This is a genomic window from Caulobacter sp. UNC358MFTsu5.1 (assembly GCF_000712075.1).
GTDB lineage: Bacteria > Pseudomonadota > Alphaproteobacteria > Caulobacterales > Caulobacteraceae > Caulobacter.
The window spans coordinates 905,982-1,014,604 of the sequence record NZ_JONW01000005.1; the positions used below are offsets into that span (position 1 = coordinate 905,982).

General features: G+C 69.9%; 112 protein-coding genes and 1 other RNA gene (2 of these 113 cut by a window edge). 48 read left to right on the top strand and 65 right to left on the bottom strand.

Annotated elements, in window-relative coordinates:
• From BR39_RS0106125 to cysS, 7 genes are all read right to left on the bottom strand, one after another.
• On the bottom strand, positions 1–148 hold the 5' portion of the coding sequence (locus BR39_RS0106125) for a glycosyltransferase family 2 protein (protein ID WP_029908766.1). Its footprint begins 779 nt before the window's first position; the window shows 148 of its 927 coding nt (coding positions 1–148); the start codon lies at positions 146–148; its stop codon lies beyond the left edge, outside the window.
• Positions 148–2,124: a threonine--tRNA ligase gene (thrS, locus tag BR39_RS0106130; RefSeq protein ID WP_029908768.1), complete on the bottom strand. Its 1,977-nt coding sequence runs from the start codon at positions 2,122–2,124 to the stop codon at positions 148–150. Before thrS ends, BR39_RS0106125 begins: the two co-directional genes overlap by 1 nt.
• Positions 2,121–2,375, bottom strand: coding sequence for a membrane protein insertion efficiency factor YidD (gene yidD / locus BR39_RS26080; RefSeq protein WP_081916561.1), 255 nt, complete (start codon positions 2,373–2,375; stop codon positions 2,121–2,123). Before yidD ends, thrS begins: the two co-directional genes overlap by 4 nt.
• 54 nt (positions 2,376–2,429) lie before the next feature.
• Entirely contained in the window at positions 2,430–2,891 is a 462-nt protein-coding gene (locus tag BR39_RS0106135; RefSeq protein WP_029908770.1) for an iron-sulfur cluster assembly scaffold protein, read from the bottom strand.
• A gap of 5 nt (positions 2,892–2,896) precedes the next feature.
• The gene (locus BR39_RS0106140; protein WP_029908771.1) at positions 2,897–3,361 is read right to left on the bottom strand and encodes an SRPBCC domain-containing protein; all 465 of its coding nucleotides are present in this window, start codon (positions 3,359–3,361) and stop codon (positions 2,897–2,899) included.
• A 19-nt stretch (positions 3,362–3,380) separates the two neighbouring features.
• Positions 3,381–3,893 carry a DinB family protein gene (locus BR39_RS0106145; RefSeq protein ID WP_029908773.1) on the bottom strand — a complete coding sequence of 171 codons (513 nt, stop codon included), beginning with the start codon at positions 3,891–3,893 and terminating at the stop codon, positions 3,381–3,383.
• A gap of 241 nt (positions 3,894–4,134) precedes the next feature.
• Complete coding sequence (gene cysS, locus BR39_RS0106150) at positions 4,135–5,523, bottom strand: cysteine--tRNA ligase (protein WP_029908775.1); 1,389 nt, start codon at positions 5,521–5,523, stop codon at positions 4,135–4,137.
• 181 nt (positions 5,524–5,704) lie between these two features.
• On the opposite strand from cysS, the gene folE reads away from it, so the two are divergent.
• The 8 genes from folE to BR39_RS0106190 all read left to right on the top strand — a co-directional run bounded on the left by folE (position 5,705) and on the right by BR39_RS0106190 (position 12,516).
• Positions 5,705–6,346 (top strand): GTP cyclohydrolase I FolE, encoded by a 642-nt coding sequence (gene folE / locus BR39_RS0106155; RefSeq protein ID WP_029908777.1) that lies wholly within the window; start codon positions 5,705–5,707, stop codon positions 6,344–6,346.
• Positions 6,347–6,459: 113 nt separating this feature from the next.
• Positions 6,460–8,292, top strand: coding sequence for a M14 family metallopeptidase (locus tag BR39_RS0106160; protein ID WP_029908779.1), 1,833 nt, complete (start codon positions 6,460–6,462; stop codon positions 8,290–8,292).
• Positions 8,293–8,294: 2 nt separating this feature from the next.
• Positions 8,295–8,891, top strand: a complete 597-nt coding sequence (locus BR39_RS0106165) for a hypothetical protein (RefSeq protein ID WP_029908781.1) — start codon at positions 8,295–8,297, stop codon at positions 8,889–8,891.
• A 102-nt stretch (positions 8,892–8,993) separates the two neighbouring features.
• Entirely contained in the window at positions 8,994–9,395 is a 402-nt protein-coding gene (locus BR39_RS0106170; RefSeq protein WP_029908783.1) for an MAPEG family protein, read from the top strand.
• Between the two features lie 89 nt (positions 9,396–9,484).
• Positions 9,485–10,081, top strand: coding sequence for a hypothetical protein (locus tag BR39_RS0106175; protein WP_029908785.1), 597 nt, complete (start codon positions 9,485–9,487; stop codon positions 10,079–10,081).
• A gap of 69 nt (positions 10,082–10,150) precedes the next feature.
• Entirely contained in the window at positions 10,151–11,482 is a 1,332-nt protein-coding gene (locus BR39_RS0106180) for a TldD/PmbA family protein (protein ID WP_029908786.1), read from the top strand.
• On the top strand, positions 11,479–12,267 hold the full coding sequence (locus BR39_RS0106185; protein ID WP_029908788.1) for a 3'(2'),5'-bisphosphate nucleotidase CysQ: 789 nt from the start codon (positions 11,479–11,481) through the stop codon (positions 12,265–12,267). Before BR39_RS0106180 ends, BR39_RS0106185 begins: the two co-directional genes overlap by 4 nt.
• Positions 12,268–12,291: 24 nt before the next feature.
• Positions 12,292–12,516: a DUF4170 domain-containing protein gene (locus tag BR39_RS0106190; RefSeq protein ID WP_029908790.1), complete on the top strand. Its 225-nt coding sequence runs from the start codon at positions 12,292–12,294 to the stop codon at positions 12,514–12,516.
• A gap of 153 nt (positions 12,517–12,669) precedes the next feature.
• On the opposite strand, the gene BR39_RS0106195 is transcribed toward BR39_RS0106190, so the two are convergent.
• Complete coding sequence (locus BR39_RS0106195; RefSeq protein WP_029908792.1) at positions 12,670–13,335, bottom strand: tyrosine-protein phosphatase; 666 nt, start codon at positions 13,333–13,335, stop codon at positions 12,670–12,672.
• A 136-nt stretch (positions 13,336–13,471) separates the two neighbouring features.
• On the opposite strand from BR39_RS0106195, the gene BR39_RS0106200 reads away from it, so the two are divergent.
• The 5 genes from BR39_RS0106200 to lpxK all read left to right on the top strand — a co-directional run bounded on the left by BR39_RS0106200 (position 13,472) and on the right by lpxK (position 19,551).
• Positions 13,472–15,289, top strand: a complete 1,818-nt coding sequence (locus tag BR39_RS0106200; protein WP_029908794.1) for an ABC transporter ATP-binding protein — start codon at positions 13,472–13,474, stop codon at positions 15,287–15,289.
• Positions 15,286–15,999 carry a lysophospholipid acyltransferase family protein gene (locus tag BR39_RS0106205; protein ID WP_029908796.1) on the top strand — a complete coding sequence of 238 codons (714 nt, stop codon included), beginning with the start codon at positions 15,286–15,288 and terminating at the stop codon, positions 15,997–15,999. Before BR39_RS0106200 ends, BR39_RS0106205 begins: the two co-directional genes overlap by 4 nt.
• 266 nt (positions 16,000–16,265) lie before the next feature.
• A complete protein-coding gene (locus BR39_RS0106210) occupies positions 16,266–17,270 on the top strand; it encodes a cation diffusion facilitator family transporter (protein ID WP_029908798.1) in 1,005 nt (334 codons plus the stop codon).
• The gene (locus tag BR39_RS0106215; RefSeq protein ID WP_035018170.1) at positions 17,267–18,547 is read left to right on the top strand and encodes a 3-deoxy-D-manno-octulosonic acid transferase; all 1,281 of its coding nucleotides are present in this window, start codon (positions 17,267–17,269) and stop codon (positions 18,545–18,547) included. The genes BR39_RS0106210 and BR39_RS0106215 overlap by 4 nt, the downstream gene beginning before the upstream one ends.
• Positions 18,544–19,551 carry a tetraacyldisaccharide 4'-kinase gene (lpxK, locus tag BR39_RS0106220; RefSeq protein WP_029908800.1) on the top strand — a complete coding sequence of 336 codons (1,008 nt, stop codon included), beginning with the start codon at positions 18,544–18,546 and terminating at the stop codon, positions 19,549–19,551. The genes BR39_RS0106215 and lpxK overlap by 4 nt, the downstream gene beginning before the upstream one ends.
• A 123-nt stretch (positions 19,552–19,674) precedes the next feature.
• On the opposite strand, the gene BR39_RS0106225 is transcribed toward lpxK, so the two are convergent.
• Positions 19,675–20,754, bottom strand: coding sequence for a phosphotransferase family protein (locus BR39_RS0106225; RefSeq protein WP_029908802.1), 1,080 nt, complete (start codon positions 20,752–20,754; stop codon positions 19,675–19,677).
• A 291-nt stretch (positions 20,755–21,045) separates the two neighbouring features.
• Here BR39_RS0106225 and BR39_RS26400 point away from each other — a divergent pair, with 291 nt between their 5' ends.
• Positions 21,046–21,405, top strand: coding sequence for a VOC family protein (locus BR39_RS26400; RefSeq protein WP_029908804.1), 360 nt, complete (start codon positions 21,046–21,048; stop codon positions 21,403–21,405).
• Between the two features lie 141 nt (positions 21,406–21,546).
• Here BR39_RS26400 and purD read toward each other — a convergent pair whose 3' ends face one another.
• Positions 21,547–22,833, bottom strand: coding sequence for a phosphoribosylamine--glycine ligase (purD, locus tag BR39_RS0106235; protein WP_029908806.1), 1,287 nt, complete (start codon positions 22,831–22,833; stop codon positions 21,547–21,549).
• 164 nt (positions 22,834–22,997) lie between these two features.
• Here purD and BR39_RS0106240 point away from each other — a divergent pair, with 164 nt between their 5' ends.
• Positions 22,998–25,073, top strand: a complete 2,076-nt coding sequence (locus BR39_RS0106240; protein ID WP_029908808.1) for an alkaline phosphatase family protein — start codon at positions 22,998–23,000, stop codon at positions 25,071–25,073.
• Positions 25,074–25,088: 15 nt separating this feature from the next.
• On the opposite strand, the gene BR39_RS27245 is transcribed toward BR39_RS0106240, so the two are convergent.
• The 9 genes from BR39_RS27245 to BR39_RS0106280 all read right to left on the bottom strand — a co-directional run bounded on the left by BR39_RS27245 (position 25,089) and on the right by BR39_RS0106280 (position 33,797).
• Positions 25,089–25,889 carry a cytosine permease gene (locus BR39_RS27245; RefSeq protein ID WP_255347288.1) on the bottom strand — a complete coding sequence of 267 codons (801 nt, stop codon included), beginning with the start codon at positions 25,887–25,889 and terminating at the stop codon, positions 25,089–25,091.
• Positions 25,786–26,421, bottom strand: coding sequence for a cytosine permease (locus tag BR39_RS27250; protein ID WP_255347289.1), 636 nt, complete (start codon positions 26,419–26,421; stop codon positions 25,786–25,788). The genes BR39_RS27245 and BR39_RS27250 overlap by 104 nt, the downstream gene beginning before the upstream one ends.
• A gap of 145 nt (positions 26,422–26,566) precedes the next feature.
• Positions 26,567–27,094 (bottom strand): tetratricopeptide repeat protein, encoded by a 528-nt coding sequence (locus BR39_RS0106250; protein WP_081916563.1) that lies wholly within the window; start codon positions 27,092–27,094, stop codon positions 26,567–26,569.
• A 59-nt stretch (positions 27,095–27,153) separates the two neighbouring features.
• Positions 27,154–27,846 carry a phosphate regulon transcriptional regulator PhoB gene (phoB, locus tag BR39_RS0106255; protein ID WP_012288542.1) on the bottom strand — a complete coding sequence of 231 codons (693 nt, stop codon included), beginning with the start codon at positions 27,844–27,846 and terminating at the stop codon, positions 27,154–27,156.
• 18 nt (positions 27,847–27,864) lie between these two features.
• Entirely contained in the window at positions 27,865–28,554 is a 690-nt protein-coding gene (gene phoU, locus BR39_RS0106260) for a phosphate signaling complex protein PhoU (protein ID WP_029908814.1), read from the bottom strand.
• Positions 28,555–28,576: 22 nt separating this feature from the next.
• Entirely contained in the window at positions 28,577–29,437 is an 861-nt protein-coding gene (pstB, locus tag BR39_RS0106265) for a phosphate ABC transporter ATP-binding protein PstB (protein ID WP_369795620.1), read from the bottom strand.
• A gap of 52 nt (positions 29,438–29,489) precedes the next feature.
• Positions 29,490–30,806, bottom strand: a complete 1,317-nt coding sequence (gene pstA / locus BR39_RS0106270) for a phosphate ABC transporter permease PstA (RefSeq protein WP_029908817.1) — start codon at positions 30,804–30,806, stop codon at positions 29,490–29,492.
• Positions 30,799–32,241 carry a phosphate ABC transporter permease subunit PstC gene (gene pstC, locus BR39_RS0106275; protein ID WP_029908819.1) on the bottom strand — a complete coding sequence of 481 codons (1,443 nt, stop codon included), beginning with the start codon at positions 32,239–32,241 and terminating at the stop codon, positions 30,799–30,801. Before pstC ends, pstA begins: the two co-directional genes overlap by 8 nt.
• A 101-nt stretch (positions 32,242–32,342) precedes the next feature.
• The gene (locus tag BR39_RS0106280) at positions 32,343–33,797 is read right to left on the bottom strand and encodes a cell wall metabolism sensor histidine kinase WalK (protein WP_029908821.1); all 1,455 of its coding nucleotides are present in this window, start codon (positions 33,795–33,797) and stop codon (positions 32,343–32,345) included.
• A 175-nt stretch (positions 33,798–33,972) separates the two neighbouring features.
• Between BR39_RS0106280 and BR39_RS0106285 the strand changes: the two genes are divergently transcribed.
• From BR39_RS0106285 to BR39_RS0106335, 11 genes are all read left to right on the top strand, one after another.
• Positions 33,973–37,254: an autotransporter domain-containing protein gene (locus tag BR39_RS0106285; protein ID WP_029908823.1), complete on the top strand. Its 3,282-nt coding sequence runs from the start codon at positions 33,973–33,975 to the stop codon at positions 37,252–37,254.
• Between the two features lie 247 nt (positions 37,255–37,501).
• Complete coding sequence (locus BR39_RS0106290) at positions 37,502–38,944, top strand: porin (RefSeq protein ID WP_029908825.1); 1,443 nt, start codon at positions 37,502–37,504, stop codon at positions 38,942–38,944.
• A 127-nt stretch (positions 38,945–39,071) separates the two neighbouring features.
• The gene (locus BR39_RS0106295; RefSeq protein ID WP_029908827.1) at positions 39,072–40,124 is read left to right on the top strand and encodes a sulfate ABC transporter substrate-binding protein; all 1,053 of its coding nucleotides are present in this window, start codon (positions 39,072–39,074) and stop codon (positions 40,122–40,124) included.
• 159 nt (positions 40,125–40,283) lie between these two features.
• Entirely contained in the window at positions 40,284–41,417 is a 1,134-nt protein-coding gene (locus BR39_RS0106300; protein ID WP_029908829.1) for a histidine kinase dimerization/phosphoacceptor domain -containing protein, read from the top strand.
• 20 nt (positions 41,418–41,437) lie between these two features.
• Entirely contained in the window at positions 41,438–41,905 is a 468-nt protein-coding gene (locus BR39_RS0106305; RefSeq protein ID WP_029908831.1) for a response regulator, read from the top strand.
• Positions 41,906–41,908: 3 nt separating this feature from the next.
• A complete protein-coding gene (locus BR39_RS0106310) occupies positions 41,909–42,190 on the top strand; it encodes a SemiSWEET family sugar transporter (protein ID WP_029908833.1) in 282 nt (93 codons plus the stop codon).
• A gap of 93 nt (positions 42,191–42,283) precedes the next feature.
• Complete coding sequence (locus BR39_RS0106315) at positions 42,284–42,562, top strand: hypothetical protein (RefSeq protein WP_029908835.1); 279 nt, start codon at positions 42,284–42,286, stop codon at positions 42,560–42,562.
• Between the two features lie 73 nt (positions 42,563–42,635).
• Complete coding sequence (gene argB / locus BR39_RS0106320; protein ID WP_029908837.1) at positions 42,636–43,550, top strand: acetylglutamate kinase; 915 nt, start codon at positions 42,636–42,638, stop codon at positions 43,548–43,550.
• Entirely contained in the window at positions 43,547–44,206 is a 660-nt protein-coding gene (locus tag BR39_RS0106325) for a pyrimidine 5'-nucleotidase (protein WP_029908839.1), read from the top strand. The genes argB and BR39_RS0106325 overlap by 4 nt, the downstream gene beginning before the upstream one ends.
• Before the next feature lies 1 nt (position 44,207).
• Complete coding sequence (dapD, locus tag BR39_RS0106330; protein WP_029908841.1) at positions 44,208–45,053, top strand: 2,3,4,5-tetrahydropyridine-2,6-dicarboxylate N-succinyltransferase; 846 nt, start codon at positions 44,208–44,210, stop codon at positions 45,051–45,053.
• Positions 45,054–45,074: 21 nt separating this feature from the next.
• A complete protein-coding gene (locus BR39_RS0106335; protein WP_029908843.1) occupies positions 45,075–46,355 on the top strand; it encodes a leucine-rich repeat-containing protein kinase family protein in 1,281 nt (426 codons plus the stop codon).
• Between the two features lie 105 nt (positions 46,356–46,460).
• Here the strand turns inward: BR39_RS0106335 and BR39_RS0106340 are convergent, their stop codons facing one another.
• On the bottom strand, positions 46,461–46,916 hold the full coding sequence (locus BR39_RS0106340; protein ID WP_029908845.1) for a cupin domain-containing protein: 456 nt from the start codon (positions 46,914–46,916) through the stop codon (positions 46,461–46,463).
• Positions 46,917–46,980: 64 nt separating this feature from the next.
• Between BR39_RS0106340 and dapE the strand changes: the two genes are divergently transcribed.
• From dapE to BR39_RS0106355, 3 genes are read left to right on the top strand one after another with little or no spacing between them, the layout of a single operon-like run.
• The gene (gene dapE / locus BR39_RS0106345) at positions 46,981–48,141 is read left to right on the top strand and encodes a succinyl-diaminopimelate desuccinylase (protein ID WP_029908847.1); all 1,161 of its coding nucleotides are present in this window, start codon (positions 46,981–46,983) and stop codon (positions 48,139–48,141) included.
• Entirely contained in the window at positions 48,141–48,581 is a 441-nt protein-coding gene (locus BR39_RS0106350; RefSeq protein WP_029908849.1) for an EamA family transporter, read from the top strand. Before dapE ends, BR39_RS0106350 begins: the two co-directional genes overlap by 1 nt.
• Before the next feature lie 8 nt (positions 48,582–48,589).
• Positions 48,590–49,510: a glutaminase gene (locus tag BR39_RS0106355; protein ID WP_029908851.1), complete on the top strand. Its 921-nt coding sequence runs from the start codon at positions 48,590–48,592 to the stop codon at positions 49,508–49,510.
• Positions 49,511–49,880: 370 nt separating this feature from the next.
• Here the strand turns inward: BR39_RS0106355 and truA are convergent, their stop codons facing one another.
• Together truA and fmt are read right to left on the bottom strand one after the other, a co-directional pair.
• Positions 49,881–50,627, bottom strand: coding sequence for a tRNA pseudouridine(38-40) synthase TruA (gene truA, locus BR39_RS0106365; protein ID WP_029908853.1), 747 nt, complete (start codon positions 50,625–50,627; stop codon positions 49,881–49,883).
• Complete coding sequence (gene fmt, locus BR39_RS0106370) at positions 50,627–51,553, bottom strand: methionyl-tRNA formyltransferase (protein ID WP_029908855.1); 927 nt, start codon at positions 51,551–51,553, stop codon at positions 50,627–50,629. The genes truA and fmt overlap by 1 nt, the downstream gene beginning before the upstream one ends.
• Before the next feature lie 113 nt (positions 51,554–51,666).
• On the opposite strand from fmt, the gene BR39_RS0106375 reads away from it, so the two are divergent.
• Entirely contained in the window at positions 51,667–52,026 is a 360-nt protein-coding gene (locus BR39_RS0106375) for a hypothetical protein (protein WP_029908857.1), read from the top strand.
• A gap of 100 nt (positions 52,027–52,126) precedes the next feature.
• Here the strand turns inward: BR39_RS0106375 and def are convergent, their stop codons facing one another.
• Positions 52,127–52,648, bottom strand: coding sequence for a peptide deformylase (gene def, locus BR39_RS0106380; RefSeq protein WP_029908859.1), 522 nt, complete (start codon positions 52,646–52,648; stop codon positions 52,127–52,129).
• Between the two features lie 220 nt (positions 52,649–52,868).
• Positions 52,869–54,155 (bottom strand): DNA recombination protein RmuC, encoded by a 1,287-nt coding sequence (locus BR39_RS0106385; protein ID WP_029908860.1) that lies wholly within the window; start codon positions 54,153–54,155, stop codon positions 52,869–52,871.
• A 79-nt stretch (positions 54,156–54,234) separates the two neighbouring features.
• Between BR39_RS0106385 and BR39_RS0106390 the strand changes: the two genes are divergently transcribed.
• Positions 54,235–55,098 (top strand): Rossmann-like and DUF2520 domain-containing protein, encoded by an 864-nt coding sequence (locus BR39_RS0106390; RefSeq protein WP_051695228.1) that lies wholly within the window; start codon positions 54,235–54,237, stop codon positions 55,096–55,098.
• A gap of 184 nt (positions 55,099–55,282) precedes the next feature.
• Here the strand turns inward: BR39_RS0106390 and recR are convergent, their stop codons facing one another.
• The 5 genes from recR to ffs all read right to left on the bottom strand — a co-directional run bounded on the left by recR (position 55,283) and on the right by ffs (position 58,903).
• Complete coding sequence (recR, locus tag BR39_RS0106395) at positions 55,283–55,885, bottom strand: recombination mediator RecR (RefSeq protein ID WP_029908863.1); 603 nt, start codon at positions 55,883–55,885, stop codon at positions 55,283–55,285.
• Complete coding sequence (locus BR39_RS0106400; RefSeq protein WP_029908865.1) at positions 55,885–56,334, bottom strand: nuclear transport factor 2 family protein; 450 nt, start codon at positions 56,332–56,334, stop codon at positions 55,885–55,887. Before BR39_RS0106400 ends, recR begins: the two co-directional genes overlap by 1 nt.
• A 162-nt stretch (positions 56,335–56,496) precedes the next feature.
• Positions 56,497–56,826, bottom strand: a complete 330-nt coding sequence (locus BR39_RS0106405) for a YbaB/EbfC family nucleoid-associated protein (protein ID WP_029908867.1) — start codon at positions 56,824–56,826, stop codon at positions 56,497–56,499.
• Positions 56,827–56,860: 34 nt separating this feature from the next.
• On the bottom strand, positions 56,861–58,726 hold the full coding sequence (locus BR39_RS0106410; protein ID WP_029908870.1) for a DNA polymerase III subunit gamma/tau: 1,866 nt from the start codon (positions 58,724–58,726) through the stop codon (positions 56,861–56,863).
• 84 nt (positions 58,727–58,810) lie between these two features.
• Positions 58,811–58,903: signal recognition particle sRNA small type (gene ffs / locus BR39_RS26085), an RNA gene on the bottom strand.
• Positions 58,904–58,994: 91 nt separating this feature from the next.
• On the opposite strand from ffs, the gene nudC reads away from it, so the two are divergent.
• Positions 58,995–59,939 carry an NAD(+) diphosphatase gene (gene nudC / locus BR39_RS0106415; protein WP_029908872.1) on the top strand — a complete coding sequence of 315 codons (945 nt, stop codon included), beginning with the start codon at positions 58,995–58,997 and terminating at the stop codon, positions 59,937–59,939.
• A 111-nt stretch (positions 59,940–60,050) separates the two neighbouring features.
• On the opposite strand, the gene BR39_RS0106420 is transcribed toward nudC, so the two are convergent.
• The 4 genes from BR39_RS0106420 to BR39_RS0106435 all read right to left on the bottom strand — a co-directional run bounded on the left by BR39_RS0106420 (position 60,051) and on the right by BR39_RS0106435 (position 62,693).
• Complete coding sequence (locus BR39_RS0106420; RefSeq protein ID WP_029908874.1) at positions 60,051–60,467, bottom strand: MAPEG family protein; 417 nt, start codon at positions 60,465–60,467, stop codon at positions 60,051–60,053.
• A gap of 110 nt (positions 60,468–60,577) precedes the next feature.
• A complete protein-coding gene (locus BR39_RS0106425) occupies positions 60,578–61,027 on the bottom strand; it encodes a hypothetical protein (protein WP_156035598.1) in 450 nt (149 codons plus the stop codon).
• 80 nt (positions 61,028–61,107) lie between these two features.
• The gene (locus BR39_RS0106430) at positions 61,108–61,956 is read right to left on the bottom strand and encodes a prephenate dehydratase (protein WP_029908878.1); all 849 of its coding nucleotides are present in this window, start codon (positions 61,954–61,956) and stop codon (positions 61,108–61,110) included.
• Positions 61,953–62,693 carry a 3-deoxy-manno-octulosonate cytidylyltransferase gene (locus tag BR39_RS0106435; protein WP_029908881.1) on the bottom strand — a complete coding sequence of 247 codons (741 nt, stop codon included), beginning with the start codon at positions 62,691–62,693 and terminating at the stop codon, positions 61,953–61,955. The genes BR39_RS0106430 and BR39_RS0106435 overlap by 4 nt, the downstream gene beginning before the upstream one ends.
• A gap of 159 nt (positions 62,694–62,852) precedes the next feature.
• Between BR39_RS0106435 and BR39_RS0106440 the strand changes: the two genes are divergently transcribed.
• A complete protein-coding gene (locus BR39_RS0106440) occupies positions 62,853–63,524 on the top strand; it encodes a cytochrome c family protein (protein WP_029908883.1) in 672 nt (223 codons plus the stop codon).
• A 200-nt stretch (positions 63,525–63,724) separates the two neighbouring features.
• On the top strand, positions 63,725–64,240 hold the full coding sequence (locus BR39_RS0106445; RefSeq protein WP_029908885.1) for a co-chaperone YbbN: 516 nt from the start codon (positions 63,725–63,727) through the stop codon (positions 64,238–64,240).
• A 35-nt stretch (positions 64,241–64,275) separates the two neighbouring features.
• Here BR39_RS0106445 and BR39_RS0106450 read toward each other — a convergent pair whose 3' ends face one another.
• Positions 64,276–65,112, bottom strand: a complete 837-nt coding sequence (locus BR39_RS0106450) for a C40 family peptidase (RefSeq protein ID WP_029908887.1) — start codon at positions 65,110–65,112, stop codon at positions 64,276–64,278.
• Positions 65,109–66,530, bottom strand: a complete 1,422-nt coding sequence (locus tag BR39_RS0106455) for a M17 family metallopeptidase (RefSeq protein WP_029908895.1) — start codon at positions 66,528–66,530, stop codon at positions 65,109–65,111. The genes BR39_RS0106450 and BR39_RS0106455 overlap by 4 nt, the downstream gene beginning before the upstream one ends.
• Positions 66,531–66,616: 86 nt before the next feature.
• Here BR39_RS0106455 and BR39_RS0106460 point away from each other — a divergent pair, with 86 nt between their 5' ends.
• A complete protein-coding gene (locus BR39_RS0106460; RefSeq protein ID WP_029908898.1) occupies positions 66,617–67,459 on the top strand; it encodes a pilus assembly protein TadD in 843 nt (280 codons plus the stop codon).
• Positions 67,460–67,612: 153 nt separating this feature from the next.
• Here BR39_RS0106460 and BR39_RS0106465 read toward each other — a convergent pair whose 3' ends face one another.
• The 10 genes from BR39_RS0106465 to BR39_RS0106510 all read right to left on the bottom strand — a co-directional run bounded on the left by BR39_RS0106465 (position 67,613) and on the right by BR39_RS0106510 (position 77,175).
• Complete coding sequence (locus tag BR39_RS0106465; protein WP_029908900.1) at positions 67,613–68,587, bottom strand: type II secretion system F family protein; 975 nt, start codon at positions 68,585–68,587, stop codon at positions 67,613–67,615.
• A 12-nt stretch (positions 68,588–68,599) separates the two neighbouring features.
• Positions 68,600–69,577: a type II secretion system F family protein gene (locus tag BR39_RS0106470; RefSeq protein ID WP_029908902.1), complete on the bottom strand. Its 978-nt coding sequence runs from the start codon at positions 69,575–69,577 to the stop codon at positions 68,600–68,602.
• A gap of 4 nt (positions 69,578–69,581) precedes the next feature.
• Positions 69,582–71,102: a CpaF family protein gene (locus BR39_RS0106475; protein ID WP_029908904.1), complete on the bottom strand. Its 1,521-nt coding sequence runs from the start codon at positions 71,100–71,102 to the stop codon at positions 69,582–69,584.
• Positions 71,103–71,105: 3 nt separating this feature from the next.
• On the bottom strand, positions 71,106–72,680 hold the full coding sequence (locus BR39_RS0106480) for a CpaE family protein (RefSeq protein WP_029908906.1): 1,575 nt from the start codon (positions 72,678–72,680) through the stop codon (positions 71,106–71,108).
• Positions 72,680–73,375, bottom strand: a complete 696-nt coding sequence (locus tag BR39_RS0106485) for a CpaD family pilus assembly lipoprotein (protein ID WP_029908907.1) — start codon at positions 73,373–73,375, stop codon at positions 72,680–72,682. Before BR39_RS0106485 ends, BR39_RS0106480 begins: the two co-directional genes overlap by 1 nt.
• 10 nt (positions 73,376–73,385) lie before the next feature.
• Positions 73,386–75,047 (bottom strand): type II and III secretion system protein family protein, encoded by a 1,662-nt coding sequence (locus BR39_RS0106490; protein ID WP_029908909.1) that lies wholly within the window; start codon positions 75,045–75,047, stop codon positions 73,386–73,388.
• Positions 75,044–75,925 (bottom strand): Flp pilus assembly protein CpaB, encoded by an 882-nt coding sequence (gene cpaB / locus BR39_RS0106495; protein ID WP_029908911.1) that lies wholly within the window; start codon positions 75,923–75,925, stop codon positions 75,044–75,046. The genes BR39_RS0106490 and cpaB overlap by 4 nt, the downstream gene beginning before the upstream one ends.
• Positions 75,926–76,118: 193 nt before the next feature.
• A complete protein-coding gene (locus BR39_RS0106500; protein WP_029908912.1) occupies positions 76,119–76,631 on the bottom strand; it encodes a prepilin peptidase in 513 nt (170 codons plus the stop codon).
• Between the two features lie 113 nt (positions 76,632–76,744).
• Positions 76,745–76,915: a Flp family type IVb pilin gene (locus BR39_RS0106505; protein WP_029908914.1), complete on the bottom strand. Its 171-nt coding sequence runs from the start codon at positions 76,913–76,915 to the stop codon at positions 76,745–76,747.
• Between the two features lie 80 nt (positions 76,916–76,995).
• Positions 76,996–77,175 (bottom strand): Flp family type IVb pilin, encoded by a 180-nt coding sequence (locus BR39_RS0106510; RefSeq protein WP_029908916.1) that lies wholly within the window; start codon positions 77,173–77,175, stop codon positions 76,996–76,998.
• A gap of 312 nt (positions 77,176–77,487) precedes the next feature.
• Here BR39_RS0106510 and BR39_RS0106515 point away from each other — a divergent pair, with 312 nt between their 5' ends.
• The 3 genes from BR39_RS0106515 (at position 77,488) to BR39_RS0106525 (ending at position 79,099) form a co-directional block, all read left to right on the top strand.
• Positions 77,488–77,907, top strand: a complete 420-nt coding sequence (locus BR39_RS0106515) for a pilus assembly protein N-terminal domain-containing protein (RefSeq protein ID WP_035018255.1) — start codon at positions 77,488–77,490, stop codon at positions 77,905–77,907.
• 95 nt (positions 77,908–78,002) lie between these two features.
• On the top strand, positions 78,003–78,566 hold the full coding sequence (locus BR39_RS0106520) for a TadE/TadG family type IV pilus assembly protein (RefSeq protein WP_029908921.1): 564 nt from the start codon (positions 78,003–78,005) through the stop codon (positions 78,564–78,566).
• A complete protein-coding gene (locus tag BR39_RS0106525) occupies positions 78,563–79,099 on the top strand; it encodes a TadE/TadG family type IV pilus assembly protein (RefSeq protein ID WP_156035599.1) in 537 nt (178 codons plus the stop codon). Before BR39_RS0106520 ends, BR39_RS0106525 begins: the two co-directional genes overlap by 4 nt.
• Here the strand turns inward: BR39_RS0106525 and BR39_RS0106530 are convergent.
• The 4 genes from BR39_RS0106530 to BR39_RS0106545 all read right to left on the bottom strand — a co-directional run bounded on the left by BR39_RS0106530 (position 79,096) and on the right by BR39_RS0106545 (position 83,165).
• On the bottom strand, positions 79,096–79,899 hold the full coding sequence (locus tag BR39_RS0106530; RefSeq protein ID WP_035018173.1) for an aminotransferase class IV: 804 nt from the start codon (positions 79,897–79,899) through the stop codon (positions 79,096–79,098). The genes BR39_RS0106525 and BR39_RS0106530 overlap by 4 nt on opposite strands.
• The gene (gene pabB / locus BR39_RS0106535) at positions 79,896–81,236 is read right to left on the bottom strand and encodes an aminodeoxychorismate synthase, component I (protein WP_029908927.1); all 1,341 of its coding nucleotides are present in this window, start codon (positions 81,234–81,236) and stop codon (positions 79,896–79,898) included. Before pabB ends, BR39_RS0106530 begins: the two co-directional genes overlap by 4 nt.
• Positions 81,237–81,268: 32 nt before the next feature.
• Positions 81,269–82,708: an MFS transporter gene (locus BR39_RS0106540; RefSeq protein ID WP_029908929.1), complete on the bottom strand. Its 1,440-nt coding sequence runs from the start codon at positions 82,706–82,708 to the stop codon at positions 81,269–81,271.
• A 142-nt stretch (positions 82,709–82,850) separates the two neighbouring features.
• Positions 82,851–83,165 carry a hypothetical protein gene (locus tag BR39_RS0106545; protein ID WP_029908931.1) on the bottom strand — a complete coding sequence of 105 codons (315 nt, stop codon included), beginning with the start codon at positions 83,163–83,165 and terminating at the stop codon, positions 82,851–82,853.
• A gap of 88 nt (positions 83,166–83,253) precedes the next feature.
• Here BR39_RS0106545 and BR39_RS26695 point away from each other — a divergent pair, with 88 nt between their 5' ends.
• Positions 83,254–83,796 (top strand): DUF2283 domain-containing protein, encoded by a 543-nt coding sequence (locus tag BR39_RS26695; RefSeq protein ID WP_197026649.1) that lies wholly within the window; start codon positions 83,254–83,256, stop codon positions 83,794–83,796.
• A 407-nt stretch (positions 83,797–84,203) separates the two neighbouring features.
• Here BR39_RS26695 and BR39_RS0106550 read toward each other — a convergent pair whose 3' ends face one another.
• The gene (locus tag BR39_RS0106550) at positions 84,204–84,977 is read right to left on the bottom strand and encodes a tyrosine-protein phosphatase (protein ID WP_029908933.1); all 774 of its coding nucleotides are present in this window, start codon (positions 84,975–84,977) and stop codon (positions 84,204–84,206) included.
• Between the two features lie 57 nt (positions 84,978–85,034).
• Positions 85,035–85,598 (bottom strand): hypothetical protein, encoded by a 564-nt coding sequence (locus BR39_RS0106555; RefSeq protein WP_029908934.1) that lies wholly within the window; start codon positions 85,596–85,598, stop codon positions 85,035–85,037.
• A 77-nt stretch (positions 85,599–85,675) separates the two neighbouring features.
• On the opposite strand from BR39_RS0106555, the gene BR39_RS0106560 reads away from it, so the two are divergent.
• On the top strand, positions 85,676–86,452 hold the full coding sequence (locus BR39_RS0106560) for an alpha/beta fold hydrolase (RefSeq protein WP_029908936.1): 777 nt from the start codon (positions 85,676–85,678) through the stop codon (positions 86,450–86,452).
• A gap of 135 nt (positions 86,453–86,587) precedes the next feature.
• Here the strand turns inward: BR39_RS0106560 and BR39_RS0106565 are convergent, their stop codons facing one another.
• Positions 86,588–88,042, bottom strand: coding sequence for an AMP nucleosidase (locus BR39_RS0106565; RefSeq protein ID WP_029908937.1), 1,455 nt, complete (start codon positions 88,040–88,042; stop codon positions 86,588–86,590).
• Positions 88,043–88,239: 197 nt separating this feature from the next.
• Between BR39_RS0106565 and BR39_RS0106570 the strand changes: the two genes are divergently transcribed.
• Both BR39_RS0106570 and BR39_RS0106575 read left to right on the top strand, forming a co-directional pair.
• Positions 88,240–89,499: a dicarboxylate/amino acid:cation symporter gene (locus BR39_RS0106570; RefSeq protein ID WP_029908940.1), complete on the top strand. Its 1,260-nt coding sequence runs from the start codon at positions 88,240–88,242 to the stop codon at positions 89,497–89,499.
• Between the two features lie 80 nt (positions 89,500–89,579).
• On the top strand, positions 89,580–89,993 hold the full coding sequence (locus BR39_RS0106575; protein WP_029908942.1) for a DUF6491 family protein: 414 nt from the start codon (positions 89,580–89,582) through the stop codon (positions 89,991–89,993).
• A gap of 101 nt (positions 89,994–90,094) precedes the next feature.
• Here the strand turns inward: BR39_RS0106575 and BR39_RS0106580 are convergent, their stop codons facing one another.
• A complete protein-coding gene (locus BR39_RS0106580) occupies positions 90,095–90,964 on the bottom strand; it encodes a 2-dehydropantoate 2-reductase (RefSeq protein WP_029908944.1) in 870 nt (289 codons plus the stop codon).
• Positions 90,965–91,036: 72 nt separating this feature from the next.
• Positions 91,037–92,077 (bottom strand): ribonucleotide-diphosphate reductase subunit beta, encoded by a 1,041-nt coding sequence (locus tag BR39_RS0106585; RefSeq protein WP_029908947.1) that lies wholly within the window; start codon positions 92,075–92,077, stop codon positions 91,037–91,039.
• 135 nt (positions 92,078–92,212) lie between these two features.
• On the opposite strand from BR39_RS0106585, the gene BR39_RS0106590 reads away from it, so the two are divergent.
• Positions 92,213–92,884, top strand: a complete 672-nt coding sequence (locus BR39_RS0106590) for a glutathione S-transferase family protein (protein ID WP_029908948.1) — start codon at positions 92,213–92,215, stop codon at positions 92,882–92,884.
• Positions 92,885–93,054: 170 nt separating this feature from the next.
• Here the strand turns inward: BR39_RS0106590 and BR39_RS0106595 are convergent, their stop codons facing one another.
• Positions 93,055–94,062, bottom strand: coding sequence for a cupin-like domain-containing protein (locus tag BR39_RS0106595; RefSeq protein WP_029908950.1), 1,008 nt, complete (start codon positions 94,060–94,062; stop codon positions 93,055–93,057).
• 146 nt (positions 94,063–94,208) lie between these two features.
• On the opposite strand from BR39_RS0106595, the gene BR39_RS0106600 reads away from it, so the two are divergent.
• Entirely contained in the window at positions 94,209–94,979 is a 771-nt protein-coding gene (locus BR39_RS0106600; protein ID WP_029908952.1) for a sulfite exporter TauE/SafE family protein, read from the top strand.
• On the opposite strand, the gene BR39_RS0106605 is transcribed toward BR39_RS0106600, so the two are convergent.
• Positions 94,976–95,227 carry a hypothetical protein gene (locus tag BR39_RS0106605; protein ID WP_029908954.1) on the bottom strand — a complete coding sequence of 84 codons (252 nt, stop codon included), beginning with the start codon at positions 95,225–95,227 and terminating at the stop codon, positions 94,976–94,978. The two genes, BR39_RS0106600 and BR39_RS0106605, sit on opposite strands and share 4 nt — an antisense overlap.
• Positions 95,228–95,362: 135 nt before the next feature.
• On the opposite strand from BR39_RS0106605, the gene BR39_RS0106610 reads away from it, so the two are divergent.
• Positions 95,363–96,076: a hemolysin III family protein gene (locus tag BR39_RS0106610; protein ID WP_029908956.1), complete on the top strand. Its 714-nt coding sequence runs from the start codon at positions 95,363–95,365 to the stop codon at positions 96,074–96,076.
• A gap of 7 nt (positions 96,077–96,083) precedes the next feature.
• Positions 96,084–97,406 (top strand): patatin-like phospholipase family protein, encoded by a 1,323-nt coding sequence (locus BR39_RS0106615; protein WP_029908958.1) that lies wholly within the window; start codon positions 96,084–96,086, stop codon positions 97,404–97,406.
• Here the strand turns inward: BR39_RS0106615 and BR39_RS0106620 are convergent.
• From BR39_RS0106620 to BR39_RS0106630, 3 genes are all read right to left on the bottom strand, one after another.
• The gene (locus tag BR39_RS0106620) at positions 97,396–97,734 is read right to left on the bottom strand and encodes a zinc ribbon domain-containing protein (RefSeq protein WP_029908960.1); all 339 of its coding nucleotides are present in this window, start codon (positions 97,732–97,734) and stop codon (positions 97,396–97,398) included. The genes BR39_RS0106615 and BR39_RS0106620 overlap by 11 nt on opposite strands.
• A 106-nt stretch (positions 97,735–97,840) precedes the next feature.
• On the bottom strand, positions 97,841–98,806 hold the full coding sequence (locus tag BR39_RS0106625) for a lipid A-modifier LpxR family protein (RefSeq protein ID WP_029908963.1): 966 nt from the start codon (positions 98,804–98,806) through the stop codon (positions 97,841–97,843).
• A 181-nt stretch (positions 98,807–98,987) separates the two neighbouring features.
• Entirely contained in the window at positions 98,988–100,862 is a 1,875-nt protein-coding gene (locus tag BR39_RS0106630) for a ribonucleoside-diphosphate reductase subunit alpha (RefSeq protein ID WP_369795622.1), read from the bottom strand.
• A 405-nt stretch (positions 100,863–101,267) separates the two neighbouring features.
• On the opposite strand from BR39_RS0106630, the gene BR39_RS0106635 reads away from it, so the two are divergent.
• Positions 101,268–101,624, top strand: coding sequence for a hypothetical protein (locus BR39_RS0106635; protein ID WP_029908967.1), 357 nt, complete (start codon positions 101,268–101,270; stop codon positions 101,622–101,624).
• A gap of 150 nt (positions 101,625–101,774) precedes the next feature.
• Here BR39_RS0106635 and BR39_RS0106640 read toward each other — a convergent pair whose 3' ends face one another.
• From BR39_RS0106640 to BR39_RS0106665, 6 genes are all read right to left on the bottom strand, one after another.
• The gene (locus BR39_RS0106640) at positions 101,775–102,977 is read right to left on the bottom strand and encodes an OmpA family protein (protein WP_029908968.1); all 1,203 of its coding nucleotides are present in this window, start codon (positions 102,975–102,977) and stop codon (positions 101,775–101,777) included.
• A 327-nt stretch (positions 102,978–103,304) separates the two neighbouring features.
• Positions 103,305–104,465, bottom strand: a complete 1,161-nt coding sequence (locus BR39_RS0106645; protein WP_051695230.1) for an ABC transporter permease — start codon at positions 104,463–104,465, stop codon at positions 103,305–103,307.
• The gene (locus tag BR39_RS0106650; RefSeq protein ID WP_081916567.1) at positions 104,462–105,415 is read right to left on the bottom strand and encodes an ABC transporter ATP-binding protein; all 954 of its coding nucleotides are present in this window, start codon (positions 105,413–105,415) and stop codon (positions 104,462–104,464) included. Before BR39_RS0106650 ends, BR39_RS0106645 begins: the two co-directional genes overlap by 4 nt.
• Positions 105,412–106,398 (bottom strand): HlyD family secretion protein, encoded by a 987-nt coding sequence (locus BR39_RS0106655; RefSeq protein WP_029908973.1) that lies wholly within the window; start codon positions 106,396–106,398, stop codon positions 105,412–105,414. Before BR39_RS0106655 ends, BR39_RS0106650 begins: the two co-directional genes overlap by 4 nt.
• The gene (locus BR39_RS0106660) at positions 106,395–107,039 is read right to left on the bottom strand and encodes a TetR/AcrR family transcriptional regulator (RefSeq protein WP_029908975.1); all 645 of its coding nucleotides are present in this window, start codon (positions 107,037–107,039) and stop codon (positions 106,395–106,397) included. Before BR39_RS0106660 ends, BR39_RS0106655 begins: the two co-directional genes overlap by 4 nt.
• A gap of 53 nt (positions 107,040–107,092) precedes the next feature.
• Positions 107,093–107,767 carry a TetR/AcrR family transcriptional regulator gene (locus BR39_RS0106665; protein WP_051695231.1) on the bottom strand — a complete coding sequence of 225 codons (675 nt, stop codon included), beginning with the start codon at positions 107,765–107,767 and terminating at the stop codon, positions 107,093–107,095.
• A 95-nt stretch (positions 107,768–107,862) separates the two neighbouring features.
• Between BR39_RS0106665 and BR39_RS0106670 the strand changes: the two genes are divergently transcribed.
• Positions 107,863–108,623 carry the 5' portion of an aminotransferase class I/II-fold pyridoxal phosphate-dependent enzyme gene (locus tag BR39_RS0106670; RefSeq protein WP_029908979.1) on the top strand. The gene runs 466 nt beyond the window's last position, so the window shows 761 of its 1,227 coding nt (coding positions 1–761); it begins with the start codon at positions 107,863–107,865; its stop codon lies beyond the right edge, outside the window.

Genomic DNA, 108,623 nt, shown 5'->3' on the forward strand with positions numbered 1-108,623 from the left:
CGTCGACCTGGGGCTCGTCCAGGACGTGCCGGATGCTGTCGACCAGCGCTTCTCCCGTCTTGTAGACGACCATAACGACCGAGATGCGCGGCCGGATCGGCCGCGCACCCGTAACGAAGGTCGAAGGAGAGGGAAGAATGCTGTTCATCAGGCCTGCGCCAACTCCGCGGGCGCCGCCGCCGTGCGAGCCCGGGCGAGGTCGGGCGGCGTCGCTTCCTCGGTCAACGCGCGGACGGCGTCTTCCAGCGACAGCACCCTCTGCCCTTCGCCGCCGAGGCGACGCAGGGCGACTTCTCCGTTCTCGGCTTCCTTACGCCCGACCACTGCGATCACCGGTACTTTCGCGAGGCTGTGTTCGCGAATCTTGTAGTTGATCTTCTCGTTCCTGAGGTCGACCTCTGCGCGAATGCCGGCCGAAGTCAACCGATCGGCCACGCGCTGGGCGTAGTCGTCGGCGTCCGACGTGATCGTGGCCACCACGACCTGGGTCGGCGCCAGCCACAGCGGCAGGGCGCCGGCGTAGTTCTCCAGCAGGATGCCGATGAAGCGCTCGAACGATCCCAGGATCGCGCGGTGCAGCATCACGGGCCGATGCTTGGCGCCGTCCTCGCCGATGTACTCGGCGCCCAGCCGCTCGGGCAGGACGTAGTCCAGCTGCAGCGTGCCGCAGGTCCATTCCCGACCGATGGCGTCCTGGACGATGAAGTCCAGCTTCGGCGCGTAGAAGGCGCCGTCGCCCTCGGCGATCACCGGCTCGACGCCGGCCAGGCGGGCGGCCTCGGCCAGCATGCCCTCGGCCTTGTCCCAGAACTCGTCAGAACCGGCGCGCAGCTCCGGACGCGTGGCCAGGGCGATGTACTTGGTCGTCATGCCCAGGTCGCCGTGGATCATCCGCGTCAGGCGGATGAAGCGCTCGGTCTCCTCGACGATCTGGTCCTCGCGGCAGAAGATGTGGGCGTCGTCCTGGGTGAAGGCGCGCACCCGCATCAGGCCGTGCAGGGCGCCCGACGGCTCGTAGCGGTGGCAGGCGCCGAACTCGGCCATGCGCATCGGCAGCTCGCGGTACGACCGCTGGCCGACGTTCCAGATCTGCACGTGGCCCGGGCAGTTCATCGGCTTCAGCGACAGGACCTCGCCCTCGACCGTCTCGCAGACGAACATGTTGGCGCGGTACTTGTCCCAGTGGCCGGACTTCTCCCAGAAGTTCTTGTCCAGCACCTGGGGCGTCTTGACCTCGATATAGCCGGCGCGATCCAGCTGGCGGCGCATGTAGGCCTCCAGCGTCTGCCACAGCTTCCAGCCCTTGGGGTGCCAGAAGACCATGCCGCGGCCTTCTTCCTGCATGTGGAACAGGCCCAGCGACTTGCCCAGCTTGCGGTGGTCGCGCTTCTCGGCCTCCTCGATGCGCGTCAGATAGGCTTCCAGGTCGGCTTCGCTGGCCCAGCTGGTGCCGTAGATGCGCTGCAGCTGGGCGTTGTTCTGGTCGCCGCGCCAGTAGGCGCCGGCCAGCTTGGTCAGCTTGAAGGCCTTGCCCACGTGCTTGGTCGACGGCAGGTGGGGGCCGCGGCAGAGGTCCTTCCAGTTCCCCTGGCGATAGACCGTGATCGTGTCCGTGGCCGGCAGGTCGCGGATGATCTGGGCCTTGTAGGCCTCGCCGATGTCGTCGAAGTGCTTGATGGCCTCGTTGCGGTCCCAGACCTCGCGCGTGATCTTCTCGTCGCGGTCGACGATCTCCTTCATGCGCTTCTCGATCACGGCCAGGTCGTCCAGGCTGAACGGCTCGTCGCGGGCGAAGTCGTAGTAGAAGCCGTCCTCGACGTTGGGGCCGATGGTCACCTGGGTGCCGGGGAACAGCTCCTGCACGGCCTCGGCCAGCACGTGGGCCGTGTCGTGGCGGATCGTGTCGAGCGCCTCGGGGGCCTCGCGGGTGATGATCTCGAACTTCTTGTCGCCGGCCAGCAGGTCGGGCGTGATCGGGCGGTCCAGGTCCAGCAGCTGGCCGTCGATCTTGATCAGCAGGGCCTTCTTCTCGAGCGATTTCGAGATCGAGGCGGCCACGTCGCGGCCGGTCGAACCGTCAGCGTACTGGCGGGCCGAGCCGTCGGGGAAAATCAGGTCGATCATTCTTCACAGTTCCACTTGCGCGGCGCGCGGGGCGGGGGCGGAGGGTCGTACCCGTGTCCGCCTAACGGATTGCAGCGGCAAATCCGTCCCACCGCGAGCCAGGACCCCTTCAGGGGCCCATGATCCTTGAGCGCCTGGGCCGCGTATTCCGAGCAGGTCGGCAGATACCGGCATTGGCGCCCGATGAAGGGCGACAGCGTCGTCTTGTAGGCCTTCAGGCCCAGATCGACGGTGCGTTCGTAGAGTGTCATGCCGGCGCTTTCGCGGACGGAGTCGGGACCTTATCGACTAGCGAAAAGACCCGATCAAGCGGCGCCGACGCGGCTAGTTCGGGTTTGGGCCCCGCCTGTGGCCTCGCGGACAGCTTCGACCGCGGCCTCGAACGCCAAAAGCGTCGAGGCGTGACGGGCGGGATAGTCCTTGACCGGCTCCAGCACGGCGAGCTCCGAAAATCGACCCGTGGGAGCGGGACCGTTCGACTTGAGCATAGCGCGCAAGGCGTCGCGGGCCAACTCGATCTCGGAAAGATCGGCCCCGATCACCTGGGCGCCGAGGATCGCCGCCGAGGCCTGGCCCAGGGCGCAGGCCGTCACGTCCTGGGCGAAGTCGGCGACCTTGCCGTCCGCCACCGTCACGTCGACGACGATCCGGCTGCCGCACAGCTTGGCCGTCTTCTCGGCGCTGGCGTCCGGCGCGGCCAGGCGTCCGGCCCGGGGCATGTTGGCCACCAGCCCCAGGATGCGGGCCGAATAGAGGTCGTCGATCATGCCGCTTATGTGGGGCTGCTCTGGCGTTCCGACCAGAGGGCCTCGGCCCGCGCCTTGACCGCCTCGCCCATGCGGGTGAAGGCCGCCTTCAGGCGACGCCGCTCGTCGCGGGGGACGAAGCGGACCAGCGGGCCCATGAACAGCTCGCCGTTCGAGAAGGTCGAGCCGACGTCGCTCATCTTCTCGATCTCGAGATAGCGGATCGCCGTGACGAAGCCCTTCAGCCGCTTGGTGCGCCAATGCAGCTGCTCGTAGGGCACCCAGTCCTGGACCACCGCCTCGACCGCCACGGGCGCGCCGTTCTCGACGACGACCAGGTCGAACCGCAGGGGCGTGCCGATGCGCATCTCGCCCTCCATGCGCGGATGGACGGGGTTCCAGTCCTTCCACGAGGCGAAGTCGGAGACCACCTCCCAGACGATCTCGGCGGGGGCCTGCACCCCGGTTCGGAATTCTACGGCGCGTTGCATGGGTGTCCGTCTAGCACTGTCAATCGATGAAGCCCAAGCCGCTGGCCTTCTGGAAGACCGGCAGGTCGAGGGAGGGCGGGTCCTGTCCGGCCTGGCTGAGCAGGCCGTGGACCTGGCCGCGGTGGTGGGTCTGGTGGTTGAAGATGTGGGCCAGGGCGGCCCACAGCGGCTGGGTCACGGTCGCGCCGTCGGCCTTGCGGGTCCAGCGGAAGACGCCGGCCAGCGCCTCGTCGGTCAGGCCGGCGACGTGGTCCGACAGGGCCGCGTCCTCGTGGGTCCGCGCCGCGCGCAGGGCGGCCAGGTCGTGGAAGACCACCGCGTCCAGGGCGTCCGGCGGCAGGGGCTCGCCCCGCAGCCGCGCCAGCCACATGCGGTCGGTGACGATCAGGTGGTTCAGCGCGCCGTGGATCGAGCCGAAGAACGCCCCGCGATCGGCCAGGTAGTCGGCCTCGTCCAGCAGGGCGCAGGCCGCGTGGATGCGGTGGTTGGCCCAGGCGTTGTAGCCGGCGAACATCTGGAAGTAGGCGCGCATTCACAAACCCCGCTCATCCGGGCGAACAGATTATGCCTGTAATCTGATCGCGAACCAAGCCGCCATCGTTCAGGTCGTGGTCGAGGCGGCTGGAATTTCAGTTGTCATCCCGGAAGCCTCGCGGAGGCCGTCCGGGACCCAGGGGACTGGGCTCATGCGGTGCGGTTCACCTGGGTCCCGGACAAGCGCTGCGCGCTTTCCGGGATGACAACGGATGAGATGGGCCGCAACCGCGGAAAGCCTAGTCCTTCATGCGCCAGGTCGCCCCGGCCGGACCGTCCATGACCACCACGCCCAGGCCGTCCAGCTCGGCGCGGATGGCGTCGGCGGCGGGCCAGTCCTTGGCGGCGCGGGCCTCGAACCGGCGCTTGAGCAGGTCCTCGACCTTGGCCTTCAGGTCGTCGTCGGCGTCGCCCTCGAACCAGGCGTCCGGATCGGCCTGCAGGAAGCCCAGCAGGCCGGCGGTGGCCAGCAGCCGGCCCTTGTTGGCCGCGATCGCCGCCTCGTCGCCGGCCGTCACCGCGCGCTCGATGGCGCTGGACAGCTCGAAGAAGCCCGACACCGCCAGCGGGGTGTTCAGGTCGTCCGACAGGGCGGCCAGCACGTCGTCCGAGGGCTCGGACTCGCCGGCTTCGACCGTCTTGGCGCGGCGCAGAGCGCCGTACAGGCGGTCCAGCGCCTTCTTGCTCTGCTCGACCAGCTCCGGCGTCCAGTCCAGCGGCTGGCGGTAGTGGCCCGACAGCAGCGCCCAGCGGATCACCTCGCCCGGGGTGGTCTTCAGGAGCTCGTGCGGGATGATCACATTGCCCAGGCTCTTGGACATCTTCTCCCCGGACATATCCAGGAAGCCGTTGTGCAGCCAGTAGTTGGCCAGGACCGGCGCGCCGTGGGCGCAGCGGCTCTGGGCCAGCTCGTTCTCGTGGTGCGGGAAGGTCAGGTCGATGCCGCCGCCGTGGATGTCGATCGTCTGGCCCAGCTGCTTGTCGATCATGGCCGAGCACTCGATGTGCCAGCCCGGACGGCCCGCGCCCCAGGGGCTGTCCCACTCGGGCTCGTTCTCCTTGGACGGCTTCCACAGCACGAAGTCGGCGGGGTGGCGCTTGTAGGGCGCGACCTCGACGCGGGCGCCGGCGATCATGTCGTCCAGGTCGCGGCCCGACAGCGCGCCGTAGTCGGCGAACGACTGGGTGTCGAACAGCACGTGGCCCTCGGCGGCGTAGGCCTTGCCGTTATCGACCAGCCTGCCGATCATCTCGACGATCGGGCCCATGTGCTCGGTGGCCTTGGGCTCCAGGCTCGGGCGCAGGGCCAGCAGGGCGTCGGCGTCCTCGTGATAGGCGGCCAGGTAGCGGTCGGTGATGACCTTGATCGCCACGCCCTCGTCGAAGGCCTTCTTGTTGATCTTGTCGTCCACGTCCGTGACGTTGCGGGCATAGACCACCGCGTCGGCGCCGTAGACGTGGCGCAGCAGGCGGAACAGCACGTCGAACACCACCACCGGCCGGAAGTTGCCGATGTGGGCGTGGTTGTAGACCGTCGGCCCGCAGACATACATCGTCACCCGGCTGGGATCAGCGGGAACGAAGTCGCGCTTTTCGCGCGCCATGGTGTCGTGAAGCTTGATGGTCATGGGAAGGGAGCGGCCTGACGTCGCGGGAGTGTTGCGGGGATACGGATCGGCCCCATATAACGAGAGCACGCGCGCACGACCATTCTTAGTTGGTCCTAATGCGCGCGACGGGTGGCACGCGTAATTCCAGGACGAAAGGCGTCCTGGCGCAACTCAGCCCGTGGAAAGACCCTTCCCGCACATGGACGCACTGACCCGCGAGCGAACCCTGATCGGTCTCGATACTGACACCGGTCTTGATCTTGAACCCGCCCAGCGCCCCACCCGAGACGAGGCCATGGCCGCCGTCCGGACCCTGCTGGCCTGGGCCGGCGACAACCCCGACCGCGAAGGCCTGCTCGACACGCCCCAGCGCGTGGTCGACGCCTACGGCGAGTGGTTCGCCGGCTATCACGGCGATCCGGCCACGGAGCTGTCGCGCACCTTCGAGGACGTGCAGGGCTATGACGACATGGTCATGCTGCGCGGCATCGACGTGCAGAGCCACTGCGAGCACCACATGGCGCCGTTCCTGGGCAAGGCCTGGGTGGCCTACATGCCGACCGGCAAGGTCGTGGGCCTTTCGAAGCTGGCGCGCCTGGTCGAGATCTTCGCCAAGCGTCTCCAGACCCAGGAGACCATGACCATGCAGATCGCCGACGCCATCGAGGACCACCTCAGCGCCGCCGGCGTGGCCGTGCTGATCGACGCCGAGCACCAGTGCATGTCGACGCGCGGCGTGCACCACCACGACGTCTCGACGATCACCACCCAGTTCCGCGGCGCGTTCAAGACCGACAAGGTCCTGCAGCAGCGCTTCATGGACCTGGTGACGCGGAAATAGTACGCCGCTCCGGCCGGGGACATGCGCTCGCGCGTGTCCCCATCAAGCCCAGACCGCGTTTGGGGACACGCCGCAAGGGCATGTCCCCGGCTGGGAGCCGGAGAGCGCTTACGATGTTGAAGACAGGGCTGGCGGCTCTGGCCGTCGCGATGATGGCGGGCACGACCATGGCGGAAACCCCGAAGGCTCCCTGGGACTCGGATATCCTTCCCCCGACGCTCGCCTGGCATGGCGCCAGCGAGAAGCTGGTCGCCAAGCCCTCCGATCCCTGGATCACGCCGTCCGAGCTGACCGGCCTGACGGCTTCGCCCAACTATGAAGAGACCCGCGCCTGGCTCGAGAAGCTGGCCGCCGCCTCGCCCCTGATCCGCATGGAGGTCTTCGGCAAGTCGCCCGAGGGCCGCGACCTGCTGGTGCTGTACGTCTCCAAGGACGGCGACAAGTTCGATCCCAAGAAGCCCGTGCTGCTGGTCCAGGCCGGCATCCATCCGGGCGAGATCGACGGCAAGGACGCCGGCATGATGCTGCTGCGGGACATGGCGTTCCACGGCAAGGACGCGCTGCTGGACAAGGTGAACCTGGTCTTCGTGCCGATCTTCAGCGTCGACGGCCACGAGCGCGCCTCGCCCTACAGCCGCCCCAACCAGCGCGGCCCGGTGATCCAGGGCTGGCGGCACACGGCCCAGAACCTCAACCTGAACCGCGACTACGGCAAGCTGGACGCGCCGGAGATGCGGGCGATGATCGGCCTGATCAACAAGGTCCAGCCCGACCTCTACATGGACATCCACGTCACCGACGGCGAGGACTACCAGTACGACGTCACCTATGGCTGGGCCGGCTATCTGGGCGACTTCGCGCGCTCGAAGGCCACCAGCGCCTGGCTGGACAACACCTACCTGCCGGCCACTCAGGCCGGGCTGAAGGCGGCGGGGCACGTGCCCGGCCAGCTGGTCTTCGCCCTGGACGACCGCGACCCGAAGAAGGGCCTGGGCTCCTCGCCGGCCTCGCTGCGCTATTCCAACGGCTATGGCGACGCGGTGGGCATGGCCACGGTGCTGGTCGAGAACCACTCCCTCAAGCCCTATCGCCAGCGGGTGCTGGGCGCCTATGTACTGCTGGAAGAGAGCCTGAAGGTCCTGGCCAGGGACGGCGCGGCCCTGCGCGCCGCCGAGACGGCCGACCGCGCCCAGCGCCCGACCGTGGTCGAGGCCAATTTCGGGACCGGCTTCGGCAAGGGCGGCGGCGACAAGCCGCTGCGCACCGTGTCGTTCCTGGGCGTGCAGTACGAGACCTACGACTCCCCCGCCACGGGCGGCAAGGAGGTGCGCTGGCTGGGCAAGCCCGATCCCAAGCCCTGGTCCCTGCCGCTGTTCGCCGCCGAGCCGTCGCTTCAGCTGACCCCGCCCAAGGCCTATTGGATCTCCTCGGCCAAGCCCGACGTGATCGAGCGCCTGCGCGTCCACGGCGTCCAGATGGAGACCCTGGCGGCGCCGAAGACGGTGTCGGTCGACATGATCCGCTTCACGTCGCCCAAGATCGCCCCCCGCGCCAGCGAAGGCCATGTCGAGATCGACGCCGGCCCGGTCACCCACGAGACCCGCTCGGTCACCTGGCCCGCCGGCTCGGTCCGCGTCAGCACCGACCAGCCGCTGGGCGAACTGGTCACCCTGCTGCTGGAGCCGGAAAGCGACGAGAGCTTCTTCGCCTGGGGCATGTTCCCCGAGGTGCTGCAGCGGGTGGAATATATCGAGGGCTACGCCCTGGCCCCGCTGGCCGAGAAGATGCTGGCCGCCGATCCCAAGCTGAAGGCCGAGTTCGAGGCCAAGCTGGCCGCCGACCCCAAGTTCGCCGCCGATCCCGACGCGCGCCTGGGCTGGTTCTATGCGCGCACGCCCTATTACGACGACCACTACAAGCTCTACCCGATCGGGCGGGAGCTTTAGGCGTGGGTCGCCGGTTCACGCGCCTGGCCATCGTCGCGGCGGCCTTGGCGTCGATGGGCTGCAACTCCGCGCGCGCAGCCGGCCCGAAGGGCTTCCCTCTGGAGTATAGCGGCGAGACCCGGTTCTCCTGGCGCTATCCGAAAGCCGAGGGCGACGCCCTTACGGTGAACGAGGACGTTCGCCGGCGGGGCGGAGTCGACTGGGAACAGTTGTCGCTCGTCTGCCAGCCCGACGGCGCGCTGAGGGTCGAGGTGCGGCGCATGTTGCTGTCGTCGGACGTGCCGCTGATGATCGATGCGGCCGACTACACCCGATTGGCCGTGTCGTCGGGGACGTTCCGCCTCGAGACGACCCTGACGCCGCGCGGCAACGGTTTCGAACGCTGGTCGCATGGCGTCTTCCCGGGCGGAGCCCGGTCCGTGTCGCAGCTCCTGTCCGGACCGCCGCTGGTCTTCACCGGCGTGAACCGCAAGCCGCGCGCGGCGCGCACGGCGCGCGACGAGGATCTTGTCGAGACCTTCCCCGCCCCCAATTGGAACCGGACCGCGGCCTTCCGCGCGGGCTGCGCCAAGGTCTCCTCCGCCCGGGACGCCCGGTAGCGTCCCTTCAACCCAGTCGCCTCCCCGACGAGCCATCTTGCCAGCTTGGCCGAACGCTGAGCCTTATTCGGCGACATTCGATCCCGTTTCACGAGTACCCCGATGGACACCATCGCTTCCGGACACGCCGCCGCCCTCTGGGTGGGGCTGCACGTCCTGCTCCTGCTGACCCTGTCGCTGCTGGTCGTGCGCCTGCGGCAGAAGCACAAGGTCGCCCTGGGCGACGAGGGCATCCCCGAGCTGGCCCGCGCCATCCGCGCGTTCGGCAACGCCAGCGAATACATCCCCGTCGGCCTGGCCGCGATCATCGTCCTGGCCCTGGTCGGCGCCCCGCCGCTGGCGATCCACGTGGTCGGCCTGGTGCTGTTCGCCGGCCGCCTGATCCACGCCGTGGGCCTGTCCAACAGCGGCGGCGCCTCGATCCCGCGCGCCCTGGGCATGATCTGCACCTGGGTGGCCTACATCTTCGGCGCGGTGGCCCTGCTGTTCTACGCGATTGGCTAGGCGGTTTTCGCGCGAAGTGGACCTCTACCCGCGCTGAGAAAGCGCGCAGGGATGTCTCGAGCCCACACCCTGGACGTCGAGGATCCCAGATGCGCGCCTTCCGCCCCTTCCGCGCGAGCCCGTTGCTGCTGGGCCTGGCGCTTGTCCTGATCCCCGCCGCCGGGTTCGCCCAGATCGCGCCCCCCGCCGTGGCCGCGCCGGCGCCGCGCCCCGACGGCCAGCACGATTTCGACTTCGAGTTCGGCGACTGGACCACCCATATCCGGCGCCTGGAGCATCCCCTGACCGGTTCGACCAGTTGGGTCGAGTACGACGGCAGCTCGATCGTCCGGAAGGTCTGGGGCGGCCAGGCCAATCTCGGCGAGATCGACGTCAGCGGCCCGGCCGGCCGCATCCAGGGCCTGAGCCTGCGGCTCTACGATCCGGCGACCCGCCAGTGGTCCATCCGCTTCGCCAACGGCCGGGACGGCGACCTGGGCGCGCCGATGATCGGCGGCTTCCGGAACGGCCGCGGCGAGTTCTACGACCAGGAGACCCTGGGCGGCCGGTCGATCTTCGTCCGCTTCATCTTCTCCGGCGTGACCGACAGGACCTTCGCCCTGGAGCAGGCGTTCTCGGCCGACGGCGGCAAGACGTGGGAAGCGAACTGGATCGCGACGTTCGAAAGGGTCCGGTCGGCGGCCTGATCCTGGGTCGCGGGCGGCGTCGGTCAAACCCGCCTTGCCCCGGCCCTCCCCCCTCGTCCATAAGACCGCATGGACGAAAACCTGTTGCATGACGTGCTCGCCGCCGCGCGGACCGCCGGCGCCGACGCCGCCGAGGCCGTGTTCGCGCAGCGCCAATCCCTTTCCGTCAGCGTCCGCCTGGGCGAGCTGGAGGAGGTCGAGCGCGAGGAGTCCCGCGACATCGGCCTGCGCGTCTTCGTCGGCCGGCAGAGCGCGACGGTGTCGGGCTCGGACATCTCGGCCGAGGGCCGCGCCAAGCTGATCGACCGGGCCGTGGCCATGGCCCGCCTGGCGCCGGAAGACCCCTACGCCGCCCTGGCGCCCGCCGACCGCCTGGCCCGCGCGCCTTTCCGCGACCTGGACCTCTTCGACCCGACCGAGCCCTCGGCCGAGACCCTGGAGGCCCAGGCCCGCGAGGCCGAGGCCGCCGCCCGCGCCGTCGAAGGCGTGACCAATTCCGACGGCGGCTCGTCGTCGTGGAGCGCCTCGACCTGGCGGCTGGTCACCAGCGAGGGCTTCTCCGGCCCGCACCAGGCCAGCGGCTTCGGCGTCTCGGCCTCGGCCATCGCCGGCGAGGGCGCGGGCATGGAGCGCGGCGGCGAGGGCCGTTCCACCCGCCACGCCGCCGACCTGCCCAGCCCGACCAGCATCGGCGCCAAGGCCGGCGAGCTGGCGGTCGCCAAGCTGAACCCGCGCAAGCTGGACTCGACCACCGCCCCGGTGATCTTCGAGAACCGCCTGGCCATGTCGCTGCTCAGCCCGCTGATCGGCGCGATCTCGGGCCCGTCGATCGCCCGCGGCACGTCGTTCCTGAAGGACAAGCTGGGCCAGCAGATCTTCGCCAAGGGCGTGAACCTGCTGGACGACCCGTTCCGCCTGCGCGGCCTGGGCTCGGCCCCGTTCGACGACGAGGGCGTGGCCTGCGAGGCCCGCGCCCTGATCGACGACGGCGTGCTAACCACCTGGCTGCTGAACATCAGCTCGGCCAAGCAGCTGGGCCTGGAAAGCACCGGCCACGCCTCGCGCGGCCTGGCCGGCCCCTCGGGCGTCTCGACCCATAACCTGACGCTGCAGCCGGGCGACAAGGACCTGGCCGGGCTGATGGCCGACGCCGGGACCGGCCTGCTGGTGACCTCGATGTTCGGCCCCTCGCTGAACGGCAACACCGGCGACTGGTCGGTGGGCTGCTCGGGCTTCTGGTTCGAGAACGGCGTCTCGACCGGCCCCGTCACCGAGATCACCGTGGCCGGCAATCTGATCGACATCTACGCCCGCCTGGTCCCCGGCTCGGACCTGGAGCTCCGCGGGGCCAGCAACAGCCCGTCCCTGCTGGTGGACGCCCTGGCGATCGCCGGAAAATGACCACGGACCTGGACCTGATCCTCGCCGCCGCGCGCGACGCCGGAGCCCTGGCGCTCTCGGCCCGCGCGCAGGGCCTGAAGGTCTGGTCCAAGGACGGCGGCTCGCCGGTCACCGACGCCGACTTGGCGGTGGACGCCCTGCTGAAGAAGACCCTGGGCGAGGCCCGGCCCGACTACGGCTGGCTGTCGGAGGAGACGGTCGACGCTCCCGCTCGACTTGCGACGCCGCGCCAGTTCGTGGTCGACCCGATCGACGGCACCCAGGCCTTCATGAAGGACAAGCCCTGGTTCGCCGTGTCGATCGCCGTGGTCGAGGCCGGCCGCCCGGTCGCCGGCGTGGTCCACGCCCCGGCGCTGGACGAGACCTATGTCGCCACCCTGGGCGGCGGGGCCTTCCTGAACGGCGCGGCGATCAGCCCCAGCGACACCGACGACCTCGAGGACGCCGCCATGCTGGGCGACGCCAAGATGTTCGTGCATCCGGCCTGGCGCGAGCCGTGGCCGCCGATGCGGGTCGAAAGCCGCAACTCGATCGCCTATCGCCTGTGCCTGGTGGCCGCCGGAGCCTTCGACGCCGCCGTCGCCCTGTCGCCCAAGAACGAGTGGGACCTGGCCGCCGCCGACCTGATCTGCGCCGAGGCCGGCGCCCTGCTGACCGACCACAAGGGCCGCGCCTTCACCTACAATCGGGCAAATCCGCTGCTTCCGAGCGTCGTTTGCGCCAATCGCGCGCTTCACCCGTTGATCCTGTCGCGCGTCGGGCATATCGACCTGCCGCAACGATAACTTCCGCGCAGGAAATTCCACGCCATGAGCGACAAGCAGCTTCTTCACCTCGTGATCGGCGGTGAACTGAAGAACGTTTCCGATATCGAGTTCCGCGACCTGTCCCAGGTCGAGTTCGTCGGCGCCTACGCCAACTACGCCGACGCCCACGCCGCCTGGAAGGCCAAGGCCCAGGCCACGGTCGACAACGCCCACGCGCGGTACTTCATCATCCACGCCCACAAGCTGCTGGATCCGAGCCTGGATTGATCACGGATGTTGGGGGGCGAACACTTGCCCCCTACGGACCGCTTCGCGGTCGTCTTCCCCCGGAGGGGGAAGAGCCTCGCGCCTTAGGCTCCGCCCCCTACGGGGGCGGACAGGCGGCGAAGCCGCCAGGTGGGGGCAAGTGGGCGAGCCCCCCTACTCCCGCCGCAGAATCCCCTCCGTCACGATCCCGCCGATCATCCCGGCCCGGAAGTCGGCCTTGATCTTCACCGGGTCGTAGTCGGAGCTCTCCACCCACTGGGTGAAGGTCAGGCCCTTGGGGGCGGCGTCCTTCAGGTAGCGCTCGAAGGTGTAGTCCAGCACGCCGGTCTTGCCCTGCTTGATGTGCAGGTACTTGAACGACAGCTGCTCCATCGCCTCCTCGATCGGCAGGCCCAGGCGGTAGTGGCAGTAGAGCACGCTCATGATGCCCGCCCGGTCCGCGCCGGACTTGCAGTGCATCAGGGCCGGATATTCGATGCTCTCGAACAGGTCGCGCGCGCCCAGCACCCGCTCCTTGATCGGCACCTCGCGCGAGGTGATCACGAAGTCGACCATCTTCAGGCCGACCTTCTCGCAGGCGTACTTCTCCAGGGCGTAGAAGCTGCCGTCGAACCCGCCGCGCAGGTTGATGATCGTCTTGACGCCCTTCTTCTTCCACTCGGCCAGCTGGTGCGGCCACGGCTGGTTGGTGCGGACCAGCTCGGGGCTGATCCAGTGGTCGTTCTTGAAGCCCAGGCGCAGATAGGCGTGATCGTGCCAGAGGTACGAGAGGTAGGTCTTGAAACGTCCCCAGCGGGTGGTCGTGTCGTAGCCGGGCAAGACGGATATCCTTCGTGGAAAGCGCGCTAGATAGGCGCCACAGCCCTGTAATGCAAAAGCCACAGCGCCGCACCCCCGCCGCAATGACAAGCCACAGGGCGTTGACACCCAACGCGCGAAATCCGACCCCTGCCGCATGACCGACCCCGCCGCGCCTCCGCTCACCAACCGCGTCCTGGCCGCGCGGATCTGGCGCGACTACCTCAAGCCCCGCTGGAAGGGACTGACCGTCTCGATCGTCAGCGCCGCGATCATCGCGGCCCTGAGCGCGGCCCTGACCAAGATCATCCAGCCGGCCATCGACCAGCTGATCACCCATCCCCAGGCCGGGGCCCTGCTGCGCATCCCCCTGCTGATCGCCGCCCTGGCCGGGGCCCGCGCCCTGTTCCAGGTGGCTCAGGCCACCGCCATCAACCGGATCGGCAACGGCGTGGTCGGCGACGTGCAGGTGCGGCTGTTCGGCAAGCTGGTGCGCTCGGACCTGGCCCGCCTGCGCGGCGCCCACTCCGGCTCCTACGTCTCGTCGGTGCTCTATGACGCCACCCTGATCCGCGAGGCCGCGACCAGCGGCGTGGTCAACTACACCCGCGAGTTCCTGACGGTGATCGGCGCCCTGGTGGTGATGTTCCAGCTGGACCCGATCCTGGCGACCGGCGTGCTGGTCATCGCCCCGCTGTCCAGCCTGATCATCCGCCGGTTCTCGAAGAAGACCACCAAGGCCGCCAAGGGGGCCATGGGCGAGACCTCCAACCTGTCGACCGCGATCATGGAAAGCCTGGACGGCATCAAGATCGTCAAGATGGAGAACCGCGAGGCCTATGAGGAGGCCCGCGTCGCCACCGTGGTGGAGCGCCGCCAGCGCCACCTGATCAAGGGCAGCAACGCCAAGGCCATGGCCGCGCCCTCCACCGAGCTGTTCACCACCCTGATCATCGCCGCCGTCTTCGTCTACGCCGGCTGGCGGGCGACCAGCGGGGCCGGCGTGCTGGGCGGGACGCTGACGGCCGGCGCCTTCTTCGCCTTCCTCAGCGCCCTGATCATGGCCGCCCAGTCGCTGCGCCAGGTGGCCAACCTGCAGACGGTGTTCACCGAGGGCTTCACCGCCGCCCGCCGGCTGTTCGCGGCCCTGGACGTCGAGCCGACCATCACCGATCCCGCCGACGCCAAGGTCCTGCCCGCCGGCGACGCCGCCATCGCCCTGGACCATGTCGACTTCGCCTACGGCGCCGACGCCCCGGCCCTGTCGGACGTCAGCCTGACCGCCCACCGCGGCGAGACGGTCGCCCTGGTCGGCCCCTCGGGCGGCGGCAAGAGCTCGATCCTCAACCTGATCCCGCGTTTCTACGACGTGACCGGCGGGGCGGTGACCATCGACGGCCACGACGTGCGCTCGGTGACCCTGGCGTCCTTGCGCGACCGCATCGCCCTGGTCACCCAGGAGCCGTTCCTGTTCGACGACACCATCCGCGCCAACATCGCCTACGCCCGCCCCTCGGCGGCCGAGGACGAGATCGAGGCCGCGGCCCGCCAGGCGGCGGCGCACGAGTTCATCGGCGACCTGCCCCTGGGCTACGACACCATCGTCGGCGAGGCCGGGACGCGGCTGTCGGGCGGCCAGCGCCAGCGCATCGCCATCGCCCGCGCCTTCCTCAAGGACGCCCCGATCCTGCTGCTGGACGAGGCCACCAGCGCGCTGGACACCGAGAGCGAGGCCCAGGTCCAGGCGGCGCTGGAGCGGCTGATGGCCGGCCGCACCACCATCCTGATCGCCCACCGCCTGTCGACCGTGAAGGGCGCCGACCGCATCTACGTGATCGACCGGGGCCGGGTGGTCGAGACCGGGACCCACGGCTCGCTGGTGCGCCAGAAGGGCCTCTACGCCCGCCTGGCCAAGGCCCAGGACCTGGACCACGTCCCCGCCGCCCCTTCTGAAGATCGGGGAGCCGCCGAATGAGGCCCCTGCGTTGGCCGCTGGTGATCCAGGTCGTGTCGTCGATCTTCGCCGGCTATTCCAAGCTGGTGTTCCACACCCTGCGCATGACCCGCGAGGGCCAGGAGCACGCCGAGGCGGTGTGGGCCCAGGGCCGCGAGACCGGCTCCGGGGCGATCCTGTGCTTCTGGCACGCGCGCATCCCGATGTCGCCGCTGACCTGGCCGCAGAGCCCCGACCGCCAAGACATGCGGGCCCTGATCTCGCGCTCGGCCGACGGCGAGTTCATCGCCCAGACGGTCGAGAAGCTGGGCTTCCCCGCCATCCGCGGCTCGTCGACCAAGAAGTCCGACCCGGCCAAGAACAAGCACGGCGAGCAGGCCTTCCGCGACATGATCAAGTGGGTCAAGGACGGCGGCGGCATCGCCATCACCCCCGACGGCCCGCGCGGCCCGGCCGAGCGGATGGAGAAGGGCACCCCGTCCCTCGCCCGGGTGACCGGCGCTCCGGTGATCTTCGTCGGCCTGGCCGCCAAGCCCTGCATCCGCCTGGGCTCGTGGGACCGCACCGTGATCCCCCTGCCCTTCGCCAAGGCCGCCATGGTCTGGAGCGCGCCCACCGGCGCCGGGCGTGGGGACGATCCGGACGCCCTGGTCGAGGCCTGGGCGGCTCAGCTGTCGGCCGTGACGCGGCGGGCGGAGGCGTTGGTGGGGCTGGAGCCGGACGGTAGCTGACCGGGGACATGCCCTTGCGGCGTGTCCCCACGGCCTGACTCCGAGCCTGTTGTTGGGGACACGCCGCGAGGGCATGTCCCCGGCGACAGCACGGCGGCGAACACTTGCCCCCTACGGACCGCTTCGCGGTCGTCTTCCCCCACAGGGGGAAGAGGCTCCGCCCCCTACGGTGGCGGACAGACCGCGAAGCGGTCAGGTGGGGGCAAGTGGGTGCGCCTCGGGGCATGACGGTTGAAAGGCCCGCCCCTTGGTGGAATGTAGACCCCATGCCGAACGCTCACGATCACAAGCACGATCATCACGGTCATGATCACCACGATCACGCCCACGACCACCATGATCACGATCATGATCACGGCCATCACCACCACGGCCCCGGCGGTCACCACCACGCGCCCAAGGACTTCGGCAAGGCCTTCGCGATTGGGGCGGCGCTGAACATCGGTTTCGTGCTGGCCGAGACCGTCGCCGGCCTGATGACCCACTCGCTGGCCCTGCTGGCCGACGCCGGCCACAACCTGTCGGACGTGCTGGGCCTGTTCATGGCCTGGGGCGCGGTGATCCTGGCCAAGAAGGCGCCGGGCGGACGCCACACCTACGGCCTGCGCAAGGGCACGATCCTGGCCTCGCTGACCAACGCCGTCTTCCTGCTGGTGGCCGTCGGGGCCATCGCCTGGGAGGCCGCCCGCCGCTTCGCCCATCCCCAGCCCATCGAGGCCGGCCCGGTGATGATCGTCGCGGGCATCGGCATCGTCATCAACACCGCCACGGCCCTGATGTTCATGAAGGGCTCCGAGCACGACCTGAACATCCGCGGGGCCTTCCTGCACATGGCCGCCGACGCCGCGATCTCGGCCGGGGTCGTCGTGGCCGCCGCCGCCATGTGGGCCACCGGCTGGCTGTGGCTGGACCCGGTGGTCAGCCTGGGCATCGTGCTGGTCATCGTGCTGGGCACCTGGGGCCTGCTGCGCGACAGCCTGGACCTGGCCCTCGACGCCGCCCCGCGCGGCATCGACCCCAAGGCGGTCAAGGCCTGGCTGGCCGAGCGCCCCGGCGTGACCGAGGTCCACGATCTGCACATCTGGGCCATGAGCACCACCGAGACGGCCATGACCGCCCACCTGGTGCGCCCCGAGAACCCCGACAACGACCGGTTCCTGCACGACATCTGCGGCGAGATGTCCAAGCGGTTCAAGATCGGCCACGTCACCATCCAGGTCGAGTCGGGCGGCGTGGCCACCTGCCACCTGGCCGGCGCGGACGCGGTGTGAGCCTTCCCCTGTCCCTGGCGCTGTACCGCGCGGCGACGACCGCGCTGGAGCCGTTCGCGCCCCTGCTGCTGGACCGCCGCGCCAAGGCAGGCAAGGAGGACCGCGCGCGCCTGCACGAGCGCCTGGGCCGCCCCGTCGCCGCGCGTCCCGACGGGCGGCTGATCTGGCTGCACGGGGCCAGCGTCGGCGAGAGCCTGTCGATCCTGCCCCTGGTCGAGCGCCTGCGGACCGAGCGGCCGGACGTCGCCGTTCTGGTCACCTCGGGCACCGTCACCTCGGCGCAGCTCCTGGCCCGCCGGCTGCCGGAGGGCGCGGTCCACCAGTTCCTGCCGGTCGACACGCCCGGCGGCGCCCGGCGGTTCCTGGACCACTGGCGGCCGGACCTGGCGGTGTTCGTCGAGAGCGAGCTGTGGCCCAACCTGCTGCTGACCGCCAAGGCGCGTGGGGTCAAGCTGGCCCTGGTTTCGGCCAAGCTGTCGGACAAGAGCTACGCCGGCTGGCAGGCCCGGCCCTTCGCGGCCTGGGAGCTGTTCAGCGGCTTCGACCTGATCCTGGCTCAGGACGGCCGCGCCGTCGAGCGGCTGACCAACCTGGGCGGCACGGTGGCCGGCGAGGCCGACCTGAAGTTCGGCTCGGACGCGCTGCCGGTCGACGCGGCGGCCCTGGCCAGCCTGCGCGTGCGCCTGGGCGACCGGCCGCTGCTGCTGGCCGCCAGCACCCATCCGGGCGAGGACGAGATCGTGCTGGAGGCCTGGCGCGCCCTGCCGGACCGCCCCCGCCTGGTGATCGTCCCCCGCCATCCCGACCGCGGCCCCGTCGTCGCCGACCTGTCCCTGACGACCGGCGCCACGGTGGCCCTGCGCAGCCGCGAACCCGACGACAGCGCCGACGTCATCGTCGCCGACACCCTGGGGGAACTGGGCCTGTGGTACCGCCTGGCCGACCTGGCCCTGGTGGCCGGCAGCCTGGTGGCCGGGATCGGCGGCCACAACCCTCTGGAGCCGGCGCGGGTGGACTGCCCGATCGTCTCCGGTCCCCATGTCGAGAACTGGCTGACCGCCTATGCCGACCTGCGCGACGCCGACGGCGTGGCCTTCGCCGACGCCTCGGTGCTGGGCGCCCGCCTGGCCGACCTGCTGGCCGGGCCGGAAATCCTGAAGCTGCAGGCCGACCGCGCCCAGGCCTTCGTCGCCCGCCGCGACGCCGAGGCCCGGGCCGGCCTGGACCGGATCGTCGCCCTGCTGGACGCGGACTCCCCCTTGGAGACTGGGGCATGAAGCTGGCCACGCCCCGCTGGTGGTACCGCCGCGACGGCGCGCCCAGCCCCGTCACCCGCGCCCTGCTGACGCCGCTGTCGTGGATCTGGGCCGCCCAGACCGCCCGCCGCATCGCCCGCACCCAGCCGCGCGGCGCCGACTGCGCGGTGATCTGCGTGGGCAACTTCACGGTCGGCGGGGTGGGCAAGACGCCGATCGTCCGCGAGCTGCTGCTGACCCTGACCCAGCGCGGCCGCCGGGCCCACGGCCTGTCGCGCGGCTACGGCGGACGGCTGAAGGGGCCGGTGCGGGTCGATCCCGGCCGCCACGGCGCCAAGGACGTCGGCGACGAGCCGCTGATGCTGGCCCAGGACTTCCCGATGTGGGTGTCGCGCGACCGCGTGCTGGGCGCGCGCAAGGCCGCCGCCAACGGCGCCGAGGTGGTGGTCATGGACGACGGCCACCAGAACCCCGACCTGCGCAAGACCCTGTCCCTGGTGGTGGTCGACGGCGAGACCCGCGACGACGAATGGCCGTTCGGCGACGGCAAGGTGTTCCCGGCCGGGCCGATGCGCGAACCGCTGGCCGTCAGCCTGGCCCGCACCGACGCGGTGATCGTGCTGCTGCCCGACGACCTGCCGGAGGCCGATCCCCAGCTGCTGGCCCTGTTCGGCGACACCCCGGTGCTGATCGCCCGGCTGGAGCCCGCCGTCCCGCCGCCCAAGGGCCGCCAGGTCGGCTTCGCCGGCATCGGCAAGCCCTGGAAGGTCGAGCGCGCCCTCAAGGCCGCCGGCTGCCACCTGGTGGACTTCGCCCCCTATCCCGACCACGGCGACTATGATGAGGCGACGCTGCAGTTCCTGGCCGACCGCGCGGCGACCTACAGCGCCGGGCTGGTCACGACCGAAAAGGACTGGGTTCGGCTGCCGCAGGAATGGCGGGACAAGGTGACGCCTTGGCCGGTCCGGGCGCGGTTCGAGGACGAGGAGGCGTTGGCCAAATTGCTGGAGTCAGCGGGGCTTTAGTCACTTGCCCCCACCTGGCGGCTATGCCGCCTGTCCGCCCCCGCAGGGGGCGGAGCCTCGCGCTCTTCCCCCTCAGGGGGAAGACGACCGCGTAGCGGTCCGTAGGGGGCAAGTATTGGCCGCCTAGGCGCCAGCCTTTCTGGCGAACTCCCACGCGCCCCTGGCAAGAACGGGCACCCGGGCCTCCATGATCTCGGCATGCGCGCTGGCGGCGGTCCCGTCCCGCACCCGGCCCACGATGCCCTGGCAGATGCCCGCCAGGCGGAACAGGTTGTAGCTGAAGTACCAGTCCAGGTTCGGCAGGCCGTCGCGGCCGGTCAGCTTGCAGTACTGGGCCACGGCCTCGTCGATGGTGGGCACGCCGTAGGCCTTCAGGTCCTTGATCTCGGCCAGGCCGCCGCGCTGGTCGGACGGCATCACCCAGTTCATCAGGAAGTAGCTGAAGTCGGCCAGCGGGTTGCCCAGGGTCGACAGCTCCCAGTCCAGCACCGCCACCACCTTCGGCTCGGTGGCGTGCAGGATCATGTTGTCCAGCCGATAGTCGCCATGGACGATCGAGGTCATGTCGTCGGGCGGACAGCTCTTTGGCAGCCACTCCATCAGCCGGTCCATGTCCTCCAGCTGGCGGGTCTCGGACGCCTTGTACTGCTTGGTCCAGCGGTCGATCTGGCGGGCGAAGTAGTTGCCCGGCTTGCCGTAGTCGGCCAGGCCCACGGCGGCGTAGTCGACGTTGTGCAGGGCCGCCAGGGTGGCGATCTCGGCCTCGTAGATCGCCCGGCGCTCGGCCGGCTGGTAGTCGGGCAGGGTCCCGTCCCACAGGATCCGGCCTTCGACATTGTCCATCACGTAGAAGATCGTGCCGATCACGTCCTCGTCCAGGCACAGGGCGTAGGCCTTGGCGACGGGGAAGTTCACCTTGTTGAGGCTGGAGATCACCTTGAACTCGCGGTCCACCGCGTGGGCGCTGGGCAGCAGCTTGCCCGGCGGCTTGCGGCGCAGGACGTACTTCTTGGCCGGGGTGACCAGCTGGTAGGTCGGGTTCGACTGGCCGCCCTTGAACTGGCGCACCTCCAGCGGGCCGGCATAGCCCTCGACATGAGCCTCCAGCCAGGCCGCCAGCTTGACCTCGTCGATCGCGTGGCGCGGGTCGACGGGCTTGGTCCCGGAGTTCAGGTCCTGGGCGGACTGTTCGGCGGCGGCCATGCGCTTTCTCCCCAACGCTTGTTTGAAAGCGACATTAGAGCGTGCGGACGGCGACGCAACCCTCTCGGCGCCCCGCCCAAAGCCGAGTACAAGAGCCGGGTCGAAAAAGGGCCATGGACCGGAAGAGGTAAGCCCGGTCGCTCCGAACTTCGGGGAACCTGTACCCACGCCTCACGGCAGGGACCCACGGCGAGACGACGGCGCGATCACGCGCCGCCGGCTCGGCGTGCGTGGTCCTGGTCAATCCCGATCGAACCTCCGTGCGCCGCGCCTCAACCGAAGGAGAGCGCCATGCGCCTGAACCATATCGACCTGCCCGTGCCCGACGTCGCCGCGACGCAGGACTTCTTCGTCACCTGGCTGGGCTTCGTCCACGAGCGGACCCTGGGCCAGGACGGCCTGGCCATCCTGCGCGATCCCGCCGGCCTGGTGCTGGTGCTCAGCCGCCTGCGCCGCGACGGGGCCCAGACCTGGCCGATCCCGTTCCACATCGGCTTCCATCTGGACAGCCGGGCGGCGGTGTCGGACCTCCAGGCCCGCATGGCGGCCGGCGGCCTGGCCGTCGAACCGCCGGCGATGCAGCACGGGGCCTTCGCCTTCTACCTGACCGCGCCGGGCGACATCCTGGTGGAGGTGGCGCACCGGGGGTAAACCTCTCCCGTTGTCATCCCGGAAAGCGCGCAGCGCTTGTCCGGGACCCAGGTGAACCGCAAAGCCTTCGCCCAGTCCCCTGGGTCCCGGACAGCCCCTGCGGGGCTTCCGGGATGACAACGAGTTTTGCGTCCTCGCCCGTCAGCCGTGCTGGCTCAGCGCCCGCCAGCCGATGTCGTTGCGATAGAACCCGCCTTCCAGCGAGATCGTGCCCAGCGCCGCATAGGCCACGTCGCGGGCCTCGTGCAGGGTCGCGCCCAGGGCGCAGACGTTCAGCACCCGGCCGCCCGAAGCCACCAGACGGCCCTCGGCGTCGCGGGCCGTGCCGGCGTGGAAGATCTCGGCCTCGTGGCCGTAGTCGGACTCCGCGCCCTGGATGACGCCGCCGGTGACCGGCTTGTCGGGATAGCCCTGCGCCGCCAGCACCACGCAGATCGCCGCCTCGTCGCGCCAGACCGGGGCCGGAGCCGAGGCCAGGTCGCCCTTGGCCGCCGCCAGCAGGACCGGGACGATGTCGCTCTCCAGCCGCAGCATCAGGGTCTGGCATTCGGGGTCGCCGAAGCGGGCGTTGTACTCGACCAGCTTGGGCCCCTGCGGCGTCAGCATCAGACCGGCATAGAGCACGCCCACATAGGGCGAACCCTCGGCGGCCATGCCCTCGACGGTGGGGACGATCAGCTCGCGCCAGGCCTGGTCGACCAGGGCCTGGGTCAGGACGGGCGGCGGCGAATAGGTGCCCATGCCGCCGGTGTTGGGGCCCTCGTCGCCGTCATAGGCGCGCTTGTGGTCCTGGGCCGCGCCGAAGAACACCGCCGTCTTGCCGTCGCAGATCGCGAACAGCGAGGCCTCCTCGCCGTGCATGAACTCCTCGATCACCACCCGGGCGCCGGCCGAGCCGAAGCGGCCGCCCAGCATGTCCAGTACGGCGGCGTCGGCCTCGTCGCGCGTGGCGGCGATCACCACGCCCTTGCCCGCCGCCAGGCCGTCGGCCTTGATCACGAACGGGGCGGTCAGGGTGTCGAGGAAGGTCCCGGCCGAGGCGGCGTCGGTGAACACGCCGTAGGCCGCCGTCGGCAGGTCGTGGCGCTTGCAGAAATCCTTGGTGAAGGCCTTGGAGGTCTCCAACTGGGCGGCCTTCCGGCTGCCGCCGAAGCAGGGGATCCCGACCTTGGTCAGTTCGTCGGCCAGGCCGACCTCCAGCGCCGATTCCGGCCCCACCACCACCAGGTCGGCGGCGATCTCCCGCGCCAGGGCGACCAGGCCAGCCACGTCGGTGACCTTGACCGGCTTCAGCTCGGCGACCTGGGCGATGCCCGGATTGCCCGGCGCGGCGACGAGCCGCCCACAGAGCGGCGACTGGGCGATCTTCCAGGCCAGGGCGTGCTCGCGCCCGCCGGACCCGACGAGGAGGATGTTCAGCTTTTCCATGAGGCCGGGGTGTCGCGTGGCCGGGCCGCGCGGTCAAGACGAATGACGGTCGAACTCGACGCCGACGACCGAGGGCGACAAGGACGCTTATAAGTTGAAGGTTGACACAACTCTCTTATCGAGAGCAGCTTTCCGCCACAACCATAAGTCACGGGGGAAGCGCCATGTCGCTCGACAAGATCGAACACGTCGTCGTGCTGATGCTGGAGAACCGCACGTTCGACAGCCTGCTGGGCTGGACCTACGAGCGGGACGCGCCGGCCTTCATCCCGCCGGCCACCGCGCCCTATCGCGGGCTGCAGGGGGTCAATCTCGACAACTTCGTCAACACGGCGCTGAACGGCACGCTCTCCGCCAAGCCCACGCGTGGCGTGACCGGCTTCACGGTGCCCGACTTCGCGCCCGGCGAGTCGTTCCAGCAGGTCCTGACCCAGTTCTACAACACCCAGTCGCCGCCGCCGAACACGCTTCCCAGCATGAAGGGGGTGCTGGAGGACTTCGTCCAGGTGCTCAAGCACCGCAAGCTCAGCGACGCCGACATCCGCCGCCTGGGGCCGATGGTGATGCAGAGCTTCACCCAGGCCCAGGCGCCGGTCCTGAACCAGCTGGCCCGCCACTACGCCGTCAGCGACGCCTGGCACGCCTCGGTCCCGTCCCAGACCAATCCCAACCGCTCGTTCCTGATGTGCGGCACCTCGAACGGCATGATCAACAACGGCGACCTGGAGACCGATCCCCGCGCCAAGAAGATCCAGGAACTGGTCGGCATGGCGATCGGCGACGACCGGGTCAACGCGCCGACCATCTTCAACGCCCTGGCCACGGCCGGGGCCGACTGGGCCGTGTTCTACGAGACCAGCTACCTGCCGCAGAAGATCTCGACCCTGCTGAACGAGGTCACCACCATCGCCCGGTTCATCCCGGGCATCCGCCAGATCTTTGACGCCCTGTCGCCCTACACCGACTACCTGAAGAGCCTGACGTCCGGGAACCTGGACTCCTGCTACACGTGGCGGCTGTTCCCGCAGATCAAGGACAAGATCCCCGGCGCGGCCTCGCGCTTCCGCAAGACCAGCGACTTCCACTACCTGGCGCGCTCGGGACGGCTGCCGAAGTTCAGCTACATCGAGCCCTTCTGGTCGATCGCCCACAGCACCGTCGATAACAAGGGCTACGAGAACCTGTTCTCGGCCCTGGGCAACGACTACCACCCGCCCGGCAGCGTGCTGGCCGGCGAGCAGTTCGTGAAGGAGATCTATTCCAGCCTGATCGCCAACAAGGCGGCCTGGGAAAAGACCCTGCTGCTGATCACCTTCGACGAGTTCGTGGGCTCGTTCGACCACCAGACCGCCGACCTGAAGGCCGGCAAGGTCAAGCCGCCGTGGGGCTCGGGCAAGCCGCCCTACGAGAACAGCGCCAAGTTCAAGTTCGACCGCCTGGGCGCGCGGGTGCCGACCATCGTGGTCTCGCCCTATGTCCAGAAGGGCTCGGTGTTCCGGTCCAGGACCGAGACGCCGTTCGACCACGCCTCGGTGATCACCACCATGATGGAGAAGCTCAAGCGCCCGGACCTGGTGCCCCAGTTCGGCGAGCGGGCCAAGAACGCCCCCAGCTTCGCCCACGCGGTGACCCTGACCACGCCGCGCACCGACCCCATCCTGCCGTTCGTCGACGTCCAGCGCCGCGCCGGCGAGCCGGTGCTGTACGGCCAGACCTTCCACCTGAAGAACCAGAACGGGAAGTACCTGGCGCCCGCCTACTGCACCCTGAAGGTGGCCGGCGGCGGCTCGGTGCTGTCCCAGGCGATCCTCGACCTGCTGGTGGCCTACGACATCGCCGCCTATTTCCCGCGGCTGGACGACAAGAAGGCGCCGGTGTCGTTCGTCACCCAGGCCACCGATCCGCCGACCGAGATCCACAACGGCTCGAAGGTCCTGCTGGTGTCGCGCGAGCCCGGCCCCGGGGCCCGCAACATCCTGGGGGCGTGGGCCGACTCCCACGACTGCTACTACCACGACGAGTATCTGGAAGGCGTCAATCGCGACAAGCAGACCTGGGTGATCCGCAAGCTGGACAATCCGGGCGGGCCGCTGCGCTACGGCGAGCGGATCCATCTCGACAACGTGCACTTCCGCGACCAGCGGCTGACGCAGGACAGCCGGTGGTTCATGGGCGAATGGATCACCACCGAGAAGAACGGCAACTACTGGACCGTCGAGCCGGGCCCGGTGGCGGTCTGATCGCCGGCGCCCGCCCTAGGCGGGGCGGCGGGGCACGGCCCGCAGCGCCAGATAGACCCCCGCCGCCGTCGCGAACGACGGCAGGGTGGCGCCCAGGTCGGGCGCCTGCCGGGTCAGGACCTGGTAGGCGCCGACGCCGACCGCCCAAGCCAGGAGGCCGGCCAGGTTCAGCGCCCCGGCGGCCTCCGCCCGGCGGCGGCGGACGATGAAGTGGTCGGCCAGCAGCACGCCGAACAGCGGCGCGAACACCGATCCGATCAGCAGCAGGAAGGTCTCGTAGCGGGCCATCGGGGCCAGCAGGGCGATGGCCGTGCAGACCACGCCGAAGCCCACGGCCAGGCGGGCGGGCCCCACGCGCACCAGGGTGGCGGTCGAGACGGCGGCCGAGTGGATGTCGGCGAAGGTGTTGTCGGTCTCGTCGATGACGATCAGCAGCAGGGCGATCCCGCCGCCGCTGGCCGCCAGGGCCGACAGCAAGAGGCCCTCGCCGCCCCCGGCGACCAGGGCGTAGGCCGCGCCCAGGCCCATGAACCAGACATTGGCCAGCAGGTAGCCGACGAAGGCGCCCCGGAACATGCCGCGCGGCGAGCGGCCGAAGCGGGTGTAGTCGGCGATCAGCGGCAGCCACGACAGCGGCATGGCCACCACCAGGTCGACCCCGGCCCCGAAGCCCATCTCGCCCGTCCCGGCCCGGGCCATCAGGGCGCCCAGGTCATGCTCGGCCAGCAGCCGCCAGGACAGCCAGCCGGCGCCGGCCAGCAGCAGCCACAGGCCCCAGGCCCGGAGGAACCGCCGCACGAACGACACCGGCCCCATCACCGCCAGGCCGGTGGCCAGGGCGCCGAACGCCAGGGTCCACAGCAGGGGGGACGCCGAAGGTCTGCTTGACCAGGGCGTCGGCGGAGTCGCGCATGGCGATGATCTCGAACGCGCCCCAGCCGGTCAGCTGGACGGCGTTCAGCACGGCCGGGACCGCCGCCCCGCGCGCGCCCAGGGCCAGGCGCAGCGACCCCATGGCCGAAAGCCCGGTGTCGGCCCCCACCACCCCGGCGGCCGCCAGCAGCAGCGCCCCCAGCACCGACCCGACGACGATCGCCGCCAGGGCCGCGCCCAGGCTCAGCCCCGGGACCAGGAACGCGCCGGCCTGCAGGACCAGCAGGCCGATGCCCAGGCTGAACCACAGGGAGAACGCGTCGAGCCCGCCCAGCGCCCGGCGCTCGGCGGGGACGGGGGTCAGGGGGTCGTAGGCGTCGGGGGCGTCGGGGGCGGAGTCGAGCTGGGCCATGGGCCGGGTGTAGCAGGTGGGCGCATCGGCGCGAAAGCCGAGGCGGGCTACGAGCGGGGACATGCCCTTGGGCGTGTCCCCAAGTCCGGGCGCGGCGCTTGCCGATGGGGACACGCCCAAGGGCATGTCCCCGGCCCGCGCTCGCCCCATCGTCCGTCATCCTCGGACTTGTTCCGAGGACCCCGGCTTCAGCCGCGAAGGAGGGTGATCAGGGATTTGAGCAATGGGGCCAGGCGATGCGGGCTTCGGGATAGCCGCCCTGCACCGCTCGCCGATACCAGGACACGGCTTCCTCGCAGCTCTGTTTCACGCCGCGTCCTTCCTCGTACGCCCGGCCGACGTTGATGTAGGCCTCCAGCGCATGAGCGTCGGCCGCCTTGCGAAACCAAACCAGGGCTTGGGCATAGTCCTGCGGAACGCCGTCGCCGTGTTCGTACAGGGTCCCAAGATTGTTCTGCGCCGCGGTGTTCCCCTGCTCCGCCGCCTTGCGATACCAGGCGGCGGCCTTGGCATGGTCCTGCGGCACGCCCCAGCCCATCAGATAGAGGCGGGCCAGATAGGATTGCGCGGTGGGATCGCCTTGCTCGGCGGCGGGCGTCCAGAGCTTCAGCGCCGTCGCGTAGTCGTTCCGCTTGGCCGCCTCCAACCCGTCCTCGACGGGTCCGGCATAGGCCAGGCCATGGCAGGCGGCGGCCAGAGCCAGGCCGACCAAGGTTTTCAGGATCGTACGCGCCATCTGTTCCCCCAAAGCACTGGGCAAGGGACAACAGCTGACGCGTCGATGCAACCGGGAGCTTACGCCGCGTCGAGATCCAGCGAATATCCCGCCGAACGCACGGTCCGGATCGGATCCCCGTCCACGTCGCCGTTCAGCGCCTTGCGCAGACGCCCGATGTGCACGTCCACGGTCCGGGCCTCGACATAGACGTCCGAGCCCCAGACGGCGTCCAGCAGCTGTTCGCGGCTGAACACCCGGCCCGGGTGCTGCATCAGGTAGTCGAGCAGGCGGAACTCGGTCGGGCCCAGGTGGACCTCCTTGCCCTGGCGCTTCACGCGATGGGCGACGCGGTCGATGACGATGTCGCCGACCGTGATGCGGTCGTCGGCCAGGCCCGGGCGGATACGGCGCAGGACGGCGCGGACGCGGGCCGTCAGCTCGATCATCGAGAACGGCTTGACCACGTAGTCGTCGGCCCCGGTGTCCAGGCCCCGGATGCGGTCGCTCTCCTCGCCGCGCGCCGTCAGCATGATGATCGGCACGTTGCGGGTTTCCGAGCGGCCGCGCAGGCGGCGGCAGACCTCGATTCCCGAGACCTTGGGCAGCATCCAGTCCAGGATCACCAGGTCGGGCGCGCGCTCGGAGGCCATGGTCAGGGCTTCCTCGCCGTCGCCGGCCACGCCGACGACGTAGCCTTCCTTGTCGAGGTTGTAGTGCAGCAGGGTGGCCAGGGCGTCTTCGTCTTCGACCACCAGAACGTAAGGAGTCACTTCGGCCGGCCCTCTTCGTTACTTCGACAGCTCGAGCTTGGGACGCTGGGAGATGATCTCCTCGCCGGTCAGCTCGAAATGGATGATCTCGGCGATGTTGGTGGCGTGGTCGCCGATGCGCTCGAGGTTCTTGGCGACGAACAGCAGATGAGCGCACGGATTGATCGTCCGGGGGTCGCCCATCATGTAGGTCAGCAGTTCGCGGAAGATGGCGTTGTAGTGCTCGTCCACCTCCTCGTCGCGGCCCCACACGCCGATGGCGCGCTGCAGGTCCGAGGCGGTGTAGGCGTCCAGCACGTCCTTCAGGCGGCCCTGGACCAGGCGGCCCATGCGCTCGATCGAGCGGGTCAGGGCGCTCATCGGGTCGGCCTCGGTCAGGATCAGGGCGCGCTTGCCGATGTTCTTGGCCATGTCGCCGCAGCGTTCCAGGCTCATCGAGATCTTCAGGGCGGCCACGGCGTGGCGCAGGTCCACGGCCATCGGCTGGCGCAGGGCGATCAGCTTGAAGGCCTTGCGCTCGATCTCGGCCTGCAGGGTGTCCAGCCGCTCGTCGCGGGCCACCACCTGCTGGGCGAGGGGCGCATCGCGGCGGGCGATGCACTCGATGGCGTCGGCCACCTGGGCCTCGGCCAGGCCGCCCATGCGGGTGACCTCGGCCGTGAGGTGGTTCAGCTCTTCGCCGTAGGACTTGACGGTATGCTCGGTCATGTCTGGTCTCGATCCCTGCCGGTTAGCCGAAGCGGCCGGTGATGTAGTCTTGCGTGCGGGTGTCGCGAGGATTGGTGAACATCTCCTCGGTCGGGCCGCTCTCGACCAGCTTGCCCAGGTGGAAGAAGGCGGTCTTCTGCGACACGCGGGCGGCCTGGGCCATCGAGTGGGTGACGATGACGATGCAGAACTGGCTGCGCAGCTCGTCGATCAGCTCCTCGATCTTGGCGGTGGCGATCGGGTCGAGGGCCGAGCAGGGCTCGTCCATCAGGATCACTTCCGGGCTGACGGCGATGGCGCGGGCGATGACCAGGCGCTGCTGCTGGCCGCCGGACAGGCCGGTGCCGGGCTGGTGCAGGCGGTCGGAGACCTCGTTCCAGAGGCCGGCCTTCTTCAGGCTGCTCTCGACGATGGCTTCCAGCTCGTCCTTGCGCGAGGCCAGGCCGTGGATCTTGGGGCCGTAGGCGACGTTCTCGAAGATCGTCTTGGGGAACGGGTTCGGCTTCTGGAACACCATGCCCACGCGCGAGCGCAGCACCACCGGATCGACGCTCTTGGCGTTGACGTCGCTGCCGTCGATCTCGATCGAGCCCAGCACCTTGGCCGACGGGATGGTGTCGTTCATCCGGTTGATGCAGCGCAGGAAGGTCGACTTGCCGCAGCCCGACGGGCCGATGAAGGCGGTGACGGACTTGGCCGGCACGTCCAGGCTCACGTCGAACAGCGCCTGTTTCTCGCCGTAGAAGACGTTGACGTCGCGAGCGCGGATCTTGAACTCGCTGGTCGTGGCGTGGCCGTGGCCGGCGGGGATCGCCGAGGCCAGGGTCGGGGCCCCAGAGTGTTGGGCGGCGGCGAGGGTGTCGTCGCGGTTTTCGGTCGGCATGGCGTGTCCCAGCGAAAGGGGAGAAGCGAGGGGATTGAGGAAGGTCATCGGTCTACCACCGGCGTTCGAAGCGGCGACGCAGGATCACGGCGGTGGCGTTCATCAGGATCATGAACACCAGCAGCACGATGATGGCCGCGGCGGTGCGTTCGTGGAAGGCGCGTTCCGAGGCGTTCTCCCAGATGAAGACCTGGACCGGCAGGACGGTGGCCGAGCTGGCGAAGTTCTCGGGGGCGCCGGGCACGAAGGCGACCATGCCGATCATCAGCAGCGGGGCGGTCTCGCCCAGGGCGTGGGCCAGCGACAGGATGGCGCCGGTCATCACGCCGGGCATGGCCAGCGGCAGCACGTGGTGGAACACGGTCTGGGCCTTGGAGGCGCCGACGCCCAGGGCGGCTTCGCGGATCGAGGGCGGCACGGCCTTCAGCGAGCTGCGGGTGGCGATGATCACGGTCGGCAGGGCCATCAGGGCCAGCACCAGGCCGCCCACCAGCGGCGAACCGCGCGGCACGTGCAGCCAGTTGATGAACAGGGCCAGGCCCAGCAGGCCGTAGACGATCGACGGCACGGCGGCCAGGTTGTTGATGTTGACCTCGATGATGTCGGTCCAGCGGTTCTTGGGCGCGAACTCCTCCAGATAGACCGCGGCCAGCACGCCCACCGGGATGGCGATCATGGCGGTGATGAACAGCATCATGGCCGAGCCGATCACCGCGCCCCAGACGCCGGCCTGCTCGGGCTCGGTCGAATCGGAGTTGGTGAAGAACTTGGTGTTGAAGCCGGTCTGGACGGTGCCGTCCTTCTTCAGCCGGTCCAGCCAGTCCAGTTGCTGATTGTCGAGCTTGCGGTCTTCCTCGGCGGTCGAGCGCTTGATCTCGCCCTTGTAGTAGAGATCGGCGTCGGCCTTGACCGAACCGGTGACGTTGACCGTCTTGCCGATCAGCGAGCGGTCCTTCTTGACCATCTGGAGCAGCTGGTTGCCGAAGTCGCGCGAGGTCAGGTCCATGATCTTGCCCGACGTCGTGCCCAGGTCGTCGTCCTGGACGCCCAGCTTCTTCATCATCGCCTCGGCGACGATGTAGTCGTAGTTCACGCCCTCCAGGGCGTTCACGTCGATGCGCTCGGGGTTCAGGTAGACCGGCACCGTCAGGGTGTGGGTCTCGAAGGTCGAGTAGCCCTGGGCCACGATGCGGCCGACCAGCACGACCAGGAAGATCATGGCGACGACGATCGCCGCCATGCCCTGGGCGCGGAACAGCTTCTCGGAGCGGTGGCGCTTCTTGAGCAGCGCGTCGCGGGCCGACTCGGCCGGGCGAGCGGCGGGAGCGCCGGGGGAGATGCCCGATGGGGACAGGGAAGCGTCAGTCATATTGTTCCCGGTACTTCTGGACGATGCGCAGGGCGATGATGTTGAGGCCCAGGGTGACCACGAACAGGGTCAGGCCCAGGCCGAAGGCCGACAGCGTCTTGGGGCTGTCGAATTCCTGGTCCCCGGTCAGCAGGGTGACGATCTGGACGGTCACAGTGGTGACGGTGTCCAGCGGGTTGGCGGTCAGCTTGGCCTGCAGGCCGGCGGCCATGGTGACGATCATGGTCTCGCCCACGGCGCGGGACACGGCCAGCAGCATGGCGGCCATGATCCCCGGCAGGGCGGCGGGCAGGACCACCTTCTTGACGGTCTCGGACTTGGTCGCGCCCATGGCGTAGCTGCCGTCGCGGAGCGACTGGGGCACGGCGTTGATGATGTCGTCCGACAGCGAGGAGACGAAGGGGATCAGCATGATGCCCATCACCACCCCGGCCACCAGGGCCATCTGGTTCTGGACCTGCATCAGGTACTGGGCGATCCCGTCCAGCGGGCCGCCGGCCATCTGCTCGCCGATGCCGTTGAAGAAGGCGCGGAACAGCGGGCCCACGGTCAGGGCGGCGAAGAAGCCGTAGACCACGGTCGGCACGCCGGCCAGGATCTCCAGAAGCGGCTTGATGGTCGCCCGCATGCTCCGGCCGGCGTATTCCGACAGGTAGATGGCCGAGTAGAGGCCGATCGGCGCGGCCACCAGCATGGCGATCAGCATCACCAGGAAGGTGCCGGCGAACAGCGGCACGGCTCCGAAGGCGCCCGACGAGGCCACCTGATCGGCGCGCATGGCGATCTGCGGGGCCCATTCGGTGCCGAACAGGAAGCTGAGCGGCGAGACGCTCTCGAAGAAGCGCCAGCTCTCGTAGATCAGCGACATCACGATGCCGAGCGTGGTCAGGACGGCGGCGATCGAGCAGGCGATCAGCACGCCGGCGATCCAGCCCTCGACCCGGTTGCGGGCGCGGAACTCGGTGTTGATGCGCGGGGTGGCCAGCAGGAAGCCGGCCAGGGCCAGCAGGCCGGCCAGGCCCAGGACCGAATAGCTGACGATGCCGTCGATGCGCTTGGCCTCGACGACCTTGGCGTCGAAGGCGGCCCGCAGCGGACCGTCATAGCTGACCTCGCTGGCGGCCTGGCCGGTGGCCACGGCGTTGACGTCGCTGAAGAACACGTCCTGGCGGTCGGGGGTCAGGGCCTGGACCGCCGCCGGCCGCTGGGCCTGCAGCATGGCGTCCTCGACCCGGCCGCCGAAGGTGGCGCCCAGCAGCAGCAGCAGCGCCGCCGGGGCGCCGGCCCACAGGGCGGCGTACAGGCCGTAATAGTTCGGCAGCGAGTGCAGCTTGGCCTTGGAGCCGCCGGAGGACTTCAGCGCGCGGCTTCGGCCGGCCATGAAGGCCGCGCCTGAGAACAGGGCGAGGAACAGGAGCGAGAGCCAGGTCAGCATGCGTGCGGCGGGGTCTTGCAAGGGATGCGGTGACGGCGCACGACGCGCCGTACCGCCCACGCCGATCTATGCCGGGCGGGCGCCGACCTTATGCGACGTTTTCACGACAGTTTTGCGACAGCGCCCGGGACGGCGTCCGGCGCGGGGGTCTCCGAGGGCCCGCCGGAGGGCTCGGACGAGGTCCGGGCCATGGGGAAATAGACCCCGAACGTCGCCCCTTCGCCCTGGACGCTCTCCACGGTCATGCCGCCGCGGTGGCGGTTCATGATGTGCTTGACGATGGCCAGGCCCAGGCCGGTGCCGGACCGCTCGCCGCTCTTCTGGCCCTCGACCCGGTAGAATCGCTCGGTCAGGCGCGGCAGGTGCTCGCGCGCCATGCCGGGACCCCGGTCGCTGACCCGCAGGGAGGCGTAGCGCTCCTCCACCGCGTGGTCGGGGGTCAGCAGCGACATGCGGGCGGCGACCGGGTCGCGCGGCGCGGCGGCCATGTCGGCGGTCAGGCCCGAGAAGATCTCCACCCGCACCACGCCCTCGCGCGGCGTGTACTTGATGGCGTTGTCGACCAGGTTCTGGATCACCTGGACGATCTGGTCGCGGTCGCCCTCGACCACGGCGGCCCCGCGCGGCGGCAGAACGGGGTCGAAGGTCACGGCCTTGTCCTTGGTCTGGGGGGCCAGGGCGTCCAGGACGTCGATCGTCGCCATGGCCAGGTCCACCTGGCCCAGCGGCGGGATGTGCTCGTTGAGCTCGATTCGCGACAGGCTCATCAGGTCGTCGATCAGCCGCGCCATCCGCTCGGCCTGGGCCTGCATGATGCCCAGGAACCGGTCGCGCGCGCCGACGTCGTCCTTGGCGTGGCCGCGCAGGGTCTCGATGAAGCCCGACAGCGAGGCCAGGGGCGTGCGCAGCTCGTGGCTGGCGTTGGCCAGGAAGTCGGCCCGGGTGCGCTCGCTGCGGCGGGAATCGGTCTCGTCGCGCAGCACCAGCAGCGCCAGGCGCGATCCGCGCTCGTCCACGCCCAGCGGCGCGCAGTGCGCGGCCCATTCGCGGCCCTGGGCCCCGCCGCCGACATAGTCGACCGAGCGCCGCACGCCGCCGAACAGGCTCTCGTCCACCGCCTCCAGCACCTGCGGGCTGCGCAGGGCCGAGACCAGCAGCCCGCCGCGCGGCTGCAGCTTGAACAGCTCGCGCGCCGCGGCGTTGGCGAACACGAACCGCCGGCCGGTCAGGTCGTCGGCCTCCTCGGCGGCGATGACCATCAGGGGATCGGGCAGGGTCTCCAGAATCAGGCCGAACGGCGGCGGCTGGTCCAGCGCGGCCGGAACGGGCGCCGGGACGGCCTGGTCGGCGGATCGCCTCAGGGCCCGGCGGGCCAGGACATAGCCGGTGACGCCGCTGGCCAGGGCCAGGGGCACCGCCGCGGCGGTGTTGGCGCCGCCCGCCGCCGCCAGGGCCAGAAGGGCCCCGGGCCCGGCCAGGACAACGCCCCAGACGCCCAGGGGCGTGCTGGCGGACCCGTCGGAACGGGCTGACGAGGACGGCGAGGCCATCGGCATGCGGCAGTCTCGATTACGGCGAAGGGAGGATTCGGCGATCCAGATATGGCGCCCTGTGAACGCTTGCGATAGACCGTCAAACGCCTCGTAGCGCGACGTTGACGGAAAGCACCGCAATTTCGCCGCAACGTGCCGCAATCTGGGGTCTGGGTTTATCTCTAAGGTGTCGTTCGGAATGCAGCGCAAGGTCCTGGTCGCGACAGTCGCAACCGCTCCTCTCCTGGCCATGGCGTTCGGCGCTTATGCTGAGACGGTCATCACAACGGCCCGCACGACGCCGATCGCCACCGCGACGGCCTCGTCGACCAATACGGCCGACGACGTGAAGGTCGACACGGGCGGGGGGATCACCCTGACCACGGCCGGCCCGATGGTCACCGTGAACAGCAACAACAAGGTCACCCTGGGCGGCAACGGCCTGACCTCGGTCGGCGTCGACAACTCGACGGGCGTCCTGATCCAGGGCGGCACGACCGGCTCGGTGACCAACAACGCCGCCATCAGCCTGACCGAGGACTACACCCCGACCGACGACGACAAGGACGCCTCCGGCGCGGCCAAGCCCGACGGCGACCTGGACGGTCCGTTCGCCAAGGGGACCAACCGCTACGGCATCCGCCTGGTCGGCCCGGGCGTGTTCACCGGCGACATCGTCCAGAGCTCGACCGGCTCGATCACGATCGAAGGCAACAATTCGGCCGGCATCTCGCTGGAGAGCGGCCTGGTCGGCAACCTGACCACCGGCGGCGCGATCACCGTCACCGGCGACAACACCTACGGCGTCCACGTGGCCGCCCCCGTGACCGGCAAGGTCTCGATCAACGGCTCCACCAGCGTGACGGGCCTGAACGCCACCGGCGTGGCGATCGACGGCGACGTCAACGGCGCCTTCGTCGTCCAGGGCGGCGTGAGCGCGACCGGCTACCGCTACACCACGCGTCCGTCCACCAAGGAACTGCGCGCCATCCTCGACGCCGACGACCTGCTGCAGGGCGGTTCGGCCGTGCGGGTCACCGCCAATGTCAGCGGCGGCGTGCTGCTGGACGTCCCGCCGCTGGACCTCGACTCGACCAAGACCGACGAGGACGGCGACGGCGTCGCCGACGCCAGCGAAGGCACGGCGGCCCTAGTCAGCTACGGCGCCGCCCCCACCCTGCTGATCGGCTCGGACACCCATTCGGTGGCCATCGGCGCGGTGGGCACGGGCGACAACGCCTACGGCCTGGTCAGCAAGGGCGGCGTCACGGCCAACGGCGTCTATGACGGCGTCTCGGCCACCGCGATCCAGATCGGCGGCAACGCCGGCCAGACCACCACCCTCGCCGGCGGCGCGCGGATCGACAGCACGGTCACCGCGACCGCCTACGAAGCCACGTCCACCGCCTTCCAGGTCAAGGCCGGCGCGTCGGTCCCGACACTGTGGAACAAGGGCCAGATCTCGGTCTTCGGCATCTCGGAAGGCAATTTCGACGCCCGCGGGGTCGCCATCGACGCCGGCGCGACCATGACCACCCTGCGCAACGCCGGATCGATCGCGGCCACCCTGGGTGGCGAAAAGGGCAACGCCTATGGCGTGATCGACAATTCCGGCACGCTGACCACCATCGAGAACACCGGCCGGATCAGCGCCTCGGTCGTCGCGACCGACGACGCCGACGACAAGGACGACGCCGACAACGACGCCACCAACGAGGTGATCACCGGCAAGGCGATCGCCATCGACGTCAGCCACAACACTTCTGGCGTCACCCTGACCCAGAACGGCGTCAACGACGGCGACGACGGCAAGGACGGCGTGGCCGACCCCGACGCGGACGGCGACGGCGTGGACGACGCGGACGAGCCGTCGATCGTGGGGGCCATCAACTTCGGCTCCGGCGCCGACACCTTCAACGTCCAGAACGGCGTCGTGATCGGCGACATCAGCTTCGGCGCCGGGGCGGACGCCCTGAACATCAGCGGCGGCGCGGCCGTGGTCGGCGCGCTGCGCGACTCGGACGGCCAGCTGGCGATCAATGTCGGCAAGGGCTCGCTGGGCCTGGCCAACGCCGAGACCATCAACGCCACCAGCCTGACCCTGGGCGCGGAAAGCAAGCTGCTGTTCACCGCCGACCCGGCGTCGGGCACGAACACCCACCTGGTGATCTCGGGCGCGGCCAACATCGCGTCCGGCGCCCAGCTGGGCCTGCGGCTGAACAGCCTGCTGACGGCCCCGACCAGCTACACCGTCATCACGGCGGGCACGCTGACGGCCGGCACGATCAACCAGGACCTGCTGGGCGGCACGCCGTACATGTACGTGGCCAGCAGCCGCGTCGACACCAACAACGTCTATCTGGACGTGCGCCAGCGCACGGCGGCCGAGATCGGCATGAACAAGGCCCAGACCTCGGCCTTCGACGTCACCAACGCGGCGCTGACCAAGGACGCCAACATCGCCAAGGCCTACCTGGCCCAGACCACCCACGACGGCTATCTGGGCCTCTACGACCAGATGATGCCCGACCAGGGCGAAGGCTTCTTCGCCGCCATGCAGGACGTCACCCACGCGATCGCGACCGCCACGGCCTTCCGGCCCGATCCGGGCGACCGCTACGGGCCCGACAGCCTGTGGGTCCAGGAGATCAACACCCTGGTGCGGCGCGACACCGACGCCTCCATGGGCTCCGACACCCAGGCCTTCGGCTTCGTCGGCGGCTACGAGGCCATGGGCGACGCCGGCGGCGCGCTGGGGCTGACCCTGGCCTTCGTCAGCATCGAAGAGCACGACATCGCCGCCAAGGTGGGCGAACAGACCACCGGCAACTACCTGCAGCTGGGCGCCTACTGGCGCCGGGCGATCGGCGGCTGGCGCATGAACCTGGGCGGCGGCGGCGGCTACGGCTGGTACGACGGCGACCGGACGTTCAACACCGGCGACCTGGACGGCAACGGCACGGCCGACGTCCAGCTGCACAACACCGCCAAGTGGAACGGCTACACCTTCAACGCCTTCGCCGGCACGGCCTACGAGGCCAAGTTCGGCGGCCGCTACTTCGTCCGCCCCGAAGGCTATCTGAACTACCTCTATCTGAGCGAGGGCGAGCGCAAGGAGTCGGGCGGCGGGATCGGCTTCGACCAGATCGTCCACAAGCGCAAATCCGACGGCCTGACCGGCGACGTCGGCATCGTGCTCGGCGCCGACTACGGCCGCGACCTGTGGTGGCGTCCGGAAGTGCGGGTCGGCTATCGCCAGCTGCTGGCCGGCGAGATCGGCGACACGACCTTCAGCTACACCTACGCCGGCGCGCCCACCGCGACCCTGGCGTCGGCCAACGACAAGGACGGCGCGGTCACCCTGGGCTTCGCCCTGCGGGCCGGCACGCCGATGTCGTATCTGGCGCTGGAAGCCAACGCCGAGGCGGCCAAGAAGCAGAAACGCTACAATCTCAAGCTCACCGGCCGGGCAATGTTCTAGTCTTCGGGCCGCCCCCTGGACTTCGGGGGCAAACATGACGAACACTGACGAATAGGCCCGCGCTTCGGCGCGGGCCTTTTTTCGTTCGGGAATCCAGTAGCTTGACCATACGGCGACATCGGCCTCGCCGAGGGGGCCTGAAGGAAAACTCAAAGCCCCGCGCCCTTATCTCTATTTAACACGTAGGAATAATCGTCTTTTGTCCACCGCAACAGCGACGCCGGCCGGGCGTCGAGAGGGGAAGACCATGACCAGAACACAGAAAGCCCTGCGCGCGGCCCTGATCGGCGGAGCCTCGCTCGTCGCCATGACCGGCGCGGCGCAGGCCCAGACCCTGACGCCCGAGCAGCAGCAGGCCCGCATCGAGGCGCTGGAGGCCCAGATCGAGGCCCTGTCCGGCCAGATCGCCGACCTGAAGGCCGCGACCGCCGCCAGCCTGAAGGACGTGCGCGCCGCCCAGTCCCAGACCACCGTCAGCGTCGCCAACGGCAAGCCCACCATCGCCTCGGGCGACGGCGCCTTCAGCGCCAACATCCACGCCGTGATGCAGCTGGACGCCACCTGGTACAACCAGGACAGCAACCTGCCGGCCAACACCGTCGGCCGCGACCTGAACAGCGGCACCAACTTCCGCCGCGCCCGCCTGGGCGTCGACGGCAAGGCCTTCAAGAACTTCGACTACGGCATCCTGCTGGACTTCGGCGGTTCGGGCACCGACGGTCCGGGCGCGCTGCAGGAGATCTACCTCCAGTACAACTACGCGCCGTTCAAGGTGAAGGTCGGGGCCTTCGCGCCGAACCTGGGCCTGGAAGACGCCGCCTCGACCAACGGCTCGCTGTTCCCCGAGCGCCCCGCCGGCGCCGAAGCCGCCCGCGGCCTGGCCGGCGCCGACCGCCGCATCTCGCTGCAGGCCCAGGCCGTCGGCGAGCGCTGGATCGTCTCGGGCGCCGTGACCGGGGCCAAGACCGGCGACGGAGCCACCTTCGACGAGCAGCTGGGCTATGTGGGCCGCGTCGCCTTCATCCCGTTCAAGGGCTACGACTGGCTGACCCATGTCGGCGTCAACGCCAGCAAGATCGCCCAGCCCGCCCAGATCGCCGCCGGCGGCGCCTATCCGATCACGGTCGAGGATCGTCCCGAGCTGCGCACCGACGGCACCCGCCTGGTCAGCTCCGGCGCGATCGACTCGTCGGGCGCGCGCCACTACGGCTTCGAACTGGCCGCCCAGAAGAAGAACTTCCTGATCCAGGGCGAGTACTTCGACATCGCGCTGGACCGCCGCAACAAGCCGGCCAACGTCACCGATCCGAAGTTCTACGGCTGGTACGTGGAAGGCGGCTGGGTGCTGACCGGCGAGCAGCGCAAGTACAATCCCGCCAACTTCGCCTTCGACGCCCCGGCCATCGACAATCCCTTCGATCCGAAGAAGGGCCAGTGGGGCGCCTGGGAACTGGCGGCGCGCTACTCGGTGCTGGACGTCAACCACCACGAATACGCCACCGTCGCGGCCGACCGCGTGCGCGGCGGCGTGCAGGAGATCGCCACCGTCGGCCTGAACTGGTTCCCCAATTCGGTGACCAAGTTCTCGCTGGACTATCTGGACGTCGACGTCGACCGTCGCGACGCCAGCGGCGCCCAGATCGGCCAGAGCTACAAGGCCGTCAACCTGCGCAGCCAGTACGCGTTCTAGGAATAGGCGGACCGGCGTCCCCGCGTCGCGGGGGCGCCGGCCGGCGCCTCCCGCGGCGTCGCCAGTCCGGGCCAGGCTGGTCGCAAAGCGTTCAAAAGATCCACCTTCTCACGCGAGCAACATCGCCATGATCAAAGATCTCAAAGCCCCCACGCGTCGCGGCCTCCTGGGCTCGGCCACCGCCGGCGCCGCGGCCCTGGCCGTCCCCGCCGCCCTGGCCGGTTCGGCCCACGCCCAGGGCGCCAAGCCGGTGACCCTGCTGAACGTCAGCTACGATCCGACCCGCGAGCTCTACAAGGACATCAACGCCGCCTACGCCAAGTACTGGAAGGAGAAGGTCGGCCAGGACCTGACCATCAACCAGTCGCACGGCGGCTCGGGCAAGCAGGCCCGCTCGGTGATCGACGGCCTGCAGGCCGACGTCGTCACCCTGGCGCTCGCCTACGACATCGACGAGATCTCGGCCAAAGCCAAGCTGCTGCCGGCCAACTGGCAGTCGCGCCTGCCGCAGAACTCGACCCCCTACACCTCGACGATCGTGTTCCTGGTCCGCAAGGGCAACCCGTGGAAGATCAAGGACTGGGGCGACCTGATCAAGCCGGGCATCGACGTGATCACCCCCAACCCGAAGACCTCGGGCGGCGCGCGCTGGAACTACCTGGCCGCCTGGGCCTGGGCCCTGAAGCAGCCGGGCGGCAACCCCGCCAAGGCCGAGGCCTTCGTCACCGAGCTGTTCAAGCACGTGCCCGTTCTGGACACCGGCGCCCGCGGCGCGACCACCAGCTTCACCCAGCGCGGCCTGGGCGACGTCCTGCTGTCCTGGGAGAACGAGGCCTACCTCGCCCAGGAGGAACTGCCGGGCAAGTTCGACATCGTCTATCCGTCGCTGTCGATCCTGGCCGAGCCGCCGGTGGCCCTGGTCGACAAGAACGTCGACCGCCACAAGACCCGCGTCGTGGCCGAGGGCTATCTGAACTTCCTCTACAGCCCCATCGCCCAGGACCTGATCGGCAAGAACCACTACCGCCCGCGCAACGCCCAGGCGGCCGCCAAGTACGCCGGCAAGTTCAAGTCGATCCCGCTGGTGACCATCGACGACACCTTCGGCGGCTGGAAGAAGGCCCAGGCCACCCACTTCAACGACGGCGGCGTCTTCGACCGGATCTACAAGCCCCGGTAAGCCGGCCTCGACCTTCCAGACCCTGGCGGCGGGAACCTTCGGGTTTCCGCCGTCCTGCGTTTCGCGGGACGGCGTTTTGGGTCAATGTCTGGAACCCGACCGCCAAAACGGCGTTCTGGGGAGCCACGGGGCATGTCGTAAAGGTCGGGCGTCCAGCGAATGACGGACATATTGCGGTCGGAACGGGCGGCGGAAGAACTGGCGGCTGAGCATGGGGCCGGCGATCCGTTCGCGGCGGCGATCCGCGCCACCCGCATGGCCATGATCGTCACCGACGCCCGCCAGCCCGACCATCCGATCATCTTCGCCAACAACGCCTTCCTGGCCCTGACCGGCTATCACCGCGACGAGGTGATCGGCCGCAACTGCCGCTTCCTGCAGGGACCCGACACCGATCCGGCCGCGATCGAGAAGCTGAGCGCGGCCGTCGCCAACGGCGAGGATATCGCCATCGACATCCTCAACTACCGCAAGGACGGCTCCACCTTCTGGAACGCCCTCTACCTGTCGCCGGTGCGCGGCAAGGACAGCGAGATCGTCTACTTCTTCGGCTCCCAGCTGAACGTCAGCGACAAGAAGCGCGTGGAGTTCGAGCTGGACGACACCCGCGACCGGCTGGAGGCGGCCGTCGCGGCCCGCACCGCCGACCTGACCCAGGCCCTGCAGCAGAAGACCGCCCTGCTCCACGAGGTCGACCACCGGGTCAAGAACAACCTCCAGCTCATCTCGTCCCTGCTGCTGCTGCAGAACCGCCGGGTCACCGATCCGGGGGTCAAGAACAGCCTGCGCGGCATGCTGGAGCGGGTCAGCGCCATCGCCACCGTCCACCGCCGCCTGTTCCAGAGCGAGGACGTCGAGCGCTTCGACGTCTCGGCCTTCGTGCGCGACCTGGTCAGCGACATGATGGGCGCGGCCCGGCGCGACGACATCAAGGTCAGCCTGGACCTGGAGCGCATCGACATCGCCGCCTCCAAGGCCGCGCCCCTGGCCCTGGTGATCAGCGAGCTGTTCTCCAACGCCCTGCGCCACGCCTTCCCGCCAGAGAGCATGGGGGCGGCCGTGGACGGCCGCGCCGGTGAGATCCTGGTGCGGATCACCCGCCAGGACGCCGAATTCCGGATCGAAATCGCCGACAACGGCGTTGGGGTGGAGAATTCCGCGTCGTCGGGCGGATTCGGTCTGACCATCGTCCAGCTGCTGTGCCAGCAGTTGAAGGCGCGCTCGGAGACCACGCCCGCCGATCCCGGAACCCGCGTGGTGGTGCACCTGCCGGTCAACGGCGTCCATCACTGAGACAAGGTTTGGATTAGGTGATGACCGAGCGTCCGCTCGACGTTTTGATCGTGGAAGACGAGGTCCTGCTGGCCACGGAACTGGAGTTCCTGGTCGAGGAGGTCGGCTGCCACGCCGTGGGCCTGGCCATGAGCTCGGACGAGGCCAAGGCCCTGGCCTGCGACCTGCGCCCCGACCTGGCCCTGGTCGACGTCCACCTGCGCGACGGTCCGACCGGCGTCGAGGTGGCGCGCACCATCCACGACGACTGCGGCGGCGTGGCCCTGTTCATGACCGCCAACGTCAAGCGCCTGCCCGACGACTTCGCCGGCGCCTGCGGGGTGATCGGCAAGCCCTATTCCGAGCACGGCGTGAAGACCGCCCTGACCTATCTGACGGTTTGCCTGCGCGAGGGCCAGGCGCCCGGCCCGCCGCCGGTCGGCCTGGAACTGGCCCCGGCCTACGCCCAGCGTTGGGGCCTGCCGGGCCTCGCCCGCGCCACCGGCTAGGCGATGGGCGTTCCGCTGATCGCCTCGGTCGTGGGCACGGCCGCCGCCCTGTTGTCGATCACCAGCTTCGCCCCGCAGATCGTCAAGATCTGGAAGGAGAAGGACGCGGAGTCGGTGTCGCTGCGCACCTATCTGGTCACCGTCACGGGCTTCGCGTGCTGGATCGCCTACGGCGTGCTGATCAAGGCCTGGCCGGTGATCGCCTCCAACACCGCCTGTCTGCTGATGTCCGGCGCGGTGCTGGCCCTGAAGTGGCGGTTCGGACGCAAGGACTCCGATCGATAACAACGTTACTTGATCCGGGAAGCGCGACAGTAGAGGCTGGGTCGGATCGCAGCGGCCGTTTTCGGGGGAGCCGCTCGCACCCAGGGGCCTTCCATGAACCGGAAACATCTCGCCGGCGCCGCCGTCCTGGCCGCGCTCCTCTCGACTTCGGCCTGGGCGCAGCAGTCGCCGGCTCCGGGCAGCCTGGAGGCGATCCAGGCCCTCCAATGCGACGCCAAGAAGGCCCAATGCAGCTTCAAGGCCTGCCCCACGGGCCAGAGCCCCGTCATGACCACGGCGCCCTGTGAGTGCGTCTGCAAGGCCGGCGAGGCCAAGCCGCCGATGACGCCGCTCCCGCCGCCGCCGTTGGTCCCGGTCCCGCCTCGCCCCTGAGCCGCCGTTTTTGGTGACAGGGGGGACGGGGTCCGCTATCGAGGCGCGCCTTTCGCCTTACAGGACCGCCGCCTTGACCGACGTCGCCGAGGAAGCGGGCTGGGCCACGGCCAAGACCCTGGCCGAAGCCCTGCCCTATATCCAGATCTACGACCGCGAGACGGTGGTCATCAAATATGGCGGCCACGCCATGGGCCAGGAGCAGGTGGCCAAGCTGTTCGCGGCCGACGTCGTGCTGCTCAAGCTGCTGGGCGTGCACCCCGTCGTGGTGCACGGCGGCGGCCCGCAGATCAGCCGCATGCTCGACAAGGCCGGCGTGAAGTCGACCTTCGTCGACGGGCTGCGCGTCACCGACGAAGCCACCATGGAAGTGGCCGAGATGGTGCTGTCGGGCGCCATCAACAAGGAAATCGCCAGCTGGATCACCCAGGCCGGCGCCGAGGCCGACGTGCGCGGCGTGGGCCTGTCGGGCAAGGACGCCCGCCTGATCACCGCCGAGAAGGTGACCCGCACCCGCAAGGATCCGGACAGCAACATCGAGCAGGCCGTCGACCTGGGCTTCGTGGGCGAGCCGACCAAGGTCGACCCGCACCTGATCCAGGCCCTGCTGACCTCGGAAACCGACTACATCCCGGTGATCGCCCCGATCGGCGTCTCGGCCCAGGGCGAGACCTTCAACATCAACGCCGACACCGTGGCCGGCGCCCTGGCGGGCGCCCTGAAGGCCAAGCGGATGCTGATGCTGACCGACATCAAGGGCGTGCTCGACGCCAACGGCGAGCTGATCCGCCAGATGACGCTGGACGAGGCCCGCGAGCTGATCACGTCGGGCGTCGCCACCGGCGGCATGATCCCCAAGCTGGAGAACGCCATCCACGCCGTGGAATCGGGCGTCGAGGCCGTGGTCATCCTGGACGGGCGCCGTCCCCACGCCATGCTGGTCGAACTGTTCAGCGAGCATGGCGCGGGTACGCTGATCTCGAAATGACGGTCGATCTCGCGCATGTCGAGACCTGGCTGTTCGACCTGGACAACACCCTCTATCCGGCCGAATGCGAGTTCATGGCCCTGATCGAGGGCAAGATGACCGACTTCATGGAGCGGACCACCGGCCTGCCCCGCGAAGAGGCCCGGGCGATCCAGAAGCGCTACTACCTCGAGCACGGCACCACCCTGGCCGGGCTGATGGCCCATCACGGCCTGGAGCCCAAGGCGTTCCTCGACGAGGTGCACGACGTCTCGATGGACCGGCTGACGCCCGACCCGGCGCTGCAGGCGGCCGTGGCGGCCCTGCCCGGCCGGCGCCTGGTGTTCACCAACGGCTCGCTGGGCCACGCCGAGCGGGTGTTGGCGCACCTGGGCCTGGCGCACCTGTTCGAGGACGTCTTCGCCATCGAGACGGCCGACTACATCCCCAAGCCCGCCATGGCGACGTTCGAGAAGGTGGTGGCCCGCCACGCCTTCGCCCCGCCGGCCACGGCCTTCTTCGAGGACAGCGAGAAGAACCTGGCCCCCGCCGCCCTCATGGGTATGACCACCGTCCTGGTCGGCGCCCACGCGGCCGCCTCGACCGCCGACTTCGTCCATCACCGCACGCACGACCTCGCCGGGTTCCTGACCTCGGCGCGCCTGAAGGAAGCCTGACATGACCGCCCTGACCCTCGCCGACCTGCAAGCCGAAGTCGAAGCCGCCTGGGAGGCCCGCGACGGCGTCTCCACCGCCACCACCGGCCCGGTGCGCACGGCGGTCGAGGAGACCCTGCTGCTGATCGACGCCGGCAAGGCCCGGGTGTCGGAGAAGATCGACGGCGAGTGGACCACCCACCAGTGGCTGAAGAAGGCCGTGCTGCTGTCGTTCCGCCTGAACCCCAACAAGGTCATGCACGCCGGGACCCTGGGCGGCGCCGTGGGCCCGTGGTGGGACAAGGTCCCCAACAAGTTCGACGGCTGGGACGCCCCGCAGTTCGAGGCCGCCGGCTTCCGCGCCGTGCCCGGCTCGATCGTCCGCCGCGGCGCCTATGTCGGCAAGAACGTCATCCTGATGCCGTCGTTCGTGAACATCGGCGCCTATGTGGACGACAGCACCATGGTCGACACCTGGGTGACGGTCGGCTCGTGCGCCCAGATCGGCAAGCGCGTCCACCTGTCGGGCGGCGTCGGCATCGGCGGCGTGCTGGAGCCCCTGCAGGCCAACCCGACCATCATCGAGGACGACTGCTTCATCGGCGCCCGTTCGGAAGTCGTCGAGGGCGTCGTCGTCGGCGAGGGCAGCGTCCTGTCGATGGGCGTGTTCATCTCGGCCTCGACCAAGATCGTCGACCGCGCCACCGGAGCGGTCCACATCGGCAAGGTGCCGCCCTACAGCGTCGTCGTCCCCGGCAGCCTGCCCGACCCGAAGGGCGGCCCCAGCCTGTCGTGCGCCGTCATCGTCAAGACCGTGGACGCCAAGACCCGGTCGAAGACCTCGATCAACGACCTGTTGCGCGACTAAGCGTCGAAGACGAGGGCGTCCATGATCCAGACCCTGGACGCCCTGCGTCGCGGCGCGCTGGCGGGCGCGCGCGAGCTGACGCTGCGCGAGGGCCTGACCGAGTTCCCCCGCGAGATCCTCGACCTGGCCGACACCCTGGAGGTGCTGGACCTCAGCGGCAACGCCCTGACCGGCCTTCCCGACGACATCGGCCGGCTGGGCCGCCTGCGGGCCCTGTTCTGCTCGAACAACCGCTTCGACCGCCTGCCGCCCGGCCTGGGCGACTGCGCGGCGCTGAGCCAGCTGGGCTTCCGAGGGTGCGGCCTGCGGGAAGTCCCCGCCGAGGCCCTGCCGCCCGCCACGCGCTGGCTGACCCTGACCGACAACGCCGTCGAGACCCTGCCCGACGCCCTGGGCGAACGGCCGGCGCTGCAGAAGCTGCTGCTGGCGGGCAACCGCCTGACGGCCCTGCCAGAAACCCTGGCGGGCGCGGCGAACCTGGAGCTGCTGCGCCTGGCCGCCAACCGCCTGGAGGCCCTGCCCGCCTGGCTGGCCGAGGCGCCGAGCCTGGCGTGGCTGGCCTGGGCCGGGAACCCGTTCGACCAGGGCGAGCCCAGCGCCCCCGAGGCGATCGCCTGGTCCGTCCTGAGCGTCGAGCGCCTGCTGGGCGCGGGCGCCTCGGGCGAGGTCCATCGGGCCCGGTGGACCGACGGCGCGGCGGCCCGTCCCGTGGCCCTGAAGCTGTTCAAGGACGCCATGACCAGCGACGGCCTGCCCGAGCGCGAGATCGCCGCCTGCCTGGCCGCCGGCGCCCACGCCAACCTGACCGGCGCCCTGGGCCGCCTGGCCGATCATCCCCACGGCGCGCAGGGCCTGCTGATGCCGCTGTTGCCGGAGGACTGGCGGGCCCTGGCCGGGCCGCCCAGCCGGGCCAGCTGCAGCCGCGACGTCTACGCCCCGGAACTGAGGCTGGACCTCGACGTCGCCCTCCGCCTGGCCCGGGACGTCGCGGCCGGCGCGGCGCACCTGCACGCGCGCGGCCTGTCGCACGGCGACCTCTACGCCCACAACACGCTGTGGGACGGCGCGACCGGCGCGGCGGTACTCAGCGACTTCGGCGCCGCCTCGTTCCTGCCGGGCGGTCCCGGCGACCCGCTGGCCCGGCTGGACGTCCTGGCCTGGGGCCGGCTGCTGGGCGAACTGCTGGAGCGGACCGCGCAGCCCGCCCCGCCCGCCGTCCGGACCCTGCTGGCCGACTGCTTGAATCCCGCCCCCCACGCCCGGCCGAGCCTGGCCCACGCGCTGGACGTCCTGGCCGCCTGACGAGCCCCCTGACGGGGACATGCCCTCGGGCGTGTCCCCAAGGCTTGGCTCGCTGGATGCTGATAGGGACACGCCGCGAGGGCATGTCCCCGGCTCCGTCCCCGCCTAGTACGGCGTCCCGTCCCTGTGGCGGTAGATGTCCTCCCCCGCCCGCGCCACCATGTCGATGTCGCTGTAGGTGCAGGTGTCCTGGTCCGGCCGGCGCGAGCCCATCTCCAGCAGCACGGCCTCGCGGTCCGAGCGGTTCTCCAGGTGGTGGCCGTTGGCGACCCCGGCCTTGAAGCCCGCGCAGTCGCCGGCCCGCAGCACCGTCTCGGTTCCGTCCTCGACCAGCACCACCTCGCCCTCGACCACCCAGACGAACTCGTCCTCGGCGCTGTGCCAATGGCGCTGGCTGCTCCACTGGCCGGGCGGCAGGCGCATCAGGTTGACGCCGAACTGGTCGAGGCCGGCCGCGTCGCCGAGAGCCCGGCGGCGGCGCTCGCGGCACGGCGCGTCGTGCGGCGGCGGGTAGTTGCTTCCCACGCGCAGCGGCGCGGCTTCGATGTCGATCTTGGGCATGGCGATCCGTGGAAGAAGCTTGCGCGGTTTGCGTCGGGCCTGAGGTAAGCCTAAAGCCAGGACAATGACTGACAACAGCCTCGCCCCCACCCTCGATCCCGTGGCCCTCGCCCAGGCGCTGATCCGCCGTCCGTCCGTGACCCCGGCCGACGAGGGGGCGATGGACGTGCTGCAGCGGCAACTCGAAGCGCTCGGCTTCAACTGCCGCCGCATGAAGTTCGGCGAGATCGAGAACCTCTACGCCCGGCGCGGGACCGCCCGCCCGAACCTCTGCTTCGCCGGCCACACCGACGTGGTGCCCGTGGGCGACGACGCCGCCTGGACCGCCGGGCCGTTCGAGGCCGAGATCAAGGACGGGGTCCTGTTCGGCCGGGGCGCGGTCGACATGAAGAGCGCCATCGCCGCCTTCGTCGCCGCCGTCTCGCGCCTGCCGCAGGACCTGCCGGGTTCGCTGAGCTTCCTGATCACCGGCGACGAGGAGGGCGTGGCCGAGGACGGCACCGTCAAGGTCGTCCAGGCCCTGGCCGCCGAGGGCGAGGTCATCGATCATTGCATCGTCGGCGAGCCGACCAGCGCCAATCTGCTGGGCGACATGGTCAAGATCGGCCGGCGCGGCAGCATCAACGCCTGGATCGCCGTGGACGGCAAGCAGGGCCACGTGGCCTATCCGCACCGCGCCGCCAACCCGATCCCGGTGATGGTCGACATCCTCACCCGCCTGCAGAGCCGGGTGCTGGACGACGGCTATACCGGCTTCCAGCCCTCGAACCTGGAAGTCACCACGGTGGATGTGGGCAACACCGCCACCAACGTCATCCCCGCCTCGGCCAAGGCCCGGATCAACATCCGCTTCAACCCGGCCCACAAGGGCAAGGACCTGGCCGCCTGGATCGAGCAGGAGTGCCGCGAGGCCGCCGAGGGCTTCTCGGGCCGGGTCGAGGCGCTGTGCAAGATCAGCGGCGAGGCCTTCCTGACCGAGCCGGGCGCCTTCACCGACGTGATCGTGGCCGCCGTCGGCGACGCCACCGGCCGCGTGCCCGAGCTCTCCACCACCGGCGGCACCAGCGACGCGCGGTTCATCCGCAGCCTGTGCCCGGTGGTCGAGTTCGGCCTGGTCGGCTCGACCATGCACCAGGTCGACGAGCGGGTCCCGGTCCAGGAGGTCGAGGCCCTGGCCGACATCTACCAGGCCCTGATCGGCCGTTATTTCGCGGCCTTCGCCTGATGGGCCGCGCCGCCCTGGCTAGCTGGCCCTTCTGGGCGCTCGCCTCGGCGGTCTTCGCGGCCCTGACCGCCATCCTGGCCAAGGTCGGGATCGACGGCGTCGGCTCCAACCTCGCCACCTTCATCCGCACGGTGGTGATCCTGGGCTTCGCCGGCCTGATCCTGACCGTGGCCGGCGAGTGGCGCGCCCCCGGTTCGATCGCCCCGCGCTCGTGGATGTTCCTGGTGCTGTCGGGCCTGGCCACCGGCGCCTCGTGGCTGTGCTACTTCCGGGCCCTGAAGCTGGGCGAGGCGGCCAAGGTCGCGCCGGTCGACAAACTCAGCGTCGTGTTCGTGGCGATCATCGCCGCCGTGTTCCTGGGCGAGAAGCTGTCGGCCCTGAACTGGCTGGGCGTGGCCCTGATCGCGGCGGGGGCGGTGCTGGTGGCGGTTCGGATCTAGAGACGCGCATGGACGAGCTTTCGATCGCCGACGTCCTGGCCGAGGTGGCCGTGCTGGTGAAGCCGTACTTCGGCAAGGGCCGCCCCGCCGACTACATCCCCCAGCTGGCCTGCGTGCCGCCGACCAAGTTCGGCATGGCCGTGCGGCTGGTCTCGGGCGAGGAGGCGGTGATCGGCGACGCCGACGAGGGCTTCTCGGTCCAGAGCATCACCAAGGTCTTCTCGCTGGGGCTGGCCCTGAACCGCTTCGGCGACGAGGTCTGGACCCGGGTGGGCAAGGAGCCGTCGGGCACGCCGTTCAACCACCTCTCCCAGCTGGAATCCGAGGAGGGCGTGCCGCGCAACCCGTTCATCAACGCCGGGGCCATCGCCGTCTGCGACCAGCTGATGGACGTGTTCAAGGACCCGCCGGCCCTGGTGCGCGGCTTCGCGGGCTTCCTGGCCGGCGAGGAGGTCGAGATCGACGAGGCGGTGGCGGAGTCCGAACTGGCCAACGCCTGGCAGAACCGGGCCATCGCCAACCTGATGCGCGGCAAGGGCACGATCCACCACGACCCCGAGGCCGTGGTCGCCGCCTATTGCCGCCAGTGCGCCCTGACCATGAGCTGCCGCCAGCTGGCCCGCGCCATGCTGCCCCTGGCGGCCGGCGGCTTCTCGCCGATCGTCGAGGAGACGATCTTCCCCGAACGCCTGTCGCGCCGCCTGAACGCCCTGCTGCTGACCTGCGGCATCTATGACAGCGTCGGCAGCTTCGCCTACCGCGTCGGCCTGCCGGCCAAGAGCGGCGTGGGCGGCGGCATCGTCGCCATCGTGCCGGGCAAGGCGGCGATCGCCGTGTGGTCGCCGGAGCTGGACCGGTTCGGCACCTCGGTGGTGGGGACCGTGGCCCTGGAGCGGTTCAGCCAGCTGACCAACTGCTCGGTGCTTTAAGGGCGTCTACCTAGTCTTGCGCTGGATCAAGGTGGCCGCCGGCCTCGCCGGAGAAGCTTCGCCGTACTTGCAACGGAGAGCTTTCATGCCCCCTTTCCTCACCCTGGTGGTCGCCGCCTTCGGCGCCTTCATGCTGGCCCTGGCGGTCGGCCAGATCCAGACGGCGCGGGCCGAGCGGGCGAAGAAGCGGTGAGATTGGCTCGAGGGATCAGCTCAAAACCGTTGTCATCCCGGAAGCCTCGTAGAGGCTGTCCGGGACCCAGGGGACTGGGCTGATACGGTGCGGTTCACCTGGGTCCCGGACAAGCGCTACGCGCTTTCCGGGATGACAACCGTGGGGTGGGCATAAAGAGGCTTGGGCTCTTCGCCCCTACTCCCCCTCGTACCCCACCCCCGTGAGGTACAGCCCGTCCGACGGCGCGACCGGCCCGCAGGCCGTGCGGTCCCTGGCCTCCAGGGCGGCCTTGAGGTCGTCGGCGGTCCAGCGGCCCACCCCGACCTCGACCAGGGTGCCGGTCATCGACCGCACCTGTCGGTGCAGGAACGAGCGGGCCTCGAACACCAGATGGACCTCCTCGCCGACGCGGCTGACGCGGGCCACGTCCAGGGTCTTGAGCGGCGACTTCGCCTGGCAGGCCATGTCGCGGAAGGTCGTGAAGTCGTGCAGCCCGACCAGGGCCTGGGCGGCCGCGTGCATGCCCTCGGCGTCGAGGGCTTTCTTCATGTGCCAGACCTTGCCCTTGTCGAGGGCCGGCGGGGCGCGGCGGTTGAGGATGCGGTAGAGGTAGCGCCGCTCGTCGGCCGAGAACCGGGCGTGCCAGCCCTCCGGCGCGACCGACGCGTCCAACACGCTGACCGCCTCGCGCGTCAGGTGGGCGTTCAGGGCGTTCATCACCGTCTCGGCCGGCCAGTCGCGCTCGAGATCGACATGCACCACCTGGCCCGTCGCGTGGACGCCGGTGTCGGTGCGGCCGGCGGCGGCCACGCGGATCTCCTGGCCGGTGAAGGCCTTCACCGCCGCCTCCAGCGCCCCCTGCACCGACGGCTGCGAGGCCTGGGCCTGGAAGCCGTTATAGGGCCGGCCGTCATACTCGATCGTCAGGCGGTAGCGGGGCATCAGGCCAGGACCGTTCCGGCCGCCAGCGGGAAGCCGCGCAGGAAGACCTCGGCCTCCTGCACGCCCTTGCCCTCGCGCTGGGCCTTGAGCAGGCGCACCGCGACCTCCCCGCAGGCGATCAGCAGGGCGTCGTCCAGCACCGCGCCCGGCGAGCCGTCGGCGTCCTCGACGCGCGACAGCAGGGCCTTCACGCGGACAGGGCCCTTGTCGGACGGCGCCTCGAACCAGGCGCCGGGGAACGGCGACAGGCCCCGGATGTGGCGGTCGACCTCGGCGGCCGGACGGGTCCAGTCGATGCGGGCCTCGGCCGACTTGATCTTCTTGGCGTAGGTCACGCCCTCTTCCGCCTGCGGGACCTCGCGGGCCGCGCCGCGCTCGATGGCGGCCAGGGCGACGGGCAGCATGCGCGAGCCGACGGCGGCCAGCTTGTCGTGCAGGCTGCCGGCGGTCTCCAGGGCGTCGATCCGCACCTGCTCGCCCATCAGCACCGGGCCTTCGTCCAGGCCCTCGCTCATCCGCATCACCTGGACGCCGGTCACCGCGTCGCCGGCCATGATCGCCCGCTGGATGGGGGCGGCGCCGCGCCAGCGCGGCAGCAGGCTGGCGTGCAGGTTGAAGCAGCCCAGGCGCGGGGCCTCCAGCACGGCCTTCACCAGGATCTGGCCGAAGGCCACCACCACGGCGGCGTCCAGGTCGAGCGCCTGGAAGGCCGCGATCTCCTCGGGGGTCTTCATCGAGACCGGCGTGCGCACCGGCAGGCCCAGGCTTTCGGCGAAGGCGTGGACCGGCGAGGGCTTCAGGTCCTGGCCGCGGCCGCGCGGGGCGGGCGGCTGGGAATAGACGCAGGCGATCTCGTGGCCGGCGGCGACGAGCTCGGCCAGGCAGGCGACGGAGAAATCGGGGGTTCCGAGGAAGGCGAGGCGCATGGCGGACGTTTAGACGGCATGACCGTCCTTAGGAAGCAGGGGTGCGACATGAGTCGGAACCTCGACCATGGACCGCCGTTCTATGGGCGACGCCATTTCCAGGAGGAAACGCCATGCGCTCCATCACCCTCTTCGCCGTCGCCGGCCTGGCCGCCCTGTCGCTGGCCGCCTGCTCGGACGAGCACGCCACCCAGATCAAGGAAGGCGCCAAGGCCGCCGGCACCGAGATCAAGCAGGCCGCCGTCGACATCAAGAACGACCCCGACGTCAAGGAAGCCGGTACGGCCCTGAAGGAAAGCACCGAGGAAGCCGCCGCCGACGCCAAGGTCGCGGCCGGCGAGGCGGTCGACAAGGCCAAGGAAGCCGGCGCCAAGGCCGGTCAGGAAACCAAGGAAGCCGCGGCCGACATCAACGCCGACGCCAAGAAGGCCGGCTCGAACGCCAAGAAGGAAGTCCACGAGGCGACGAAGTAGGCGTCGGCGCGCGAAGAAGGGGACACACACTCACGGCAAGGCTTGCGCCGACTGGGCGCGGTCGTGGGGTGAGTGTGTGTCCCCCACGTCGTCCGCTGAGTTAGGCCGCGCGGCGGGCCTTCTTGACCTTGCTGATCGCCCGGTCGCGCTTCAGGCGCGACAGGTGGTCGATGAACAGCACGCCCTTCAGGTGGTCCATCTCGTGCTGGATGCAGACGGCGAACATGCCGTCGGCCTCTTCCTCGATCGGCTGGCCCTGGTAGTCCAGATAGGTCAGCTTCACGCGGGCCGGGCGCTCGACGGCGTCGTAGACCTCGGGCACCGACAGGCAGCCTTCCTCGTACGAGAACAGCTCCTCGGACTCCCAGGTGATCTTCGGATTGACGAAGTAGCGCGGGGCCGGCTCCTCGCCCTCGCGGGCCAGGTCCATGACGATCACGTTGACCAGCTCGCCGACCTGCACGGCGGCCAGGCCGATGCCCGGGGCGTCGTACATGGTCTCCAGCATGTCATCCATCAGGGCGCGCAGCGCGTCGGTGACGGCGGGCACGTCCTTGGAGACCTGCTTCAGGATCGCCAGATCGGCGGAATTATCGACGGTGAGGATGCGACGGATGGCCATAACGACTGTCAGGTAAGCGCCGCGCCGCCCGGGGTCAAGGCGACGGAGGGACGCGGCCCGTGGCCGCACCTCCTCAAAAATCCGCTCATCCCGGCGAATGCCGGGACCCAGATGGAATGGCGGTGGGACGGACGCCACGACCTCAGCGCCCTTCCAATCAACCGCTCCGCCTTAGGATCTGGGTCCCGGCATTCGCCGGGATGAGCGGAGATGGAGGGCCCTAGGACTTGGCCTGCAGCTTCGGCGTTTCGTCCGCCGCCAGCTTGATCAGCGGCCGCACCGAGCCCTCCACCGGGGCCAGCTCGCTGATCTCCTTGCCCTCGTGGTCGACCGACAGGTCCTCGAAGCGGCGGGCCTGGGTCAGGACCTGGCTTTCCAGCGAGCCGACGAACTGGTTGTAGCGGCCCACGGCCGCCTCCAGCGCCTTGCCCACCGAGCCGGCGTGGGCGCCCATCACGGCGATGCGCTTGTAGAGCTCGCGGCCCACCGCGACGATGTTGGCGGCGTTCTTGGCCTGGTCCTCGGCCCGCCAGCCGTAGGCGACGGCCTTGCACAGGGCGAACAGGGTGGTGGGGGTGACCAGCAGCACCCGGCGGTCCATGGCCTCGGTCATCAGGTCGGGCAGGCGGTCCAGGGCGGCCGCGAGGAAGCCGTCGCCGGGCACGAACATGGCCACGAAGTCGGGCGAGCCCTCGCTGGCGAACTGGTCCCAATAGGCCTTCGCCGAAAGGCCCTGCATGTGGGCGCGGACGCTGGCGGCGTGGCGGGCCAGGGCGCTTTCCCGCAGGTGCTCCTCGGTCGCCTCCTGGGCCTCGAGGAAGGCGTTCAGCGAGCACTTGGCGTCGATCACGAACACCCCACCGCCCGGCATCTTGACCTTCACGTCGGGGCGGCGACGGCCCTCCTCGCTCTCGACGCTGAACTGCTCGACGAAGTCGAAGCGGCTGTTGAGGCCGGCGGCCTCCAGCACGTTGCGCAGGGTCTGCTCGCCCCAACGCCCCTGGACCCCGGCCCCGCGCCGCAGGGCGGCCGACAGCTTGCGGGCCTCGAACTGGGTGGCGGTCGAGGCCTCCATCAGGGCGGCGATCTGGGCCTTGAGGCCGCCGGTCTCTTCCGCCCGCGCCTTCTCGACGGCGGTGACCTGGGCCTCGAACTTGGCCAGTGTCTCGGCCACCGGCTTGAGCTGGGCTTCCAGGCGCTGCTGGCTGAGCAGTTCGCGGCTCTTGAAGTTCTCCTCGGTGCGCTTGATCAGGGCCTCGGCCACCGTGTTGGCGGTCATGGTCGCCTGCTGGGCGGCCTGGGCGCGGATCAGTTCGGCCTGGGTGGCGGCCTGGTCCTCCAGCAGTCGCGCCCGCTCGCCGGCCTGGACCAGTTGCTCGTTCAGTTGCCACGCCTTGGCCTCGGCCCGGGTGGCGCGGCCCAGGGCCCAGACGGCGAACGCCCCGGCGGCGACGGCCGCGACCAGCAGCACCAGGGCGAGGATCAGGAACGGATCGGAGAAGTTCATGCTCCGTTCTTAGCCGGAGTCGCGGGGTCCAGAAAGAGGCGCTCTCGAAAGCCCGACGACGAGCGGCTAGAGAGGGGCCATGTCACGACTCTGGATCATCGGACCCGGCGCGGTCGGCAGGACCCTGGGACGACTGTTCCATGACCGGGGCGTCTTCGCGGTCTCCGGGATCGTCGGGCGGACCCGGGAGGGCGCCGAGGCGGCGCGGGCCTTCATCGGCGGCGGCCAGGCGGCGGACGCGGCCACGCCCACGGCCGGCGACGTGGTGATGATCTCCACCCGCGACGGCGAGATCGACGCGGTCGCCGCCGCCCTGGCCGACGGCGTCGATCCGGCGGGGCTGGTCGTCTTCCACTGCAGCGGGGCGCGGGACCTGGCGCCGCTGGAGCCCCTGCGCCGGCGCGGGGCGGCGGTGGCGGCCCTGCATCCGGTCAAGGCCTTCGCCGATCCGGCCCGCGAGGTCGCCACCTTCGACGGCGTGGTCTGCACCCTGCAGGGCGATGCGGCGGCCCTGGCCGTGCTGGCCCCGGCCGTGGCGGCCATCGGCGGCGCGCCGGTGGTGCTGCCGCAGGGCGTCGACCGGCGGCTCTATCACGCGGGGACGGTGTTCGCCTCGAACTACCTGGCGGCCCTGGTCCAGGCCGGGCTGGACGCCCACGCGGCGGCGGGGATCGACGGCGAGACGGCCCTGAAAATCCTGTCGCCCATCCTGCGCGACGCCCTGGGCGCGATCCTGGACAAGGGCCCGGTCGCCGCCCTGACCGGGCCGATCGCGCGGGGGGATGCGGCGACGGTCGCGGCGCAGGTGGAGGCGCTGGCGGCGCGGGACGCGGGGCTGGCGGAGCTCCATGCGGCGCTGGGGCGGAAGACGGTCGAGCTGGCGCGGCGCAAGACGCCGGGGCTGGCGCTGGGGGCGGTGGAAGAAGTGTTGGATGCCCGCTAGTCGCCCTAGGCATCCTTCCCCGCTCATCCCGGCGAATGCCGGGACCCAGATCCTATGGCGGAGCGGATGATTGGAAGGGCTCGGCGCGCATGGCGTCAACCACACCGCTAGTCCATCTGGGTCCCGGCATTCGCCGGGATGAGCGGATCAGAAAAGCAGCAACTCAGGAACGGAAAGCTAAGCCCTAAGCCGGCCGACGCGCCCGCAGCGCCTGGGCGATGGTCCCGTCGTCGAGCCAGTCCAGGTCGCCGCCCACCGGCACGCCTCGCGCCAGCATGGTCACCGACACGCCCGTCGGGGCCAGGCGGTCGGCCAGGTAGTGGGCCGTGGTCTGGCCGTCGACGGTGGCGGGGAGGGCCAGGATCACCTCGGCGATCTCGCTGGCGTTCGCCCGGCCCAGCAGCTCGCCCACCCGCAGCGCCTCGGGACCGATGCCGTCCAGGGCCGACAGCAGGCCGCCCAGCACGTGGTAGCGGCCCTTGAACGAGCCGCCGCGCTCCATGGCCCAGACCGAGCCGACCTCCTCGACCACGCACAGCAGGCGGTTGTCGCGGGTGGCGTCCGAGCAGATGGCGCAGGGGTCGGAGGTGTCGAGCGAGCCGCACACCGAGCAGGTGCGCACCTTGGCCTGGGCCTCGACCATGGCCGCCGTCAGCGGCGCCAGCAGGGTGTCGCGCTTCTTCAGCAGGGCCAGGGCCGCGCGCCGGCCCGAGCGCGGACCCAGGCCCGGCAGCTTGGACAGCAGGGCGATCAGGCGCTCGATCTCGGGTCCGGCGGAGGCGGCCATCAGGGTTTCGCGACCCGCGTGACCTGCGAATAGACCACCCGCCACTGGCCGTCGCGCTTGGCCCAGGTGTCGACGAACCGCACGACGAGCGCGAAGCGCTGGCCGCCGTCGGTCCCGGTCATGTTGACCCGGCCGCCCAGCAGGGCGGTGTCGCCGAACACCTTCTCGACCGGCTCCTCGATCGTGAACGGGTCCAGCTTGAAGCCGGGGGCCACGTAGTCGGCGATCAGCCGCGCCTTGTCCTGGACCTGGCCCGCGCCGTTGACCAGCACGTAGTCGTCGGCCACCAGCCGTTCCAGCGCCGCGCGGTCGCCGTTCACCTGGGCCGCGTCATAGGCGTGCGCCGCCGCGGCCAGGTCGGCCGGCAGGGGCGCGGCCAGGGCCGCCAGGGGGGCGGTCGCCGGAACGACCAGCGCCAGGGCGATAAGGGCTGCGCGAAGGTGGAGCATTCGATCTCCTGCTTTCTGATCCGCTCATCCCGGCGAATGCCGGGACCCAGATGGAATGGCTTTGAGGCTGACGCCAAGAGCGCTGAGCCCTTCCAATCATCCACACTGCCTTGGGACCTGGGTCCCGGCATTCGCCGGGATGAGCGGTCGTAAAATGAAACCCTAGAACTTCATGCCCGGCAGGCCGCCCATCATCCCGGCCATCGGGCCGGCGGCTTCCTGCAGCATCTGCTCGCGCTGGCCGTTCAGCTTGGACAGGGCCACGGCGTGGGCGGCGACGATCAGGTCGGCGATCACCTCGCCCTCGCCGGGCTGGATCAGCTCTTCGTCCAGCACCACCTTGACCAGCTCGCCCGAGCCCCGGAGCGTGACGGTGACCATGCCGCCGCCGGCGGTCCCTTCGGCCGTCAGGTCCAGGATCTTCGCCTGAGCGTCGGCCAGCTTCTGCTGCATGGCCTGGGCCTGCTTCATCAGGCCGCCGAGGTCTTTCATGGGGTCACTCCAGGTCTTAGGGGACGCGCGCGCGTCATTCTTCCAGTTCGTCCGGCTCGATCGGCGGCGTCTCGGGCGTCATGATCGTGCGGACCTCGACGATCTCGGCGCCGGGGAAGGCGTCCAGCACCGAGGCGACGAAGGGATCCGAGCGGATCGCGTCCATCTCCTCGCGCTGCTCGCGCTTCTGGCGTTCCATCAGGCTCTCGGCCCCGCCGCCGCCTTCGGCCGCGACCAGCCAGGGCTGGCCGGTCCACTCCTTCAGCGCGCGGACCAGGCGTCCGGCCAGGTTGCCGGGCGCGCCGGGGGCGGCCTCGAAGGTGATCGCCCCGGGGCGGAAGCTGATCGGGCGGACATATTGCTCGACGTCCAGGCGCAGGCCGATGTCGCGCTTCTCGGCGATCAGCTTCACAACGTCCTCGAACGAGGCCAGCACCGGCGCGGCCGGGGCCATCGGCGCGGCCATCACCCGGGCCTGGGCGTTCAGGGCGCCGCCGGGCGCCCCGCCGCCGCCGATCGAACCGCCGCCGCCCCCACCGGGACCGCCGCCCACCGGCTGGCCGTCGCGCAGGGCCTTCAGGGCTTCCTCGGGGCCGGGCAGGTCGGCGGCGTAGCACAGGCGGATGATGGCCATCTCGGCCGCGGCCATGGCGTCGGGCGCGCGGCGCACCTCGTCATGGGCCTTGAGCAGCATCTGCCACAGGCGCGCCAGGGTCCCCGGCGAGGTCTGGGCCCCGATGGCGGTCAGGCGCGCGGCCTGCTCCTTGGGCATCGACAGGGCGTCCGGCCCCAGGGCCTTGGCCACCGAGGCGGAATGGCAGTGGTCCAGCAGGTCCAGCATGACCACCGCCGGATCGGCCCCGAAGCCCCAGAGGGCGCGGAAGCCCTTCAGCGACTCGCCGGGCTTGCCGCTCATGACGTTCTCGAACAGGGCGATCGTCTGGCCGCGGTCGGCCAGGCCCAGCATGTCGCGGACCACGGCGGCCGTGACGGTCGAGCCGCGCTCGCCCTGGACGATGGCCTGATCCAGAAGGGAGAGGCCGTCGCGCACCGAACCCTCGGCGGCGCGGGCGATCAGGGCCAGGCCGTCTTCCTCGACCTTGGCCCCCTCCTTGGCGGCGATCCGGCCGAAGTGCTTGACCAGCACGTCCGGCTCGACCCGGCGCAGGTCGAAGCGTTGGGTGCGCGACAGGATCGTCACCGGCACCTTGCGGATCTCGGTGGTGGCGAAGATGAACTTGGCGTGCGGCGGCGGCTCTTCCAGCGTCTTCAGCAGGGCGTTGAACGCCGCCGTCGACAGCATGTGCACTTCGTCGATGATGTAGACCTTGTAGCGCGCCTCGACCGGGGCGTAGCGCACCCCGTCCAGCAGCTCGCGCATCTCGTCGACCTTGGTGCGGCTGGCGGCGTCCAGCTCCAGCACGTCCATGTGCCGGCCTTCGATGATCGCCTTGCAGTGCCGCCCTTCGACGGTCAGGTCGACCGAGGGGCCGTGGACGGTGTCGGTCTCGTAGTTCAGGGCCCGGGCCAGCAGGCGGGCGGTCGTGGTCTTGCCGACGCCCCGCACGCCGGTGAGCATGAAGGCGTGGGCGATGCGGCCGGTCGAGAACGCGTTGGCCAGGGTGCGGACCATGGCCTCCTGGCCGATCAGGTCCTCGAAGGTGCGCGGCCGGTACTTGCGCGCCAGCACGGTGTAGGCGGCGTCGGGATCGCTGAGGCTCTCGGCCGTCGGCGGCGCGGCCGGCGCCGGGGCGGCGGGCGCGGAGTCGGGCGTACCGGCTTGCAGCGGCTCGTCAGCAGGAGGACCGCCGAAGATGTCGACGGTGTTCTCGTCGCGTTCGGCGGGCTCTTCATCCCACGGCGGCGCGGAATCGGTCGTGAGGTCGTCGTGGTCGGCCATGGCGTGAGTGTAGTGTGCGGAAGGGCGCAGCAAAAGGCTCGCGCCGCGCTTGGGGCGTTGTTGCTGTCGGAATTTGGGGAAAGGTGGAGACCGGCAGACGACCCGGAGCGAAACTCGTTGTGGCTGCTGCCTCTCGGCCCTGACCAGGTTGGCGAGGACTCCGCCCGTCGCCGATCTCCGAGGCCTATATCGCGACTCAAGGCCCGCGATGCAAGTCACAAGCTCCGGAGCCGTGACGACTCTTCGTCGCGGATGTTAGAGAATCGTCATGGCTCTTTCGATCATCACCAACATCTTCGCCGGCAATCCGCTCGACCGCGCCAGCGAGCGCCGGGGCGACGAGGCCTGGCTGGCCGAGAAGGCCGACGACCCGCACTCGCTGGCCGTGGCCATCTGGAACGGCAAGGCGCTGGTCGAGGACATCACGGACGAGGAAGGCAAGGTCAGCGGGGCCCAGATCGCCTATCTGCGCGCCGACATGGCCAAGGACCTGTCGGCCACGCCCGAGCGCCTGCTGTTCCTGGGGCTGTGGAAGGACATCGCGGTGTTCGCCGTCGACCTGGAGGGCGGGGCCGATCCGGCCGAGGGGCCGCTGCAGGGGCTGGGCCGGTTCGAGGAGCTGCGCGGCGTCGCCCTGACCCTGCCGCCGCCCGACGCCGGCATCCTGGCCACGGCCAAGTCGATGTTCGAATGGCGGCGCAAGCACAAGTGGTGCAGCAACTGCGGCCAGGAGACCAACGTCACCGACGGCGGCTGGAAGCGGCAGTGCTCCTCGTGCCAGACCGAACACTTCCCGCGCACCGACCCGGTGGCGATCATGCTGGCCCTGCACGAGGGCCGCTGCCTGCTGGGCCGCCAGGCCGGCTGGCCGCCCGGCATGTACTCGGCCCTGGCCGGCTTCGTGGAGCCCGGCGAGACGATCGAGGAGGCCTGCGCCCGCGAGCTGATGGAGGAGGCGGGCCTCACCGCCGTCGCCGTCCGCTACCACTCCAGCCAGCCCTGGCCGTGGCCCTCGTCGCTGATGATGGGCCTGATGGCCGACGTCGACAGCGACGTGGCCGCCCCCGACCAGACCGAGCTGGAAGCGGTGAAGTGGTTCACCAAGGACGAGGCCAAGGCCCTGATCCGCGGCGAGCTGGAAGGCTTCTTCGCCCCGCCGCCCCTGGCCATCGCGCACCAGCTGATCAAGGCCTGGGCGGAGGGGGAGGACTAGATCCTCCCCCACAGGGGGAGGTGGCCCGAAGGGCCGGAGGGGGTTTCACCCGCCGGCTCGGCAAGCCCCCTCCGTCGCTCCGCGACACCTCCCCCAAGGGGGGAGGATCTTCTAGCCGAACAGCACCAGCAGCTCCCGCACCACCATCCACGCCAGGGCGATGGTCGACAGCGAGAACAGCAGGAAGCGCACCAGCACGATGTTGACGCTGACCTGCACCAGGCTGTGCAGCACGCGCAGGGCGACGAAGGCCCAGGCCAGCTTGACCGCCAGGGGATCGCCGTGGCCGGCGACCTGGATGGCCAGGGCGGCCGCGTAGAAGATCGTCGGCTGCTCCATCAGGTGGTTGTAGTTGTCGGCCGCCTGGCGGGCGGGCGCGGGCAGGCCGTTCAGGCTGCCCGGAAAGGCCGCGTCCTGCGGCTTGATCCCGGCCTTGCTCATGGCCGGCATGCGCTGGACGTACATCCACAGCCAGATGACCAGCGACCAGGCCACCAGCGCCATCACCGGCGCGATCAGGGTGTTCATTGTCGTTCCCTCCCCGGAACTCTTGCTTATTCCGGGAAGGTTAGTCGCGGAACGCCGTTATGGCGAAGCCTGCCGCGACGTCAGGCCCGGTCAGGCGAGATCAGGCGAGATCAGGCCGCGGGCGAGAAGCGCGCCCTGATCGCGGCGGGGACCGCGCCGAGCAGCAGGCCGACGCCCAGGGGCGCCAGCGCTTCGGCCAGGCTGGGCGCGATCACGATCAGTTCGCTGGTGTGCGTGGCCTGCACGGCCCGGACGATGGACAGGATCGTGAACAGCGTCGCCACCAGCCCCAGGCCGGGCGGCAGGAGGCCGAGGATCGACAGCGCCGAGGGATCGTCGGCGCGCCCTTTCGTCAGGCTGCCGACCACGAGGGCCGCGATCCAGATCCCCAGGCCGATCAACACCAGATAGATCATCTTGGTCAGCAGGCCGGCCGTGATCACCAGGAGGCCGAAGGTGGTCAGCGGATTGGCCGGCATGCCCGCCCAGATCGCCAGGCCGATCGCCCCGACCAGTACCGCGCCGCCCGCGGGGCCCAGAATCCACGGCAAGCTCTTCATCACTCTAGTCCCCCGAGGGCGGCCGGAAGCGACCGCGCCAAGGTCAAGCTAGAGACAACCGCCGAGGGTCGCAACGCCGCCTAGACGCGATCCCGGAACGGGTCGGCCGGATAGACGCCCAGCACCTCGAACTTCTCGGAGAAGAACTTCAGCTCGTCGAAGGCCAGGGCCAGGGGTCGGTCCTCGGGACGGCCGTCGACCTCGGCGTAGAAGAAGGTGGCCGTGAAGGCCCCGCCCTCCATGTAGCTTTCCAGCTTGGTCATGTTGACGCCGTTGGTCGCGAACCCGCCCAGCGCCTTGTAGAGGGCGGCCGGCAGGTTGCGGACCTTGAACACGAAGCTGGTCACGCAGCGGTGGGTGAACGGCGGCGCGGCCGGCGACTTGTCGGCCGTCATCACCAGGAAGCGCGTGGTGTTGTTGCGCTCGTCCTCGATGTCCTTGGCCAGGATGTCCAGGCCGTAGATCTCGGCGGCCAGGGCCGGGGCCACGGCGGCGCGGGTCGGGTCGGGCTTCAGGGCCAGGGCCTTGGCGGCGCCCGCCGTGTCGCCGGCGCTCTCGTGGGCCAGGCCCAGCTTCTTGAGGCTTTGGCGGCACTGGGAAAGCGCGATCGGCATCGAGCTGGCGATCTTCACCGTCTCCAGCGTCACGCCCTTGTTGGCCATCAGCTGGAAGCGGATCGGCTTGAAGCGCTCGCCGATGATCTGCAATCCCGAAGCCGGCAAGAGATGGTGGACGTCGGCCACGCGGCCGGCGATCGAGTTCTCGATCGGGATCATGCCCAGCTGGCAGGCGCCCGACTTGATGGCCTCGAACGCCTCCTCGAAGGTGGCGCAGGGCACGGCCTCGTAGTCGGGGAAATAGGTGCGGCACGCCTCGTGGCTGTTGGCGCCGGGTTCGCCCTGGAAGGCGATCTTCTTGAGGATGCTCATGCTGACTTTCCGGCCGCGTAGGCGCGGGCCGCTTCAAGGTCGGAAGGATTGTCGACGGAGATCGGGGCCTCGGCGGCCACGGCGGCGCGCAGCTGCAGGCCCAGTTCCATGGCGCGCAGCTGCTCCAGCTTCTCGCGCTTCTCCAGCGGCGAGGGCGGGGCGGCGTTGAAGGCTTCCAGCGCCGCGCGGCGATAGCCGTAGATGCCGATGTGCCGCCAGATCGGCGCGTCGCCGTAGAGGGTGGAGCGGGTGAAATAGAGGGCCCGACCCGACAGGCCGTCCTGCTCCATGGCGAGCACGGCCTTGACGACGTCGGGATTGGACCGGTCGGCGGGCGAGGCTTCCGGCGCGACCACGGTGGCGATGTCGCAGCCCGGATGGGCGCTCAGCAGGTCGGCGCAGGCGCTCAGCACCGAAGGCTGCACGAACGGCATGTCGCCCTGCAGGTTGATGACCACGTCGTGGCGGCGCTCGGGATCCAGCTCCTCCAGGGCCGCCAGGATGCGGTCCGAACCCGAGGGCAGGCCCGGATCGGTCAGGACCGCCGTGCCGCCGGCCTTCCGGACCGCATGGACGATCGAGATGTCGCCCGCCGCCACGGCCACCGGGCCGATTCCCGCGGCCTGGGCCTGGCGCAGCACGCGCACGATCATCGACACGCCGCCGATGTCGGCCAGCGGCTTGTCGGGGAGGCGGGTGGCCGCCATGCGGGCCGGAATGACGACGATGGGGTTCATGAGAGGCCGATGCGGGGTCAAAACCGTTGCTGCCCGGTTGCGCCCCGGGCGGTAGCGTGTAAGAGACGCGAGCGCAACATGGAGCGCGCGGGGGAAACCTCCGGGCGCGGAATTCGGGCCTGTCGTCGGACGGCCCCCAAGAGGCTGGTAAGGCTTTAGATGAGCGACCTGACGTTCAACAAGATCTTCGGCGGCGTCCTGCTGACGGGCCTGATCATTTTCGGTCTCAAGGAAGGCTCGGACATCGTTTTCGCCAAGCACGAGCTGGAAAAGCCGGGCTACGCGATCGCCGTGGCCGAAGAGGCCGGTGAAGGCGGCGCCGCCGCCGAGGTCGCGCCCGACTGGGGCAGCGTCCTGACCCCCGCCAACGTCGCCGCCGGCCAGGCCGTCAGCGCCAAGTGCGCCTCGTGCCACAACTTCACCGCCGAGAATCACACCGGCCCGGGCCTGTTCGGCGTCGTCGGCCGCAAGCCCGGCACCCACGCCGGCTTCGCCTATTCGTCGGCGATGGTCGACTACGGCAACAAGAACCCGGTCTGGGACTACGACAAGCTGGACACCTTCCTGAAGGCGCCGGGCAAGGACGTCTCGGGCACCAAGATGACGTTCGTCGGCCTGAAGAAGCAGGAAGACCGGATCGCCATGATCGCCTACCTGCACAGCCTGGGCTCGACCCTGCCGATCCCGGCCCCGAAGCCGGCCGGCGCTCCGGCCCCGGCCGCGGGCGAAGCCCCCGCGGCTCCGGCCGCCGGCGCTCCGGCTGCTGGCGCGCCCGCCGCCGCCGGCGCGCCCGCCACGGCGACCCCGGCCCCGGCCGCCGCCAAGTCCTGATCCTTTCGGGACGGACCGAGATCAAAGGCCGCGAAGTTCGCTTCGCGGCCTTTTTCTTTGCCTCGGCCACTGCCTGGTTTGGGGGCGCCGCGCCCCTTGCAGACGGCGTGGGGCCGTCCGCAGCAAAGCTGGGCTTGCGGCCTTTTCCCATTCCGTGAGTAGAGTATCGGACCGTACCGCTTCACCGGAACCGTTCGACCATGATCCTTCGCCCGCTGGCCGCCGTAGCGCTCGTCGCGACGCTGATCGCCGCCCCCGCCTCGGCCTTCGCCGCCAAGGCCCCGACCGTCGCGCTGAAGTCGCTGGCCGACCTGCCCACGCCGCTGCCCTACCCCTATGACGAGAAGGCCGACGCCGAGGCCGACGTCGCCGCCGCCCTGAAGCGCGCCAAGAAGGCCCACAAGCTGACCCTGATCGATTTCGGCGGCAACTGGTGCCCCGACTGCCGGATCTTCGCCGGCCTGATCGAGCAGCCCGACCTGAAGAAGTGGGTCGACAAGCACTACGAGGTCGTGACGGTGAACGTCGGCCGCTACGACAAGAACATGCAGATCCCGGCCCGCTACGGCGTCGACAAGTTGAAGGGCGTGCCCAGCTTCCTGGTGGTCGACGGCAACGGCAAGCTGGTCAACGACGGCGCCTTCTTCGCCCTGACCGACGCCCGCCACATGACCCCGCAGTCGATCGCCGACTGGCTGGCCCAGTGGCCGAAGTGATCTGAACGGCGGAGGGACGCCCCCTCCGTCGCCAGCTAGGGCCGCCGCCACCCCGTCACGCCGCCGCCGCCCGCCGCCTCGACGCGGGCGATCGCCTCGGCCAGGGGTTCGGCGGCCACGGCCATGTGGTGGGCGTTGGCGTGCAGGATCGTGTCGGGGTCCAGCAGGATCGCCACGTGGCCCTTCCAGAACACCAGGTCGCCGCGCCGGCGCTCGGCCTCGGCGATGGACGCGAAGAAGGCCAGCTGCATGTCGGTGTCGCGCGGGATCGCCCGCCCGCAGGCCGCCAGGGCCTGCTGCACCAGGCCCGAGCAGTCCAGGCCCAGCGATTCGCGCCCACCCCACTGGTAGGGCGCGCCAAGATAGCCCTCGGCCACCGCCACGTAGTCGGTCAGGGCCACGCCCACGGGCGCCAGGTGGGCGGCGACGAACCAGCCCGTGCCCTCGCCCTTGGCGAAGCGGCCCTCGGTCGCCTCGATCGTGGTCAGGGCGTTCAGCGAATAGAGCCCCGCCGGCCGCGCCTTGATGTTCGGCTCGCCGAAGGCGTAGGTGCGCGGAACCGCCACCTGGTGGGTGGCCGGTTCGCCCAAGGCCGCCAGCTCGGCCTGGGCCACGAAGCCCACATAGCCGTCGCGCCCCGCCTGGCCCCAGGCGAAGCCGTCCTGCACGTCCAGCACCCGGAACAGCTCGCCGAACAGCAGCTGGTCCCACTGCTCGGCCCTCGGGTCGGGCGCCTTGCGCAGGGCGGCGGTCGGGACCGCCACGCGGCGCACGGTCGGGGCGGCGTAGCGCTCGGCGGCGACCAGGCCCTGCAGGTCCAGGTCGGCCAGGTCGGGCCGGGCCAGGGTCACCCGGGGATCGAAACCGCTCATGCTTCAGCCTTCGGGAAACGCGATTTCAGCATGCCGTACAGCCCCCTGATCACCTGGGCCTCGCCGCCGGACGCGAAGCCCGGCCGCGCCTTGGGGTTCCAGGCGAAGATGTCGAAGTGCGCCCACGCGCCCGTGGTCGGGGCGAAGCGCTGCAGGAACAGGGCGGCGGTCATCGAGCCGGCCTGGGCCCAGGCGTCGGGATCGTTCTTGAGGTCGGCGATGTCGCTCTCGACCGCCTCCCGGTATCCATCCCACAGGGGCATGCGCCAAACGGCGTCGGAGGCGACGCGGGCGCCCTCCTCGATCTCCAGGGCCAGGTCGTCGTCGGGCGTGTAGAACGGGATCACCTGCGGGCCGAGGGCCACGCGCGCGGCGCCGGTCAGGGTGGCCAGGTCGATCGTCAGGACCGGCTCCAGCTCGGCGGCGCGGGCCAGGGCGTCGGCCAGGATCAGGCGGCCCTCGGCGTCGGTGTTGCCGACCTCGACGGTCAGGCCCGCCCGGGTGTCCAGCACGTCGCCGGGCCGCATGGCGTCGCCGGCGATGGCGTTCTCGACCACCGGGACCAGCACGGTCAGGGCCACGGGCAGGCCCGCCGCCATCACCATCCGCCCCAGGGCCAGGACGTGGGCGGCGCCGCCCATGTCCTTCTTCATCAGCCGCATGCCGCTGGACGGCTTGATGTCCAGCCCGCCGGTGTCGAACACCACGCCCTTGCCGACGAGCGCCACGCGCGGGTGGGCTGCATCGCCCCAGGTGATCTCCAGCATGCGCGGCGCGCGGGCCGGGACGGCGGCGCGGCCCACGGCGTGGACGGCCGGATAGTTCCGCTCCAGCAGGTCGTCGCCGACCACCACGTCCAGAGTCGCGCCGTAGCGCTCGGCGATCTCGCGGGCGATGGTCTCGATCTGCAGCGGCCCCATGTCGTTGGCCGGGGTGTTGACCATGTCGCGGGCCAGGGCGCAGGCGTGGGCGACGGCGCGGACCTCGTCCAGGTCGAGCGTCTCGTCCGCGACCAGTCGTCGCGGCTCGTCCTTGCCCCGGGTGCGGTAGCGGTCGAAGCGGTAGGCCCCCAGGGCGAAGGCCAGGGCGATCTGGGCGGCGTCGAGGTCGTCGGGGACGGTGGCCAGGCGGTAGTCGCCGGCCGGCAGCCGGGTCGGCAGGGCCCGGAACAGCATCGGCTCGACCTTGTCCCGCGTCCCAAGCCCCAGCAGCACGCGGTCCACGGCCCCTTGCGGCGTCGGCAGGACCAGCACCTGGCCGGCCTTGGCCTTGAAGTCCTCCAGGGCCACGAAGCCCTTCACGAAGCTGGGCCGCGCCTCGACGAAGGCGTCCAGCTGGTCCTCGTACAGGCAGTGGATGGGCGTCGGCGCGCCGTCCTCCGGGGAGCGGGACGAGGAGGCGATGATCGGTTCCGACATGGGCGGGCCCTGAAGGTGGAAATTATGCTTAACGATTCCTTGAGGGCCGCGCGCGAGGATGCGGGACCGTCGGGAGATTCCTCTTCATGTGTCGCAAGCGCGCGCTCCTCGCAACCGTTCTCGCCCCCGTTGTCGCTCCCATGGTCGTTGGCCTCCTCGCCGCGGCGCCGGTCCAGGCCGCCGACAAGCGGGCCAAGGACGCGCCGCAGCCCGCGGCCGCCGCCGCGCCCCAGGCGCCGCGCAAGGCCACGCCGGCCGAGCGGGCCGAGGCCCAGCGCGCCGATCCGCTGACCCGCATGGCCTTCTGGTCGACCGAACTGGAGCGCGACGGCCGCGACGTCGAGGCGGGCGTGGGCCTGTCCCAGGCCCTGCGCGCCCTGGGCCGCTACGACGAGGCCGCCGACGCGGCGGCCGGCATCCTGATCTTCGCGCCCGACAACTACGACGCCCTGATGGAACTGGCCCGGGCCAACGTGGCGCGCGGCCAGGGCTTCTACGCCATCGAGCCGGGCCGCAAGGCCGCCGCCCTGCAGCCGCGCGACTGGCGGCCCCTGTCGCTGCTGGGCGTGGCCTACGAGCAGGCCAAGCGCGACGACGAGGCCCTGGCGGCCCACCGCCAGGCCGTGGCCCTGGCCCCGAACGAGGCCGTGCCGCTGAGCAACCTGGCCATGCACCTGGCCTCGAGCGGCGACCTGAAGGGCGCCGAGACCGCCCTGCGCCAGGCCGCCGCCCTGCCCACCGCCACCATCCAGGTCCGCCAGAACCTTGCCCTTGTGGTCGGGCTGCAAGGCCGCATGGACGAGGCCGAGAAGCTGGCCCGCCAGGACCTGCCGCCGGAGTCGGTCGACAACAACCTGGCCTGGCTGCGCGCCGCCATCGGCCAGGAGAGCGCGACGCGGTCGTGGAGCGCTGTGAAGGCAGGGGGTTGATCCAGCCTTCCCTCCCCCTTGTGGGGAGGGTGGACGCGAAGCGGACGGGTGGGGCCTGCTGACTCGCCCTGCTGACTCATCAAACCCCACCCGACCCTGGCTCCGCCAGGGCCACCCTCCCCACAAGGGGGAGGGACGGGTGCCGGCCGCCCCCTACCGCTGTTTCAGCACGTCCTGGATCTTGATGATCGCCGGGCCCATGATCACGATGAACAGCACGGGCAGGAAGAACACGATCATCGGCACGGTCAGCTTGGCCGGCAGGGCCGAGGCCTTCTTCTCGGCGGCCGACAGGCGCAGTTCGCGGTTCTCCTTGGCCATCACCCGCAGGGCTGCGCCCAGCGGCGTGCCGTAGCGCTCGGCCTGGATCATGGCCGTGGCCACCGACTTGATGCCCGGATGGTTGGTCCGGCGGGCCAGGCCCTCGTAGGCCAGGCGGCGTTCGGGCAGGTAGCTGAGCTCGGCGGTCAGCAGGCCCAGCTCCTCGGCCAGCTCCATCGAGGCCGAGCCGACCTCGGACCCGACCTTGGCGATCGCCGCCTCGATCGACATGCCGCTTTCGACGCAGATCAGCATCAGGTCCAGGGCGTCCGGGAACGCCTGGACGATCGACTCGCGGCGCTTCTGGGCGATGTTGGAGATGTAGAGGTTGGGCGCGTAGTAGCCGGCCGCCAGGGCGACGAAGCAGGCGGCGATCTTCTGCATGGCCAGCAGGCCGAAGTCGTTGATCAGATACAGGTAGAACGCCACCACGGCCGAAAACGCGAACGGCATCACGAAGCGGAAGAAGTAGAAGGTCGAGACCGGCTTGGGCCCGCGGAAGCCGGCCTGGGCCAGCTTGTCGACGACCTTGGGGTCCTCCAGCAGCTTGGACAGCTGCAGGCGGTCGACGACGTTCTTGTACATCCCCTCGTCGGCGTGGCGCAGGCTGCCGCCGCCGCCCTTCTGGGACAGGGCCTCGCGCGAGCGGCGGCGCAGCTCCTCGCGGCGGTTGGCCACCGACTTCAGCCGGCCCTCCAGGCCGTTGCTGCTCATCATCGGCGCGGCCAGGGTGACGATGGTGGCGAACACCACGATCGCGATGAAGGCGCTGAACAGGGTCTGGGGATTGGTGAGCAGATCGATCATGGCCGCCTCCCCCTAGAACTTGAAGTTGATCATCTTGCGCATCACGAAGATGCCGCAGGACATCCAGAAGGCGGCGATCATCAGCATGATCCGGCCGCGCGGATCGCTGAACATCGGCGCCATATAGGCCGGGGCGGTGATCGAGATCATCGTCGCCACGCCGGGCGGCAGGCAGCCGATGATGAAGGCCGACGACACGGCTTCGGCCGACAGGGCCTTGATCTTCTCGCCCATCAGCTTGCGGGCCCGCAGCACGGTCGACAGGTTGCCCAGCGCCTCGGCCAGGTTGCCGCCGGTCTTGGACTGGATGGTCAGGACGATGGTGAAGAAGCGCAGCTCGTTGGTCGGCATGCGCTCGTACATGCGGTCCAGGGCCTGCTCCATCGACATGCCCATGCCGGTGTTCTCGGTCAGGATGCGGAATTCGCCGGCCAGGGGCTCGGGGCATTCCGTGCCGATCATCCGCAGGCAGTCGTGGACGGGCAGGCCCGACTTGATGCCGCGCACGATGATGTCGATGGCGTCCGAGAAGGCCTCGGTGAACTTCTTGGTGCGGGCCTTGGCCATCATGCCGATGACCCAGCGCGGCAGGCCGAAGCCGGCGGCGAAGGCCGCGCCCAGGGCGATGATCGGCATCTGGCGCAGCAGAAGCAGCATCAGCCCGACCAGCACGCCGACCACGCCGCTGATGATCCAGAACATCTGGACGTTGTCGCCCAGGCCGGCGGCGCGCAGGCGCGCGGCGATGGTCAGCGACGCCTTCTTCTTCTGCTGATCCTGTTCCTTCAGGGTCTTCAGCAGCTGCTTGCGGCGGGCGTCGGGGGTGTTGGCGGCGGCCTTGGCGCGGGCGGCCACGGCCTGGCGGTCGCCGGCGATCAGCTGGGCGCGCTTGACGGTCTTGGCCGAGGCGCCGCCGCCCCCGCCGGCCAGCACGAAGCCCAGCCCCGCGATGGTGATGAAGCCGAGGACGCCGGCGAGGATGATCAGCATGGCCCTATTCCGCCGCGTCGAGGGCTTCGGCCAGCTCGCGCTCCAGGCCGTAGTAGCGGGCGCGGTCCCAGAAGCGGGGCCGGCCGATGCCGGTCGAGCGGTGCTTGCCCAGCACCCGGCCCTCGGCGTCTTCGCCGTTCATCTCGTAGACGAACAGGTCCTGGGTGACGATCACGTCGCCTTCCAGCCCGACCACCTCGGTGATGTGGGTGATCCGGCGCGAGCCGTCGCGCAGGCGGGCGGCCTGGACGATGACGTCGACCGAGCCGACGATCATCTCCTTGATGGTCTTAGAGGGCAGGCCGTAGCCGCCCATGGTGATCATCGACTCGATCCGGCTGATCGCCTCGCGCGGGCTGTTGGCGTGCAGCGTGCCCATCGAGCCGTCGTGGCCGGTGTTCATCGCCTGCAGCAGGTCGAACGCCTCGGGGCCGCGGACTTCGCCGACGATGATCCGCTCGGGACGCATCCGCAGGCAGTTCTTGACCAGGTCGCGCATGGTCACCGCGCCCTGGCCTTCCAGGTTGGGCGGACGGGTTTCCAGGCGCACCACGTGCGGCTGCTGCAGCTGCAGTTCGGCCGCGTCCTCGCAGGTCACCACCCGTTCGGTCGGGTCGATGAAGGCGGTCATGGTGTTGAGCAGGGTGGTCTTGCCCGAGCCGGTGCCGCCCGAGATGACGATGTTGCAGCGGCAGGCGCCGATGACGCCCAGCACGCGGGCCCCTTCCGGGCTGATCGACGCGAAGTCGACCAGGTTCTTCATCGTCAGCTTGTCCTTCTTGAACTTCCGGATGGTCAGGGTGGGACCGTCCAGCGCCAGGGGCGGGGCGATGACGTTGACGCGGCTGCCGTCGGGCAGGCGGGCGTCGCAGATCGGCGAGCTCTCGTCGACCCGGCGGCCGACCTGGCTGACGATCCGCTGGCAGATGTTCATCAGCTGGAGATTGTCGCGGAAGCGGACGTTGGTCAGCTGGACCTTGCCGCCCACTTCGATGAACACCCGGTGCGCGCCGTTGACCATGATGTCGGCGATGTCGTCGCGGGCCAGCAGGGGCTCCAGCGGGCCGTAGCCGAGGACGTCGTTGATGATGTCCTGGACCAGGTGCTCCTGCTCGGACACCGACATCGAGACGTTCTTGATCGCCACCAGCTCGGCGACGATGTCGCGGATCTCCTCGGCCGCCGCCTTCAGGTCCAGCTGGGCCAGCTGGGACAGGTCGATGGTGTTGAGCAGCGCGTTGAAGATCGTGGTCTTGGTGGCGTGGTAGTAGTCGCTCTGCTCGCGGACCACGTTGGCGGTCGGCGGCGCGCCCTGGGCGGCGCGCAGCTGCTCCAGGCCGTTGGTGGGCTTGGGGCCGGCGGCCTTGGCGGGCGCGGCGGTGCGGGCCGGGGCGGCGGCGGGCGCGGCCGGCTCGGCGGCGGGATCGACGCGCTGCGGGCGCGTGGCGATGGCCGGCCCGTCGTTGGAGACGGGCGGCGGCGCCTGCTCGGTCCGAACGGCGGCCTGGTCGCGCTTGCCGAACATGCCCTACTTCTTCTTGAACAGGCTGGAGAGGATGGACGTCTTCTGGGCCGCCGGCGGTTCGCGGCGGCTGATCAGTCGCGCCAGGTGGTCGATGCCCTCGGCCGCCTTCGACTTGGGGGCCACCTCGGCGACCATCTGACCGTTGTTGGCGGCCTGGCCGAAGGGCTTGGGGTCGAACGGCAGCACCAGGGACGGCGTCAGGCCCAGGGCCTCGCCGAAGTCCTTGACCGGGATCTCGGGACGGCCGGGCACGCCCACCTGGTTCAGCACCAGGCGCGGCGGCGCGTCGTTGGGCCGAGCCTGGCGGACCAGGTCGACGATGTTCTTGGCGTTGCGCAGGGAGGCCAGGTCTGGCGTGGCCACCACGACCAGGTCGTCGCTGCCGATCAGCACCTGGCGGGTCCAGGCGCTCCAGCTGTGGGGCAGGTCCAGCACCACGAACGGCGCGACGCCGCGGATCTTCTGGGTGACCTCCTCGAAGGCGTCGGCCGGGATCTCGTAGTCCTGGTCCAGGGCGCCGGGCGCGGCGAACAGGCTCAGGCGGTCGCCGCAGCGGACCATCATGCGGTCCATCAGCACCGGGTCCAGGCGGTCGGGCTGGGTCAGGGCGTCCAGCACGCCCTGCAGCGGGTCCTGGTTGAAGTCGAGGCCGGCCGTGCCGAACGGCAAGTCCAGGTCGACCATCACCGTGGCGGCCTGCACGCGCTCGGCCATCGACCAGGCGAAGTTGTGGGCCAGGGTCGAGGACCCGACGCCGCCCTTGGCGCCGACGAAGGCGATCTGCCGGCCGACGAACGGCGCGGAGGGGTCGGCATACAGGCTGGAGACCGCGCGGATGATCTGCAGCGGGCCCTGGGGCTGGGTGATGTACTCGCTGACCCCGCGCCGCATCAGCTCGCGATACAGGGCGATGTCGTTGGTCTGGCCGATGACCACGACCTTGGTGCCCGGGTCGCAGACCTGGGCCAGGCCGTCCAGCAGGGCCAGCATGCGCGGCGCGGCGTCCAGGCTCTCGACCAGCACCAGCGAGGGCGTCGACTGGTTCTGGTAGTAGTCGACCGCGGCCTCCAGCCCGCCGGGACGGGCGAGGGTCGAGGCGCGGGCCATGCGGCGGTCGGCCGAGGCGGCCTCGACCAGGGCCACGGTCTCGGACCGGGCGCAGAAGGCGTGGATGGTGATGCGCGGCACGGCCGCCTCGCCCATGTCGGCGTCGGCGGCGGCGAGCACCTCCTGCACCATCGCCTGGGTCGAGCCGACCGGGTGGGCGGTCGGGGCCACCGGCTCGGCGGCCTCGATCGGCACGTCGCGGACGGCGGTCGGCGCGGGCGCCGAAGCGGCGGCGGCCGGAGCCGGCTGGGGCGTATAGGGCGGCGCCGAGGGCGGCAGGTCGGCGAACGGCGCCGAGGCGGTTTCGCGCGGCCGCACGGGCGGGAAGTCGGCGAACGGGTCGTCGGCGCCCGCGCCCACGGCCGAGGTCGGGGCCGGCGCGGCGCGCCAGGGATCGCCGCCCGCCGGCGCGAAGTCGTCGTCGGCCTCGAAACCCAGGTCGAAGGGGTCGTGATCGTTCCGCCCGGCCATCAGTTGACGGCCTTCGAAACGACGCCGTTGGACTGCTCGTCCTTGGCCGACGAGGTGACCTCGCCCTTGCGGTACTTGTCGAGCACGGTGGCGCGGCGGCCGGAATCGATCGGCGTCTCGTTGCGCGGGCTCAGCAGGTCTTCGGGATTGGCCACCTGGGCGGCCATGTTGGCGGTCACCGCGCAGCCGAAGTTCTCGTAGGCGGTGTTGTTGCGGGTGGCGGTGATGTTCTCCCACCCGCCGCACTGCGGGACCTCGGCGGTGTAGCGCAGGAAGCCGACCTTCAGCGGCGCGCCCGGCGCGCCGGCGGCGTCATAGCCGGTCACGCGCACGGAGGCCGGAGGCGCGCCCATGGAGATCAGGTGCTGGCGCGCGGCCACCGCCATGCGGCCGGCGATCTCGCCGCCCGTGCCGCCGATCGGGGCCGAGACCACGATCTCGCGCGCCTCGGCCGACATCCAGCGGCCCACCAGCCCGTCCAGGGCCTGGGTCTGGGCGGCCGACAGCCCTTCGGCGTGCGGGGCCAGCAGCACCTCGTCCGGATGCGACAGGACGTGGACGCGATCGTTCCACTGCGAGGTCTCGGTGCGCGGCGGCGGCGCCTCCGGCTCGAGGCCGTGCGAGGCGCAGGCCGACAGCAGGACCAGGACCAGGCCCGCGGCGGTCAGGTTCGGAAGAAGATGGGGTCGCGTCATGTCCGCGTTCTCACTCGATCACGTAGCCGACGGGGCCCTGGTAAGCGCGCCCGTTGTTCGCGCCGGCCGGCGCCTTGACCACCTTGTTCAGCCGGCCCAGCAGGACCGTGCTCATGTCGCTCGCGGTCTGCAGGCCGTCGGCCGGGGTCTGCAGGTTCTGCGGCTTGGTCGGGTCGACGATGTAGGGGGTGATGATCACCACCAGCTCGGTCTCGCCGTTCTGGTAGTCGCGCGACCGGAACAGCGCGCCCAGGATCGGCAGGTTGGTCATGCCCGGCAGGGCGTCGATGTTCTGCTTGGTCTGCTGCTGCAGCAGGCCGGCGATCATCAGCGAACCGCCCGACGGCAGCTCGACCGTCGTCTCGGCCCGCCGCACCGTCAGGCCCGGCACCACCAGGCTCGAGCCGCCGCTGGTCCCCGCCGACAGGGTGAAGGCCCCCGCGCTGCTCAGTTCCGAGACCTCGGTCGACAGCTTCAGCGAGATGCGGCCGCCCGACAGCACGACCGGCGTATAGCCCAGGCCCACGCCGTACGGCTTGAACTCGATGCTGACGCGGCCGGCGGTGTCCAGGCCCGTCGGCACCGGGAATTCCCCGCCGACCAGGAACTTGCCCGCCTCGCCCGACACGACGGTCAGGTTGGGTTCGGCCAGGGTCCGCACCAGGCCCACGCGTTCGAAGGCCTGGATCATGCCCTTGCCCGAGTTCAGGCCCGCGCTGCCGGCGGTGTCCTTGACCGTCGCCGTGTTGCCGTTGGTGACCTTGATCGGGTTGCCGTTCGAATCGACGGCGTCGAAGACCGTCGAGTGGACCACCTGGTAGCAGGTGCCGCTGACGCCGGCGGCGCAGGGCACCACCATCTGCGGCTGCTTGGTGGTGTCGCGGGCCCAGCCGCCGACGACGCCGCCCAGCAGGCTGTTGTTGACGCCGTAGGTCGGGGTGAAGCCGAACTTGTACTGGGTCTCGCCCAGCTGGCCGAGCACCACGCTGGAATCGACGCCCAGCTGCTTGATCATGTTGCGCTGGACTTCGACCACCCGAACCTTGAGCATCACCTGGTCCTTGCCGGCGATGGTCAGCATGTTCAGGACGTTCTCGGGCTTCTCGACGAACTTGGCGGCGATCTGCGAGGCCACGCCGGTCTCGTTGGCGTCGGCGACCGAGCCCGTCAGGATCACGCTGTCGCGGATCGCCTGCACCTGGATGTGGGCGTTGGGCAGCACGCGGTGCAGGGTGTCCTCCAGGGCGGTGGAGTCCTGCTCGACCCGAATGGCCAGGCTCAAGATCTTCCGCCCCGAAGCGTCGAAGAACACCGCGTCGGTCGAGCCCAGGGCCATGCCCAGCACATAGATGCGGCGCGGGCCGCGCAGCACGGCGTCGGCCACGGCCGGGTTGGTCACCAGCATGTCGCGCACGTCGACGGGCAGCTCGATGATCGCCGACTTGCCGCGCGACAGCGACAGGTTCTGGGCGCCCGAGGCGGTCAGGTCGATGCGCAGCACCTGGTCGGCGGGCGCGGCCAGGGCCTGCGCCTCGACCGGGCGCGGGGCCGCGGCGCGGGGCTGGGTCGCGTAGAAGTGGGTGCCGGCCGCCGGGCCGTCGGCCAGGGCGGCGGTCGTCGGCGCCAGCGCCAGGAGCGCCGCGAACGAGGCGGAGAGGAGCCGGCGGATCATGGGCGGACCGAGATGCTGGAGGTCTGGCCGCCGCGATTGATGCGGACGACCGAGGAGTCTTGCGAGACGACGGCGCCCGAGGGGCCGCCCAGGTCGGTGTAGGCGCGCAGGGTCAGGGTCACCGGCCCGCCGGCCTTGGCGCGCGACAGGGCCTCGGCCTCGACCGGGCCGACCTCGAGGGTGGCGGTGGAGGCGACGATGGTCTTGGCGTCCTTCTTCTCGGCCGCCGTGGTCTGGTCCAGGGCCAGGACGCGGACGTTCTGGATGACGGTCTCGGCGACGACCTGCTTGCCGCCGCCATCGCCCTCGCCGACGGTCGTCTGCTCGTGGGTCTGGATGACGTCGACGCGGTCGCCCGGCAGGATGAAGCCGCCGACGGCGGTCTCGGAGGTGATCGGCACGGCCATGGCCCGCTTGCCCGGGCCCAGGACCACCGACAGGTAGCCGCCTTCGCCGCCGCGCACGATCTTGCGGGCCGTGATGGGTTCGCCGGACAGGATCGGGTCGCGCACGATCGCGCCCTCGACGGCCTTTTCCGGGCTGACGCCGCCGATCATCTCGGCCGCGTCGCCGACCGCCTTGGCGGCCTTGGCGGAGACCTTGGTCGGCGCGGGCTCGGCCGCGCCGTTGGTGATGAAGGCGGCGTTGACGGTGTCCGAGGGCCAGGGCTGCCAGGCGACGTCGCCGCCGGTCAGGCGGTCGCCGATGGCCAGGTCGCGCTTGGCGACCAGGACCTGGGTCATGGGCTTGCTGGCCGGAGCGGCCTCGACGACGGGAGCCGGCGCGGGCTTGCCGCCCATCGCCTTCTGCATGACCACGGCCAGGCCGATGGCCGCGACGGCGGCGACCAGGACGATCATGACGCGTAGAGGATTCATACGGACGGGCTCTGGCGACGGAAACGAAAGGTCGTGCGAGCCGCCTTCAGGCGATCACGCGCAAATCGTCGAACGGCCCTTCTGGCCGCGTCGCACACTCGCGCGACCATGGTTAACAGCGGCTAAAGGCTCAGCTCCGAAAGGCCGGGCCGGGGGCGCGACAGGCTGACGCGGGGCGCCGGCTGTCGAAAGCCTAGGCGCCGACCGCCAGGGTCAGGGCGCCTTGCGGGAAGGCCATCAGGGCGCCGACCGCGATGGCCACGCCGTAGGGGATGTCGCCGTCCTTGGCGCCCAGCTTGCGGACCCAGGGCGGGCTGCCGGCCAGGACCGGCTCGAACCAGCCCGAACGCAGGCTCAGCAGGCCCAGGGTCAGGGCGCCGCCGGCCAGGGCGGTGACCAGCATGAACGGCCCGGCGGCGGGCCAGCCCAGCCACAGGACCACGGCCGCGAACAGCTTGGCGTCGCCGCCGCCGATCCAGCCGGCCGCGAACATGCCCATGCCGACCAGCAGGGCGGCCAGGCCGGCCGCCAGGCACAGGCCCAGGGTCGCCAGCGAGGCGCCGCTGACCAGGGCGACCGGCGCGAACGCGGCGATCAGGGCCAGGGAGATCCAATTGGGGATCGTGTAGCTGGTGGCGTCCTTCAGCCCGGCCACGACGACCAGGGCGGGGAAGACGAGCAGCAGGGCGAACTGAAGGGTCTGCATGGCGGCCTTGCCGTTTCAATCGGCGCCAGCTTGCCCCGATCGCATGAAGCAATGGTTTCCCGCGCGGCGAAAATCCCGCCGCGGGGCCGGAATAGCGAAAGGTCCGGCGAAGCCTAGCCGGCCTTGAAGATGTCGGCGCCCTTCTGGAAGGCGTCCTTCACGTGGCCGCCCATCACGCCGACCACGCCGACGATCACCACGGCGATCATGGTGGCCATCAGGGCGTATTCGATGGCGGTGGCGCCGGAGTCGTCCTTCAGGAAGCGAATTGCGAACTGCCGCATGGCTGAGTTCCCGATCAGGAAAGGGGAAAAAAAAGGCCCCGGCATTGCTGCCGAGGCCCTCTTTTTCGAGCGGTAGCGGATTAGGAGGCCGAAGCGCCCGTGACCGCGTCGTCGGCCTTCTTGAAGGCGTCCTTCAGGTGGCCGCCCAGGGTGCTGACGATCGTGGCGATCACGACGGCGATCAGGGCGACGATCAGGCCGTACTCGATGGCGGTGGCGCCGGATTCGTCCTTCAGGAAGCGGGTGACAAACTTCGACATGGTGGATCTCCTGGTCAGTAAGTGGATCTGGGCTCTCAAGCCGTGTCGACTTGCTCACCCCCGAAAACACGATCAATTTCGCCCAGCTCGCTTAATGGCCAGTAAACACCGGATAGTTTCGCGAATTTTTTCGTTGGTTTATTTTAGTTTACCATTATTTTCTTTTAACTATGCCATAACGCAAGGGACGAAAACCCCTTATGCATCAAGGTTTTCTCAAGTGTCGGAAAGAATACACAAGCAACGCGCTTAGTTCTTTATTGACCATTCCGAGGCATCCTCGCGGTGTACAAAGCCTGGGAAGACATCGTCATGCGCCGCCTGACTCTCGCGCTCTGCGCCGGTCTGAGCCTCTCCATCGCCACGGTCGCCGTCGCCGACAGCCCGTCCGCGCCGCTGTCCGTCAGCGCCGGCGCCGCCGCGCGGATCGTGCTGAGCGCGCCCGTGCGCGACATCGTGGTGGGCGATCCGGCGGTGGCCGACGTCAGCCTGGTCAACGACCGGACCCTGGTGGTGATGGGCAAGAAGGCCGGCGCGACCACCGTCCTGGCGTTCGACGCGCGCGGCCGCGCCCTGGCCGACCGCGACGTGGTGGTGTCCGACATCCCGACCCAGGCCGTCGTCGTCCAGCGCGGCGCCAGCGCGGCGACCTATGCCTGCGGCGACCGGTGCTCGCTGCTGAGCGCCACCGCCGCCCCGCCCGCCCCGGCCGCGACCCCGACCACGCCGTAAGCCCGTTTCCGTCCCCTGGTCGCGGCGACCTAAACCACTGATTAGGGACGCCTGGCCTAGATTGCGCGCCTGACGTTCCTCAAGGGCGCTGACGCGTGGCCGATCGAACCCGACATTATCGCCGCCTGCTGGCCCGCCTGGGCCTGCTGCGCCGCTTCGCGCGCGACGACGACGGCGCGGCGGCGGTCGAATTCGCCTTCGTCTCGATCCCCTTCCTGCTGCTGGTGTTCGGGATCATCGAGCTGGGCATCGCCTTCCTGGTGTCGATGAGCCTGGAGAACGCCCTGATCATGGCCGATCGCAAGATCCGCACCGGCGACGCCCAGAACACCACCAAGGAACAGTACCTGAAGGACGTCTGCGCCCAGATGTCCTGGCTCGGCGATTCCTGCGCCAAGTCGATCACCCTGGACGTCCGCGTCCTGCCGTCGTTCGCCGACGCCAGCAAGCTGAAGAAGCCCGTGACCGGGTCGACCTGCTTCGACACCGGCGGCCCCAGCTCGATCATGCTGGTGCGCGGCTACTACAAGTGGCCCCTGATCACGCCGCTGCTGCAGCAGGCGGTGGGCGGCACGGCCGGCGACCGCGAGGTCACCTTCGCCACGGTGTTCGTCAACGAGCCGTATTCGGAAACCCCGGTCGCGATCAAATGCTCATGACCGGCCGCCTCATCCGTTTCTGGCGCGATCGCCGCGGCGTCTCGGCGGTCGAGTTCGCCCTGATCGCCCCGCTGCTGCTGCTGTTCTATTTCGGCATGGCCGAGCTGACCGAGGCCATGATGGCCCAGCGCCGGCTGAGCCACCTGACCGCCTCGATCGGCGACGTGGTGGCCCGCGACACCCAGTTCAGCAACGCCCGCCGCGACGACGTGTTCACCGCCGGCAAGGTGATGATGGCCCCGTTCCCGACCTCGACCCTGCGGATGTGCGTCTACAGCGTCGTCTCCAACGCCGCGGGCAAGGACACGGTCGCCTGGGTCGAGAAGTCCAACTCGCCGACCAACTGCCCCGCCGCCAACGACGTGGTCGACATCCCGGTCTCCGTCCTGCCGGCCAGCCAGAGCGTGATCATCAGCAAGGCCAGCTACGAGTACGACACGGTGTTCAAGACCGTCGTGCCCGAGACCATGACCTTCCGCCGCACCTTCTATCTGCGGCCGCGCCTCTCGGACCAGGTGACGCGCGTCCCCTAGGACTCGCGGAGCGCCTCGGCCAGCCGCTCGACCAGGGCGTGGGGACCGAAGGTCTCGCCCTCGAAGCGCCGCGCCGGGCGCACCCCGATCAGGCTGTTGGTCAGGAACACCGCCTCGGCCTCGTCCAGGGCCTCGGCGCCGGTCGACACCTCGTGGACGTCGACGTCCAGGCTCCGCGCCGCCGCGATCACCCGTCGCCGGGCGATGCCTTCCAGCACCCCGCAGTGCGGGGCCGGGGTGAACAGCGAGCCGCCCTCCACCCAGAACAGGTTGGCCGCCCCAGCGCAGGCCAGGTCGCCGTGGTTGTTGCGGATCACCGCCTCGTCGGCCCCCGCCGCCTTGGCCTCGGCCCGGGCCAGGACGTTGTCGAGATAGGACAGGGTCTTCAGCCGCGCGGCGGGCGAACCCTCGTTGCGGCGGGTCCTGGCCAGGACCAGGTCGACCGGCGTGGTCACCGGCGCGGCCGCGGCGGCGCTCGCCGCCAGGCGGAGCACGGGCGCGGCGGGGCGATCCAGGCCCCGCCCGCCCGAACCGGCCGTCAGGGTCAGGCGCACGGCGGCGCGGACCTCGGCCAGGCCGGCCCGCTGCGGCGCGGCCAGGCAGAGGGCGCGGGCCTGCTCCCGGTCGAAGGCCGGCAGGCCCAGGGTCTCGCAGCCGGCCGCCATCCGCGCCATGTGGGCGTCCAGATGCGGCAGGCCGCCGCCGGTCCACAGCATCGTCTCGAACAGGCCGTCGCCGAGCAGCAGCCCGCGATCATCCAGAGGAAAGGCGTCCAGGGGGAAGGCGTCGGGAGAGGTCATCCGCGGGGCGGCTCCATCAGCGCCCGGCGCAGGGCGGCGAACTTGGCTTCGGTCTCCAGGCGCTCGGCGTGGGGATCGCTGTCGGCGACGATGCCCGCTCCGGCCCTCGCCTCCAAGCGCCAACCGTCCGCATCCTGTTCCAGGCCCACGGTGCGGATCAGCACGCTGGACTCCAGCGCCCCGTCCGCCCCCGCCCAGAACAGCGAGCCGCAATAGGGGCCGCGCGCGGTCTCCAGCTGGGCGATCACCTTCATGGCCTGGACCTTGGGCGCGCCGGTGATCGAGCCGGGCGGGAAGGCCGCGCGCAGCAGGTCGGCGCTGGTCAGGCCCGGGGCCAGCCGGCCGGTCACGGTGGAGACCAGGTGATGGACGTTGGCGAAGGTCTCGACTCGGAACAGCTCGGGCACGGCGACGCTGCCGGGCGGGCTGACCCGGGCCAGGTCGTTGCGCATTAGATCGACGATCATCAGGTTCTCGGCCCGGTCCTTGGCGCTGGCCGACAGCTCGGCGATCAGCCGGGCGTCCTCGGCCTGGTCGGCGCCGCGCGGGCGGGTGCCCTTGATCGGCCGGGTCTCGATCGACAGGTCGCCGCCGGTGACCTTCAGGAACCGCTCGGGCGAGTTGGACACCAGGGCCCGGCCCGGCAGGCGCAGATAGGCCGAGAACGGGGCGGGGCTGTCGGCGCGCAGGCGGGCGAACAGGTCGAACGGGTGGGCGCCGGCCGCCAGCCGCCCGGTCCAGGCGCGGGCGATGTTGGCCTGGAAGATCTCGCCGCCGACGATGCGCTCGACCACCTGGGCCACGGCGTCCTCGTAGGCTTCGCCGTCGCCGACCGCGAGGCCGTCGCACAGCACGCCCTCGTGCACCGGCGGCGCGGGGGCGTTCAGCCAGGCCAGGGCCGCCTCGGCCCGGGCGCGGGCGAAGCTCTGCGATCCGCCCCGGCCGACGGCCAGCACCCGGCGCTGCAGATGGTCGAAGGCCAGCAGGGCCGGATAGCGGGCGCAGGCCAGGTCGGGCCAGCCGGTGCGCGCCAGGTCCAGGTGCTCCACGCGGTCGCCCAGCTCGTAGGCGGCCAGGCCCACCACCCCGCCCTGGAACGGCGGACCGTCGAGGTCGGCGCCCTGGGGCGGCCCGATCAGCTCGGCCAGAGTGGCGAACGGGTCGCGCGACTCTTCAGCCGTGACCGTCAGGGTCTGGTCCGGCTCGCGCAGCAGATAGGACCACCGCCCCGCCTGGCCGCCCGAGATCAGGGCGCAGGCGAAGGGTTCGTCCCGCCACGGGGCCGCGGCCCAGACCGGGTCGCGCCAGGGGGCGCTGATGAGGACGACATGACGCATCGGCGGGTGATACCGCCGCGGGCGTCGCGGCGCTACGCCTCGCGTTCGCCGCCCTTGACCATGAACAGCACGCAGAAGCCGGCCAGCAGCAGGGCCGCCACCGGCACGAAGCCGCCGACCTGGGTCTTGAACACCGCCGTGGCCAGGGCCACCAGCAGCGAGCCCAGCCACATGGTCGCCGTGCCCGACAGGGCGTAGAGCCCGAAGAAGGCCGCCGTCTTGTCGGGCGGGCACAGCCGGATCAGCAGGGTGCGGCTCGACGCGTACTGGGCGGTGACGAACACCGCGATCAGCAGGCCCAGGCCCAGATAGATCAGCTCGGGCACGGTGCGGAACAGCGGCCCGTTCCAGACCGGCGCGTGGGCGGCCGGGTCGTAGGCCCAGAAATAGAGGATCTTCTCGCGCCCCATGCCCAGGCTGCACAGCAGCACCGCCAGCGAGCCCGCGATCTCCAGCTGCACGGCCTTGCGCGGGCCCAGCACCTTGTCGAACCACGGGGCGATCAGGCCGCCGCCCACGCCGAAGATGCTGAGCGAGATGCCGTAGGCCAGCATCTCCAGCGCGCCCCAGTGCATCAGGCCGGCGGCCAGCAGGCCGCCGAAGACCAGCAGGGCGGTCATGCCGTCGTTGTAGAGCAGCCGCCCGCCCAGGAAGAGGGCGATGTCGCGGTGGCCCTTCAGGTTGGCGAAGATGTCGCGCAGCATGCCGATGCCGTCCCGCGCGCTGGCCATCCAGCCGCGGCCGGTGCGGGCCGCGTCGGGGGTCCACAGGAAGAAGGGGATCGCGCCCAGCAGCATCACCGCCGCCGCCAGCGGGCCGGAAATCCGGCTGGGCTCGTTCTTGGCGGGGTCCAGGCCGAACAGCGGGGCGTGCGGCACGCCCGGCCAATCCACCTGGCCCGGCAGCACCATGCCCCACAGCATGAAGACCAGCAGGGCCACCGACAGGCCGTTGGCCACGGCGTAGCCGAGCCCGGAGATCAGGGCGGCGCGCCCGGGGGCCGTCCCGGCGGCCCGGCCCAGCAGCGAATTGCTCAGCACGTCGGCCAGATTGTAGGCCACGCCCAGCACGATCAGCAGGCCGCTGGTCACCCACAGCGGCAGGCCGCCGGCGGGCATGGCCCACCACAGGGCGACCAGGGCGGGGACCATCACGGCGGTCGTCAGGCCCAGCATCGACTTGCGCGGCCCGTACTGCTCGATCATCGCCCCGATCAGCGGCGCGGTCAGGGCGGTCAGCAGGCCGTAGATGGTCGAGATGTTGGCCACCACCGCCTGGCCCTGGACCGGATCGCCGACCAGCACCCGCGAGAAGTAGGGCGAGAAGATGTAGATGGTGATCAGGATCACATAGGGGTCTCGCGCCCCCTGCTGCAGGATCCAGGCGAGCGCGCCGCGCGACAGGCCCGACTTCAGCGGGGCGACCGGCTCGCCTTCGCTGGGGACCGCCGCGGCGGCCGAGAACTCACTCATGCGGTTCCACCCTCGTCACAGGGCCGTCGTCTGACGCGGCGGCTTGGGAGGAGCGTGGCGATTAAACGGGTGTTTGTCACGTCTGTTCGTGTTTCATCGGGCATGGCCGAAACTGGACCAGCGGAATGTCCGCTGAGGGTGGTTAGGAGACCTCGGCTGGACCGAACACGGCATCGTGCCAGAACATGCTCGGCTTGCGAAACCAAGCGCGAGCGGCCCCCTCACCGAACAGTGCGAGTTGGCGCATATCCACGCCATACCGGTGGAACAACGCGATAAACTCCCTGAGTTCGCCGTCGTCCGGCGCACGCGACAGCGTGATTGTCAGGTTCGATCCGAGCCCATCGTAGCGAGCAACGCAGTCGATCCGATCTAGCCACGCGAAGAACGCGCCCTCATCCAAAGGGCTGTAGTAGATGACGCTGGTTGCAACGAAGGTCTGTGACGGGGCGGACATTCCGCGACCATGCCTGGTCAAGGCAGCCGATTGCAACGTCCGCCTAGAGTGGATTGCAGACCCGACCTCGCTAAGCCAAGCTCGGCAGATGAAACGACCAACCGAACACGCGATCACAGGCTGGAAAGCGATCCTACTAGCGCCAATACTCATACCAGTCGGGCTCATTGCGCAACTTTGGTCCAACGGGGAGAAACTGGATCGAACCCCGGAGGAAGTAGCCAAGTTTCTCCGCGACTTCTTGGCCGGCACCAGTGACGAATGGGGTTGGGACGGCTTTGAAACCACACCGATCAAGGACCCTGAACTCGATTGGGTGCGGAAGCGCGCCGCGATGGCAGCGCCGCCCAATCCAGATCTAGCGGTGCTTCGCGATCTGCTGACCGAGACAGAACAGATCATAGAGCAACGGGCAGGTGCTGCGCCGATCGGACTGGTCCAGCTATTCAGAGATTCCGCTGCCGGCGCATCCTATCTGACTCTGCCTCTCCATCCTGGAAGAGGGACATGGGGCTGCGTCGCGAACACCATTCCACTCGACCAGATTATCGAGGGTTACAAAGGGCCGGACGTCAATCTCGACTTTGATGCCCAGGGCCGCCTGATTGGTATCGAAGTGCTCGCTGCATAGCCTCAGCTAATGTCCGACTAGGGTGGAAGTCGGGCGCAACGCAAAGTAGCTTGGCCGCATGCGTAACGCCAAACGTACACAGGATGGGGTCGTATCCGTCGATGGAGCCGAGTTCACTTGGCGGCTGCATCGCGAACCCCAGTGGTGCACGACAGACGGGTGGCGTGGGCTGGTATTAGCGGTGCGCCACGTGGACGGTCAGCGTGAGGCACTAGTCGAATGGCCAATGCCCAGGTCGGGTAGCCACAGCGTGCCATACCGCCAGCGGCCTAAGCTCGATACGCCGCTTCTGACCCAAGGTGTACGCACAGCCCTTGATGCAGGTTGGGACCCGCTTTCAAGAGGCAAAGCCGTGGCGGTGCTGGTCGAATAGCCAATATCCGACTTGGGTCGTAAGCCGCCTCCCCCTACAGCAGAATACTCGCCCGCACGGCCTCGCGGCCCGCGGCGTCCAGGCCCACGGCCTGTTCCAGATAGCCGTCGAGCGAGCCGTGGCAGGCCTTCATCTCGGCCAGGGCCGTGGCCAGGTACTGGGCCTCGACGCCCATGGCCGCGCGCATGGCCGCGTCGGTGGGGCGGCGGCCCAGCTCGGCCTCCAGGCGGTCGGCCAGCTGCGGTCCGCGCCGGGCGAAGCGCTCCTCGTTGTTGGTCAGCAGGTAGTCGTCGACGATGTCGTCGTCGCCCACCCCGGCCAGGTGGTGGGTCAGGGCGGCCAGCAGGCCCGTGCGGTCCTTGCCCGCCGCGCAGTGGATCAGCACTGGGCCGCGCGCCGCGCCCAGGGCCTGGAAGTATCGGCGGAACAGGTCCAGGTGCCGCTCGGCGAACGGGGCCCGGCGGTAGTACTCGACCAGGTAGCCGCGGATCGAGGCTTCCGACAGGTCGGACTCGCGCAGGAAGGCGTGCCAGGGGTCCTCGCCGGTGACGCCCAGGTCGTTGTCGATCACCTCGGCGGCGAAACCGTCCCAGCGCCGCGACGGATCGCGCTCGCGCTCGTTGGGCCGGCGCAGGTCGACGATGGTGCGGAGGTTCAGCCCGGCCATGGCGACGAGGTCGTCGTCGGTGGCCTCGGCCTGGTGGGCGGCGCGGAACAGCAGCCCCTTCTTCAGCCGGCCCTGGCCGGCGGCGTAGTCGCCGAAATCGCGGAAGTTCTCGACGCCTTGCAGGACGATGTGACGGGTCATGGCGCGCTTGTTAGCGCCCCAGGGTGACGAAAGCGAGACGGCCGTTACGGCGCGCCGTCACCCGCCGCGGGTGACCTCGACCGTGCGCCAGGCCGAGCGCGGATCGTGGGCGTAGGCGACCGAGCTCCAGCCGTCCTTTCGGGAGACATGCCAGCCGACGAACGGCCAGCCGGCCGGCTGGGTCAGGGTCCCCTGGTCGTCCGGCCGGCCCAGCGGCGCGCCCAGCACGATCTGGCCCGGAAGCGCGCCCGCCATGGCCCGGACGTCGTCCTGCTGGAAATAGACCCGGCACATCGACGTGCCGCCCGTGTCGCCGACCGCGATGAACGCCGGCCGGCCGCCCAGGGTCACCCGCTTGACCACCCGCCAGTCATCGGCGCCGTTCCCCCGCACCAGGGCGGGCACGGCGTCGCCGCGCACGGTCTCGCCGACCGAGCGGCGGGCCTCGCGCAGGATCGCGCGGGGCGAGGCCGGGGCGAAGCAGACGTCGCGCACGACGGCGACGGCGCTGGACCGCGTCACCTTGGGCGCGAGGTCGTCCATCCTGTCGGAGGCGAAGCCCGCCCCCACGAACATGACGGCGGCGACGGACAGGGCGAGGGAAAGGACGTATCGGGCCATGAACCGGAGGTTGTTCCGGCCCACCCTGGAAATCAAGAGGCTGGACCGTTCGGCCCCGGCCGCGCCACTCTGCCGCCATGACCGACCTGCACCGCTTCCAGAGCTTCGACGGCGTCTCCATCGGCTACCGCGTCCTGGGCGATCCGGCCGGCTGGCCGACCCTGATGCTGCACGGCTTCCTGGCCAGCGCCGAGACCAACTGGTTCCTGCCGGGGATCGCCGCCGCCGTGGCCGGTTCCCTCGCCAATGGCGGCCGGCGGGTGATCGCCCCCGACCTGCGCGGCCACGGGCGCTCGGACGCCCCGACCGATCCGGCCGCCTGGCCGCGCGACGTGCTGGCCCTGGACCAGGCGGCCCTGATCGCCCACCTGCATCTGAGGGACTACGACCTGGTCGGCTATTCGCTGGGCGCGCGGACGGCGGTGCGGATGCTGGTGCGCGGGGCGCGGCCCCGCAAGCTGGTCCTGGGCGGCATGGGCGACAGCGGGCTGATGGCGGCCGGGGCCCGGGCGGCGATGTTCGAGGACAGCATCCGCCACGGCGACGCGGCCAAGGACCCGCGCGCCGGCCGCCGGGTCCACGCGATGATGGCGGCGGGCGGACTGAAGCCCGAGGCCATGCTGGGCGTGCTGGCCTCGTTCGTGGCGACCTCGGCGGAAGAGATCGCGGCGATCGACGTGCCGACCCTGGTGGTGGCGGGGCAGCGCGACGACGACAACGGCTCGGTCGAGGGGCTGGCGGCGATGATGCCGGACGCGCGCGGGGTCAGGATCCCGGGGGATCACCTGAGCGCGGTGATGGAGCCGGCGCTGGCGGGGGTGATCACAAGCTTTCTGGAGGACAGCGGCGGCTAACACTTGCCCCCTACGGGTCGCTTCGCGACCGTCTTCCCCCGGAGGGGGGAAGAGCGCTCCGCCCCCTACGGGGGCGGACAGGCGGCGAAGCCGTCAGGTGGGGGCAAGTGGGTGGGCCACCTGCCCCCTTCATGATCACCTGAACGGCGGCTCGTCGAACGCCCGCAGTTTCCGCGAGTGCAGGTTCGGGCCTTCTTCCAGCAGCAGCTTGCAGGTCAGGATGCCGATCTGCAGGTGTTGGCTGATCGCCCGCTCGTAGAATGCGTTCGCCTGGCCCGGCAGCTTGATCTCGCCGTGCAGCGGCTTGTCCGAGACGCACAGCAGCGTGCCGTACGGCACCCGGAAGCGGTAGCCCTGGGCGGCGATGGTGGCGCTTTCCATGTCGATGGCCACGGCCCGGCTCTGGTTGAAGCGCAGGGCCGAGAGGCTGTGGCGCAGTTCCCAGTTGCGGTCGTCGGTGGTGACCACCGTGCCGGTGCGCAGGCGCTTCTTCAGTTCGGGGCCGGTGTCGCCGCTGATGGCCTTGGACGCGTCGTAGAGGGCGCGCTGGACCTCGGCGATCGACGGCACCGGGATCTCGGGCGGCAGCACCGCGTCCAGCACGTGGTCGTCACGCAGATAGGCGTGGGCCAGCACGTAGTCGCCGATGGTCTGGGTGTCGCGCAGGCCGCCGCAGTGGCCGATCATCAGCCAGGCCTGCGGGCGCAGCACGGCCAGGTGGTCGCAGATGGTCTTGGCGTTGGACGGGCCGACGCCGATGTTGACCAGGGTGATGCCCCGGCCGCCCGGGGCCATCAGGTGGTAGGCCGGCATCTGGTGCTTGCGCCAGGTCGACTCCGCCACCGCCAGTTCGGGATTGGCGGTGTTGGCGGTGATCATCAGACCGCCCGAGCAGGACAGCGCCTCATAGGGCGAGCCCTCTTGGCCCAGCTGCTCGATGCTCCAGCGCACGAACTCGTCCACATAGCGGTGGTAGTTCGTGAACAGGATGAACTGCTGCACGTGCTCGGCCGGGGCGCCCGTGTAGTGCTTCAGGCGGGCCAGGGAGAAGTCGGTGCGCAGGCCGTCGAACAGGGCCAGCGGCCGGGCCTCCTCCATCGCCGGGTTCCAGACCCCGTCGGCGATCTCGTCGCCGATGAAGGCCAGGTCGGTGGTCGGGAAGAAGCGGGCGATGTCCTCGCTGCGGACGTCGGCCTGGTTCAGGTCGATGCTGGCGTCCAGCACGTAGGGATAGGGGATCTCCTGGCTGGAGCGGTCGATCTCGATCTCGACGTCGAAATCGTTGAGCAGCAGGGTCAGCTGCTCGACCAGATAGTCCTTGAACTGCTCGGGCTTGGTGATGGTGGTGGCGTAGACGCCGGGCCGGCTGACGCGGGCGTACGACCGCGCCAGCTTGGGCGGCAGGGCCTCGGGGTCGTAGACCAGCCGAAGCTCGGGATAGGCGAACGTGCCGTCGAACCGCGTCTGCGGGTCGGGCCGGGTTCCATGTTCGAGATAGGCGCGAAGCGCGGTCCGCAGGGCGTCGACGGCGCGTTCGTATTCCTGATTGAGCCGCTCGACCGCGGCGATTGCTTTTTCTTGGTTTGACATGGCGCCCTATATCAGCGTTCCGCCGTCATTTCCAGGCCAGGGCCTGAAGGTGCGCTCCAGGGCATGGACGAAGCCCAATTCGTCGGCCACAAGGGGCGCAATGACCCGCACGGCGACGTGAGGAGAAAGGCTTCTCCCACGTCTTACCAAGACGCCAAGACCATACGGTCGAGCCCGCGCGCTCGACGGGGGAGCCCATGAATAGACGTTTCGCCTTCCTGATCATCGCCGCCATGGTCCTCGGGGTCCTGGTGGGCTGGGCCTGCAACCAGTACCTCGACGCCGCCCAGACCGCCGAGGCGGTCAAGTGGTTCAAGATGGGCACGGACCTGTTCCTGCGGCTGATCAAGATGATCATCGCCCCGCTGGTCTTCACCACCCTGGTGGCCGGCATCGCCCACATGGAGGACGCCGCCGCCGTCGGCCGGATCGGCGCCAAGACCATGGGCTGGTTCATCAGCGCCTCGGCCGTGTCGCTGCTGCTGGGCCTGCTGATGGTGCACCTGCTGCACCCCGGCGCGGGCCTGGTGCTGAACGAGATGACCGACGTGGCCGCCAAGGCCCCGGCCGCCTCGACCGAGACCTTCACCCTGCAGGGCTTCATCACCCACCTGGTGCCGGTGTCGATCTTCGACGCCCTGGCCAAGAACGAGATCCTGCAGATCGTGGTGTTCAGCGTGTTCGTCGGCACCGCCGTGGCCTCGCTGGACAACAAGGCCCCGCAGATCATGGAGCTGGCCGAACAGGGCGCCCAGATCATGCTGAAGGTCACCGGCTTCGTGATGAAGCTGGCCCCGCTGGCCATCTTCTGCGCCCTGGCCTCGACCATCGCCGACCAGGGCATCTCGATGCTGGTCGTCTACGGCAAGTTCGTGGTCGGCTTCTACGCCACCATGGGCACGCTGTGGCTGCTGCTGTTCCTGGCTGCCCTGCTGGTGCTGGGCAAGCGCGCCCTGCCGTTGTTCGGCGCGATCCGCGACCCGGCCCTGCTGGCCTTCTCGACCGCCAGCTCGGAAGCCGCCTATCCGCGCATCCTGGACGCCCTGCCCAAGCTGGGCATCCGCCGCCGCATCGTCTCGTTCGTCCTGCCGCTGGGCTATTCGTTCAACCTCGACGGCTCGATGCTCTACTGCACCTTCGCCACGGTCTTCATCCTGCAGGCCCACGGCGTGCACCTGACGGTCCAGCAGCAGATCTTCATGCTGCTGCTGCTGATGGTGACCTCCAAGGGCATCGCCGGCGTGCCGCGCGCCTCGCTGGTGGTGATCATGGCCACCCTCACCTATTTCGGCCTGCCCGAGACCTGGATCGCCCTGGTTCTGGGCGTCGACCACCTGCTGGACATGGGCCGCAGCGCCACCAACGTGGTCGGCAATTCGGTGGCCGCCGCGGTGGTCGCCAAGTGGGAGGGCGAGCTGGACGATCCGGAGCCGGAACCCGGGCCCGCAAAGGCCTAGAACCCGTTAGCGTGGCAATTGACTTCGGGGGGGAGAGGACCAATCTCTCCCTCGAGGGACATTCGGTCAGGGAGACCGCCATGAACACCAAGACCATGATCCGGGCCGGCCTGCTGACGACGGTCCTGCTGGCGGCCGCCGCCCCGGCCCTCGCCGCCGCCGAACCGGCCGCCAAGGCCCCCGCCGCCAAGCGCAGCTGCTTCTACATGTCCGAGTGGGACAACTGGTCCGCTCCGGACCGCGACACCCTCTACCTGAAGGTCCGCAACCGCGACGTCTACCAGGTGGACCTGTCGCACGGCACCAGCATGCTGACCTCGCCGGGCGTGCACCTGGTGTCGATCCAGCGCGGCGTCGACTCGGTCTGCAGCCCGCTGGACCTGGACCTGCGGGTCTCGGACGGCTGGGGCATGGCCATGCCGATCATGGCCAAGAGCATCACCAAGCTCACGCCCGAACAGATCGCCGCGATCCCGAAGAAGGACCGGCCGTAAGGCGTTCGCGGACGGGGACATGCACTTGTGCGTGTCCCCAGGCTTCGAGCGCTTGAGTGGGGACACGCACAAGTGCATGTCCCCGGCTCGGAAACACACCCCTACGACGCCGCCGCTTCCAGCAGCGCCACCACCATCGCATTGACCGGGGTGGCGATCCCGTGTCGCGCGCCCAGGCGCACGATCACCCCGTTGCGGGCGTCCAGCTCCATGGGACGTCCCGCCGCGCGGTCGGCGTGCAGCGAATTGACCCCGTCGGCCGGGCCGGCGCGATAGCCTTCGACCACCGTGTCGGGCAGGTCGTCGGGCAGGTCGGCGCCCTCGGCCCGGCCCACCGCCACGCATTCGCCCACCAGGGCCCGCATGATCCGGGCGATCGGCTCGCGCCGGGCCACGCCCGAGGGCTTGAGGGTCAGGGCGTTGACCGCCCCGGCGCAGTTGAGGGCCAGCTTTTTCCAGGCGGCGGTCTTGAAGTCCGGCGTCGTGGCCACCTGGATCGGCGTGTCGGCGAACAGCTCGACGAAAGCCTCGCCGTCGAATCCCTGCGGAACCAGGATCGAGCCGTCGCGGCGCTGGCGCACGCGGCCGGGGGCGCTGCGCTCGGCCGGGATGTCGACCACGGCCGGGGTGATCCGTTCGGCGGGCACGTACGGCGTGAAGCGCTCGACGTGCTCGACGCCGTTCTGCAGCACCGCCACGCGGGTCTCCGGCCCCACCAGCCGGGCCAGCCAGGCGCCCGTGGCCGCCGCGTCGTAGGTCTTGGTGGTGACGATGGCCCAGTCCACGGGCGAGGCCTGGTCCGGCGCGGTCAGCACGCGCGGCGTCGCCGTCAGCGTCCCGCCGGGCGTCTCCACCTCCAGCCGGTCGAAGGCCGTGCGGGCGCAGACCTCGACCGTCAGCTCCGGGTTCCGGGCCAGCCAGGCCGCCACCGTGGCGCCCACCGCGCCGGGACCGATCACCGCAATCCGCATATCCGCACTCCAGACAAAGAAACGCCGCCCTCTCTCGAGGGCGGCGGCATGTTATCCCCGTTGTCCCTGCTCTTATTCTGCCGGCAGGGTGTTCTCAGAGCGCTTTTGCAGCATGGTGTCGAAGCTCGACCACACGCCGTCGGCGCCGTGCCATTGGCCCTGGGTGGCGGCCTTGGAATATTCCGTGGCCCGGGCCTCGAAGAAGTTGGCGTGCTCCACGCCCGACAGCAGCGACTGCAGCCAGGGCAGCGGGTTTTCCTTGATGCCGTAGACTTCCGGCAGATGCAGCTGGCGCAGGCGCCAGTCGGCGATGAAGCGGATGTACTTCTTGATGTCGTCCGGGGTCATGCCCTGGATCTCGCCGGCCTCGAAGGCCAGGTCGATGAACTTGTCCTCCATGGTGACAACGGTCTTGCAGCAGTCGACGATGTCGTCGGCCACGGTCTTGGTCACGGCGCCGGTCTCGGCGTTGAAGGCGTGGTACAGCTTGATGATGCCTTCGCAGTGCAGGCTCTCGTCGCGGATCGACCACGACACGACCTGGCCCATGCCCTTCATCTTGTTGAAGCGCGGGAAGTTCATCAGCATGGCGAAGCTGGCGAACAGCTGCAGGCCTTCCGAGAAGCCGCCGAACATCGCCAGGGTGCGGCAGATGTCGGCGTTGGAGTCGACGCCGAACTTCTGCATGTAGTCGTGCTTGTCGCGCATGGCCTCGTATTCCATGAACGCGCCGAACTCGCTTTCCGGCATGCCGATGGTCTCGAGGAGCAGGGCGTAGGCCGCGATATGGATGGTCTCCATATTGGCGAACGACGACAGCATCATCTTCACTTCGGTGGGTTTGAAGACCCGGCCGTAGCGTTCCATGTAGTTGTCGGCCACCTCGATGTCGGCCTGGGTGAAGAAGCGGAAGATCTGCGTCAGCAGGTTCCGTTCCTTGTCGTTCAGCTTGACGGCCCAGTCCTTGAGATCCTCGCCCAGCGGGATCTCCTCGGGCATCCAGTGCACCTGCTGCTGCTTTTTCCAGAACTCGTGGGCCCACGGATAGCGGAAGGGCTTATACGCGGCGGACGGAGTCAGGAGGCCGGGGGTGGTGATCAGCTTGGCGGACATCGAGGACGGCTCCTGGGCAGGCGGACGCGAATCGGACGGACGATTAGACTCTCTTGGTAGCGCAGTCGTCGGGATCATCTAGTGGCCACGACGTCGCAGCACACAACATGTTGTGGGCAGATTGGGTAACGAAAGATGAATCAAGCTTACACCATCTATGGCGCGCTTGGCTCGGGCTCCGTGCCCGTCGAAGCGACTTTGACGCTTCTGAGGCAGCCCTACGCGGTCGTCGAGGCGCCCACCTGGGAGGGCGCGGCCCAGCAGGCCAAGGTGGCGGAGGTCAATCCGCTGAAACAGATCCCGGCCCTGGTCACGCCCGACGGCGAGACGATCACTGAGAGCGCCGCCATCCTGATCTGGCTGGCCGACCGCCATCCGGAGGCGCGGCTGGCTCCCTCGCTCGATTCGCCCCTGCGCGGCCAGTTCCTGCGCTGGATGGTGTTCGTGCCGGCGGCGATCTACTCGCTGTTCTGGGTGCGGGACGACCCGTCGCGGCTGGCGGGGCCGGACGCCGAGCTCGGCGCGCGGATCAAGGCCGCGACGGCCGACCGGATCGCCGAGTGCTGGGGGATGATGGAGAGCCAGCTCACGCCCGGGCGCTACCTGCTGGGGGACGAGCTGACGGTGCTGGACCTGTACGTCGCCGTGGTCAGCCGGTGGGGCGCGCGGCGCAAGCGGTTCTACGAGGTGGCGCCGCGGATGGCCGAGGTGGTGAAGCGGGTGGACGCCGATCCGAGGCTGACGGCGTTCTGGGCGGCGCGGTTTCCGTTCGTGGACGGGTGGGAGAGCAACGGGGCGGCGGGGTGACAGCATAGGCCAGTCCCTCCCCCTTGCGGGGAGGGTGTCGGCGAAGCCGACGGGTGGGGGATCGGTGCAGGGTGCTGGACATAAGCTGACTTCAAGACTCAGCAGTCCCCCACCCGACCCTGGCTCCGCCAGGGCCACCCTCCCCACAAGGGGGAGAGACAGCCTGAAGGCTACGCCCCCAGCCCCTTCAACAAGAACCCCCGCACCTCGCGCGCCGTGGTCTCGCTCAGCTCGCCCAGCACCCCGCGCGCCTCCACCGGCAGATGGGCCGCCGGGTCGCCGTCGGCTTCGAACACATAGTGCTCGAACAGGGCCCGCCACGCCTCGCGCTGCGGGATCGGCAGGTGTCGGACATTCTTGAGGGCGTGGACGAAGGCGTCGAACGGCGAGCCGGCCAGGGCGGGCGCCTGGCTCCACCAGTAGTTCACCAGCAGGTTCAGCGCCCCGAGCGCCTGGACGTGGTGCCACCACATGGTCGGGATGTAGATCGCGTCGCCCGGCCCCAGCTCGGCGACCAGGGCGTGGTCCATCGCCTCGGCGAAGCGTGGGTATAGCTCAAGGTCGGGTTCTTCCAGCGACACCATGCTGATCGGCCGCCCGGCGGGGGTGAAGTCCAGCGGACCGATATAGAGATTGGCCACCTGGTCGGGCGGGAACAGGGTGAAACGCCGCCGCCCGCCCACCACGCAGGCGAGGTTGTCGGAAAAGTCGTGGTGGGTCTGGATCGTGGTGGCGTTGCCCAGCCACAGGCGCGGCGTGACCTCGGGACCCAGCAGGTCCAAGGCGTTCTCGCGCTCGAAGCCGGGCAACAGCGGCGGGATCGGGGTGGAGCCGACATAGAGGCACGGCGGCGCCGGATCGCCGGCCACGTTGAGCAGGCCGGCCAGCACCTCGCGCAGGGTTCCCTGCCAGGTTTCGAAGTTCAGGCCGCGCGCCGTGTCGTCATAGAAGAACCGCCCCCGGATTTCCGGCTGACCGATCAGGGCGGCCACCCGCGCGCCTCGGTCGAAGCCGGCCAGGTAGCGGGCCAGGCCCATGTCCGTGGCGGCGGCCCGCACCGCCGGCCAGTCGGCGACCAGGCCGCGCAGCACCACCGGGCGATGGGCCGCGACGACCTCGTCGGCGAACCGGGCGGCGTCGATGTGGGCGAGTTCTGGAACGGGACGCAACGGACGCATTGCACGGCTTCGACGCGGGAAAGGCGGCACGCTAGGGCGATGAGCGCATCGCTCGATTGCAGATTGTTTCCGCATGGAAACAACCTTGAGCGTCAGCGCCGTCTTCCGATCTGGACCCGCCCGGCCAAGCTGCTAACACCTCTCCCATGCTGACCGATCCCCTGTTCTACGCCGTCGCCATTCCCGCGGTGATCCTGCTGGGCCTGGCCAAGGGCGGGTTCGCCGGGATCGGGGTGGTGGCGGTGCCGCTGATGGCCCTGGTGGTCTCGCCGGTGCTGGCCGCCTCGATCACCCTGCCGATCCTGCTGGTCCAGGACGTGGTCAGCGTCTGGAGCTTCCGGAAGACCTGGGACAAGGGCCTGCTGATCCTGATGCTGCCCGCCGCGGCGGCGGGCATCTTCCTGGGCTGGCTGCTGGCGGCGCGAGTGTCGGTGGCGGCGGTCGAGCTGTCGATCGGCGTGATCTCCATCGCCTTCTCGCTGCAGCGCCTGTGGGCCGAGCGCGCGGTCAAGGCGGCGGAAGTGATCGAGGCCGGGCCGGCGCGGCCCTGGCTGGGCGCCCTGTGCGGGGCGATCGCCGGCTTCACCAGCCAGGTGGCCCACGCCGGCGGTCCGCCGTTCCAGATCTATGTCCTGCCCCGCCGCCTGCCGCGCGACGTGTTCATCGGCACCAGCGCCATCTTCTTCGCCGTGGTGAACTGGATGAAGGTGCCGGCCTATGTCGCCCTGGGTCAGTTCACGCCCCAGGTGCTGACCACGGCGGCCGTGCTGCTGCCCCTGGCCCTGGCCTCGACCTGGGCGGGCGTGTGGCTGGTGCGCCGCGTGCCGGCCGAGGGCTTCTACCGGGTGATCTACGTCCTGCTGATCGCCGTCGGGGCCAAGCTGGCCTGGGACGGGGCGCACGGCCTGATCGGCTAGGGGCGATCCCGGGGCCGCTCGTCGATCGTCCGGCGCTGGGTCACACTATAGAGCCAGGCCAGGCTGGCCGCCGACACCGCCAGGCCCAGAGCGGTCCGCGTGGGGCCCAGCCACAGCCACGCCCCCAGCAGGCCGACAACGCAGACCGCGAAGCTGGCCAGCAGGGCGGCCGCGCCTTTCCAGTGGATCAGGTTTAGCGAATAGCCCTCGCCCAGATCCCGGATCGCGAACCAAGGTCGTCGGGTCATCAGGTCGCTCCGGCCGCTCGCCCCGACCCTAGCATGCGAACTCTGACGGAATCATCGCGGCCGGACGCGCCTGGCCCTTTCCTCGCCACGATGATCGGCGTTTATATGTCACCGATCGCGCGTAGAGTTGGGGCCATGACCGAGACGACCAGCATCATTCCCGTCACGGACGTCGCCCAGGTTCCGGCGGTCGCGCCCGCGACCCACTATCCGACGGCCGGCGCCAAGTGCGCCGACCTGGTGGTGCACCTGGCCGGCCTGGCCTGCGCCCTGCTGGGCGGCGGCATCCTGCTGGGCCTGGCCTTCGGCCTGGGCTCGCTGAGCCAGGTGGCGGCCATCGCCGTCTACACGGTGGGCCTGATCACCATGCTGTCGCTGTCGACCGCCTACAACTTCTCCAAGGCCCGCTGGCGGCCGCTGCTGCGCCGCTTCGACCACGCCGGCATCTTCGTGATGATCGCCGCCTCCTACACGCCCTTCACCACCCAGAACCTGCACGGCTGGTGGGCGATCGGCATGACCGCCGCCGTCTGGACGGTGGCCGGCGTCGGCGTGCTGGCCAAGCTGTTCCTGCCGGGGCTGGACAAGCGCTTCTGGGTCGGCCTGTACCTGGCCCTGGGCTGGCTGGTGCTGGTGGCCATCAAGCCGATGATCGCCGGCATGGGCTGGGTGGCCCTGCTGCTTTTGGCCATCGGCGGCGTGATCTATTCGACGGGTACGGTGTTCTACCTGATGAAGCGGCTGAAGTTCCGGCGGGCGATCTGGCACGGTCACGTGATCGGCGGCGCCGGCCTGCACTACGCCGCCGTGCTGGTCGGGGTGGTCCTGGCCTCGAGCGGACACCCCTGAGCCTGCCTTGAACACCCCCTCTGATCCCAAAAACGCCGTTTCGAACTTCTTCCGGGATCGCGCCGCCAACAGCCAGCGGGGCAAGCGCCTGCCGGCGCCCCTGACCCAGCCGGACAACCAGGTCGAGGCGCTCGGCTTCCCCGGCGTGCGGCTCAGCGTCGACGAGGCCGACGAGGCCCTGCGCAACGTCGCCGACCGCCTGGCCCCGGCCCGGCCGCTGCTGGGCCGCGACGATTTCAACATCCTGGCCCTGTCGGGCGGGGCGGCCGGCGGGGCGTTCGGGGCCGGCGCCCTGGTGGGCCTGAGCAAGGCCGGGACCCGTCCCCACTTCGCCATCGTCACCGGCGTCTCGACCGGGGCCCTGATCGCCCCCCTGGCCTTCCTCGGCCCCGACTGGGACGACCGCCTGACCGACGCCTATGTCGGCGGCCACGCGGCCGAGCTCCTGAGCCTCAAGCGCCTGGGTCCGACCCTGGGCCCCAGCCTGTTCCGCGGCGACTCCCTGGACGGGCTGGTCGCGCCGTTCATCGACCTGGAGATGATCGAGGCCGTGGCCCGCGAGCACGCCAAGGGCCGCCGCCTGCTGATCGCCACCACCAACCTGGACAGCCAGAAGGCCACGATCTGGGACATGGGGGCGATCGCCACCCAGGGCGGCGACGGGGCCGTGAAGCTGTTCCGCGACGTGCTGGTGGCCTCGGCCACCCTGCCCGGCCTGTTCCCGCCCAAGCTGATCGACGTCGAGGCGCCGGACGGCGAAGGCGGCATGGCCCGCTATCAGGAAATGCACGCCGACGGCGGCATCGCCGCGCCGCTGTTCCTGATGCCCGACGCCTTGCTGCGCTGGCGCGAGCTGGGCCAGCGCCTGCGGCGCGGGCGGGTCTATGTGATCTTCAACACCGTGCTGGATCCCGCGCCCCGCACCACCCAGCCGGGCGTGACCTCGATCATGGGGCGCAGTTTCGAGACCATGCTGCGGTTCTCGTACCGCCAGGCCCTGAGCGTCGCGGCCGGCTTCTGCGCCCGCCACAACCTGCCGCTCTGGTCGGCCTCGATCCCGACCAGCTTCGAGAACTTCAACATGATGAAGTTCGAGACGGCCCAGATGCGCCAGACCTTCGACGACGCCGAGGCCCTGGCGATCAGCGGCCGGCTGTGGTCCAGCGCCATCCCCGCGTCCGAACCGCTGTGGCGGGGCCTGTTCAAGCGGCAGCCGACCGCGCGGGACCGGACGGTCAAGGATCCCATCCTCGTGCCTTCGGCCGACCTGACGCCGGCGGAGGATCCCGTGGCGAACAGGGGCCCCGACCTGGAAGAGCCTATTTCTTGAGGTAGCGGGCGCGCAGCTTGTCGACGTTCGGCGGCGTGGCGCGGAAGTCGGACGCCAGGCCCAGGCGGGCGTTGCACGACGGGCAGCGCACAGAGTCCGTGTCGGCCAGTTCGGCCGGCGGGTCGAAGCGCGTGCCGCAGGGCTTGCACTTGAAGTCGCCGGTCGGCGGCGGCGCGGGGGCCGGCGGCGGCTCGGGCGCCATCACCACCACGCGCTTCTTCGCGTCCGGCCGCTGGATGCGCTCCAACGGCGGCGGGCCGCCCGGAGCGGCGACGCCGCTCTTCAGGCTCAGGATCTTGCGGGGGCGAGGGGGCTCGCTGTCGCTCATGACGCTTGACGGCTCGGTGAAGGACTTGGGGCGGGAAGGATCGGCGCTAGCTGCATGATCTGGACCCGAAACTCAAGCGCCCAGCGCGCCAATCGCCGCCGACGGCCTACCAGTGCGGCTTCAGACTGAACGAGAAGGCCACCATTTCGTCCTTCTGGGTGGCCATGCCCATGATCTGGTCCTTGGCCCTGATCTTGCGGTGGACATAGCCGAACGAGGCCTGCATCGGGCCCTTGCGCCAGGCCACGCCGGCCTGGCCGTCGCCGACCAGCTTGCTGGAGGTGTCGGTGCTGACACCGGCTCCGCTCCAGTCGCCGTCGCCGCTGCGCAGCATGTTCATGCCCACGGCCTGGCCGCTGGCGGCGGCGAACAGGTACCAGCGGCCCTGCTGGCCGAACTCGCGGCCGTCCTGGACGCCCAGCGAATTGACGACCTTGTCGCCCATCTTCTTGCCGAACCGCACCGTGGCGCCCGCCTCGGCCGAGCCGCCGGCCCCGCCGAAGCCGAGGCCCGCGTGCGGGGTGACGTCCAGGGCGTACTTGCCGGCGTCCACCGAGACCGCCGCCGGCCAGCCGCGGGTGACGGTGACGTCGACGTCGCGGTCCTCGAAACTGTCCTCGTCGGGGCGGACCAGCGACAGGGGCCGGGTCCGGCTGGCCGAGGCGACGCTGGCCACGGAAACCCGCACCGAGTCGACGGCGTGCTCGCCCTCGCCGACCACGACGGCGTCGGAGCGGTAACTGACCGCGCCGCGGCCCGCATAGTAGCGGTTGGCGTCCAGCAGGGCCGCGTCGCCGTAGGCGCCGGCGGGCGAGAGGGCGAAGGTCGGATCGGTGGCGCGCTCGGTCCGGGCGGCGGGCGCCTCGGCGAAGCCGACGGCGGCGGGCCGGACGCTGCGGACGCCCAGATCGACCGGCGCGGCGGCGCGCATGTCGACGATGAAGCTCGGCGGGGTCTTGCGGGCGGTCTCGGACGACTTGGCGGGTTTGGACGGTTTCGCGGTCTCAGCCTGCGCGGCGATCGCCACGCAGCTGATGGTCACTCCCGCCACAAATGCCGTGCAAGCACGCATTCCGGTCCCCAGAACCCTTTCCCCACGAAGAGCCTAGCCCGAATTCGGCCGGCGTCCATGGGACAAAACCCCACGTCATCAACATTTCGCACTGGGGTATGGTTCCCGACGAAAAAACGGCGCCGCGGAAGCCGCGACGCCGTGTTTCTTCAAGGAATTCTTAAGGTTTGCCGTCGGCGGCCTATTGGCAGGCCAGGCATTCCTCGTAGTCGGTCTTGGCCGGGGCGTCGAAGCCGTTGGCGGGACCCGCCAGCGCCACGTCCGAACCGGCGTAGGCGGCCCGCTGAACCGACTTGGAGCGCAGGTAGTACAGCGACTTCACGCCGCGCTCCCAGGCCTGCCAGTGCAGCATGTGCAGATCCCACTTGTCGACGTCGCCGGGCAGGAAGATGTTGACCGACTGGCTCTGGCAGATCTCCGGCGTACGGTCGGCGGCCAGTTCGACCACCCAGCGCTGGTCCAGTTCGAAGGCGGTCTTGTAGACGTCCTTGTCGTCCTGGCTGAGGAAGTCCAGGTGCTGGACCGAGCCCTCGTTCTCCAGGATCGAGCCCCACACCGCGTCGGTGTTCTGGCCCTTCTCCTCGAGGAGCTTCTCCAGATAGGGGTTCTTCACCGCGAACGAGCCCGACAGGGTCTTGTGGGTGTAGATGTTGGCCGGGATCGGCTCGATGCCGGCCGAGGTGCCGCCGCAGATGATCGAGATCGAGGCGGTCGGGGCGATGGCCAGCTTGTGCGAGAAGCGCTCCTTGGAGCCGCGCTCGGCGGCGTCCGGGCACGGACCCTTCTCCTCGCCGATGGCGATCGACGCCTTGTCGGCCTCGCGGCGCAGGTGCTTGAACATCCGCATGTTCCAGCTCTTGGCCAGGGCGCTTTCGAACGGCACGTTCTGGCTTTGCAGGAAGCTGTGGAAGCCCATCAGGCCCAGGCCCACCGAACGCTCGCGCATGGCGGCGTAGGCGGCGGTCGAGGCGGCGTCGGGCGCGCGGTCGATGAAGTCCTGCAGGACGTTGTCGAGGAAGCGCATGACGTCCTCGATGAACGTCGGGTGGTCGCGCCACTCCAGGAAGGTCTCGGCGTTGACCGACGACAGGCAGCAGACGGCGGTCCGCTCCTGGCCCAGGTGGTCGGTGCCGGTGTGCAGCATGATCTCGCTGCACAGGTTCGACTGGCGAACCTTCAGGCCCAGCTCCTGCTGGTGCTTGGGCATGGCGCGGTTCACGGTGTCGGAGAAGATCAGGTAGGGCTCGCCGGTCTGCAGGCGCAGCTCCAGGACCTTCTGCCACAGGGCGCGGGCGTCGACCTCGCGCAGGACTTCGTTGGTCTTGGGCGAGCGCAGGCCGAACTTGTGGCCGTCACGCACCGCATGCATGAACTCGTCGGTGATGTTGATGCCGTGGTGCAGGTTCAGGGACTTGCGGTTGAAATCGCCCGACGGCTTGCGGATCTCGAGGAACTCCTCGATCTCCGGGTGGTGGATGTCCAGATAGACGGCGGCCGAGCCGCGACGCAGGCTGCCTTGGCTGATGGCCAGGGTCAGCGAGTCCATCACGCGGATGAAGGGGATGATGCCCGAGGTCTGGCCCTGGCCCTTGACCTTCTCGCCGATCGACCGGACGCCGCCCCAGTAGGTGCCGATGCCGCCGCCGTTGGCCGCCAGCCAGACGTTCTCGTTCCAGACGCCCAGGATGCCGTCCAGGCTGTCGTTGACCGCGTTCAGGAAGCAGCTGATCGGCAGGCCGCGCTCGGCGCCGCCGTTCGACAGCACGGGCGTGGCCGGCATGAACCACAGCCTGCTCATGTAGTCGTAGACGCGCTGGGCGTGATCGGCGTCATCGGCGAAGGCCGTCGAGACGCGCGCGAACATGTCCTGGTACGACTCGCCCGGCAGCAGGTAGCGGTCCTCCAGCGTGGTCTTGCCGAAGTCGGTCAGCAGGGCGTCGCGCGAGCGGTCGACCTCGACCTTGCGCACCAGCGCCAGCTTGGGGCGTTCGCGCATCTCCGAGGCCGGGCGCGCTGCGGACGAAATCTTGGTCGCTTCACTAGCCGACATGAGCAAAACCCGTTGAATGACGTGCGTTTTCCGGAAGCGTCAGCTTCACTGGAACTCGCTACATATTGTGGGCCTTGAGCCCCCTGAACCCATATATGGGGCCACAGAGACCTCATCTTCGTCAACGGGAAGTAACGCTCTTCAGGCGAGTTTTTCGTTAACAACTCACTAACGCCCCAAGGTTCCTGGGGTCTATCAAGGGGTTGCATCGCAAAGAAAGTTTGGCCCGATTTTTGCGTCACGGCGTTCGCCCAAACGCTCCGCCACCGGAGGGCCGGGGCGTCTCGATTCCAGATTCGAGGAAAGGGGCGCGCGGGAAAAAAGCTGGGGGCCGAAAGGGGACCGATCCGCCTTGCGTTCGCGCCGCCCCAGTCGCCAAATGGCCAGGCTTGAACCGAGGGGACCATCACCATGCGCCGCGCCCTGCCCGCCCTGTTGCTGGCGGCCCTGCTGGCCGCCCCGGTCGTCACCGCCGCCGCCAAGGCCCGCGACATCGGTCGCCACAGCACCCTGGCCCAGGTCGACGCGGCGATCCGCAAGGTCGCGCCGGTCGGCGGCGACGTCGATCCGGCCCTGGCCTATCTGCGGGCCAATCATGTCGAGCACAGCGACACCCCCGGGACGCGGACCGTCTACGCCATCGTCCGGAACATCCGGGGCGGATCGATCCTGTCGCTGGTCGAGAAGTCGGCCTCGATCCGCATCCTGTACGACGAGCAGCGGCACGTGACCGAGGTCGACGTCCACGCCGACTACACCAGCCTCTGAGGCGGGACCTGGGCCCGGCGCACGGCGCCGCCCCCTCCGTCACGCCGCGTATCCGCGGCGCGCCGCCTCCCCCGCTGCGCGGGTGAGGACGCAAAAGAAAAGGGCCCGGCCTTTCGGCCGAGCCCTCAACTTCAGTACCGGATCGCGATCTTAGAAGTTGATCGAGATCGTGGAACGGCGGTTCAGCGGTTCCTTCACACCGTCGCCGGTGGCGACGGCCGGGGCGCTTTCACCCTTCCAGTCAACGGCCAGGGTGTCGGCGGCGACACCGGCGCCGACCAGGGCGTCAGCCACGGCCTTCGCACGACGCTCCGAGAGCTTGGCGTTGTACTTCGGCGAGCCCGAGGTGTCGGTGTGACCGACGACCACCAGCTTGGTCGCATGACCGTCCGTCGCGTACTTCGCGGCTTCCGAAACCACCGACTGGGCTTCCGGCGTCAGCACGTACTGATCGAACGGGAAGTAGACGATGAACTCGCGAGCCTCATACGCCGGCGGAGGCGGCGGGGGAGGCGGCGGGGGCGGAGGCGGCGGCGGCGGGGGAGGCGGCGGCGGCGGCGGGGGAGGCGGCGGCGGCGGCGGCGAAGCGAAGGAGTAGCGCAGACCCACGGTCAGCGATTGGTCCTTGTACTCGCCGGCGAAGGCGCCGGGTTGGATCGCGCTGCTGCCGACCGACTGCCAGCCGTGCTCTTCCGTGGCGAACCAGCGGTAGGTCACGTCGACCTTCAGCTTGTCGGTCGCCTTGATCGAGGCGCCGGCGATGGCTTGCCAGGCGATGGCGATGTCGTCGTCATCGACGGTCAGGTTCTGGATGGCCGGGTTCGAGGCGGTGATCGGGCCCACGCCGCTGAACTGACCCAGGGCGCTGACGTCCAGGCGGTTGATGCCGAGACCGGCGCCGATGTACGGGTTGATCCACGAGTCCGGCGCGAAATCGTACAGGACGTTGACCATCAGCGACCACGAGTCGATCGAGCCCGAGGGGCTGCCGCAGGTCGGCGAAGCGGCCGAGCGGGTCACGCCGGGGGTGCAGAGGCCGATCGGCTGTTGACGGACCGGGTTGCCGCGAACCGAGGTCAGATCGCCGGGGCGATAGCCGCCTTCCAGTTCAGCGCGCCAGTTCGGGTTGAACTGGTAGCCCAGGCGGACGAAGCCGGCCCAGTCGTCGTCCGTCGACCAGGTCCAGTGCGCGTGGGCGCCGTCCCGCAGGTTCAGGTCCGATTCGGTGGAGATGCCCTCGGGCCAGTGGTAGCCGAGGTCGACCGCGCCGTACCAGCCGGTCTCTTGGGCCGAAGCGGCGCCAGCGGCGAACACCGCGGCCAGAGCCACTCCCGCCAGGAGTTGGAGTTTCATATCAAGAGCCCTCTATTGCCCTGCAACGGCCGAGACCGACCGAGCATTGTTATACCAAGGCGCACGATCCGCGAAAGTGTCAGCAGAGCAACACCCGTCCGCTTTCGAGCGCCCTTTAGAGATGACGCCGCGAAAACGTGCCGCCCCCACGAAATCAACTTCCGAGCGTATCCGCTGACTGTCTCGGAAAAAGCGCCAGCATAATATCGGTTCGCACGTGAATCCGCGCAGCGCAAGGCCTTGAGCACGTTTTGGACCTCGCGGCCGCGTAAAATCGTCGCAGCCGTGCACGAACTCCACAGTTCCCGCACACGGGCGCCGGGTACCTCAGTCGAGGGTGCGCCGATAACGCGACATGGCCGCCGCGGCGATCGCCACGACAAATACCGCCAAGGCGACAAGACTAGTCCACAGGTCGTGAACATCCAGTCCTTTAAGTAATGAGCCGCGCACCACCCGCAGGAAATGGGTCACGGGAATCACGGTCCCCAGCACCTGGGCCCAGCCCGGCATGCCCCGGAACGGGAACATGAAGCCCGATAGCAGGATCGACGGCAGGATGTAGAAGAACGACATCTGCACGGCCTGCAGCTGGTTGCGGGCCACGGTCGAGATCAGGAAGCCCAGCGACAGCGAGCCCAGGATGAACAGCACCACGCCCAGGGCCAGGGCGTCCCAGCCGCCGCTCATGGGCACCGAGAACAGCACCCGCGCCAGCACCAGGATCACCACCGTCTGGATCAGCCCGACCACGACATAGGGCGACAGCTTGCCGATCATCACCTCGATCGGCCGGGCCGGGGTGGCCAGCAGGCTCTCCATGGTGCCGCGCTCGTATTCGCGGGTCATGCCCAGCGAGGTCATCATCACCAGGGTCATCGACAGCACCACGCCCAGCAGGCCGGGCACGATGTTGTAGGCGGTGATGGCCTCGGGATTGTAGCGCCGGTGGATCACCACCTCGAACGGGTCCTCCCCCGTCTTGGCGGCGGCGCCGACCAGGTCGCGGGAAAGCGCCGTACGCGGAAGGTTGGCCAGGGCGGCGATCGCCCCGCCGGTGGCCCCGGGATCGGAGGCGTCGGCCTCGACCAGGATCTGGGCGTCGTCGCCGCGCACCACGCGGCGGGTGAAGTCCGCGGGGATGGTCAGGGCGAACTGCACCTCGCCCCGGGCGATGGCCCGGTCCAGCTCCTCGGGCGAGGCGGCCTCGTGGACGATCTTGAAATAGCCGTTGTGCGCCAGGGCCGAGAGGGCCGAGCGCGCCATCGGCCCGTGGTCCTGCACCAGCACGGCCGTGGGCAGGTCGCGCGGGTCGCTGTTGATGGCGTAGCCGAACAGCAGCAGCTGGACGATCGGCATGACCAGGATCATCGCATAGGTCAGCCGGTCGCGGGTGAGCTGGATGAACTCCTTGGTCAGCACCGCCAGGATGCGGCTGGCGGACAGACCCCGGCCTGGAGCCCCCGGATCGGACGACCGGGCGCTCATTGAAAGTTGTCCCGCGAGGCGGCCATCAGCTGGATGAACACGTCCTCCAGGGTGGGCGAGACCTCGCTCCAGGTGAACGGCGGCTTGCGGTAGGGGGCGATGGCGGCCTCCAGCGCCGCGCGGTCCCGCCCGCTGACGTGCAGGGCGGCCCCGAACGGCGCGGCCATGGCCACGCCCGGCGCCTTGGACAGCTCGCGGCCCAGGCGGTCGGCGCCCGCCCCCTCGGCGCGGAAGGTGACCAGGCCCGACTGGCCGATCACCTCATCGAGGGTCCCGCGCGCCATCAGCTTGCCGTAGGCGATGTAGGCGATGTCGTGGCAGCGCTCGGCCTCGTCCATGTAGTGGGTCGAGACCATGACGGTCAGGCCCTCGGCCGACAGGGCGTGGATCTCGTCCCAGAACTCGCGCCGCGCCTGGGGGTCGACGCCGGCCGTGGGTTCGTCCAGCAGCAGCAGGCGCGGCTCGTGCAGCACGCAGGCGGCCAGGGCCAGGCGCTGCTTCCAGCCGCCGGAGAGGCTGCCGGCCAGCTGCTTCTGGCGGTTGGCCAGGCCCAGCCGCTCCAGCGCCGCGTCCACCCGCGCCCGCCGCCGGTCCAGGCCGTAGATGCGGGCGGTGAAGTCTAGGTTCTCGCGGATCGACAGGTCCTCGTAGAGCGAGAACTTCTGGGTCATGTAGCCGGTCTGGCGCTTGATCTCGTCGGCGTGGCGACGGAAGTCCAAGCCCAGCACCGTGCCCTCGCCCGCGTCGGGGGTCAGCAGGCCGCACAGCATGCGCAGGGTGGTGGTCTTGCCCGAGCCGTTGGGGCCCAGGAAGCCGGTGATCTTGCCCGCCCCGACCTGGATGGTCAGGTCCTGGACCACGTGCTTGTCGCCGTACGACTTGTCCAGCCCGCGCACGTCGACGGCCAGGTCGCCGGCCGCATCCACGACAGGCTTGGCGGCGGCGCTCACTTGCCCGCGCCCTTGAGCGGCACGACGTCGACCGGCAGGCCGGGCGGCAGGTCGGTCGGTCGATCCGGCAGGGCCTCGACCAGGAACACCAGCCGGTCGCGGGCGTCGCGGCTGTAGATCACCGGCGGGGTGAATTCGGCCCGGGGGCTGACGAAATTGATCCGGGCCTGGAGCCCGCTCTTGCAGCCGTCGCATTCGAAGGCGATCCGGGTCCCGGGCCGGTAGAGCGCGACCTCGGCCTGGGGCACGTAGAACCGCAGCCGCACCCGGTCGTCGGCCAGCAGGGCCACCACCGGCTGATTGGCCGCCACCCATTCGCCGGGCTGGTAGAAGACGTCCTGCACCCGGGCCGCGGTCGGGGCGCGGGGGCTGATCTGGTCGAGGCGGTCCTGGGCCAGGACCAGCTGGTCGCGGGCCGCGGCGGCCTGGCTGCGGGCGGCGCGGACGGCGTCGGGCCGCGCGCCCAGGGTCCCGACCTCGCGCTGGCGCTCCACCGTGCGGACATTGGCCTGGGCGGTGCGGAGCGTCGCCCTGGCCTGGTCGAGACGGGCCTGGGCGTAGAAGCCCTTGGCCGCGAGCGGCGCCACGCGGTCGTAGTCGGCCTGGGCCTGGGCCAACTGGGCGGCGGCGGCGGCGCGCTGGGCGTCGTAGACCGCCAGCTCGGCGGGGCGCTGGCCCTTCTCGGCGTCCAGGGCCTGGCTCTGCGCGGCGGCGGCCTGCGAGGCGGCCTGGTCGCGGGCGGCGACCAGCTGGGCGGCGTCCAGGGCGAACAGCGGCTGGCCGGCGGCCACCCGCTGGCCGCGCTGGACCGACACGGTGCTGACCGGCCCGGCCGCCGAGGCCCCGACATAAAGCGTCTCGCCCTCGACATAGCCCGACAGCCGCCGGGGGTGGGCCGTGCCCGGTCCCCACAGCCGCCAGGCGACGAACCCGACCAGCCCGACCGCGACGACGGCCAGGACGACGCGAACCTGAGGCTTCATGCGCGCCCCTCCCCCGTTTCGACCAGCATGCCCTTCAGCACGGTGTCGGCGTGCTGGGCCAGCAGGGCCTTCAGGTCGATCGGCTTGACCCCGACCGGCTCGAACACCTCGCGCCACAGCACGCCCAGCAGCAGCGGCCCGGCCAGGCTGAAGACGTAGAGCTGGGGATCGCCGGGCTTGACCTCGCCCCGTTCCTGAGCGGCGGCCACGGCCCCGCCGACGGCGCCCAGCATCACCGACACCACGTCCTCGTGCCAGACCTTGGCCAGCTCCGGGAAGTTCCGCGACTCGCCGATCACCATCTTGGCCACCGCGCCCAGCCGTCCCTCGGTCAGCACCTCGGCGACACGGGCGAAGACCAGGCGGATCAGGTGGTCGAACGGCATCTGGCTCTGGCCGACGAAACCGGCCACGGCCTCCAGGTTCGGGGCGATCGTCTCGCGCACCACCGCCCGGAACAGGTCCTGCTTGGTCTCGAAATAGAGATAGAGCGCGCCCTTGGAGACGCCCGCCCGGGCGGCGATGTCGTCCAGCCGCGCGGCGGCGAAGCCCTTCTCGGCGAACACGGCCAGGGCCGCGGCGATGATCTCGCCGGGCCGGGCCTCGCTGCGTCGTCGCCACTTGGGTTGGCCGGGCTGCATGGGCGGTCTCGATATATAACTGACCCGTCAGTTATATATGAAAGCGGGACGCCTCACAACCGTTCCCCCAGACGCTCGAAAAGCCGCGCGGTCAGGGCCGGCCGGGCCGCGTCCGTGGCGCAGGCCGCCACCGGGGCCAGGACGCCGATCTCGCTGGTCGCCAGGAAGGCCGCGTCGCTGGCGTCGCCGCAAGCCCAGTCGTAGATCGCGCCCAGATAGTTGGAGTAGATCGCCCGCCCCAGCCGGTCCGGATCGACGGCGCCCGACACCTGGCCGGCGGCCTGGGCCTGGACCATGGCCAGGACGGCGATCTCGGCCGCGTCGCGCCCCAGATGCGTGCCCTCGAACAGCACGCGGGGGATGCGGACCAGGACCTGGCGGTAGAGCCGGGCGTCGTCGACATACATCCGCGCCGAGACCCGCCCGGCCTCCAGCGCCAGGTCGACGCCGGTGGCGACCGTGCCCGACAGCGCCGCCTCCACCTTGTCCAGCGCCACGTTCATGACGGCCAGGGCGATCGCGTCCAGCCCGCCGATCAGGTTGTAGATGGTCTGGGGCGAGACCTCGGCCGCGGCGGCGATCTGGCTCAGCGGAACCTTGTCGATCCCGTGCTCGCGCCACAGGTCGCAGGCGGCGGCGATGATCTTGGCGCAGCGGCGCGCCTTGCCCCGCGCGCGCAGGGCGAGGCCCAGATGTGGATTGGGGCCCAAATGTGGATTGGGTTCCATTTTCATTGCCGTGGCCATTTTTGGATTGTATTCCAATTTTCAACAAACGGAACCATACGGCGGTCCCTGGGACCCCGATTTCGGGAAGCACGTCCTTGGGCATCTTCGACACCCACGCCGGCCTGGCCGCCCGCTACCAGGCCGCGCGCGCCGCCGGCCGCATGCCCACGGGCGTGGTGATGGAGCGGCTGCTGTCGGCCAGCGAGGCGATCATCGACGGCCGCCGGGTGGTCACGGCCGGCACGCACAACTATCTGGGCCTGGCCTTCGACGAGGCCTGCATCGAGGCCGCGGTCGCGGCGGTGCGGCGCGAGGGCACCGGCACCTGCGGCTCGCGGATCGCCAACGGCTCGTTCTCGGACCACGTCGCCCTGGAGCGCGAGCTGGCCGCCTTCCACGGCATGCGCCACGCCATGATCTTCTCGACCGGCTACCAGGCCAACCTGGGGGTCATCTCGACCCTGGTCGGCGCGGGCGACTTCCTGCTGCTGGACGCCGACAGCCACGCCTCGATCTACGACGCCTGCAAGCAGACCCAGGCCGGCGCCATCCGCTTCAAGCACAACGATCCCGACAGCCTGGACGCCCGCCTGCGCCGCCTGGCCGGCGAGCCGGGCTTCAAGCTGGTGGTGGTCGAGGGCATCTATTCGATGCTGGGCGACATCGCGCCCCTGAAGGCGATCGTCGAGGTCTGCCGCAAGCACGGCGCCTACCTCTTGGTGGACGAGGCCCATTCGATGGGCGTGCTGGGCGCGCGCGGCTGCGGCCTGGCCGAACGGGAGGGCGTGCTGGACCAGGTCGACTTCGTCGTCGGCACCTTCTCCAAGAGCCTGGGCGCCGTCGGCGGCTACTGCGT

What these genes read in the sequence shown, in the direction of transcription:
- thrS (WP_029908768.1), bottom strand. Translation starts at nt 2,124, where the DNA reads ATGATCGACCTGATTTTCCCCGACGGCTCGGCCCGCCAGTACGCTGAC.
- yidD (WP_081916561.1), bottom strand. Translation starts at nt 2,375, where the DNA reads ATGACACTCTACGAACGCACCGTCGATCTGGGCCTGAAGGCCTACAAG.
- BR39_RS0106135 (WP_029908770.1), bottom strand. Translation starts at nt 2,891, where the DNA reads ATGATCGACGACCTCTATTCGGCCCGCATCCTGGGGCTGGTGGCCAAC.
- BR39_RS0106140 (WP_029908771.1), bottom strand. Translation starts at nt 3,361, where the DNA reads ATGCAACGCGCCGTAGAATTCCGAACCGGGGTGCAGGCCCCCGCCGAG.
- BR39_RS0106145 (WP_029908773.1), bottom strand. Translation starts at nt 3,893, where the DNA reads ATGCGCGCCTACTTCCAGATGTTCGCCGGCTACAACGCCTGGGCCAAC.
- cysS (WP_029908775.1), bottom strand. Translation starts at nt 5,523, where the DNA reads ATGACCATCAAGCTTCACGACACCATGGCGCGCGAAAAGCGCGACTTC.
- folE (WP_029908777.1), top strand. Translation starts at nt 5,705, where the DNA reads ATGGACGCACTGACCCGCGAGCGAACCCTGATCGGTCTCGATACTGAC.
- BR39_RS0106160 (WP_029908779.1), top strand. Translation starts at nt 6,460, where the DNA reads ATGTTGAAGACAGGGCTGGCGGCTCTGGCCGTCGCGATGATGGCGGGC.
- BR39_RS0106170 (WP_029908783.1), top strand. Translation starts at nt 8,994, where the DNA reads ATGGACACCATCGCTTCCGGACACGCCGCCGCCCTCTGGGTGGGGCTG.
- BR39_RS0106175 (WP_029908785.1), top strand. Translation starts at nt 9,485, where the DNA reads ATGCGCGCCTTCCGCCCCTTCCGCGCGAGCCCGTTGCTGCTGGGCCTG.
- BR39_RS0106180 (WP_029908786.1), top strand. Translation starts at nt 10,151, where the DNA reads ATGGACGAAAACCTGTTGCATGACGTGCTCGCCGCCGCGCGGACCGCC.
- BR39_RS0106185 (WP_029908788.1), top strand. Translation starts at nt 11,479, where the DNA reads ATGACCACGGACCTGGACCTGATCCTCGCCGCCGCGCGCGACGCCGGA.
- BR39_RS0106190 (WP_029908790.1), top strand. Translation starts at nt 12,292, where the DNA reads ATGAGCGACAAGCAGCTTCTTCACCTCGTGATCGGCGGTGAACTGAAG.
- BR39_RS0106200 (WP_029908794.1), top strand. Translation starts at nt 13,472, where the DNA reads ATGACCGACCCCGCCGCGCCTCCGCTCACCAACCGCGTCCTGGCCGCG.
- BR39_RS0106205 (WP_029908796.1), top strand. Translation starts at nt 15,286, where the DNA reads ATGAGGCCCCTGCGTTGGCCGCTGGTGATCCAGGTCGTGTCGTCGATC.
- BR39_RS0106210 (WP_029908798.1), top strand. Translation starts at nt 16,266, where the DNA reads ATGCCGAACGCTCACGATCACAAGCACGATCATCACGGTCATGATCAC.
- lpxK (WP_029908800.1), top strand. Translation starts at nt 18,544, where the DNA reads ATGAAGCTGGCCACGCCCCGCTGGTGGTACCGCCGCGACGGCGCGCCC.
- BR39_RS0106225 (WP_029908802.1), bottom strand. Translation starts at nt 20,754, where the DNA reads ATGGCCGCCGCCGAACAGTCCGCCCAGGACCTGAACTCCGGGACCAAG.
- BR39_RS26400 (WP_029908804.1), top strand. Translation starts at nt 21,046, where the DNA reads ATGCGCCTGAACCATATCGACCTGCCCGTGCCCGACGTCGCCGCGACG.
- purD (WP_029908806.1), bottom strand. Translation starts at nt 22,833, where the DNA reads ATGGAAAAGCTGAACATCCTCCTCGTCGGGTCCGGCGGGCGCGAGCAC.
- BR39_RS0106240 (WP_029908808.1), top strand. Translation starts at nt 22,998, where the DNA reads ATGTCGCTCGACAAGATCGAACACGTCGTCGTGCTGATGCTGGAGAAC.
- BR39_RS27245 (WP_255347288.1), bottom strand. Translation starts at nt 25,889, where the DNA reads ATGGGGCCGGTGTCGTTCGTGCGGCGGTTCCTCCGGGCCTGGGGCCTG.
- BR39_RS27250 (WP_255347289.1), bottom strand. Translation starts at nt 26,421, where the DNA reads ATGTCCCCGCTCGTAGCCCGCCTCGGCTTTCGCGCCGATGCGCCCACC.
- BR39_RS0106250 (WP_081916563.1), bottom strand. Translation starts at nt 27,094, where the DNA reads ATGGCGCGTACGATCCTGAAAACCTTGGTCGGCCTGGCTCTGGCCGCC.
- phoU (WP_029908814.1), bottom strand. Translation starts at nt 28,554, where the DNA reads ATGACCGAGCATACCGTCAAGTCCTACGGCGAAGAGCTGAACCACCTC.
- pstB (WP_369795620.1), bottom strand. Translation starts at nt 29,437, where the DNA reads ATGCCGACCGAAAACCGCGACGACACCCTCGCCGCCGCCCAACACTCT.
- pstA (WP_029908817.1), bottom strand. Translation starts at nt 30,806, where the DNA reads ATGACTGACGCTTCCCTGTCCCCATCGGGCATCTCCCCCGGCGCTCCC.
- pstC (WP_029908819.1), bottom strand. Translation starts at nt 32,241, where the DNA reads ATGCTGACCTGGCTCTCGCTCCTGTTCCTCGCCCTGTTCTCAGGCGCG.
- BR39_RS0106280 (WP_029908821.1), bottom strand. Translation starts at nt 33,797, where the DNA reads ATGCCGATGGCCTCGCCGTCCTCGTCAGCCCGTTCCGACGGGTCCGCC.
- BR39_RS0106285 (WP_029908823.1), top strand. Translation starts at nt 33,973, where the DNA reads ATGCAGCGCAAGGTCCTGGTCGCGACAGTCGCAACCGCTCCTCTCCTG.
- BR39_RS0106290 (WP_029908825.1), top strand. Translation starts at nt 37,502, where the DNA reads ATGACCAGAACACAGAAAGCCCTGCGCGCGGCCCTGATCGGCGGAGCC.
- BR39_RS0106295 (WP_029908827.1), top strand. Translation starts at nt 39,072, where the DNA reads ATGATCAAAGATCTCAAAGCCCCCACGCGTCGCGGCCTCCTGGGCTCG.
- BR39_RS0106300 (WP_029908829.1), top strand. Translation starts at nt 40,284, where the DNA reads ATGACGGACATATTGCGGTCGGAACGGGCGGCGGAAGAACTGGCGGCT.
- BR39_RS0106305 (WP_029908831.1), top strand. Translation starts at nt 41,438, where the DNA reads ATGACCGAGCGTCCGCTCGACGTTTTGATCGTGGAAGACGAGGTCCTG.
- BR39_RS0106310 (WP_029908833.1), top strand. Translation starts at nt 41,909, where the DNA reads ATGGGCGTTCCGCTGATCGCCTCGGTCGTGGGCACGGCCGCCGCCCTG.
- BR39_RS0106315 (WP_029908835.1), top strand. Translation starts at nt 42,284, where the DNA reads ATGAACCGGAAACATCTCGCCGGCGCCGCCGTCCTGGCCGCGCTCCTC.
- BR39_RS0106325 (WP_029908839.1), top strand. Translation starts at nt 43,547, where the DNA reads ATGACGGTCGATCTCGCGCATGTCGAGACCTGGCTGTTCGACCTGGAC.
- dapD (WP_029908841.1), top strand. Translation starts at nt 44,208, where the DNA reads ATGACCGCCCTGACCCTCGCCGACCTGCAAGCCGAAGTCGAAGCCGCC.
- BR39_RS0106335 (WP_029908843.1), top strand. Translation starts at nt 45,075, where the DNA reads ATGATCCAGACCCTGGACGCCCTGCGTCGCGGCGCGCTGGCGGGCGCG.
- BR39_RS0106340 (WP_029908845.1), bottom strand. Translation starts at nt 46,916, where the DNA reads ATGCCCAAGATCGACATCGAAGCCGCGCCGCTGCGCGTGGGAAGCAAC.
- dapE (WP_029908847.1), top strand. Translation starts at nt 46,981, where the DNA reads ATGACTGACAACAGCCTCGCCCCCACCCTCGATCCCGTGGCCCTCGCC.
- BR39_RS0106350 (WP_029908849.1), top strand. Translation starts at nt 48,141, where the DNA reads ATGGGCCGCGCCGCCCTGGCTAGCTGGCCCTTCTGGGCGCTCGCCTCG.
- BR39_RS0106355 (WP_029908851.1), top strand. Translation starts at nt 48,590, where the DNA reads ATGGACGAGCTTTCGATCGCCGACGTCCTGGCCGAGGTGGCCGTGCTG.
- truA (WP_029908853.1), bottom strand. Translation starts at nt 50,627, where the DNA reads ATGCCCCGCTACCGCCTGACGATCGAGTATGACGGCCGGCCCTATAAC.
- fmt (WP_029908855.1), bottom strand. Translation starts at nt 51,553, where the DNA reads ATGCGCCTCGCCTTCCTCGGAACCCCCGATTTCTCCGTCGCCTGCCTG.
- BR39_RS0106375 (WP_029908857.1), top strand. Translation starts at nt 51,667, where the DNA reads ATGCGCTCCATCACCCTCTTCGCCGTCGCCGGCCTGGCCGCCCTGTCG.
- def (WP_029908859.1), bottom strand. Translation starts at nt 52,648, where the DNA reads ATGGCCATCCGTCGCATCCTCACCGTCGATAATTCCGCCGATCTGGCG.
- BR39_RS0106385 (WP_029908860.1), bottom strand. Translation starts at nt 54,155, where the DNA reads ATGAACTTCTCCGATCCGTTCCTGATCCTCGCCCTGGTGCTGCTGGTC.
- BR39_RS0106390 (WP_051695228.1), top strand. Translation starts at nt 54,235, where the DNA reads ATGTCACGACTCTGGATCATCGGACCCGGCGCGGTCGGCAGGACCCTG.
- recR (WP_029908863.1), bottom strand. Translation starts at nt 55,885, where the DNA reads ATGGCCGCCTCCGCCGGACCCGAGATCGAGCGCCTGATCGCCCTGCTG.
- BR39_RS0106400 (WP_029908865.1), bottom strand. Translation starts at nt 56,334, where the DNA reads ATGCTCCACCTTCGCGCAGCCCTTATCGCCCTGGCGCTGGTCGTTCCG.
- BR39_RS0106405 (WP_029908867.1), bottom strand. Translation starts at nt 56,826, where the DNA reads ATGAAAGACCTCGGCGGCCTGATGAAGCAGGCCCAGGCCATGCAGCAG.
- BR39_RS0106410 (WP_029908870.1), bottom strand. Translation starts at nt 58,726, where the DNA reads ATGGCCGACCACGACGACCTCACGACCGATTCCGCGCCGCCGTGGGAT.
- nudC (WP_029908872.1), top strand. Translation starts at nt 58,995, where the DNA reads ATGGCTCTTTCGATCATCACCAACATCTTCGCCGGCAATCCGCTCGAC.
- BR39_RS0106420 (WP_029908874.1), bottom strand. Translation starts at nt 60,467, where the DNA reads ATGAACACCCTGATCGCGCCGGTGATGGCGCTGGTGGCCTGGTCGCTG.
- BR39_RS0106425 (WP_156035598.1), bottom strand. Translation starts at nt 61,027, where the DNA reads ATGAAGAGCTTGCCGTGGATTCTGGGCCCCGCGGGCGGCGCGGTACTG.
- BR39_RS0106430 (WP_029908878.1), bottom strand. Translation starts at nt 61,956, where the DNA reads ATGAGCATCCTCAAGAAGATCGCCTTCCAGGGCGAACCCGGCGCCAAC.
- BR39_RS0106435 (WP_029908881.1), bottom strand. Translation starts at nt 62,693, where the DNA reads ATGAACCCCATCGTCGTCATTCCGGCCCGCATGGCGGCCACCCGCCTC.
- BR39_RS0106440 (WP_029908883.1), top strand. Translation starts at nt 62,853, where the DNA reads ATGAGCGACCTGACGTTCAACAAGATCTTCGGCGGCGTCCTGCTGACG.
- BR39_RS0106445 (WP_029908885.1), top strand. Translation starts at nt 63,725, where the DNA reads ATGATCCTTCGCCCGCTGGCCGCCGTAGCGCTCGTCGCGACGCTGATC.
- BR39_RS0106450 (WP_029908887.1), bottom strand. Translation starts at nt 65,112, where the DNA reads ATGAGCGGTTTCGATCCCCGGGTGACCCTGGCCCGGCCCGACCTGGCC.
- BR39_RS0106455 (WP_029908895.1), bottom strand. Translation starts at nt 66,530, where the DNA reads ATGTCGGAACCGATCATCGCCTCCTCGTCCCGCTCCCCGGAGGACGGC.
- BR39_RS0106460 (WP_029908898.1), top strand. Translation starts at nt 66,617, where the DNA reads ATGTGTCGCAAGCGCGCGCTCCTCGCAACCGTTCTCGCCCCCGTTGTC.
- BR39_RS0106465 (WP_029908900.1), bottom strand. Translation starts at nt 68,587, where the DNA reads ATGATCGATCTGCTCACCAATCCCCAGACCCTGTTCAGCGCCTTCATC.
- BR39_RS0106470 (WP_029908902.1), bottom strand. Translation starts at nt 69,577, where the DNA reads ATGCTGATCATCCTCGCCGGCGTCCTCGGCTTCATCACCATCGCGGGG.
- BR39_RS0106475 (WP_029908904.1), bottom strand. Translation starts at nt 71,102, where the DNA reads ATGTTCGGCAAGCGCGACCAGGCCGCCGTTCGGACCGAGCAGGCGCCG.
- BR39_RS0106480 (WP_029908906.1), bottom strand. Translation starts at nt 72,680, where the DNA reads ATGGCCGGGCGGAACGATCACGACCCCTTCGACCTGGGTTTCGAGGCC.
- BR39_RS0106485 (WP_029908907.1), bottom strand. Translation starts at nt 73,375, where the DNA reads ATGACGCGACCCCATCTTCTTCCGAACCTGACCGCCGCGGGCCTGGTC.
- BR39_RS0106490 (WP_029908909.1), bottom strand. Translation starts at nt 75,047, where the DNA reads ATGATCCGCCGGCTCCTCTCCGCCTCGTTCGCGGCGCTCCTGGCGCTG.
- cpaB (WP_029908911.1), bottom strand. Translation starts at nt 75,925, where the DNA reads ATGAATCCTCTACGCGTCATGATCGTCCTGGTCGCCGCCGTCGCGGCC.
- BR39_RS0106500 (WP_029908912.1), bottom strand. Translation starts at nt 76,631, where the DNA reads ATGCAGACCCTTCAGTTCGCCCTGCTGCTCGTCTTCCCCGCCCTGGTC.
- BR39_RS0106505 (WP_029908914.1), bottom strand. Translation starts at nt 76,915, where the DNA reads ATGCGGCAGTTCGCAATTCGCTTCCTGAAGGACGACTCCGGCGCCACC.
- BR39_RS0106510 (WP_029908916.1), bottom strand. Translation starts at nt 77,175, where the DNA reads ATGTCGAAGTTTGTCACCCGCTTCCTGAAGGACGAATCCGGCGCCACC.
- BR39_RS0106515 (WP_035018255.1), top strand. Translation starts at nt 77,488, where the DNA reads ATGCGCCGCCTGACTCTCGCGCTCTGCGCCGGTCTGAGCCTCTCCATC.
- BR39_RS0106525 (WP_156035599.1), top strand. Translation starts at nt 78,563, where the DNA reads ATGACCGGCCGCCTCATCCGTTTCTGGCGCGATCGCCGCGGCGTCTCG.
- BR39_RS0106530 (WP_035018173.1), bottom strand. Translation starts at nt 79,899, where the DNA reads ATGACCTCTCCCGACGCCTTCCCCCTGGACGCCTTTCCTCTGGATGAT.
- pabB (WP_029908927.1), bottom strand. Translation starts at nt 81,236, where the DNA reads ATGCGTCATGTCGTCCTCATCAGCGCCCCCTGGCGCGACCCGGTCTGG.
- BR39_RS0106540 (WP_029908929.1), bottom strand. Translation starts at nt 82,708, where the DNA reads ATGAGTGAGTTCTCGGCCGCCGCGGCGGTCCCCAGCGAAGGCGAGCCG.
- BR39_RS0106545 (WP_029908931.1), bottom strand. Translation starts at nt 83,165, where the DNA reads ATGTCCGCCCCGTCACAGACCTTCGTTGCAACCAGCGTCATCTACTAC.
- BR39_RS26695 (WP_197026649.1), top strand. Translation starts at nt 83,254, where the DNA reads ATGAAACGACCAACCGAACACGCGATCACAGGCTGGAAAGCGATCCTA.
- BR39_RS0106550 (WP_029908933.1), bottom strand. Translation starts at nt 84,977, where the DNA reads ATGACCCGTCACATCGTCCTGCAAGGCGTCGAGAACTTCCGCGATTTC.
- BR39_RS0106555 (WP_029908934.1), bottom strand. Translation starts at nt 85,598, where the DNA reads ATGGCCCGATACGTCCTTTCCCTCGCCCTGTCCGTCGCCGCCGTCATG.
- BR39_RS0106560 (WP_029908936.1), top strand. Translation starts at nt 85,676, where the DNA reads ATGACCGACCTGCACCGCTTCCAGAGCTTCGACGGCGTCTCCATCGGC.
- BR39_RS0106565 (WP_029908937.1), bottom strand. Translation starts at nt 88,042, where the DNA reads ATGTCAAACCAAGAAAAAGCAATCGCCGCGGTCGAGCGGCTCAATCAG.
- BR39_RS0106570 (WP_029908940.1), top strand. Translation starts at nt 88,240, where the DNA reads ATGAATAGACGTTTCGCCTTCCTGATCATCGCCGCCATGGTCCTCGGG.
- BR39_RS0106575 (WP_029908942.1), top strand. Translation starts at nt 89,580, where the DNA reads ATGAACACCAAGACCATGATCCGGGCCGGCCTGCTGACGACGGTCCTG.
- BR39_RS0106580 (WP_029908944.1), bottom strand. Translation starts at nt 90,964, where the DNA reads ATGCGGATTGCGGTGATCGGTCCCGGCGCGGTGGGCGCCACGGTGGCG.
- BR39_RS0106585 (WP_029908947.1), bottom strand. Translation starts at nt 92,077, where the DNA reads ATGTCCGCCAAGCTGATCACCACCCCCGGCCTCCTGACTCCGTCCGCC.
- BR39_RS0106590 (WP_029908948.1), top strand. Translation starts at nt 92,213, where the DNA reads ATGAATCAAGCTTACACCATCTATGGCGCGCTTGGCTCGGGCTCCGTG.
- BR39_RS0106595 (WP_029908950.1), bottom strand. Translation starts at nt 94,062, where the DNA reads ATGCGTCCGTTGCGTCCCGTTCCAGAACTCGCCCACATCGACGCCGCC.
- BR39_RS0106600 (WP_029908952.1), top strand. Translation starts at nt 94,209, where the DNA reads ATGCTGACCGATCCCCTGTTCTACGCCGTCGCCATTCCCGCGGTGATC.
- BR39_RS0106605 (WP_029908954.1), bottom strand. Translation starts at nt 95,227, where the DNA reads ATGACCCGACGACCTTGGTTCGCGATCCGGGATCTGGGCGAGGGCTAT.
- BR39_RS0106610 (WP_029908956.1), top strand. Translation starts at nt 95,363, where the DNA reads ATGACCGAGACGACCAGCATCATTCCCGTCACGGACGTCGCCCAGGTT.
- BR39_RS0106620 (WP_029908960.1), bottom strand. Translation starts at nt 97,734, where the DNA reads ATGAGCGACAGCGAGCCCCCTCGCCCCCGCAAGATCCTGAGCCTGAAG.
- BR39_RS0106625 (WP_029908963.1), bottom strand. Translation starts at nt 98,806, where the DNA reads ATGCGTGCTTGCACGGCATTTGTGGCGGGAGTGACCATCAGCTGCGTG.
- BR39_RS0106635 (WP_029908967.1), top strand. Translation starts at nt 101,268, where the DNA reads ATGCGCCGCGCCCTGCCCGCCCTGTTGCTGGCGGCCCTGCTGGCCGCC.
- BR39_RS0106640 (WP_029908968.1), bottom strand. Translation starts at nt 102,977, where the DNA reads ATGAAACTCCAACTCCTGGCGGGAGTGGCTCTGGCCGCGGTGTTCGCC.
- BR39_RS0106645 (WP_051695230.1), bottom strand. Translation starts at nt 104,465, where the DNA reads ATGAGCGCCCGGTCGTCCGATCCGGGGGCTCCAGGCCGGGGTCTGTCC.
- BR39_RS0106655 (WP_029908973.1), bottom strand. Translation starts at nt 106,398, where the DNA reads ATGAAGCCTCAGGTTCGCGTCGTCCTGGCCGTCGTCGCGGTCGGGCTG.
- BR39_RS0106660 (WP_029908975.1), bottom strand. Translation starts at nt 107,039, where the DNA reads ATGCAGCCCGGCCAACCCAAGTGGCGACGACGCAGCGAGGCCCGGCCC.
- BR39_RS0106665 (WP_051695231.1), bottom strand. Translation starts at nt 107,767, where the DNA reads ATGGAACCCAATCCACATTTGGGCCCCAATCCACATCTGGGCCTCGCC.